Raw genomic sequence first — 115,343 nt, forward strand, 5'->3', positions numbered from 1 at the left:
TCACCGCACGACATCGTGCCTGGTGGCCGACCAACACCGGGCGGCCAGGTCCACAGACCAGCGGCAGCCGGTACTCAGATGCGATGGGGGTGGCGCGACGGTGACCGACATGGTCGACCTTGCCGCGGTCTGGACTGCTGCTACCGACGAACTCGCCGACGAGATCGTCTCAGCCCAGCAGCGTGCCTATCTCCGCATGACCCGGCTGCGCGCCATCGTCGAGGACACCGCCCTGCTCGCCGTACCCGACGCCTTCACCCGGGATGTCATCGAGTCGCGCCTGCGGCCCGCCATCACCGAGGCCCTGTCCCGCCGGCTCGGCCGGTCGATCCAGGTTGCCGTCACCGTACGGGCACCCGAAGACGGTCAACCGCGCACCAACGGGACGGTCTACGGCAGCGCCGCGGTGCCGGACAGTACCTCCTTCCCGGTGCAGCCCGTCCTCGCGCGCTTCCCGACCGAGCAGGTCGACCGGCCGCCACCACACGTCGAGTTGCCGATGCCGCCGAACGGTTCGGCGCAGCACCCCGGTGCCGGGTCGGGCCACCATCCCGCCGCGTCCGGCCGGCCGGACGCCGACCAGCACGCCAAGCCGCCGACCGGCACCGGCCCCGACCGCGGCGGCACACAGGACGCGCTGTTCGCGGCGCCGTACCCGCAGCCGTACGTGGAGCCCGGGCCGCCGCCCGCGGCTCCACACCTGTCCGGGCCGCCCGCCCCGCACCACGAGCGGCGCGACGCCCGGCCCGACCCGCCGGAGCGCACCTACCGCGGCGAAGCGGCCGGGCTGCGTATCGACGAGCCGACCATCCGCAATCTGGGCAGCGGGACCGACAGCGGTCCTGGCCGCGCCCAGAACCGCGACGCCGACCTGCGGCTGCCGGGCCGCGACGACCGCCGCCCGGGCGCCACGCCCGACAGCGGCGGCAACCGGCTCAACCCGAAGTACATGTTCGAGACGTTCGTCATCGGCTCGTCGAACCGGTTCGCGCACGCCGCCTCGGTCGCCGTCTCCGAATCGCCGGCCAAGGCGTACAACCCGCTGTTCATCTACGGCAGTTCGGGGCTGGGCAAGACACACCTGCTCCACGCCATCGGCCACTACGCGCAGACCCTGGGCAACGCCCGGTCGGTGCGGTACGTCTCCACCGAGGAATTCACCAACGACTTCATCAACTCACTGCGCGACGACAAGACCAGCGCCTTCCAGCGGCGCTACCGCGACGTCGACATCCTCCTGATCGACGACATCCAGTTCCTGGAGAACCGCGAACGGACGCAGGAGGAGTTCTTCCACACCTTCAACACCCTGCACAACGCCAACAAGCAGATCGTGATCACGTCCGACCGGTCGCCGCGGCAGTTGGCGACGCTGGAGGACCGGATGCGTACCCGGTTCGAATGGGGGCTGCTGGCCGACATCCAGCCGCCCGACCTGGAGACCCGTATCGCGATCCTGCAGAAGAAGGCGGCCCAGGAGCGGCTCTACGCCCCACCGGACGTGCTGGAGTTCATCGCCTCCCGGGTGTCGAACTCGATCCGTGAACTCGAGGGCGCGCTGATCCGGGTGACCGCGTTCGCCAGCCTGACCCACACCGCGGTCGAGCTGGCCCTGGCCGAAGAGGTACTACGCGACTTCATCCCCGACGGTCAGGGTCCGGAGATCACCGCCGACCAGATCATGGCGGCGACCGCCGACTACTTCGGGGTGAGCCTGGAGGACCTGCGTGGGCACTCCCGCTCCCGGGTGCTGGTCAACGCCCGTCAGGTCGCCATGTATCTGTGCCGGGAGCTGACCGAGCTGTCGCTGCCCCGGATCGGCCAGGCGTTCGGCGGCCGCGACCACACCACGGTCATGCACGCCGACCGCAAGATCCGGCAACAGATGGCCGAACGCCGGCTGCTCTACAACCAGATCGCCGAGCTGACCAACCGGATCAAGCAGAACTCCTGACACCCGGTAACCCCTGGTAGTGGATCAGTCGCTGATCCAGGTGTGGATAACCGCCGTCGGTGGAGTCCGAGCCCGAAGCGCCCCGTCCCAGCTGTGGACGGGGCGCTTCTTGTCCACCGGTTGTCCACACTGTCCACAGGTCGTTATCCACGACGGTGGACAACGCGACGACGACCAGCAGCCACTTACCCACAACCTGTGGATAACTCCTGTGGAAACGACTGTGGACGTACACGGAGGGTAAGCAACTTACCCACAGGCCAGGGCGAGCTGTGGGAAACCTGTTGAAGGATCTGGGGAAAACTAATCCCGATCTTCACTCGACGATCCACACCCTTGGGGAAAAACCTTGTGGAAACCCTGTGGATTGCCGGTGAGCAGTTGTGGACAACCGGGCAACAGTCGGGGCCTGTGGATGAAACGGCCAGTTTGAACCCTGGTTATCCCCAGGCAACCCACCGGTGGATAACGGGACTGAGCTGGGAAAACTCTAGTTCTCCACAGAATCCACAACACCGATGAAGACGATGAGAGATTTTTCTAATAGAGATCAAAACCCAATCATCAGCGTTGTGGATTCTGTGGACCGGCCGACGGCCGGCCCATCGAGAGACATCCGAACGGACGAAGCACCGGGGGCGGGCGTACGCCGTGTGGGTCGTCGCCTTAAGGTTCGGTGGGGACCCACGTGTGCCGGCCGCACCCCGACAGCACGACCGCCGACACCACCACCGCCGGTGGCCGGACAGCCGCCGACAGCGGAGCCGCTGCGAGCAACCCATCGTTGCCGGTAGCGGGACCGTTGCCGGCAGCAGCCACTGGCGGCAGCAGCTACCTTTGTCCATCAGTCGACCCGGAGGCATGGCATGAAGTTCAGAGTCGAGCGTGACGCGCTCGCCGACGCCGTGGCGTGGACGGCCAAGAGCCTGCCCAGCCGGCCGTCCGTCCCGGTTCTCGCCGGAGTGATGCTGCGGGTGACCGACGGACTCCTTCACGTGTCCGGGTTCGACTACGAGGTGTCGAGCCAGGTCACCGTCGACGTGCAGGGGGACGCCGACGGTGCCGCCCTGGTCTCCGGTCGGCTGCTCGCCGAGATCACCAAGGCGCTGCCCGCCAAGCCGGTCGACATCGCCGCGGTCGGAGCACATCTGGAACTCGTCTGCGGCAGCGCGCGGTTCACGCTGCCGACGATGCCCGTCGAGGACTACCCGGCGCTGCCGGACATGCCGGCCAGCACCGGCAGTGTCGACGCCGCCGCGTTCGCCGCCGCCGTCGCCCAGGTCGCCATCGCCGCCGGACGTGACGAGACGCTGCCGATGATGACCGGCATCCGGGTCGAGCTCAACGGTTCGACGCTGGCCATGCTCGCCACCGACCGCTACCGGCTCGCGCTGCGCGAGATGCAGTGGCGTCCCGACGACCCCGACATCAGCATCAACGCGCTCGTGCCGGCCCGCACCCTCGCCGACACCGCCAAGACGCTCGGCCCGCTCGGTGGTGAGGTGACCGTCGCCCTCGCCCAGGGATCGGCCGGCGAGGGCATGATCGGGTTCGCCGGCGGTACCCGGCGTACCACCAGCCGGCTTCTCGACGGCGCCAACTATCCGCCGGTGCGATCGCTCTTCCCCAGCTCGCACAACGCCGAGGCCAGGGTGCTCGTGGCCGCCCTCGTCGAGGTGGTCCGCCGGGTCGCCCTGGTCGCCGAGCGCACCACCCCGGTTCTGCTGAGCTTCAGCTCCGACGGCCTGGTCGTCGAGGCCGGCGGCACCGAGGAGGCGCGGGCGAGCGAGGCGATGGACGCGACCTTCACCGGCGAACCGCTGACCATCGGCTTCAACCCGCAATACCTGATCGACGGGTTGCAGAACCTCGGGTCGCCCCACGCGGTGCTCTCGTTCGTCGACGCGTTCAAGTCGGCCGTGATCTCGCCCGCCACCGAGGACGGCGAGATCATCGAGGGCTACCGCTACCTGATCATGCCGATCCGCGTCACCCGCTGATCGCGCTGAACCGGAAGGAAAGGCACAAAATGCAGCTTGGCCTCGTTGGTCTCGGCCGGATGGGCGGCAACATGCGCGAGCGTCTGCGCACGGCCGGTCACGAGGTTGTCGGCTACGACCCCAACCCCGACCTGGCCGACGTCGCCAGCCTCGCCGAAATGGTGGAGAAGCTGGCCACGCCCCGCGCAGTCTGGATCATGGTGCCGGCCGGCGTCACCGAGCAGACCGTCGACGAACTGGCCGCGCTGCTCTCCGACGGCGACATCATCATCGATGGCGGCAACTCGCGCTACAGCGACGACCTGCCGCGCTCCGAGCGGCTGAACGCGGTCGGGGTCGGCTACATCGACGTCGGCGTCTCCGGTGGGGTCTGGGGCCGGGAGAACGGCTACGCCCTTATGGTCGGCGGCTCCGAGGAGCACGTCGAACGGCTCATGCCGATCTTCGAGTCGCTGAAGCCGGCGGGCGAGTTCGGCTTTGTCCACGCCGGTCCGGTCGGCGCCGGCCACTACGCCAAGATGGTGCACAACGGCATCGAGTACGGGCTCATGCACGCGTACGCCGAGGGCTACGAGCTGCTGTGCAAGTCGGAACTGGTGACCAACGTCCCCGGCGTGTTCAAGTCGTGGCGGGAGGGCACCGTCGTGCGTTCCTGGCTGCTCGACCTGCTCGACATCGCGCTCGAGGAGGACCCGGAGCTGACCAGCCTGCGCGGCTACGCCGACGACACCGGCGAGGGCCGGTGGACGGTCGAGGAGGCGATCCGGCTGGCGGTGCCGATGAACGTCATCGCCGCCTCGCTGTTCGCCCGGTTCGCCTCCCGGCAGGACGACTCGCCCGCGATGAAGGCGATCGCCGCGCTGCGCCAGCAGTTCGGCGGTCACGCGATCCACAAGAACTGACCGACGCATGCATGTCCGCCGGCTCGAACTGGTCGACTTCCGCTCGTACGAGCGGGTCGTGGTCGACCTCGAGTCGGGGGTCAGCGTGCTCGTCGGGCCGAACGGGGTCGGCAAGACGAACCTCGTCGAGGCGTTGGGTTATGTGGCGACCCTGGGCAGCCACCGGGTCGCCACCGACGCCCCACTGGTCCGGATGGGGGCCGGCGCGGCGGTGATCCGCTGCGAGATCGTGCACGGCGGGCGTGAACTGCTCGTCGAACTGGAGATCGTGCCGGGCAAGGCCAACCGGGCCCGGCTGGGCCGGTCACCCGTACGCCGGTCGAGGGACATCCTCGGCGCGCTCCGGCTGGTGCTGTTCGCACCCGAGGACCTCGAACTGGTCCGGGGCGATCCGGCCGAACGGCGGAGCTACCTCGACGACCTGCTGGTCGCCCGGCTGCCCCGCTTCGCGGGCGTACGGGCCGACTACGAACGGGTTGTCAAGCAGCGCAACGCCCTGCTGCGCAGCGCCTACCTGGCCCGCAAGACCGGCGGCACCCGAGGCGGTGACCTCTCGACACTCGACGTGTGGGACGCCCACCTCGCCCGGCACGGCGCCGAGTTGCTGGCCGGCCGGCTCGCCCTGGTCGCCGCGCTGGCCCCGCATGTGACCAAGGCGTACGACGCCGTCGCGGCCGGTCGGGGGGCGGCCGGTATCACCTACCGCTCCACGCTCGAGACCGCCGAGACCGCCCCGGGCCGGGCCGAGCTGGAGGCGGGGCTCGCCGCTGCGCTGGCCGCCGCCCGGCAGTCGGAGGTCGACCGGGGCATGACGCTGGTCGGCCCGCACCGCGACGACCTCGCACTGACGCTCGGCCCGATGCCCGCCAAGGGCTACGCCAGCCACGGTGAATCCTGGTCGTACGCGCTCGCGCTGCGCCTGGCCGCGTACGACCTGCTCCGGGCCGACGGGATCGAACCGGTGCTCGTGCTCGACGACGTCTTCGCCGAACTGGACAGCGGCCGGCGGGAGCGGCTCGCCGAACTGGTCGGCTCCGCTACCCAGATGCTGGTCACCTGCGCCGTCGCCGAAGACGTACCGGAGGCGTTGCGCGGTGCCCGGTTCACGGTGACCGAGGGCGCGGTGGCCCGTGCCGACTGACTCCGGGCGCGAGCCGCCGGCCCGACCTGCCGACCAGCCGGCGGCCGCGGGGACGGGCGGCGAGGCGGCGCAACCCAGCGGCCCGGAGCTGGCCCGCGCGGTGCTCGACGCCGCCAAGGCCCGACGGGAGGCCGCCCGTCCGCGTCGACGTACCGGCGGCGACCGGGACCGGGACGGCGGTGACGGGACCGACGGCCAGCCGCGACGGCGGCTGCGGGGCTATTCCGGCCCCGGCCCCGATCCGCGCGACCCGCAATTGTTCGGTGACGTGCTGGCCCGGCTGGTCAAGGCGCGGGGCTGGCAGCAGCCGGCCGCCGAGGCGACCGTCTTCGGGGCCTGGGAACGGGTCGTCGGGCCGGACGTGGCCAAGCACAGCCGGCCGGTCAAGCTCGAGGACGGCGAACTGACCGTGGAGGCGGAGTCGACCGCGTGGGCGACCCAGCTCCGGCTGCTCGCCGCCTCGCTGCTGCGCCGGATCGCCGCCGAGGTCGGCCACAACGTGGTGCGCAAGCTCCACATCCACGGCCCGGCGGCGCCGTCGTGGTCACGCGGGCCGCGCCGGGTGCGCGGTCGTGGTCCCCGCGACACGTACGGCTGACCGGGTCAGAAGTCGGCGTAGACGGCGAAGCCCTGGTCGGCGCAGCGGCGGTAGAAGCGGGTCAGGACCACCAGCTCCGTGTGCGGGAAGCTCCACTGCGGCACCTGGCCGGTGTCGTCGCGCAGGCCGTCGAGGCGGGCGTCGAGCCACCGCAGTTGCTGTTCGGCGAGGCGCCCGGCCGAGATGGCCGCCCGGAGCACCGCCCCGACGGTGCCGAAGGTGACCAGGTCGCCGTACGCCCGGTGCGCCTCGACGAACCGCTCCAGGCCGCCGGCGATCCAGGCGCAGCCGTCGGGGTCGATCACCGGGTCCTCGTCCTCGGCGGAGGCGTCTGTGGCGTACAGCACACCCTGCAGTCCGAGGAGCAGGTCGACCAGTTCGGTGTACGGGGTGGCGTGGACCGCTCCGGTCTTGGCGATGTGCCCGGCGAGCGTGGCGGTCGGTGCCGGGATCCGTGGCGCGTCGACCAGTTCACCGAACTCGGGGAACCCCGCCGGGCCGACCGGTTCGTAGAACGAGCCGGTCCGGGGCCACTGTACGGCGACGTTGTCCAGCCCCATCGGGCTCCACCTCTCCTGGTCACGGTCCTGTCGGGTCGGCCGCGGCGGTCCGCCGACCGGCTCGCGGCCGTCGTACGGGCGGTCCGGCCGGCGGCCGAAACCGCCCGTCCGGCACGGCGCCGCCAAATTACGACACCTGACCCGATTACGCGACCCCCGTACGCCGCGTGTCGCGGTCGCCGGAGCCGGCGCGGGTCCGAAACCGAAGCCTTGATCGCACCGTGGCGTGTGGGGGGAGTCGCGGACAGAGAGGTTCGGCCGGCTATGAACGTCTGAGGCGCCTTCGCGGGTGCCGCGTACCCGTTTGGTCGCCCGGGCACAGTAGGATTCAGTTGGAGACGAGGAACATCGTGACACGACGGCCCGGGCTGCTTGTTCTGCCCGGGTTGCCGACACGAGTCCCAGCCGATCGCGATCCGCGGGAGTCCGCGGCGACCGGTGTGTCCGGCCCTCTGGCGATCCGTCGTTCCCCGACCGCGATCGTGGTGTCGGCCGCGCGCCTGCCGTCGTAATGCCCGCCGAACCCCGTGTCCCCCGGAGCCGCAGTCCGGGTGGTGCGAGAAAGTGGCCGAGGGTGTCAGCGCAGAAGAAGCAGGAGTACGGCGCCGATTCAATCACCGTGCTGGAGGGCTTGGAGGCGGTCCGCAAGCGACCCGGTATGTATATCGGGTCGACCGGTGAGCGTGGTCTGCACCACCTTGTCTGGGAGGTCGTGGACAACGCGGTCGACGAGGCGCTCGCCGGTCACTGCGACACGATCGACGTGGTGCTGCTCGCCGACGGCGGTGTGCGCGTGGTCGACAACGGCCGTGGCTTCCCGGTCGACCTCCACCCGAAGCTGAAGAAGCCGGGTGTCGAGGTCGCGCTGACCGTGCTGCACGCCGGCGGAAAGTTCGACGGCAAGGCGTACGCGGTCTCCGGCGGTCTGCACGGCGTCGGTGTCTCGGTGGTCAACGCGCTGTCCGTACGGATGTTCGTCGAGATCCACAAGTCCGGCCACGTGTGGCGGCAGCACTACACCAACTCGGTGCCCTCGCCGCTGGAGAAGGGCGAGACCACCGACCAGACCGGTTCCTCGGTGTCGTTCTGGCCCGACCCGGACGTCTTCGAGACGGTCGACTTCAACTTCGAGACGATCTACCGGCGGCTCCAGGAGATGGCCTTCCTGAACCGTGGGCTGACCATCCGGCTGCGCGACGAACGGGTGCAGGAGGAGGACGGCAACGCCCGCGAGGTGACCTTCCTCTACAGGGGCGGTATCGCCGACTTCGTCCGGCACCTCAACAACACCAAGAGCCCCATCCACAAGAGCGTGATCGAGTTCGGGGCGGAAGAGGAAGGCATGGCGGTGGAGATCGCCATGCAGTGGAACGAGTCGTACGGCGAGTCGGTCTACACCTTCGCCAACACCATCAACACCCACGAGGGCGGCACCCACGAGGAGGGCTTCCGGGCCGCGCTGACCACCGTGGTCAACCGGTACGGCGCGGACAAGAAGCTGCTCAAGGGCGACGAGAAGCTCACCGGCGAGGACATCCGCGAAGGGCTCGCCGCGATCATCTCGGTGAAGCTGGCCAACCCCCAGTTCGAGGGCCAGACGAAGACCAAGCTCGGCAACACCCCGGTCAAGAGCTTCGTGCAGCGGGTCTGCAACGAGTGGCTGGTCGACTGGTTCGACCGCAACCCGGCCGAGGTCAAGCAGATCATCACCAAGGCGACGCAGGCTTCCCGGGCCCGGATCGCGGCGCAGCAGGCGCGCAAGCTGGCCCGGCGCAAGTCGCTGCTGGAGTCGGGTTCGATGCCGGGCAAGCTCGCCGACTGCCAGTCGACCGATCCGCGTGAATCCGAGGTGTTCATCGTCGAGGGCGACTCGGCCGGTGGTTCGGCGAAGCAGGGCCGCGACCCGCGTACGCAGGCGATCCTGCCGATCCGCGGCAAGATCCTCAACGTGGAGAAGGCCCGGATCGACCGGGTGCTGAAGAACAACGAGGTGCAGGCGCTGATCACCGCGCTCGGCACCGGCATCCACGACGACTTCGACATCGAGAAGCTGCGCTACCACAAGATCGTGCTGATGGCGGACGCCGATGTCGACGGCCAGCACATCCAGACGCTGCTGCTCACCCTGCTCTTCCGCTTCATGCGTCCACTGGTCGAGTTGGGGCACGTCTACCTGGCCGCCCCGCCGCTTTACAAGATCAAGTGGAACAAGAAGGGCGACGACGCGCAGTACGCCTACTCCGACCGGGAGCGCGACGGGCTGATCGCGCTGCGCCAGCAGAAGAAGCCGAACGCCAGGCCCGACGACATCCAGCGGTTCAAGGGTCTGGGCGAGATGAACTACCCGGAGCTGTGGGAGACCACGATGAACCCGGCGACGCGTACGCTGCGTCAGGTCACTCTCGACGACGCGGCGACCGCCGACGAGTTGTTCAGCGTTCTGATGGGTGAGGACGTCGAGGCTCGCCGTTCCTTCATCCAGCGCAACGCCAAGGACGTTCGGTTCCTGGACATCTAGGTGAATCAGTGGTGGCCGGAACATTGACCACCGCGCTGAGTCACCGAGTTATCCACAGCTTCGACGGTTTCCACAGCCGTTATCCACAGCGATATGCGGCTTTAAGTCTGATAAGGGTTGACTGTGACGGATAATCCCGAGTCCTTCGAGAGCGAGCCGGAGGGCGCTCCGGCCGCCGCCGGTGGTGCGATCGTCCACGACCGCATCGAACCGGTCGGCCTCGAGATCGAGATGCAGCGCTCGTACCTCGACTACGCGATGAGCGTCATCGTGGGCCGGGCGCTGCCGGACGTGCGCGACGGCCTCAAGCCCGTCCACCGCAAGATCCTCTACGCCATGTTCGACTCCGGCTACCGGCCGGACCGTGGCTACGTGAAGTGCGCGCGCGTCGTCGGCGACGTCATGGGCAACTACCACCCGCACGGTGACGCGTCGATCTACGACGCCCTGGTGCGGATGGCCCAGCCCTGGTCGTTGCGCTACCCGCTGATCGACGGCAACGGCAACTTCGGCTCGCCCGGCAACGACCCGGCCGCGGCCATGCGTTACACCGAGTCGAAGCTGTCCCCGCTCGCGATGGAGCTGCTCCGCGACATCGACGAGGACACCGTCGACTTCCAGGACAACTACGACGGCCGGGCCAAAGAGCCGACCATCCTGCCAGCCCGGATCCCCAACCTGCTGATCAACGGCTCCGAGGGCATCGCGGTCGGCATGGCGACCAAGATCCCGCCGCACAACCTGCGGGAGATCGCCGCCGCCGTCCAGTGGTGCCTGGAGCACCCGGAGGCCGACGAGCCGACCACCCTCGACGCGCTCATCGAGATCGTCAAGGGCCCCGACTTCCCGACGTACGGCCTGATCGTCGGCACCCAGGCGATCCAGGACGCCTACCGCACCGGGCGCGGTTCGATCAGGATGCGCGCCGTCGTGGAGGTCGAGGAGGACAAGCGGGGCCGGACCAGCCTCGTCGTCACCGAGCTGCCCTACCAGGTCAACCCGGACAACCTCGCCGAACGGATCGCCGAGCTGATCAAGGAGGGCAAGCTCGCCGGCATCGCCGACATCCGCGAGGAGTCCTCCGGTCGTACCGGCATGCGCCTGGTGCTGGTGCTCAAGCGCGACGCGGTCGCCAAGGTGGTGCTCAACAACCTCTACAAGCACACCCAACTCCAGGAGACGTTCGGCGCCAACATGCTGGCGCTGGTCGACGGCGTACCACGCACCCTCAACCTGGCCCAGTTCATCCGCCACTACGTCGACCACCAGATCGACGTGATCCGGCGCCGGACCGCCTACCGGCTGCGCAAGGCCGAGGAGCGGGCCCACATCCTGCGCGGCCTGGTCAAGGCGCTCGACGCGCTCGACGAGGTGATCGCCCTCATCCGGCGGTCGCCGACGGTGGAGGACGCCCGGCAGGGCCTCATCCAGCTTCTCGACATCGACGAGATCCAGGCCACGGCGATTCTCGACATGCAGCTTCGCCGGCTGGCCGCGCTGGAACGCCAGAAGATCCTCGACGACCTGGCCAAGCTCGAACTCGAGATCCTCGACCTCAAGGACATCCTGGCCAAGCCCGAACGGCAGCGGAAGATCGTCTCGGAGGAACTCGGCGAGATCGTCGCCAAGTGGGGCGACGAGCGGCGTACCAAGATCCTGCCGTTCGACGGCGAGGTCTCGATGGAAGACCTGATCGCCCGCGAGGACGTCGTCGTCACCATCACCCGGACCGGCTACGCCAAGCGCACCAAGGTCGACCTCTACCGCTCGCAGCGGCGCGGCGGCAAGGGTGTGAGCGGCGCCACGCTGCGGCAGGACGACATCGTCAGCCACTTCTTCGTCTGCTCGACCCACGACTGGATCCTTTTCTTCACCAACAAGGGGCGGGTCTACCGCGCCAAGGCGTACGAACTGCCCGAGGCCAGCCGTACCGCCAAGGGCCAGCACGTGGCCAACCTGCTCGCGTTCCAGCCCGACGAGCAGATCGCGCAGATCATCGAGATCCCGAACTACCAGGTCGCGCCCTACCTGGTGCTCGCCACCAAGAACGGCCTGGTCAAGAAGACCCGGCTGGAGGAGTTCGACTCCAACCGCAGCGGCGGCATCATCGGCATCAACCTGCGTGACGAGGACGAACTCGTCGGCGCCGCCCTGGTCGCCGCCGAGGACGACCTGCTGTTGGTGTCGAAGCAGGCTCAGGCGATCCGGTTCAACGCCACCGACGAGGCGCTGCGGCCGATGGGCCGGGCGACCTCCGGGGTGATCGGTATGCGGTTCACCGATGACGACGTACTCCTCGCGATGGAGGTCGTTCGCGAGGGAATGGATGTTTTGGTGGCCACGAACGGCGGGTACGCCAAGCGGACGCCGATCGAGGAATATCCCGTCCAGGGACGGGGTGGCAAGGGTGTGCTGACCGCGAAGATCACCGAACGCCGGGGCGGGCTGGTCGGAGCGGTTGTGATCAGTCCGGATGACGAGTTGTTCGCGATCACGAGCAACGGCGGGGTCATCCGGACTCCGGTGAAGCCTGTACGGCGAACGCGGGATCGGAACACAATGGGGGTCAAGCTGATGGACCTGCCAGAAGGCGTAACCATCGTGGCCATCGCTCGCAACGCCGACGAGCCTGACGAACAGGACTAGTTGATGACGGAGACACAGGCGAAGTCGGGGACTGCGGGGGCCCCGACGACCCCGGTCGATGAGGAAGCCGCGAAGAGCGGCGCACCAGCGACCGGTCGCGCGGCCGTTGGTCGGGCGACAGTCCCCGGCGATACACCGTCACCCAAGTTCACGCGGGCTCCCGGGATGGCGCCGCCGCCCGACCAGCCCGCGGACCAGGGCAACGGCACGGCGCCGCCCAACGACGGCGCCGGCCAGGGCCACGTCGTGATGACAAAGGCTCCCGGAGACGCGGGCGGCGACGGGGCCCGGGGCAACCAGGCCGCAACCGCCACCCGTCCGGGCGCCGCCGGGCAGGGGCGCCTGGCCGCCGGCGGCACCACGATCCGCCCCTCCGGCGTCGGCGCCGCGCCCGGTTCGACAGGCCAGCCCACGGCCGGAGGCAACGGTGCCGGTGGCCCGGGAGCGGTCGGCGCGGCCCGGGTGACCGAAGCCGTACGCGCCGCCCGCAACACGGTCAGCTCCGCCGCGTCGCGCGGCCCCCGGCGGGCCCGGCTGAACGTCAAGCGGATCGACCCGTGGTCGGTGATGAAGTTCTCGTTCGCTGTCTCGCTGGTGCTGTTCATCGTGGTGATCGTGGCGACGTCGGTGCTATACCTGGCGCTCGACGCGATGGGCGTCTTCGAGACGGTCAACACCAGCCTCGGTGAGCTGATCAGCGCCGGCGGTGGCCAGGACAGCGGCGGCTTCCAGATCACCGCCAAGGGCGTCATCGGCACCTCCGCCCTGATCGGCCTGGTCAACGTGGTGCTCTTCACCGCTCTGGCCACCCTGGGCGCCTTCGTCTACAACGTCTGCGCCGACCTGGTCGGCGGCGTCGAACTCACCCTCGCCGAGCGCGACTGAGGCTCGGAAAAGACCCGGACGCCGGGGCGCCGCGAAACGCGGTTGCCCCGGCGTTGCGCATCCGCCTACGGTTACGGCAGGTCGGCGGCCATCCGGAACGGACGGCAGGCGGCCCGGTTCGACCCCGGCGTGACACCCACCCCCCGATTGGAAAGAAGCGCCGGCGGTGCGGTAACCTTGCTCGTCGCACGGGGGGCTATAGCTCAGTCGGTTAGAGCGCAGAGCTGATAACTCTGAGGTCGCTGGTTCGATTCCAGCTAGCCCCACTCCACATCCGGTCCGACAGCAGTCAAGGGGTCTCCCCATGTTGAAGAAGATCCTGATCGTAGTCGGCGTCATCGGCGTCGCGGCCTTCGTTGCGAAGAAGGTCAAGGACGCCAACGACGAGCGCGCCCTGTGGCACGAGGCCACCACCGCGCCTGATCTTCGCTGAGGTTCGACCCGATCTGGCGGCTCCCGCCGCCGCTGCGGGGCCGTAGCTCAACTGGCAGAGCACTGCCTTTGCAAGGCAGGGGTTAGGGGTTCGAGTCCCCTCGGCTCCACTCGATACCACGCCTGACCTGCGCCGCAGCGGTACCCAAGGTCATCCGGCACAGAATCGGCACGACCCAGATCTGATCTTGGTTACGGGGTTGGGGCGAAGCGATGAGCTGCCGAACGCGGAACCGAGCCGCCCCCGTCGACGATCGTGCTTCGGCCACCAGTGCGCGTAGGTTTCCAGCGTGGTTGGTGATCAGCGTTGTGGCGGAGAAGTGCCCGTAGCGCGTGCCAGGTCCCGTGCTGATCTAGGGGCCCTCTGGCCGAAGGTCCTCGGCTAGAGCGGCCTCGCGCAGTTCTTTGCGCCGCCCGCCGGCGACGAGGACCTCCGTGATGACCAGGCTGACACAGACAGCCGTCAGCAGGCCGAGCGCTAGCACCGCCGAAAGCCGGCCAGCGGCCGGGATGAGCGCCACCAGCAGCACTGCGGTAATCAGTCGCGGCCAGATGACCCGTCTTAGCAGGCGCGTGATCCGCAGTTGGAAGCCGACGTGGGAGAGCAGGAACAGGGCCGCTCCACCATAGAGGGCGTGCAGGCCCAGGCTCTCCAGTTGCGGGGACGAATGGTGCAGTTCGTTGTCTTTGATGATCGTTACCACTTTGTGCAGCCCGAGGGCGAGCAGTATGATGCCGGCGATCATCGGCAGGTGTAGATAGCTGTAGGCGTCGCGGGCGTAGGCAACCCGGCGCTGGACTGGGTTCTGGATCAGCGTCCGCTCGGCGGCGATCGCAACGACGTCGAAATAGGTCCAGCCCAATGCGGCGGCGGTGACGATGGTGAAGACGAGAGCCGCGATGAGCGCTCCGGTCATCGGCACGCCGCTGCTGGTCAGGCCAACCGCTATGAGCGACTCGCCAAGGGCGACGAGCACGATGAGGCCATGCCGCTCGGCCCAGTGCCGGGCCGAGGTGATGTGCCACCCCCACGACCGAATCACCAGGGCGGGGCCATAGTCGATGATGACGGCGAGCATCCAAAGCCCGGTCTGGCTCGCCTTGACCAGCCACGGATCGTCGAACAGTCGCTGCGGCACGACGGCGGCCGAGAACAGAAGGACGGAGGCGACAAACAGTGGCACGGCGATCAGCAGGACGATGTGCGGCCTCGTGTCTGGAACGGCGTACCAGCGCAGCGCCAGATGCACCAGCCGAACGACCACGAAGCACGCGACGAACACCACCGGACCGGAGACAGCCGCGCCCCGGATGTCGGTGAATGCCTGCCGGACGGCTACCGCCATTACAAGGGTGACCACTGCCACAAACAGCAGCGCGATCCGGATCAGCCCGATCCGAGCTTGGAGGCTGTTGCCCAACCAGGCATAGATGGACCACGTCGACCACAACAGGGCCAGCGCAAGCATCCCGTTCAGCACGCCGTGATTGGTGAAGTCGTCCTCCATCAGCGCAACGACCTGGATGAACGCGAGGACGAACACCAGATCGAAGAAGAGCTCCACGCTGGTTACGCCGACACCCTCGCGTAGCGGTCGAATGCCGCGCGGCGCTCGCGCTGACCTGCCATCGGACACCCCGTTGTCCTCGCTGACCACAGGGCAAAGTGTGGCAGCCGGCCAGACCGAAGATGCCCGAATCACCGACCGTGGCCGGTGACGCGATCGAAGCTGCCGTTGCCTCTTCCGGATGTTCTCGACGCCGGTGTATCCCGCGAGGCACGCCGCGGCCTCCGCTGAGGATGATCTTGCGGCGCGGCGCCTCAGTAGGTGTCGAAGGCGACGTCCACCGACGACGCGTCTCGCAACGGCGCTACCTGCTCGGCCTCGTCCTGGAGCGACTTCTTGGTCCGGGCCGGCAACGAACCGAACGTCTTGATGGTGATGGTCAGCTTCCGGCCGCTTTTCCGTGGCCGCCAAATACCGGTGATCCTGCCATCGGCGAGTACCGTCCCCGGTTCGCCCACCGTCTTCCACACCTCACCGCAGTACTTCTTGTCGACGATCGTTTCGCGGTCGCGCAGCTGGGTGTACGGGTCGCGCGGCGGGAGTAGACGTACGCCCTTCGGAGTCGGTGCCGACCGCAACCTGTCGACGTCCTCGGTGAGAATCCACGACTTGCCGCCGAACTCGACCTGTGTCAGCTCGTCCTCGACCAGGCTCCACCAGGGCTCGGTGTCACCGGCCTGGATTCCCACCCACGCGGCGAAGTCTGCGCGTGTCGACGGTCCGTAGCAGCGCAGGTAGCGGCGAAGCAGTTCGGCGCGGGCGGCCTCCGGGTCGATGTCCGGGATCGGATGGCCGAGCCACTCGTCGACCAGGACGAACGGTGCCTTGTTCCCGGACCGTGGCGCGAAGCAGACGAGCCCCTGCAACGTCAGGATGCGGATGCAGAAGTGCACGACGCCCTCACCGAGCGGCTGGTCCGGGGCGTAGGGACCCTCTTCTTCCCAGCTGCGGCGTTGTTCGTTCGGCAGCTTGCCGGCGATCCGCCCGGCGACTTCCGTACCGAGCTCGTTGATCGGGAGTTGGCGCCCGGACAGCACGTCGTCGATCTCGGCGCCGGACAGCCCGACCGCCTCGGTCAGGCTCATGTCGAGCTTGGTCAGCGTCTGTTCCACGCCGGGGACGAAATGCCGCATCGCCTTCTCGGTCGGCGGCAGCACGCCGGTGGTGAAGATCGGTGCGTCCACGGTCGGGAAGTAGAACGGTGAGCCGCGCATGCTCCAGGTCTGCAGCAGGCTCTTCTCGTCGGCGACCGCTTCCGACACCTGTTCCCGGGTGAGGTCCCGCACCCTGGCGTGCACCGCCAGCAGCGCCGACCCGGGTGGGCTGTTCTGGATACCGCACCGGCCGGCCGCGTCGAGCAGCTTGGGTCCGTCCAGCCGTTCGGTGAGGTGGTGGGCGTTCAGGCGAAACGCGATGACGTCGCCTTTCGAAACCCGCTCGGCCATCGGCCTACGCTATCGCGGCCGGCGTGCTCGCTGTCCGATCACCGTGACGGTTCGCCGGCTGGGCAGCAGATGGCGGGCGACGATCACCTGGACGCCCGGCAGCGGCCATCCCTCCCCGCTTTCCTGTCGGTGGTCAGTCGTGGAGTTCGGTCCGCTCGATCTCGGCGAAGGCGGCGGTCAGATAGCCGTCGAGCGGCCGGCCGCCCACCGCCAGCAGGTCGGCGACGAGGAGCGGTGCGTGCCGGGCGACGGCCTGCGCGTCGGGCGGAGTGGTGTCGTCGTCGGGGTCGTAGACGCCGAGCGCACCGGCCAGCAGGACCAGCACCACGTGCGGATCAACCCCGGTCTGCCAGGTCGCGGCGGACCGGACGCACCGTTCGAGCACCTGCCGCACGTCGTCGCCGTCGAGCCCGTCCGGGTGGGTCTGTTCGAGCAGGAGCCGGACCACCGCCCCGAGGACGGCACCGGACCGGTCGGCCGCGCCGAGGTCGGTCACCGCCGACCCGTACGCCTCGACGTCGTGGGCCCGGGCCGCGGCCACGGCTTCGGTGCTCGCCCTGGCGATCTCACGGGCGGCTGGGGGCAGGTGTCGCCAACTGCTGGTCATCGCCGACCAGCATCGCAGACGGCCGCCGTGGCGGGAGACTACGGCCAGGTGGTGAGGGCGCGGTCGAGAGCGTCGATCATGCGCTCGTACGAGCGGTCGACGTCCTGCGGCAGGCCGAACCCGCCGGCGGCGTGCAGGGCGATGAACCCGTGCAGGGCGCTGCGCAGGCAGCGTGCCGCGTCGACGGCCCGCTCGCCGCTGAGGCCGTAACCGTCGAGGACGGCGTAGATCACGTTCACGGCACCTTCGGCGGCGGCGATGTGCGCCGGGTCGGTCGGGTCGGGGGCGCGTACGGTGGCCGCGTAGCGGCCCGGCCGGCGTTGGGCGTACGTGCGGAAGGCTGCGGCGAGGGCGTGCAGCGCCTGCCGGCCGGCCCGGCCCGCGACGGCGGTTGTCGCCTCGGTGGTCAACTGTTCGAGCGCGCGTACGGCGAGCTGCTGGTGGAGCGCGTCGGCGCCGCGTACGTGCTTGTAGAGGCTGGGCAGGGCGACGCCGACCCGTTGGGCGACGCCGGCCAGGGTGAGCCGGTCGAGTCCGATCTCGTCGGCGAGCTGGGCGGCCTGCTCGACCACGATGGCGGGGGTGAGCCCGGCCCTAGGCATCGGCGTACACCGTGCCGAGGAACCGCACCAGTTCCGGGTTGACCAGTTCCGGGTATTCGGCCATCGGGTAGTGGCCAGCGTCGGGAACCAGCAGTAGTTCGCCGTGGAGGCGTTCGGCGACGAAGCGGGCCTCGGCGACCGGGTCGGGGAAGTCGGGATCTTTCGTACCCATGACGACGAGGGTAGGGGCATGGACCGAGTCGAGGCGCTGCTCGGCCGGCCGGTGACTGGTGCGGGTGGTCTTGACGAACGAGCGCCAGTGGTCGCCCCGGCGCAGGCTCTCGCGGATGCGGGCCCGGTGCTCGGTCAGGTCGGCGGGCGGGCGGCCCGGGTAGAACTTCTGGTAGTACCAGTGCCAGGCGGCGGGGCCCCAGGGCTTGGCGAGCAGCAGCCGGAAGGCGAGGTTCATCGCCGGACCGAGGTCGGGGTCGCGGACGAAGGGGCCGAGCAGCACCAGCCCGGTGATCCGGTCGAGGGCTTCGGCGGCGGCCCAGACGGCGGCGCCGGCGCCCATCGAGTTGCCGAGCACGACGGCCGGTCCGCCGAGTTCCTCGATCAGGGCGAGCAGGTCGGTGCCGAGCGCGACGTCGTCGTGGCGGCTGAATCCGTCGTCGCTGTCGCCGTGGCCGCGCAGGTCGACGGTGGCGACCCGGTAGGCGGCGTCGACCAGGGTGGGGACGGTGAATCGGTAGACCGAGCGCAGGTCACCCATGCCGGGCAGGCACACCACCAGCGGGCCGGTGCCGGTCACCTCGTACGCGATGCGGCCCTCGCCGCGATCCAGGTAGCTAACAGGCATGACGTAAAAGCTAATAGTATTAGCTTTTGTTGTCAAGGGGGCCCGTGACCGCGCGGGCCCGGAGCGGCGGTGCGAGGATCGCAACGTGATGGGAACCCTGAAGACCGAGCCCGCCCGCGGCCGACCCGACCTGCTCGCACCGCCCGTCGTGGCTGCCCTGGAGGCATGGCCGGCCGAGGCGCCGATCGACGTCGACGACGTACTGGTCGCGCCGATCGACGCGACCCTGGCCGACACCGCCGCGTTCTGTGCCGCGTACGAGGTGGGGCTCGAGGAGTCGGCCAACTGCGTGATCGTGGCCGGCAAGCGGGGTGGCGAGACCCGCTATGCGGCGTGCGTCATCCTGGCCACCACCCGCGCGGACGTCAACGGCGCCGTGCGCCGGCTGCTCGACGCGCGCAAGGCCAGCTTCGCCCCGATGGACGACGCGGTGCGGTCGACCGGCATGGAGTACGGCGGGATCACGCCGATCGGGCTGCCGGCGGACTGGCCGATCCTGGTCGACTCCCGGGTGGTCGCCGTACCGCACGTGATCATCGGTTCGGGGGTACGGCACAGCAAGATCGCACTGCCCGGCCCGGCGGTGGGTGTGCTGCCCAACGCCCAGGTCATCGCCGATCTGGCCAAACCCGCCGCCTGACGGGCCGGCTGCCGGCGGCACCGGCCTGGCGACAGCACGGGCCGGCCCGGAATGCTCGACATTCCGGGCCGACTCAGCTCGGTCGATGTGGTTCCACGTGAAACCAGCGCGGATGCGTCAGACGGCGCAACTGTCGTCGGTGCAGCCGTCGGCCCGGTCACCGGTCGGTGGTACGCCGACCGGGCGCAGTGCGGCCTCGGCGGCCTCCCGCCGGCGTACCTCTTCGAGCACGCCGCGCAGGGTGTCCGGGTCCTGGGCGCCGGTGACCGCGTACTTGCCGGCGAAGACGAACGTCGGCACGCTGCTCACGCCGATCTCGCGGGCCTCGGCCAGGTCCGTCTGGACCTCGGCGGTGCCGGCGGGGGAGTCGAGGAAGGCGCGGACCTCGGCCTCGTCGAGGCCGGCCCCGGCGGCGACCGTGGCCAGCGCGGCCGGCGATCCGATGTCCACGCCCTGCGTGAAGTGCGCCCGGTAGAGCGCCTCGATCATCTCGGCCGCCCGTCCGCGCTGGTCGGCGAACCAGACCAGCCGGTGGGCGTCGAAGGTGTTGGCGCTCAGTGCGCTGTCGAAGTCGAGGTGCAGGCCCGCACCGGCGGCCGCGCCGGTGACCCGGGTGACTATCTCCCGTACCCGGTCCGGGCCGCCGAACTTTCCGGCCAGCGCGGTCAGCAGCGGTTGCGGCTGCTCGACCGGTCGGGGGTCGAGTTGGAACGGACGGTAGCGGATCGTCACGTCACCGTTGTGCGACTCGAGGGCCTGCTCCAGCTTGCGCTTGCCGATGTAGCACCACGGGCAGACCACGTCCGAGTAGATGTCAATCTCCACGAACGGTGGTAACGCGGCAGGTCAGGAGATCTGTTCCCGGACCTGGCGCTTCAGCCGGGCGAGTACGGCGGTGCCACCGCGCACCCGCAGCGGGCTGATCGCCTGGGCGAGCCCCATCCGCTGGTAGAGGTCGTCCGGTACGGCGAGGATCTCGTCGGCCGTGGCGCCGGCCAGCCCCTCGGTGAGGATGCCGGCGAAGGCACGGGTCGTCGGTGCCTCCGGCGGGCAGTCGAACCACACGTCGACGGTGCGGTCCGGGTTGACCGCCGCCCGCAGGAAGAACTGCGTCTGGCACTCCGGCACCTGCTCCATGCCCTCGTGGCCGGCCAGCGACTCCGGCAGCGGCGCGACCGCGTCGGAGAACTCCAGCAACATCTCCAGCACCACCTCGCGGGGTGCGGCGGCGAACTCGTCGACGATCTCGGCGAGCTTGGGCGGCATCGGCATCTCGTGTCCTCCCTACCCGGTGTCCCGGCCGTACCCAAGCATGCGGGACGCCCGGACCGGCCGGTGAGGCGGTCCGGGCGTCAGAGTCGTACGTCAGGGCGACGGCGCGGTGCCGCTTATCCCGCTCAGTGCCGAGTCGGGATCGAAGCGGACCGCCAAATCGCCGAGCGAGACGATGCCGACCAGTTGCCGGTCGAGGTCGCAGACGAGCACCCGGCGTACGGCCCGCTCCCGCATCAGTGCCGCCGCCTCCGCGACCGTCGAGTTCTGCTCGATCATGACGACCTCGCGGGTCGCCACGGCCCCGATGGTGGTGCTGGCCGGGTCGAGCTTCTCGGCCACCGCCCGGACCACGATGTCCCGGTCGGTGACCATCCCCGCCAGGGTCGGTCCCTCCGTCACGACCACGTCGCCGATGTCGGCGTCACGCATCGCCCGGGCCGCTTCGTCCAGTGTGGTTTCCGCCGGCAGGTACAGGACCTCCTTGGTCATTACCGCACCGACCGTGTGCCTGGTCATGAGAGCCTCCGCGGTGAGATGGACGATGGCTACCCGTACCCGGTGGGTGCGCGGTTACACGTCCCCGGAGGCGGTATCGTGCTGCCGGGTTGTGCGTAGGACGCGAATGGGGTGAACGGGTGAAGGCCACCGAACTGTCGATCGCCGGCGCGTGGGAGTTCGTACCCCGGCAGTTCGCCGACGAACGGGGCAGCTTCCACGTCTGGTACGACGCCGCCGTCTTCTCGGCCGCGCTCGGCTTCGAGCTGACCGTGGCCCAGACCAACCACAGCATCTCCCGGCGCGGCGTGATCCGCGGCATCCACTGGGCCGACGTGCCACCCGGCCAGGGGAAATACGTCTACTGCCCGAGCGGTTCGCTGCTCGACGTCGTCGTCGACCTGCGGGTCGGGTCGCCCACCTTCGGCGCGCACGAGTTCGTCCGGCTGGACGCGGCCGAGGGGCGGGCGCTCTACCTTGCCGAAGGGCTCGGGCACGGCTTCGTCGCCCTTGAGGACGACACCGTGCTCAGCTACCTGTGCAGCACCGGATACAACCCGGCCCGGGAGCGGATCGTCAACGTCTTCGACGAGGACCTGGCCCTGCCCTGGCCCGCCATCGAACCGCCGATCCTGTCCGAGCGCGACTCCGCCGGCCCACGGCTCGCCGAGCTGCGCACGGCCGGGCTGCTCCCCGACTACGCCGACTGCCTCGCCCACTACCGGGCAGTGCGCGGCGAAGCCTGACCCGACCGACCCGCCCGCCCGGGCCGGTCGGCGGACCCCGTCCGCGTCAGCCGGCCAGCCGGGACACCACCTCGGCGAGCGGCACGTCCACCCGCTCGCCGTCGGCCCGGACCCGCAGCTCCACGTACCCTTCGGCGAGCCGGCGGCCGACGACGACGGCACGCGGCACACCGATCAGCTCGGCGTCGGTGAACTTCACGCCCGGCGACACCTGCGGCCGGTCGTCGACCAGCACCCGTAGGCCCGCGTCGGCGAGCTGGCCGGCCAGGTGGAGCGCCGCCGCGACCTGGTCGCCCCGGCCGGCGGCCACCACGTGTACGTCCGCCGGCGCGACCGCCGCCGGCCAGACCAGCCCCCGCTCGTCGTGGTGCTGCTCGGCGATCGCGGCCACCGTACGGGAGATGCCGATCCCGTAGCAGCCCATCGTGGGTCGTACCGGCTTGCCGTCCGCGCCGAGCGCGTCGACCTCGAAGGCGTTCGTGTAGCGCCGGCCGAGCTGGAAGATGTGGCCGATCTCGATGCCCCGCCGGATGGCCAGCGCCCCGGTGCCGCAACGTGGGCAGGGGTCGCCGGCGCGGACCTCGGCCGCCTCGATCGTGCCGTCCGGCACGAAGTCGCGCCCGCAGACCACGTCGACCGCGTGCCGGCCCGGCTGGTTGGCGCCGGTCAGCCAACCGGTGCCGGGCACCACCCGGGGGTCGACCAGATAACGGATGCCCAGGTCGGACAGGACCTGCGGGCCGATGTAGCCGCGGGCCAGCTCCGGATGGTCGGCCCAGCCGTCGAACATCGTCACGGTCGCCGGTTCGAGCGCGGCGGCGAGCCGTTTCAGGTCCACCTCGCGGTCCCCGGGTATCCCGACGACCAGCAGCTCGTCGGTGTCGGCGCCGGGGCGGCGTACGGCCAGCACCACGTTCTTCAGCGTCGCCGCGGCGGTCCAGCCGGTCCGCCCGCCGAGCCGCCGCTCGTTGGCCATCGCGACCAGGGCGGCGATCGTCGGGGTGTCCGGCGTGTCGTGGACGGTCATCGCCGGGTGGTGGGCCGGATCGCCGGGCGCCGGTGCCGCCGTGACCACCGCCTCGGTGTTCGCCGCGTAACCGCATGCCGGGCAGCCGACGTAGGTGTCCTCGCCGGCCGCGGTAGTGGCCAGGAACTCCTCCGACGCCGAACCGCCCATCGCCCCCGAGGTCGCCGCCACCACCGCGAAGTCCAGCCCGAGCCGGGTGAAGATCCGCTCGTACGCCGCCCGGTGCCGGTCGTACGCCGCCCGCAGGCCGTCTTCGGACAGGTCGAACGAGTACGCGTCCTTCATCAGGAACTCGCGGGTGCGCAGCAGTCCGGCGCGTGGGCGGGCCTCGTTGCGGAACTTCGTCTGCACCTGGAAGAGCGTCACCGGATAGTCCCGGTGCGAGCCGAACATGTCCCGGACCAGCAGCGTCGCCATCTCCTCGTGGGTCGGCGCGAGCAGGAACTCCGCGCCCCGCCGGTCCCGCAACGTGAAGATGTCGTCGCCGTACTCGGTCCACCGGCCGCTGGTCTCGTACGGCCCGCGCGGCAGCAGTGCCGGGAAGTGCACCTCCTGGCCGCCGATCGCCGTCATCTCCTCGCGTACGACCCGGGTCACCCGGTCGAGCACCAGCCGGCCCAGCGGCAGCCACGTGTAGCCGCCCGGCGCGGCCCGCCGGACGTAGCCGGCCCGGACCAGCAGCCGGTGGCTCGCCACCTCGGCGTCGGCCGGGTCCTCGCGCAGCGTGCGCAGGAACAGGGTGGACATCCGCAGCAACATCCGCGCAGCGTATGGAAACGGTCACCGATGCGGCACCCGATTAACCGATGTGCCGTGAATCGGGTGTAGAAAACTGGTCGAGGCACGACGGTAGGGGGGCGCGGTGCGCTGGCGCAGTTACGTGGCGGTCGGGGACAGCTTCACCGAGGGCATGGACGACCCGTACCCGGACGGGACGTTCCGGGGCTGGGCGGATCTGGTCGCCACCCGGCTCGCCGTCGAGGCCGGCCCGGACTTCGGGTACGCCAACCTCGCGATCCGGGGTCGGCTCTTCCCCGCCGTGGTGGCCGAGCAGGTGCCGGTCGTCCTCGACATGAAACCCGACCTGATCAGCTTCGCCGCCGGCGGCAACGACGTACTGCGCCGGTCCTTCGACCCGGTCACGCTGGCATCCCGCTTCGACGCGGTGATCGGCGAACTCCGTGCCACCGGTGCCGACGTACTGCTGTTCCGGTTCGCCGACCTGACGGCGCACCTGCCCGGCCAGCGGCTCATGGCACCCCGGGTACAACTGGTCAACCGGGCCGTCGGCGAGACCGCGCAGCGGCACGGTGCGATGCTCGTCGACCTCTACGCCGATGACGAGTTCCGCAACCCGCTGATGTGGAGCGTCGACCGGCTGCACCTGTCGGAGATCGGGCACCGGCGGGTGGCCGCCCACGTGCTGACCGCGCTCGGCGTTGACGCCGACGAGGACTGGCTGCTCGTGCCGCCCGCCCCGGCACCCACGCCGTGGCTCGCCGCCCGGCGGGCCGACCTGCGCTGGGCCGGGCAGCATCTCGCACCATGGATCAGGCGGCGGCTGACCGGCCGCTCGTCCGGCGACACCGTCACCGCCAAGCGGCCCCTGCTGGCCCCGTTCACCGACTGACACCGGAGCCGGCGGGCCGGTGCACCGGTCGGGCCGGTAACCCGGTGCCGGGCCGCCGTCCGGCGTACCTTTACGGGATGCCGGTTCCGAACGATCCCTCACCCAGCCTGCAGTCGTACGCCGACCCCGGACGCCTGGTCACCACCGAGTGGCTGGCCGAGCACCTCGGCACCGACGGCCTCGTGGTCGTCGAGTCCGACGAGGACGTGCTGCTCTACGAGAGCGGTCACATCCCCGGCGCGGTCAAGGTCGACTGGCACCTCGAACTCAACGACCAGGACAGCCGCGACTACCTCCACCCGGAACAGTTCGCCGCGCTGTGCGAGGCCAAGGGCATCGGCCGCGACGACACGATCGTCTTCTACGGCGACAACTTCAACTGGTGGGCGGCGTACGCGCTCTGGGTCTTCAGCCTCTTCGGCCACCGCGACCTTCGGCTGCTCGACGGCGGCCGGCAGAAGTGGATCGCCGAGGGGCGGGAACTGACCCGCGAGCGCACCACCCCGAAGCCGGCCAGCTACCCGGCGCCGGACCGTGACGACGCCAGCCTGCGCGCCTTCCGCGACCAGGTGCTCGGGCACGTCGCCGCCGGCCGGCCACTGGTCGACGTGCGGTCGCCGGGGGAGTACACCGGCGAACTTCTGCACATGCCGGACTACCCGCAGGAGGGCGCGCTGCGCGGCGGCCACATCCCCGGCGCGGTCAACAAGCCGTGGAAGTCGGCGGCCAACGAGGACGGCACGTTCAGGTCGGCCGACGAACTGCGGGCGATCTACGCCGACCAGCTGGGACTGTCGTCGGCCGACGACGTGATCGCGTACTGCCGGATCGGGGAGCGGTCCAGCCACACCTGGTTCGTGCTCCGCCACCTGCTCGGCTATCCGCAGGTACGCAACTACGACGGCTCGTGGACCGAGTGGGGCAACCTGGTCCGCGCTCCCGTCGTACGCGGCGACAAGCCCGGCGGGCTGATGGGCTGACCGGCGCCGCTAGCCTGCGCGGATGGCGCAGGTGTGGCGGGACTGGGGACCGGTGCTGGTGGCCTCGGCGGTCGCGCTGCCGCTGGCCGGGCTGTTCGCCGTACTGCTGACCCGGCTCCGGCGGCGGTCCGGGCTGCCGGCCCGCGTGGCCGCGTGGCGCAGCGTCGCGGAGGTCGGCATGGTGGCCGGCACGCTGCCCTGGATCTGGATGATCCTCACGCCGCGGCCGGCGCCCCGGACGCTCGACCTCGTGCCGCTGCGCGGGCTCGTCGACCTGCTGGCCGGCAGCCCGGCGGTCGCGGTGGTGCAGATCGGCGGCAACCTGCTCGTCTTCGCCGCACTCGGCTTCTTCGCCCCCATCCGGTTCGCCGCACTGTCCCGTCCGGCCGGCCCGCTGCGCCGTACGGCGTCCGGCGCGCTGCGGCTGCTCGCGGTCGGCGCGGCCGGCTCGGTCCTGGTCGAGACCCTTCAGTACGCGCTCGACCTGGGCCGGGTGTCGGCGGTGGACGACGTGCTGGTCAACGGCGCGGGTGCCATGCTGGCCGCGCTGGTCGCCCGGCACTGGTGGGGTTCCGGCGCCCTTGTTCCGCCGCCGGTTCCGGTCCGGCGGGGAGACCCGGAACGGCCGGGCCATCCGGCCCTTCCCGGTCGGTCCGGGCGACCGGACCGGCGGGCCGACGGCAGCGGCTGAAAAGGGGGACGCGGGTTGTCGGCCCGTCCCGGTACGGTGGGCGCCGGCACCGGACCGGGGAGCAGCAGGCGTGGACCGCACCTTCCAGGTCGACCTCCGAGGCGTGGTCGACCTGCTCAGTCATCATCTCTACGGCAGCCCGCGGGTGTTCGTCCGGGAACTGCTGCAGAACGCCGTCGACGCGATCACCGCGCGCCGCGCGGTCGAGCCCGACGCGCCCGCCGTGGTGCGGTTCGAGCCGCCCGCGCTGACCGGCGACGGCACGCTGCGGGTGCACGACAGCGGCATCGGGCTCACCGAGGCGCAGGTGCACGAGCTGCTGGCCACCATCGGCCGCAGCTCCAAACGCGACGAACTGGGCTTCGCCCGGCACGAGTTCCTCGGCCAGTTCGGCATCGGCCTGCTCTCCTGCTTCCTGGTCGCCGACGAGATCCGGGTGACGACCAGGTGCGGCGACGACCGCACGGTGTTGTGGACCGGATACGCCGACGGCCGCTACGCGGTCGAGTTGGCCGCGCCGGACGCCGGCCGCGCCGAGCCGGGCACGACCGTGACGCTGGTGCCCCGGCGGGACACCGACCGGTGGTTCAGCGTGCCGACCGTCACCGAGCTGGCCCGGCTGTTCGGCTCGCTGCTGCCGGTCGACGTACGCGTCGGTGACGTGCCGGCGACCGCCGGCCCGCCGCCGTGGGCGCTTACCGGGTCGTCCGCCGCCCGCCGGCAGGCCCTGATCGGGTACGCCCAGGAGACACTCGGCTTCGTTCCGTTCGATGTGGTGCCGCTGTCGGTGCCCGAGGCCGGGCTGACCGGTGCCGCGTTCGTGCTTCCGGTCCCGGTCAACCCGGCGGCGCGGGCCGGGCACCGGGTCTACCTGAAGCGGATGCTGCTGACCGAGGCCGCCGACGGGCTGCTGCCGGACTGGGCGTTCTTCGCCCAGTGCGTCGTCGACGCCAGCGAGCTGCGGCCCACGGCCAGCCGCGAGGCGCTTTACGAGGACAGCCTGCTCGAAGCCACCCGGGAGGCGCTTGGCGACCAGCTGCGCGGCTGGCTGGTCCGGCTTGCCGGCAGCGACCCGAACCGGCTGGCCGAGTTCCTGCGGGTGCACCACCTCGGAGTCAAGGCGCTCGCGCTGCACGACGACGAGATGCTTCGGCTCGTCGACGAGTGGTGGCCGATGGAGACCAACACCGGCCAGCTCACCCTGGCCGAGTTCCGGCAACGGCACGGCCTGGTTCGCTACGCCGCCAGTGTCGACGAGTTCCGCCAGCTCGCGGCCGTCGCGGCGGCGCAGGACCTGCCGGTGGTCAACGCCGGATACACGTACGACGCCGAACTGGTCGAGCGGCTGCCGGCGCTCGACCGCGACGTGCTGATCGAACGGCTCGAACCCAGCGATCTGACCACCCGGTTCGACACCCTGGACCCGGCGGCCGAGTTGGCGCTGCGGCCGTTCGTCACCGCGGCCCAGCGGTCGCTGGACCGGCTCGGCTGCGAGGTGGTGGTCCGGGCGTACGACCCGGCTTCGCTGCCGGCGCTCTACCTGGTCAGCCGCAGCGTCGCCTTCCAGGACCAGCTCGAGGCGACCCGGGAGAAGGCCGACGAGCTGTGGGCCGGGGTGCTCGACGCGTTCGCGGCGAGCGGCCCGCCGGAGCGCCCGCAACTGGTGCTCAACCACCGCAACCCGCTGGTCCGTCGGGTCACCACGCTCGGCGATCCGGCCCTGGTCGGCCTGGCCGTGGAGGCGCTCTACGGCCAGGCGCTGCTGCTCGGGCACCACCCGATCCGGCCGGCCGACGCCGCACTGCTCAACAGTTCCTTTCTCGGCCTTCTTGGCCGGGCCGTCTCCGGACAGGAGTGATGGTGTCCTCCACCGACGATCTCTGGCGGATGCTCGACCAGATCACCGGTATGCCGTGGGGCGCCGGCCAGATCGCCGCGGTCGAGCAACTGGTCCAGCGGGCCGACGCCGCCGACGACCCGCACCTGGCGTTCGCGGCCCGGATGCTCGCCACCAACGCCTACGTCTACGGCGGTGAGCCGGCCAAGTCCTTCGTGACCTTCTCCTGGTGTCTGACCGAGTTCGACCGGGAACCGCGGCCCTACCACGAGCGGCACGCCCACACCCTGTTCTGGTACTTCAAGTACATGGCCAACGCGCTGGTCAATTTCCCGGCGGTGCCGCTGGTCAGGACCTACGGGGTCCTCGACGACATGGAGCGGCGCTACCGTGCCGGCGGGCACAGCGTCCAGGCGGTGCACAAGTACCGGCACCGGGTGGCCCGGCACATCGGCGCGGCCGACGAGGCCGAGGAGTGGTACCGCCAGTGGGTGACCGCGCCACGCGACCGGCTCTCCGACTGCGCCGGCTGCGACCCCACCTCGCAGGTGAGTTACCTGGCCCAGTTGGGGCGCGACGAGGAGGCGGTGGCGCTGGCCGAGCCGGTGCTGGCCGGCCGGCTGACCTGTTCCGAGCAGCCGCAGGCGATCCTGACCGCACTGATGCTGCCCTACCTGCGTACCGGCCGGACCGAGCAGGCCCGCGACGCGCACCGGCTGGCCTACCGGCGACACCGGCGGCATCTCGCCGACCTCGGCGAGATCGGCGAACACGTCGAGTTCTGTGCCCTCACCGGCAACGACACCCGGGGGCTGGAGATCGTCGAGCGGCACCTGGAGTGGCTCGACCGGGCCCCGTCACCGGCGGCCGCCATGCGGTTCGCGGCGGCCGGTGCCCTGCTGCTGGGCCGCCTCGCGACGGCCGGGCCGGCGGGCGGCGCCGCCGGAGAGCTGACCGTGCACCGCCGGGCGTACGGCGACCGGCCGGCGGCGGACGTCCCGGTCGGTGTGCTCGCCGCCGAACTCGCCGCCACCGCGAAGGAACTGGGTGCCCAGTTCGACGCCCGCAACGGCACCACCGAACAGTCCGAGCAGGTGGTGCGCTGGCTCACCGCCGAGCCGGTCGTCGACTACCTACCGCTGTCGGCCAGCCTGCGCCGCCGGGTATCGGCACCGGGCACCGGCCCGGCTCCGGCCGCCGCCGGCCCGGCCGCCAGCGACCCCGGCACCGGCGACGTGGCGCCGGCCCGCGCGCCGTACGACGGGCCGGTCCCGGTGCCCGCCGAGGCCACCGTCGACGAACTGCTCGACCTGGCCGAAGAGCTGTGGCGTACGCACCGTCCGGCCGGAATGGCCGAGGTGCTGGCCGCCTTCGACGACCGGTTCGCCGACACCGACCTGCCGGCGCGGGCCCTGGCCCGCCGGTCGGAGATGCGGGCCGCGCAACTGTTCGGTGCCGGCGATCGCGCCGGTTCGATCGCCGCGAACCGGGAGGCGATGGCCCGCTACCGGGACCTCGGCGACACCGTGCTCGCCGAGGTCGTCGCCGGACGCCTCGGCCCGCTACTGCACGAGTCGGGTTCCGCCGACGAGGGCATGGTGTTGAGCCGGGGCGCGGTCGAACACCTCGACCGGCACGGAAACGCCCGGCAGCGGGCGGCGGCCAGCCTTCGGTTGGCCGCGCTGCTGTCGAGGACGCAGGCGGGGGAGGAGGCGCTGGCACTGATCGACCGGGTCGACCTGGCCGCCGCCGACGATCCGTACCTGTCCGTCCAGGCCGCCCTGCACCGTACGCAGCTGCTCGGGCAGCTCGGCCGGCAGGAGGAGTACGGCCCGGCGGCGGAGCACGCCTACCGGGTCAGTCGCGAGCTGGGCATCTCCGAATATCTCGTCCCCGCCGCGATCTGGTACGCGCAGTCGGTCGACGACCCGGCCGAACGGGTCGCGATCTGCGACGAGGCGCTGCCGGTGGCGCCGGCCGAGGCGCTGCTGCCGCTGCGGGTCACCCGGGGGCAGGCCCTGCTCGCCACCGGCCGGCCCGCCGAGGCGGTCGACGAGTTGGTCGAAGCGGTGGCGCTCTGCGTCGAGCAGGACGCCGACGGCATCGACTACCTGCGTTTCGACCTGGCCAACGCCTACCGGTTGGGCGGGCGGCTCGGTGAGGCGGCCGAGGTCGCGGAAGAGGCGGTGGCCGGACTGGACCGGGCGGGGCGGCAGGCCGACGCCGACCAGAGCCGCTACCTGCTGGCCGGCATCTACCGGGGGCTCGACGAACCGGAGCCGGCCCTGGCCCTGCTCGACCAGCTCGCCGAGAACCTCGACGGGCCGGACAACCTGCCAGGGCGGGGGCAGATGCTGGAGGAGGCCGGCGACATCCTCTACGACACCGACCGGGACAGCCTGGCCGCGCAGCGGTTCGCCGCCGCCGCCGAGGCGTACCGGCTGGCCGGGTTGCCCCAGCACGAGCTGCGGGCCCGGCGCCGGGAGGCGGCGGCGCTGCTCTGGTCGCCGGACGTCCCGGGCGCGCTGGCGGCCGTCGGTCGCGCCGAGCGGGTGGCGGCCGGCCTTACGGCGGGGGAGCCGGTGGAGCCGGCAGTGGTGTGGGAGCTGTCGATGCTCGCCGACACCGCCGCCCGGGTGTTGGCCCAGTCCGGCCAGCTTGACGAGGCGCTCGACCGGCTGGCCGGCGTACCCGACAAGCTGCGTTCGATCGAGGCGTTCGGGGAGGCGGCCCAGGTCGAGGTGTTCGGCGGCGAACTGCTGCTCGACTCCGGCCGCCCGGCGCAGGCCGAGCCGGTGCTGCGGCGGGTGCTCGGCGGGCTGCCGACCGGCTCGGATCCGGCCCGCCGTACGGCGTGGCTGCTCGCCCGGGCCCTCGACCAGTTGGACCGTTCGGCGGAGGCCGACGCGCTGCGCGCCGAGCACGGTCTGACGGCCGACGACTGAGTTTCCGGGTGTGACCAGCGACGGTGGATTCGTGGGTGAACCAGGGATTGACAAAGGGCTACGCTGACCGCGTGAGGGTGGAGCATCCGATGACATCGGCCGGCGCCGCGGACGCGGCCAGGGCAGGGGAGGCGGCCCAGCCCGCCGCCCGGCGCAGGTCCCGTCGTGACGAGATCCTGGACATCGCGGTCGGACTCTTCGCCGCGCGTGGCTACCACGGCGTTTCGATGGACGACATCGGCTCGGCCGCCGGGGTCACCGGCCCGGCGCTCTATCACCACTTCGCCGGCAAGGAGGCGATGCTGGTCGCCGCGCTCATCCCGGTCAGCGAGAGCCTGCTCGAAGGCGGCCGCCAGCGGGTCGCCGAGCATGCCGACGACCCGGACGCGGCGTTGCAGTCCCTGGTCAACTTCCACGTCGACTTCGCGCTGGCCAATCCGGCGGTCATCGCCCTGCACCTGCACGAGCTGGACCGCCTGCCCGACGAACCGCGCCGGCAGATCCGGCGGTTGCAGCGGCTCTACGTGGAGGAGTGGGTGACCGTGCTGACCGGGCTGCATCCCGGGCTGGTCGCCGCGGAGAGCCGGGTGCTCGCGCACGCGGCGTTCGGTCTGATGAACTCCACGCCGTTCCTCGGCGGCGAGGTCGACCGGCAGCGGCGGGCCAGCCTGCTGCGCGCCGCGACACTGGCCGCGCTGCGTGCCGCCAGCGATTCTTGATCCACGGCCTCGGCGTGATCTTCTGATCATCCGTTGCCGGACGCCTGTTTCAACGAGGAAAGGGCATCAATGATCGAGTCGCTGCTCGTCGCCAACCGGGGCGAGATCGCCCGCCGGATCATCCGTACCGCCCGCCGGCTGGGCGTGCGGGCGATCGCGGTGCACTCGGAGGCCGACGCGGACCTGCCGTTCGTGACCGAGGCCGACGAGGCGGTCTGCGTCGGGCCGGCCAACCCCGCGCTGAGCTACCGCAACACCGAGGCGATCATGGCCGCGGCGAAGGACACCGGTGCCCAGGCGATCCACCCCGGCTACGGCTTCCTGTCGGAGAACGCCGACTTCGCCCGTACCGTCTCCGACGCCGGCCTGGTCTGGGTCGGCCCGGGCGCCGACGCGATCACCGCGATGGGCGACAAGATCAATGCCCGCAACCTGATGGCGGCGGCCGGCGTCCCGGTCGCCGCCGGCACCACCGATCCGGCCGGGACGGTCGAGGCGGCGCTCGACGCGGCGACCACCATCGGCTACCCCGTCATGGTCAAGGCCGCCGCCGGCGGGGGCGGCATGGGCATGGGCGTCGCCGTCGACGAGGCCGCCCTGCGCGGCGAGTACGAGAAGGTGCGCGGCTTCGCCGAGCGGATGTTCGGCGACGGTTCGGTGCTGATCGAGCGCTTCTTCCCCCGGGTACGCCACGTCGAGGTGCAGATCCTCGGCCTGGCCGACGGCCGGGTGGTGGCGCTCGGCGAGCGGGAGTGCTCTGTACAGCGCCGCAACCAGAAGCTGGTCGAGGAGTCGCCGTCGCCGGCGGTGACCCCGCAGCTGCGCGAACGCTTCCTGGCCGCGGCCGTACGGGCCGGCGAGGCGGTCGGCTACCGCAACGCGGGTACGGTCGAATGCCTGCTCGATCCGGCCAGCGGCGAGTTCTTCTTCCTGGAGATGAACACCCGGCTCCAGGTCGAGCACCCGGTGACCGAACTGGTCTACGGGGTCGATCTGGTCGAGGAGCAGCTGCGGGTGGCGGCGGGACTGCCGCCGACCTTCGACCCCGACGCGCTGACCGCCCGGGGACACGCGATCGAGCTGCGGATCAACGCCGAGGACCCGAAGCGGTTCCTGCCCGGGCCGGGCGCGGTGAAGACCTGGATCGAGCCGGTCGGCGAGGGCGTACGCGTCGACGCCGGCTACGTGGCGGGCAACACCGTCACCCCGTTCTACGACTCCCTGCTGGCCAAGCTGATCGTGTATGGCGCCGACCGGGCGCAGGCGTTGGAGCGGGCCCGGGCGGCGGTGGCCGGGTTCGAGGTGGCCGGCCCGAAGTGCAACCTGCCGTTCTTCGCCGAACTGCTCGACAACGCCGAGTTCGTCTCCGGCGACTACGACACCGGCATCGTCGCCCGCATGCGCTGACCGTCCCGTACCCCGGTGGGGGCGGGTAACGCGGACGGTGCGGTTATATGGACGGTGAGCACAGGGAGGTGCGTCGATGGGCGAGTTGCCGGCGAAGGTGTCGATCCGCGAGGTGGGTCCGCGCGACGGGTTGCAGAACGAGGACCCGGTGCCGACCGGGGCCAAGATCCGGCTCCTGGACGCACTGTCGGGCACCGGGGTGGGCCGGATCGAGGCGGTCTCGTTCGTGCACCCCAAGGCGATCCCGCAGATGGCCGACGCCGACGAGGTCTGGTCCGGTGCCACCCAGGTCGACGGGGTCCGCTACTCGGCACTGGTGCCGAACTCGCGGGGCGCGCAGCGTGCGCTGGCCGCCGGGTTCACCGAGGTCGAGGTGGTGGTCTCGGCCAGCGATACGCACAACCGGCGCAATGTCAACCGGTCGACGGCCGAGTCGCTCGACGACATCGCCGGACTGATCGCGCTGCTGCACGACGCGGGTGCCACCGCCGAGGTGATCGTGGCGACCAGCTTCGGCTGCCCGTACGAGGGAGACGTCGACCCGGCCCGGGTGGCCGGGATCGTCGACCGGGTGGTCGCCGACGGGGCCGACCGGGTCGCGTTCGGCGACACGACCGGCATGGGCACGCCGCGCCGGGTCCGCGAGCTGGTCACCGCTGTCCGCGACCGGCAGCCCGACGTGCCGATGCTGCTGCACTTCCACAACACCCGGGGTACGGCCCTGGCGAACCTGCTGGCCGCGTTGGAGCTGGGGGTGACCGAGTTCGATGCCAGTGTCGGCGGGCTGGGCGGCTGCCCGTACGCACCCGGGGCCAGCGGGAACGTGGCCACCGAGGAGGTGGTGCACATGCTCCATGACATGGGCGTCGACACCGGGATCGATCTCGACCGGCTGATCGAGGTCGCGGCGTACGCCGAGGAGATCGTCGGCCGTCAGTTGCCGTCCGGGGTGTTGCGGGCCGGTCCGCGTACACGTCTGGGGTAGTTCGGAGTTTTTCCAAATGGCGGCGTGACCCCTCGGGGATCTCTTCGTTACCAATTGCAGTGGCGGTCATAACGGATCTAATCCGGGCAGATCGCCACAGAATTTGGTCGACGACGAGAGGCGGAACATGATCCGGTCGGAGGTCGAGCGCAACCAGCGCACGGCGTCGCGGCCGACGCGTGTTCCTTCGACCGCACCGTCCAGCCGGACGGGGCGTACCGACCGCATCCGGTCCGCGGCGCGGACCGGGCTGCGTGCGCTCGTCGTCGGTGGATTCGCCGGAGCGGCCTGGCTGCTCTGCGGTGCCGCCGCGCACGCCGCGCAGGCGGACACCCACTCCGTGGACGACCAGGCGTCGTCGCTCGTCTCGCTCACCCCGCTCGTCGGGGCGCCGGAGGAGTCGACGCCGCTCGTCCCGGTCACCGACACCCTGGGCACGGCCTCCGGCTCGCTGCTCGGGACCACGTCGACGCTCGCCGGCGACCTGCTGGCTCCCGCGGACGGCGTGACCTCGGTGGTCCTGCCCGGCGGGACCGCCACGACCGCCGACCCGGTCACGAACTCCCCGGCCAGCGGGCCGGGGGGTGGCGTGCCGGCCGGCGACCCGGCGACCATCGCCGGTGCCTCGGGCGGCTCTGCCACCGCGGCACCGGCGCGGGACGCCGCACCGACCCGGTCGGCGTCGGGCGCCAGTGGCGTCACCGGCGTGATCGGTGTCGTCGACGGGTTGGTCGCTCCGCTCGGGCTCACCGATGCGCTGACCGGCCCGGCGGGTCTGCTCACCCCGCTCACCTCGGCGATCGACCCGGTCGTCGCCCCGCTCGACTTCGTCCTCGCCCCGGTCACCGCCCTGCTGTCCGCCGTGACAGCGCCGGTCGCCGACGCGGTGGGCGGACTCCCGGCGGGCGGCACCGGAGACCTCTCCGGGGTCGCGGAGGAGCCCGGACGGTCCGGGGTTCCCGGTTCCGACGCCATCCGTACGCCCGTAACGGGAACGGCCGCCGGCGACGGCATGGCGAAGGCAGGTACCGGAACCGTCCACTCCGTACTGCGGCAGTATGCCGGTACGGACCAGCGCCCGGCCGCTGCGGCGGTCGCGCGTACGGGTGCCGGTCAGGCACCTGACCTGCCCGTCCCGGTCCGGGGTTATCTCGGTTCGGCAGGGCACGGGATTCCGGCGGGTGCCGGATCCCCCTCGGAGGGCGGCGCCTTCGCCGTGATCCCCTCCGCGGTCGCCGGCAACCCGGTGGCGTTCCACCGGCTCCCGGTTTCGACCGAGGTCGAGGCGCTCGGCATCGTCGCCGAGTCCCCGACCTTCTCGCCCGACTAGGGGCGACACCCCGGCCCGTCGGTCCGACGGGCACGGGTGCGGCCGCCGCGCCGCCCGGGTCGTACGACCCACCCAAGCGGCCCGGCCCGACATTCCGCCGCCGATGAATGCGGCAACTCCACGAAACACGAGCACGGCAGGGCGCGCGTCGACAGGCGGCAAAGGCAGACGGTTGGCAACAACCGGGCCAGCACCGCCGCGCCCGAAAACAAATGCGACACCTCCGGAAAAGGGTAGAGCTCGCCTCGATTCCGGAATCGAAAACTGAATTCGAATGACATTCTTCTGAAAATTACCGAGAGGCTTTTACCTCACCATGAAGACGTGGGTTCGTAAGTCCCTGAGCGTTGGCGTCCTGGCCGCGGGTGGTCTGCTCCTCACCCAGACCGCCGCGTCGGCCGACGTGATCACGGGCAACAACTTCGGCATCGGCAACGGCACCCAGGCCGTCGCGCCGGTCCAGGCCGTGGTCGACGTCTGCGGCAACGGGGTCGCCGGGGCGGCCGGTGTCTCCTTCGCGGCCTGCGACGGCGGCGCCTCGGCCACCAACGAGGGCGTCGGCGACGTCGTCAGCTTCGACAACTACGGGATCGGCAACGGCACCCAGGCCGTCGCGCCGGTCCAGGCCGTGGCCGACGTCTGCGGCAACGGCGTGTCGGGCGCGGGCGGCGTGGCCTTCGCGGCCTGCGACGGTGGCGCGGACGCCTCGATGGGCGAGGAGAACGGTAACGGGGGCGGCTACTACTCCGCCCGCGAGGCCACGACCGAGCGGACCGAGGGCCGTTGGGACAAGGCCGCGACGAACATCGTCTCCTCCGGCAACTACGGCATCCTGAACGGGACCCAGGTCTACGCCCCGATCCAGACCGTGATCAACGTGTGCGGCCTGGCCATCCCGGCGCTGGGCGGGGTCGCCTTCGCCGAGTGCGACGGTGGCGCGAGCGCCGAGCAGGAGAGCACCCGGCTGGAGGGGCGTCGTGGCGGCGGCACCAACCTGGTCTCGACCGGCAACTACGGGATCGGCAACGGCACCCAGGTGTACGCCCCGGTGCAGACCGTGATCGACGTGTGCGGCAACAGCGTCGCCGGGCTGGGCGGGGTCTCCTTCGCGGCCTGCGACGGCGGCGCGAGCGCCGAGAACGAGAGCCGTGGCGGCACCACGATGCTGACCGGCGACAACTACGGGATCGGCAACGGCACCCAGGCGTACACGCCGATCCAGCTCGTGGGTGAGCTCAGCGGCAACGCGGTCTCGGCCGCCGGTGGCGTGGCCTTCGCGGGCAGCGAGGGTGGCGCGTCCGCCGAGCTGGAGTCGACCTCGAAGGAAGAGGCGCTGCCGATCCTGGACAGCCTGCCCGTCGTCGCCGGCCTGCCGGTCGTCGGCAGCCTGGGCAAGGGTGTGCCGGCCGTCGCCGACACCAACCTGGGCACCAAGAAGCCGGCCCGCACCACGGCCGCGGCCGAGGAGGGCTACGGCTCCAACGGCGGTGGCGTCGACCTGATCACCATGGGCAACTACGGGATCGGCAACGGCACCCAGGTGTTCGCCCCGGTGCAGATCGTGGCCGACGTGAGCGGCAACGCGGTTGCCGGCGCCGGTGGTGTCGCGTTCGCGGCGAGCGAGGGCGGGGCTTCGGCCGAGCAGTGAGCCGTCCGGGCACTCACCCGAACCGAGGGTGATCCGGCCTGACGTATGACGAAGGGGCCTCCGGTACCACCGGAGGCCCCTTCCGTCGTACCCGGTCGGGTACGCTAACGATCGTTCAGTTCACTGCGGGCAGGGGAGTCGGCGTGACGCTCGACGGCGAGGCACTGGAGCAGCTCCGCAAGCGGGTCCGGGCCGGTGGCGCGGAGAAATACCACGCCGCGAACGCGGCCAAGGGCAAGCTCTTCGCCCGCGAACGGATCGCGCTGCTCGTCGACGAGGGCACCTTCGTCGAGGACGGGCTCTACGCCAACGCCAGCGCCGAGGGGCTGCCCGCCGACGGGGTCGTCACCGGCACGGCCGAGATCGACGGCCGGCAGGTCTGCCTGATGGCCAACGACTCCACGGTGAAGGCCGGAAGCTGGGGCGCCCGCACGGTCGAGAAGATCATCCGGATCATCGAGCGGGCGTACGACGCCGGCCTGCCGATGGTCTACCTGGTCGACTCCGCCGGCGCCCGGATCACCGACCAGGTCGACCTCTTCCCCGGCCGGCGCGGCGCCGGCAAGATCTTCTGGAACCAGGTCCGCGCCTCCGGCTCCATCCCGCAGGTCTGCGCACTGTTCGGCCCGTCGGCCGCCGGCGGCGCCTACATTCCGGCGTTCTGCGACGTGGTCGCCATGGTCGAGGGCAACGCCAGCATGTACCTCGGTTCGGACCGGATGGTCGAGATGGTCACCGGGGAGAAGACCACACTGGAGGCGATGGGCGGCGCGAAGGTCCACTGTGCCGAGTCCGGGGTCGGTCACTTCCTGTGCAAGACCGAGGCCGACGCGCTCGACGTCGTCCGGCGCTACCTGTCCTACCTGCCGGCCAACTGGACCCAGCGGCCGCCGGCCGCCACCGCCGTACCCGCGCCGTCCAACGTGGACCTCGCCGCGCTGGTGCCGGCCAGCGAGCGGCAGGCGTTCGACATGCGCCGCTACGCCAAGGGCCTGCTCGACGAGGGATCGTTCCTGGAGATCCAGGCACTGTGGGCCAAGGAGCTGACCATCGGGTTCGGCCGCCTCGACGGCGAGGTGGTCGGCGTGGTCGCCAACAACTCGATGTTCAAGGGCGGCGTGCTCTTCGTCGACTCCGCCGACAAGGCGGCCCGCTTCGTACAGCTCTGCGACGCCTTCAACGTGCCGCTGCTGTTCCTGTCCGACGTGCCCGGGTTCATGGTCGGCACGGCCGTGGAGAAGCAGGGCATCATCCGGCACGGCGCCAAGATGATCACCGCGATCTCCGAGGCGACCGTACCCAAGATCTGTGTCGTGGTCCGCAAGGCGTACGGCGCCGGCCTCTACGCGATGGCCGGCCCGGGCTTCGAGCCGGACGCCACCATCGCGCTGCCCACCGCGAAGATCGCCGTGATGGGCGCGGAGGCCGCCGTCAACGCCGTCTACGCCAACAAGATCGCGGCGATCGCCGACCCGGACGAGCGGGCGGCCTTCGTGGCCGCCCGGCGCGAGGAGTACGAGCGCGACATCGACATCGTCCGGCTGGCGAGCGAACTCGTCGTGGACACCATCGTCGAACCCGCCGACCTGCGCGCCGAACTCGTCCGGCGGTTCGCCGCCGCCCGACACAAGGACCGCGGCTTCTCGCGGCGCCGGCACGGCGTCACCCCCGTCTGACCCCCGGCGCGGCGTCACGAGCCCCGCGCCGGTTTCCCCAGCAACACCCGCCAGGAGGAACCGATGGACTTCAGGCTCACCGAGGAGCACGAGGCACTGCGGAGCAGCGTTCGGGAGTTCGCCCACGAGGTGGTGGCGCCGGTCATCGCCGAGCACTACGAGAACCACACCTTCCCGTACGAGGTCGTCCGGCAGATGGGGAAGATGGGGCTGTTCGGCCTGCCGTTCCCCGAGGAGCACGGCGGGATGGGCGGTGACTACTTCGCCCTCTGCCTGGCCCTGGAGGAACTGGCCCGGGTCGACTCGAGCGTGGCGATCACCCTGGAGGCCGCCGTCTCGCTGGGCGCGATGCCCATCCACCGCTTCGGCACCGACGCCCAGAAGGCCCGCTGGCTGCCGATGCTGACCAGCGGCGAGGCGCTGGCCGCCTTCGGCCTCACCGAGCCGGGCTTCGGCTCCGACGCCGGCGGTACGGCGACCCGCGCCGTCCTCGACGGCGACCACTGGGTGATCAACGGGTCGAAGGCGTTCATCACCAACTCCGGCACCGACATCACCGCGCTGGTGACCGTCACCGCCGTCACCGGGACCAACCCCGACGGGTCCAAGGAGCTGTCGACCATCATCGTGCCGTCCGGCACCCCCGGCTTCACCGTCCAGCCGGGCTATTCCAAGGTCGGCTGGTGTGCCTCCGACACCCACGAGCTGTCCTTCGACGACTGCCGGGTGCCGGCGGAGAACCTGCTCGGTGAGCGGGGCCGGGGCTTCGCCCAGTTCCTGCGCATCCTCGACGAGGGCCGCATCGCCATCGCCGCGCTCGGCGTCGGCCTCGCCCAGGGCTGCGTCGACGAATCGATCAAGTACGCCAGGGAGCGGCACGCCTTCGGCCGGCCGATCGGCAACTTCCAGGCCATCCAGTTCAAGATCGCCGACATGGAGATGCGGGCGCACACCGCCCGGCTGGCCTACTACGACGCGGCGGCCCGGATGCTGGCCGGCGCCGACTTCAAGCGTCAGGCCGCCATCGCCAAACTGCTCTCCAGCGAAACCGCCGTCGACAACGCCCGGGAGGCGACCCAGATCCACGGCGGGTACGGCTTCATGAACGAGTTCCCGGTCGCCCGGTTCTGGCGTGACTCGAAGATCCTGGAGATCGGCGAGGGCACGTCCGAGGTGCAGCGCATGATCATTGCGAGGGACCTCGGGCTGTAACAGGGTGGCAATTTCCGCCGAAAGCTGGCTGGTTCGACCGAAAGCTGACTGGCGGAGCCGACCGGTTTGGTGCTTCCATCACCCGGGGTGACGCGGGCATCGCGTCCCCGGGTGCGCGGGCGACGTACGCCGGCGCGGTGTTCGCCACGGAGGAACCCGGTCATGTTCGCTGCTCTCGGACGGTTGATGTGGCGCTGGCGCTGGCCCGTCCTGGGCGGTTGGCTGGTCCTCGTGCTGGCCGGCGCCGTCCTCGGCGGCCAGGTCTTCGACCGGCTCGGCACGACCGACAACCTGCGCGCCGACGCCGAGTCACAGCGCGCCGAGCGGCGGGTCAAGGAACTGCTGCCCGAGGGCACCACCGTCGTCGCGGTCGTACGCGACCGTGAGATCTACGACCCGCCGCTGGTCGAGAGCGTCACCCGGATCACGAACGAGATCCGCGACCTGCCCGGCGTGATCGAGGTCGACGACGTCTACAACTCGGCCGGCGGCCAGATCGGTGCTGACAACTCCAGCAGCCTGGTCGTCGTCGAACTCGCCGACGAACTGCCGGACGCCGAACGCGAGCGGCTCGAAGACCGGGTCGTCACCCTGCTGCGCGGCATCGACGCCCCCGAGGTGCTGGTCGGCGGTGAGAAGCTCGCCGAGCGGGCCTTCGCCGACCAGGCGATCCGCGACGCCACGATCGGCGAGTCGATCGCCCTCGTCGTGCTGCTCGTCGCGCTGGTCGTCATCCTCGGCGGGTTCGTCGCCGGGGTGATCCCGCTGGCCGCCGCGCTCGGCGCCGTCGCCGTCACGCTGCTCGGCCTGCTCGGCCTGGCCACCGTCATGCAGGTCAGCGAGTTCGCCGTCAACGTGGTCACGCTGCTCGGCATCGGGCTCGCCGTCGACTACGCGTTGCTGCTGATCGCCCGGTTCCGCGAGGAACGCACCGCCGACCCCGACGCGCCACCGGCCGAACTGCTCGCCCGGACGACCGCCACCGCCGGCCGGGCCGTACTCGTCTCCGGCCTTGCCGTCGGCGCCGCCATGGTCGGGCTCTTCGCCTTCGCCGAGCCGCTGCTCGCCGCGATGGCGCTCGGCGGCGCGCTGGTGGTCGTACTCGCGACCCTGGTCGGGCTCACCGCGGTGCCGGCACTGATCGCCGTCGGCCACCTGCGTATCCCCGCTCCCGGTGCCGACACCCGGATCAGCCGGGTGGCCGCCACCGTCACCGGCCCGGCGCGCCGGCTCCTCTCCCGCCGTAACCCCGTTCCGGCCGGTGCCGCCCGCCGGGCCGCCGCCGGTCAGGGCGGCCCGGGTACGCCCGACGGACTGCTCGCCCGGCTCGCCGGTTACGCGCAGCGCCGTCCGAAGCCGGTGGCGATCGGCGTCTCGCTGGTGCTGCTCCTGCTCGCCGCCCCCTTCGTGTTCGGCGCCAACCTCGCCAACTCCGACGCCCGCGCGCTGCCCGCGTCGATGGAGGCCCGGCAGGTGCACGACGTGGTGTTGCGCGACTTCCAGGCCGGCCGCGCCGCGCCGGTCGTCGTGGTCGTCGAGACCGACCCGGCCACCGCGGCGGTACGCGACCTGTTGAACCAGCTCAACACCATGCCGAACGTGATCCGGATGCAGCCCCGGCCCGATGTCCCGGGCAATGCCGCCGTGATCGACGTGACCCCGGAGGGGGAGACCGGCGGCCCGGCGTCCCGCGAGGTCGTCCGCCAGATCCGGGAACTGGACACCCCGTTCCCGATCCTGGTCGGCGGTCCGGCGGCCGAGCTGGTCGACTACCAGTCGTCGGTGACGTCCCGACTGCCGCTGGCCGTGCTGGTGCTGCTGCTGGCCACCGCCGTACTGATGTTCGCCCTGACCGGCTCCGTGGTGATCCCGGTCAAGGCGCTGCTGATGAACGTGCTGACCCTGCTCGCCACCCTCGGCCTGCTGGTCGTCGTCTTCCAGTGGGGGATCGGCGCCCCGCTGATCGGCGTCGAGTCGTGGGGGGCCATCGACCTGACCACGCCGATCCTGCTCTTCGTCTTCGTGTTCGGCCTGACCATGGACTACGAGGTGTTCCTGCTCGGCCGGATCCGCGAAGAGTGGACCCGCTGGTCCGGCCGGCACACGCCGCAGGCCCGTGCCCAGGCCAGCGACCGGGCCGTGCTGGACGGCATCCGGCACACCGGCCCGGTGGTGACGGCGGCCGCGGTCTGCATCACGATCGTGTTCCTCGGCTTCCTGCTCGGCGAACTGACCGCGGTCAAGGAGATCGGGTTCGGCATGGCGGTCGCCGTGATCCTCGACGTCACCGTCGTACGGGGACTGCTGCTGCCGGCGCTGATGAGCCTGCTCGGCGAGTGGAACTGGTGGGCGCCCGCGCCGCTGCGCCGGCTGCACGAGCGGCTGTTCGCCGACCGTACGGTGACCCCGGCGGTGGCACTGGCCGGAAGCGACGCCGGCCGGAAAGCCGCGGTCGGTCGGGCCACCCCGCCGTCGCCCCGGGGCCCGGCGGCACCGGGTTCCGCCGGGGCGGAAACCGGCGGCGGCGCCCGCGCCACGGCCGAGGAGAGCGCCAACCGCTGACCCGCCCAGCCATCGCCGTCAACCTTCTGTCGGGTATCCGCGTCAGTCTCGGTCGGCACCGCGACGCTCGGCTCCACAGGGTCCGGCCACTGCGTACCCTTCCGACCCATGACCCTCCCGGATCATGACGACTGCGACCCGAACGGGCAGTCGACCGATCCGTCCGCCCAGGGCCGTGACCAGGGCGTGGCCGGTTTCGACGAGTTGCTTCGCCAGCGCCGTCTCGCGGCCGGACTGACCCAGGCCGACCTGGCCGCCCGTGCCGGCATCGGCGTACGCACCGTCCGCGACCTCGAACGCGGCCGGTCGTCCCGGCCCCAGCGGACCACCGTCGCGCTGCTCGCCACCGCGCTCGGCCTGACCGGAGCCGACCGGGACACCTTCCTGGTCGCCGCCCGCGGTGCCACCGCGCTTCCGGCGCCGACCGCCACCGGTGCGCCGGCGGACGGCGGACCGACCACCGCGCCGGCGCCCGAGCCCGTACCGCACACCTTCGGGCTGCCCGCTCCCGTGAAACTGATCGGCCGGGACACCGACGTGGCCGAACTCGCCGACCTGATCACCGCCGGCCCGGCGGCGGGCATCGTCAACCTGGTCGGGCTCGCCGGGGTCGGCAAGACCGGGCTGGCCCTGGCCGTCGGCGAGCGGCTCGGTGCTGCCCACCCCGGCGGCGTGGCCGGGATAGTGGTCACCGAGGAGTCCTCGCCCGGGGAGGTGCTCGCCGCGATCGCGACCGTCTTCGGCGTCGGCCGGTCCGCGGACCTCGCCGCCCGGCTCGCCGGTGCGCCCGCGTTGTTGGTCGTCGACGCCGTCGAACGGGCCCCCGACGCGGTCGCCGAGACCCTGCGGTCCCTCGCCACGTCAACGCCCACGCTGCGGATCCTCGCCACCGGGCGGCACCCGGTCGGCGTACCCGGCGAGCGGGTCTGGCCGGTCGCCCCGCTGGAGGTGCCACCGGTCGAGGCCGGCACCGATCTCGCGTCGGTCGCCCGCTACCCGGCGGCCGTACTCTTCCTGGCCCGGCTGCGCCAGGTACGCCGGGACCCGCTCGACCCCGGTGAGGTCAGAGCCCTGGCCGACCTCGTACGACGGCTCGGCGGCCTGCCGCTCGCCCTCGAACTCGCCGCCGCCCGGGGCCGCGTCCTCGACCTGAACGAAATGCTCGACCGGTACGGCGACCGGGTGCTCGACCTCGCCAGTCGACCGGCCACCCGGGAGGCGGTCGCCGTCAGCCTGCGTGACGCGGTGGCCGCCAGCTACCGGCTGCTCGAACCCGGGGAGCAGGCGGCGCTGCGCCGGCTCTCGGCGTTCCGTAACCGCTGGTCGGTCGAACTGGGCGAGGCGATGCTGGCCGACGTGTCCGGCCCGGACGGCCAGCCGGTCGGCACCGCCGACCAGGTGCCGTTGCTCGACCGGCTGGTCGCGCTCGGCCTGCTCAGCGTGCGGGGCTCCGGCCCGTACCGGTTCCGGCTGCTCGACGTCGTACGGGACTTCGCCGTCGAACAGGCGGCGGCGATGGGGGAGACGACGGCCATCCGGCGCCGGCACGCGACGATCTTCGCCCGGCTGGCCGGCCGGATCGCCGGTGAACTCAGCGGAGCGAACCTGCCGGCCGGGGTCGGGCGGCTCGATGAGGTGAGCAGCGACCTGTCGGCCGCGCTCGCCCACTCGGCGAACGACGACCCGCACACCGCGCTCTTCCTCGCGTCCCGGCTACCCCGCTGGTGGCGGTTCCGGGGCCGCGACGTCGCCGGCCGGCAGTGGCTGCGCCGGGTCCTCGACGATCCGCGTACGGCCGACGCCGACCCGACGACCCGCGCCTGGGCCAAGGTCGGGCTCGGGCAGCTCGCCGCCGAGCACCACGCCGGCCGGCAGGAGCTGCCGGCGATCCAGGAGGCGCTGGCCACCTTCCAGGAGGTGGGTGACGTGCCGGGGGAACTGGCCGCCCACACGATCCTCTGTCGGGTGTGGACGGCCGCCGGCGGTTACGACCGGGCCCGCCGGCACGGCGAGGCGGTGCTCGCGCTCGCCAACCGCAGCGGCCGGGTACGGGACCTGGCGGTGGCGCAGAACAACCTGACCTGGCACGAGATCCGGGTCGGTGACCTGCGGGCGGCCCGGCGCCGGCTGGCCGCCGTAGACCAGTTGGCGGCCCAGTGCGGCGACGACCGGCTGCGGGCGTTGACCGTGGCGAACCTCGCCGAGGTCGCCCGGCTGGACGGCCGGTACGCCGACGCGGTGACCCTCGGCCGGCGGGCCAGCGCGGCCCTGGCCGAGCTCGGCGACCCCGGACACCGGCGGCGGGTGCTCGGCACGGTCGGGTTGGCGCTGGCCCAGGACGATCGGCTCGACGAGGCGTCGGCGGTACTGGCGGAGTTACGGGCCCGACCGGCGGGCGCGCTGGCCGAGCCGGGTCCGGCGGACGGGCCGGACCCGGCGGCGATCAGGGAACTCCCGCCCGGCTACGGCGCCTGTGCCTCGATCGAGGCCACCATCGCACTGCGGCGTGGCGACCGGGAACTCGCCGCCGAGTGGTACGCGGTGGCCGCGCGGACGTACGCCAGCGGCCACGACCTTCGGGATGTGGCGGAAGCCCTGGTGGGACTGGTGGCCACGACGGACGACCCGCCGGAGCGGACAGCGGTGCGCGACCGGCTGGCGGCGGTCTGCGTCGAGGGCGGGATCACGTTGTTGCCGGGGGAGCGGGCGCTGATCCGCTCGTCGGGTGGGGTCCCGCGCCGCAACGGTACGGCCGCCCCCGCCCAGTGACCGGTGGTCGACCCGGCGCGGACGACCGGCGCTGGCCGCCTTTTCGGCTGGCCGGCGCCGGTCGTCGACGCGCCCCCGGTTGACGCGGGCGGGATCGCCCCCCAGCGGAGCCGTCGGCTCCCGCGCCCGCGTCGCACCCCCCGTGCTGTCTGTGTTCGGTGCACTGTAGTTGGCTGATACGGGTGTTCTGTCCAATTGCTAGGCGTTTGAGGTCTGCCCCGAACAGTTCTGCCGGTCTTTCTGCCGGTGACCGGATCTAGGCGGCGGAGTCCGGGCAGTGGCCCCGTTCCGCCGTGCCCGCCGTCGCCCCGGGATGCACCGCGTCGCGTACGGCGCGCAGCGAATCGAGCATGCCGGCGAGCGCTTCCGGGCTGAGTTGACCGGTGAACCACTGGCGGATCAGTTCGAGGTGACCGGGGAGAACCTCGCTCAGCCGGGCGAGCCCGGCGTCGGTGATCGCGGCATAGGAGCTGCGCCGGTCGGAGGGGCAGGCCCGCCGGCAGAGCAGCCCGTCGCGTTCCATCCGGTCGACCACCCGGGTGACGCCACTGGTGGACAGTGTGGTCTGGGCGGCGAGGTCGGTCATCCTGAGCTGCTGACCGGGAGACCGGGCGAGGCGCATGAGCACCTCGAACTCGACCGGGGAGAGGTCGTGTTCCTCGAACTGGGTCGCGAACCGCGCGGCCAGACCGGCGTACGCCTCCATGAAGAGGCCCATCGCGGTCAGCCGGAAGTCGTCCAGCGGGTTCTCGGTCACGGCCACATCCTAGCAATACTTGACACGCGGAATATTGAGACGACTATAGTTGCTGAGTCAGCCAACGGCTCAAGACGATCTGCTCCTGGAGGGCAACGACAATGACCACCGACACGAACACCCGCTCCTGGGACGGCCTGACCATCCCGACCGCCGGCACCTTCGAGCTCGACCAGGCCCACAAGCGGGTCGGCTTCGTCGCCCGGCACCTCATGGTGAGCAAGGTTCGTGGTGAGTTCACCGAGGCGACGGCGACGGTCACGATCGGCGAGGACCCGCTGCAGTCGTCCGTCGTCGCCACGATCCAGGCCGCGAGCATCAGCACCGGCCAGGCTGACCGCGACAACCACCTGCGCACCGGCGACTTCCTCGAGGCCGACAAGTACCCGACGCTGGAGTTCCGCAGTACCGGCGTGAAGTCGCACAGCGGCAACGAGTTCGTCCTGACCGGCGACCTCACCATCAAGGACGTCACCCGCCAGGTCGAGCTGGCCGTCGAGTTCGAGGGCGCCGGCCGCAGCCCGTACGGCTTCGACGTGTTCGGCTTCTCCGCCACCACCGAGATCGACCGGGAGGACTTCGGTCTGACCTGGAACGTCGCGCTGGAGTCCGGTGGCGTGATGGTCGGCAAGAAGGTCAAGATCGAGATCGAGGGTGAGGCCATCCGTCAGGCCTGACCTTCGCGCAGCGCTCGGAAGCGCCCCGGTGATCGTGCCCACGGTCACCGGGGCGCTTCTCTGGGTAGGAGACCGGATCGGCGTATGAAAAGGTGGACGTAGCGCTTCCCCCCGCTTACGCAGGGGTGACGTGTGCCTGTTTTGTCCCCTACTCTGCGCGGTTGCGGCTTCACCAGAATCGGTTAGTCGCGCGGTTGGATGGGCATGCGGACATGTGATCGCGCTGGGACAGCTCTGCGCCGGGGAGGGCAACATGGGCAGGGACCTCACGCCGGACGCATTCTCGCGCGAGGATCGCGTCCGATATCGGCAAAAAGTACGCCGATGTCTGGACGTCTTCGCGCTGATGCTCGACGACTTCGGCTTCGACGCCGACCGGCCCACCACCGGCCTGGAGATCGAACTCAACCTGGTCGACGCCAACGCCGACCCGGCCATGCGCAACGCGGAGATCCTGGCCAACCTCGCCGATCCCACGTTCCAGACCGAACTGGGGCAGTTCAACCTCGAACTCAACGCCCGACCGCGGCTCATCGAGGGCGACGGCTTCGCCGACTACGAGGCCGACCTCCAGGACAGCCTCGGCCGGGCCGAGGACCGGGCGGTCAAGGCCGACTCCACCATCATCCTGATCGGCATGCTGCCGACCCTGACCCCGCAGCACCTCGTGCTCGACAACCTCTCCACCAACGAGCGCTACCGGGCGCTGAACGACCAGATCGTCGCCGCCCGCGGCGAGGACCTCCAACTCGACATCCGTGGCGTCGAGCGGCTGAGCACCCACACCGACTCGATCGCGCCGGAGGCGGCGTGCACCAGCGTCCAGTTCCACCTGCAAGTGGCGCCGGACAGCTTCGCGAACTACTGGAACGCCTCCCAGGCGATCGCCGGGGTCCAGGTCGCGATCGGGGCGAACTCCCCGTTCCTGTACGGCCGGCAACTCTGGGCCGAGACCCGCATCGCCCTCTTCGAGCAGGCCACCGACACCCGGCCCGACGAGCTCAAGGCCCAGGGCGTACGACCACGGGTGTGGTTCGGCGAACGGTGGATCACCTCGATCTTCGACCTCTTCGAGGAGAACGTCCGCTACTTCCCGCCGCTGCTGCCGATCTGCGACGACGAGGACCCGGTCGAGGTGCTGCACAACGGCGGCGTACCGCTGCTCAGCGAGCTTCGGCTGCACAACGGCACCATCTACCGGTGGAACCGGCCGGTCTACGACATCATGAACGGCCGCCCGCACCTGCGGGTGGAGAACCGGGTGCTGCCGGCCGGACCCACCGTCGTCGACATGCTCGCCAACGCCGCCTTCTACCTCGGGCTCTCCCGCGAACTCGCCGAAGCCGACCGTCCGATCTGGAGCCAGATGCCGTTCGCCACCGCCGAGGAGAACTTCCACGTCGCGGCCCGGCGGGGCATCGCGGCGACCGTCCAGTGGCCCGGGTTGGGCGAGACGCCGGTCACCGACCTGGTGCTGGAGGTCCTGCTACCCAAGGCGTACGCCGGGCTCGACCGGTTCGGGGTCGACCGCGCGCACCGCGACCGGCTGCTCGGCATCATCGAGCAGCGCTGCCGCACCGGCCGCAACGGCGCGGTCTGGCAGGCCGAGGCGGTGTGGGCCGCCGAACACCAGCGGGGAATGGACCGTCCGGCCGCGCTGCGCTACATGCTCCAGTGCTACGGCGATCTCCAGCACACCAACGAACCCGTCCACACCTGGCCGATCGACTGATCCGTACGCCGTCTCCGGCGGTCGGCAGGTCGCGTCGGGCGCGGCTCAGCGGGAGCGGCGGCCGAGCCGGCGCAGCCTGCTCATCGCCTTCGACTCCTCGGGCGCCGGGTCCGGCTCGGCGCCGGGCAGGGTGCCCGCCGGCCACAGCGGTTGCGGCGGGGCGGCGCCGGCAGCACCGGCCGTCGGCGCGGTGGCCCCGGCACCGGACGTCTCCGAGACGTACGCCCGCGACGGGGCGTACGCGTCGTCCGCCAGGTCGGCGTCCGGCCGGGCCGGCGCCTCCTGCGCTGCCGGTGGGGGCTGCACCGGGGCGGGCGCCACCGGGGCGGGCTGAGCCGGTGCGGGCGTCTTGGCCGGCTTGGCCGCGGCCTTCGGGGCGGCCTTTGCGGCGGCGGGTTTCGGAGCGGCGGGTTTCGTGCCGGCGGCCTTCGCCGCGCGGGGCGACGGCGCTACCGGCTTCGCCGATCCGGTGACCTTGGCTGGCGCGGGTGATTTCGTGAGTTCGGGAGTGCCGTCCGGTCCGGTGGCCTTCGTCGGCGTCGCGGCATCGGCCGGAGCCGGGGCGCCGGCCTTGACCGGCACGGCGCCCGAGGCTCCCCCGACCGGCTGGGGCGACTGGATCGGCTGGGTGGACGGGACCGGGGGCGCGGAGCGGGCATCGGCCTGGTCGGCGTCGGTGGTGTCCGGCCCGGCACCCGACTCCCCGTCGGCCGGCGGCTCGGTGGTGTCGTCCCCGGACCCGGCCGCCGCCCGGTTACGGCTCTCGGTCCGCTGGGCGAGGGCGGTCACCAGCACCGACCCGGCGAGACCGGCGATCACCGCGTACGGCGCCAGCAGGTGCGCGGAAAGCTGCTCGGCCTGGATGCCGGCCAGTCGGGGTGCGGCGAGGAAGTAGGCGGCGGCCACCAGCAGCGGGCCGATACCTCCGGAGACGGCGGTGCCGACCCGGGTGCGGGCCAGCCGCGCCGACGGCCAGGCGGCGAGCACCCCGATCACCAGGGCGGAGCCGAGGGCCAGTGCTGCGCCGGGCCAGTAGAAGTAGTCGCGGATCCAGAACCGCTCGCTGTCGTTGGTGATCTGCCACACGCCGAGCTGGGCGCTGGTCAGGCCGCGCCCCGACAGGACCCCGTCGACCACGGCGATCACGGCGAGCAGCCACAGCCAGCCGACGGTGGCGACGACGTTGCGTGCCACGGCCCGCGAGGCGAGTGCCCAGATCGCCACCAGCAGGCCCCCGACGACGCCGACGACGGCGTAGCCGGCCGCGATGGTCTGGGGCGAGAAGGTGTCGGCGCGGGTGGCCGCCCGGGCCGGTACGGCCACGAGCGCGACCGTGACCAGCGCCCCGACCGCGGCTGCGACGGCGATCGCGATCCGCCACAGGGTGGTGGCGAGGGTCACATGGTCGTCGTCGGCGGGCCGCTCACCGACCGGCGTGCTGAGCCGTTCGGCACAGATCGCGCCGATGATCGTCGAAGTCGCGGCGATCCACGCCGCCCAGGCCAGGCTCGCGACCCAGCCCGCGTCGCCGCCGGCCCCGGTCGCCGGAAGCCAGGTGATGATGCCGAGGCCGTAGCCCAGACCCAGCTGCGCGGCGCCAGCACCCGCTGCACTGCCGACCGCGGTGGCGATCGGCCCTCCCCAGCCTCGTACGGCCATGCGGGGCAGCGTATCGTTCGGCCGCCAGTCGGGCGAGTCGTCGTACGCGCGGCACCGGGCCGACCGACCCCGAAAGGCTGGCGTGGTTGGTCGTGGTCGCGCCCGTCTTGCAGACTCGAACCGGTCGGGTTCTGGATTGGCGGAGCATCGATCGCGTCGGATCATGGTTGCGGCGGGTCGGCAGGCCGTCGGACAGGTGGGACAGTGGGCGGCATGATGGACGGGAAGTCGGCATGACGGACGGAAACGGTTCCTGGGGAGCACCGGGCGGGACGCGGCAGGAGCTGACCCGGCCCGGCGTGCTGGCCGGGGCGGCGGTGTTGACGGTCGTGCTCGCCGTGGTCGGGGCGACCGCCGGCTGGGCGGCCGCCGGCTCGGAGAGCGACTCGAACGCGAATCCGGGCGGTCCGACCCCCTCGGTCACGACGAGCCAGCAGGCGCCGGACCGGCAGGACGAACCGACCAAGTCCCCCACGCCCTCGCCGTCGGCCAGCTCGTCCGCGCCGCCCGAGTCGATGCCGATGCCGGATGTGCTCGGCATGGAATGCGAAGAGGCGGTCGAGGAGCTGAAGGAGGCCGGTCTTCGGCCGCCGGCCCTGCTGATCGGTCGGGGAAAGGTGGACCGGCAGAGTCCGGATGCCGGCGTCCAGGTCCGGCAGGGGCAACCGGTGATCATCACCTGTGACAACGGTCGGCCGGGCGGTCCCAGCCCGTCCGAGAGTGACGGCGGCGACGAAGGCGACGACTGAGCGACCGGATCCGGACACACCCGGTGATCACGGTCGACGGCAGACGCCCGGTCGGCCGGATAGGTTGGATCCACGTGGATGGGTTCCACGTGGGGAGGACCTGTGATGGCCGACGAGCCGCGTGACGGTGTGCACCCGCCGGATCGGTCGGACGGCGCACCGGACCAGACCCGTCCCTTCGACCCGGTCACCGACGACGACGGGCCGGGCGTCACCGGAGGGCCGGCAGCGGCGGCGAGGCCCGGTGGGCCCGATGCCACCACCGTCCACGGAGCCGGCCCCGACGCCGACTCGACCGCACCCTTGCCGGCCGGTGACGACCGGACCGCCCGGCTCGGCGACGACCGGACCGCACAGTTCGGCGGTGGCGACCGGGTGGGCGGCGACGTGTGGTCCGGCCGGGCCGGCGTACCACCACCCGGCGCCGCGCCACGTACCCCGGCTCCCGCGACGGTCGAGCAGGTGGAGTGGGACGAGGTCGACCGGGGTCCCCGTCGGTGGTGGCTGCCGATCGTCGCGGGTGTCGTGGCGTTGCTGCTGCTGGCCGTACTCGGCTTCGGCATCTGGCTGATCGTGGGCTCGACGGGTGACGACGGGGGACCGGTCACCCCGTCCCCCTCGGCGACGACCGGATCGCCGACCCCGTCGCCGTCACCCACCTCGGCCGCGCCGACCACGGCCTCGGCCAGCCCCAGCCCGAGCGAGTCGGAGACCGTCGAGGTGCCGCCGGTGCTGGGACTGCCGGAGGATGTCGCCCGAGGTCTGCTCGACCAGTTCGGGCTGACCTACGGCCTGGAGTTCCGCGACTCCGACGAGCTGCCGGGCACCGTCATCGAGGTGCAGCCCGGGGTCGGCACCGAGGTTCCACCGGGCGAGCAGGTCACGCTCGTTATCGCACAGGCGCCGGCGCCGACGGTCACCCCGACGGTGAGCCCGACGCCGTCGGTGACGCCGGGCGGCTGACACCCGCTCACCAGTGCTGGCGGCGCCAGCCGACCATCGCCAGTCCGGTGGTGGCGATGGCCAGGCCGAAGATTCCCGAGTAGACCAGCGTGCGCCGGTGGTCTTCCGGCCGGCGGTCCGCCGCGGTGGACCGTACCGGCACGGTTTCGACCGGTGCGGCGGCCGGCATGTCCGGCCGTGCCGTCGCGGCCGGCGCCGACCGGGTCGGAGCCGGCCCGCCGAAGCCGGCGCCGGCACCGCGCCACGCCGCGTCCGACGGGGTGATCGGGGTGATCTGCCGTGGCCCGTCGGCGCCACCGCCGTGACCGTCGGCGGACGGTACCGCCCCCGACGGTGCGGAGCTGGGCGGGGTCGACCGGGTCGGTGCCGGCGTGGGGGTGCCGGACGGCGACGGGCTGGCGGGGGTCGGGTCGGTGGACGGCGTCGGCTCGATGGACCGGGTCGGCTCGACCGTCGCGGAGGCGCCCGGCGAGGTGCCGGTCGACGGGTCGGACCAGGTCGGGGTCACCGCGTTCGCGGCCATGCCGTGGCCGGCCGGTCCGGCGTGGCCAGCGGCCGCCGTCCCGGCCAGGACCGCCGCGGACAGACTGACGAACACGGCGCCGACGGCCACGAGTGTCCTGGTCGGACGGTGGCGGTCCGGTGGGCCGGCCGGCGACCCGATCAGGTGTGGATGCCTCGGCACGGTGATGGGCATGGCGGTCCCCCAGGTTCGGGGTCCGGGCCACGGGCGAAGAATCAAACGTGCTGGGTGGGTGTGCCGAGTCTATGCCGGCCGAACCGCCGTCCGGGCCGAACGGCGAGATTCCGGTCAGCCGGTGCGAACCGGGCTCGGCTTGACGACCCGTCCCCGCGGTCCCGCGTTGGGGCGCAGCTGGCGCAGCCCACTCAACTGGACGAAGATCGATCGACGGTCGACGGCCTCGCCCGCGGCGTTCAGTTCGTAGCCGTCGAGCCAGGCCCAGCCGTCGTACGTCGTCCAGTCGTGCACCCGGATCACCCGGAAGAGGATGGGCTCGGTGAACTGGACGCTTGCCGCACGGGTCACATGGAGGACGTCGCCGGAGCGGGGAAGCACATCGACTCCTGTCTGGAAAGGACTACATGTCCGGTCCGGGACAACTATGGACCATCGCGAATTGCTCGCCGCGCTCGTGGCGGTGTCGGGGCACCCGGCCGGGGTGGCGGCGGGTGGAGCACCGGCCGGATCGGCGCTTGAGTGTCGGGCAACTGTCCCGTCGATGCCGGCATCCACGCCGACCCGGCCGAGTGCTCATCCGCGTGGTCCCGCACCCGCCGCCGTGGCAGCTCGGCTTACAGCGGCGAGGCTTTGACCGCGGAATGTGGTGGTGCCGTTTTGCCGTAGTGATGGACGCGCAGCCCGCCGGCACCTTGATCGTTTAAGTGCCGTGGGACTTCAGCGATCTTCTGTCGGAACTCTGAGTGATTCGACCCGTACGGACAGCCTGCACGAACGGCATGATTCATGCAAGTTGCAGTTCCTGATTCACCCGTGCCTCGATCGGGGGGTAGGTCCTCCGGTTGCCGTCACATACGGCCGGGCGACACACTGGGGCGTGCTGTGGAAGATCGTGTCCGGTGACTGAGCGCCGGAGTCCGACCGTCCGGCGCCGCCGGCTCGGCGCCGAGCTGCGGCGGCGCCGGGAAGATGCCGGGGTCACCATCGAGATGGTCGCCGAGCGGCTGCGGTGCTCCTCGTCGAAGATCTCCCGGATCGAAACCGGCCACACCAGCGCGACGCCCCGCGACGTCGCGGACATGCTGGGCATCTACGGCGTCGTCGGCCCCGAGGGCGAGGAACTGGTGCAGATCGCCAGGGAGGCCCGGCAGAAGGGATGGTGGCATCCGTACAGCACCGTCCTGACCGGTGCGTACGTCGGTCTCGAAGCCGCGGCCCGCTCGGTGCGGGCGTACGAGCAGCAGGTGGTGCCCGGCCTGTTGCAGACCGGTGACTATGCGAAGGCGATGATCCGTTCGGCCCGCCCGGACATCACCGCCGAGGAGGTCGAGCGGCGGGTGCGCGTCCGACTGCAGCGCCAGTCGTTATTGACCCAGGACGATCCGATCGAGGTGTGGGTGGTGCTGGACGAGGCGGTGGTCAGTCGCCCGGTTGGTGGCGACGAGGTGATGCGCGCCCAGTTGGCGCGGCTCGTCGAGGCCGCCGACCTGCCGAACGTGACGTTGCAGATCCTGCCGTTCGAGGTGGGGGCGCACGCCGGCATGGACGGTACGTTCACCATTCTCGACTTCGCCGAGGCACGCGACCCCGGTGTGGTGTACGCCGAGAACGCCACCGGGGGACTCTTCCTGGAGAAGGCCGAGGAACTACGCAAGTACGTCTTCATCTTCGATCACATCCGAGCGGCGGCACTGCGTCCGGAGGAGTCCGTGGCAGCCGTCGCCAAGCTTGCAGAGGAGCCATTGTGGAGATCGAGACCGAAGAGTTCCGGGTGGACCTGACCCGGGCGGTGTGGCGGAAGAGTTCACGCAGCGGCCCCAACTGCGACAACTGCGTCGAGGTCGCCCAGTTGGCGGGCGTGGTGGCGGTGCGGGACTCCAAGGACCCGACGGGGCCGGCGCTGATCTTCGACCCGCGCGAGTGGGCCGCCTTCGTCGGCGGCGCCCGGGTCGGCGGGTTCGTCGCGAGCTAGCCCGGCCGGCGGCGAACGGATCACCACCGTCGCCTGCCTCCCGCCGCGTCGTTGTAAAAGATGGCGCGGCGGATGCCGGGCCACCCGCCGCAGCACCGATTGCCCCCGCGGTGGGGACGCCACCGAGTTAGGCAGGCGAAACATCATGACGTTAGGGCAGAACAACCTGGGTAACGGAGCGACGACGCAGGAGCGGTTCCCCGGGCCGTACCGGGGTGGCCGGCGCGACGGCGGACTGGCGGAGGACGGGCCGGCGAAGGGTGACGCCCCGCGTAACGGCATGTCCGCCGTCGACCGGGCGCCGAAGCTTCCCGGGCTCGAACTCGACGGTCTCGCCGACCCGGCCTTCCCGCTGCCGAGCTGGGACGAGCCGGCCGGTCAGCGGATGGCCGACCACCCGTTGCTGCGCGGACTGCTGCTGGAGTTGCCACCGAAGGGGACCCTGCCGGATCCGGGGTGGCTCGACCGCTGGTTCGAGGCCACCCGTTCGGTCATCGAACTGCTGTACCTGCAGGGCGCCGCCCGCCCGCGCTGACGGCCGCGACGGCGGGGGCCGGGCCGACCCGGCGGGCGGTGCGGCCGGCCCGCAGCACCGTCACGGCATGCGCGGCGAGGCGGCTGTGCCGCAGGGAGTGGCGTATCCCGATGCTGGCCCCGGCCAGCACCGCCGCGGTGAGCACCAGTCCGAGCATCGTCGGCCCGGTCAGCTCGGCCAGGCCGGCCGCGGTTACCGTCGCGGGCAGCGTGAGCAGCCCGGCGACCTGTAGCGGCATGGCGAGCAGGGGATGGGCCGCGGCGGCCCGCAGCGCCGGTGGCGCCGGGGTGTGCGGCGCGCTGGCGAAGGCGCCCGCGCCGCGGTGCAGCCGGAGGAGCCGGCGGGTGGTGGCCACCGCCACGACGACGGCCGGCACGGCCGGCAGGGCCAGTGCCCGGAGAGCCTGGTCGGCGGCGACGTCCGTGGTGACCAGTGCGACGGCCGCGACGCCCGCCATCGCGGCGAGGCCGGTTCCGGCCAGCGCCACGAGCAACGCGGTACGGCGGCGCAGGCCACGGGCGGTGCCGACCGCCGGGAGACCGTCGGCGACGACGCCGGCGGTGAGCCAGACGGCGGCGACCGCGAGCAGGGTCGCGAGCTCGATGTTCACGACGACAAGTCTTTCCCGTCCCGGCCGCCGGGGAATCAGGGCATGGTCCCGGTAAGGCCCCCATGGACGCCCCGTAGGGGGCATCACAAAGTGATATATAAATTTCGACATCTATCGTTATGGTTGCCTGGTTCCATAACCTCACCTTGATCGGCCATCACTGATCCCTCGTCTCCAGCGAGCGGACGGTCCGGGCCGGTCGGAGGGGAGGACGGGAGATGAATCTCCCACGTAGAACCGTTCTGGTCGGCGTAGCCGCGCTGACCGCCATCGCGGCCGCCACCCCGGCGCTCGCCGCGGAACCCACCGGAACCATCCGCAACGCGGGCGGCGCCACCGCGGTCGCGGACAGCTACATCGTCGTGCTCAAGGACAGCGCGGTCAGCCGCGCCAGCGTCGACACGACGGCCAGCAGCCTGGCCGGCCAGTACGGTGGCTCGATCGCCCGCACCTACAGCTCGGCGCTGCGCGGCTTCGAGGCCCGGCTCGACGCCAGGTCGGCGGCCCGCCTCGCGGCCCACCCGTCGGTGGCGTTCGTCGAGCAGAACCACACCGTCTCGCTGGCCGGCACCCAGCCCAACCCGCCGTCCTGGGGCCTCGACCGCATCGACCAGCCCAACCTGCCGCTGAACAGCTCGTACACCTACCCGAACGAGGGCAGCGGCGTCCGCGCCTACGTCATCGACACCGGGGTGCGGACCAGCCACAACGACTTCAACCAGGCGAGCAGTGGCTACGACGCGGTCGACGGCGGAACCGCCGACGACTGCAACGGCCACGGCACCCACGTCGCCGGCACCGTCGGCGGCACCTCGTACGGCGTCGCCAAGGACGTGCAGATCGTCGGCGTACGCGTCCTCGACTGCAGCGGCAACGGCACCTACGCCGGGGTCATCGACGGCATCGACTGGGTGACCGCGAACGCGGTCCTGCCGGCCGTGGCGAACATGAGCCTCGGCGGCCCCGCCGACAGCTCGGTCGACCTGGCGGTCCAGAACTCGATCGACGAGGGCATCACCTACGTCGTGGCCGCCGGTAACGGCAACATCTTCGGCCAGCGCCAGAACGCCTGCAACTACTCGCCGGCCCGGGTCCCGGCCGCGATCACCGTCGGTGCGACCCAGAGCAACGACGCGGCCGCGAGCTTCTCCAACTTCGGCACCTGCGTCGACATCCTCGCGCCCGGCGTGAGCATCCCCTCGGCGTGGCACACCAACGACAGCGCCACGAACTCGATCAGCGGTACGTCGATGGCCTCCCCGCACGTCGCGGGCGCCGCCGCGCTGGTCCTGTCGCAGAACCCGACCTGGACGCCGCAGCAGGTCCGTGACGAACTGGTGAACACGTCCACCCCGAACGTGGTCACCAACGTCGGCACCGGCACCCCGAACCGGCTGCTCTTCGTCGGCGGCACCACGCCCCCGCCGACGAACAACTTCTCGGTCTCCGTCGCGCCGACCTCCGGCTCGGTCGTGGCGGGCGGCTCGGTGACCGCCACCGTCTCCACCGCCACCACGGCCGGCTCGCCGCAGGCGGTCAGCCTGTCGGCCAGTGGCCTGCCGAGCGGGGCGACCGCCTCGTTCAGCCCGGCCAGCGTCACCTCGGGCGGCTCCTCGACGCTGACCATCGCCACCACGGCGAGCACCGCGGCCGGGACGTACACCGTCTCGGTCAACGGCAGCGGCGCGGCCGGCACCCGGACGGCGACGTACACCCTGACGGTGACCGGTACCGGTGGCGGCTGCTCCGGCACCAACGGCACCGACGTGGCCATCCCGGACGGCGGCTCGGCGGTGACCAGCAGCATCGTGATCAGCGGCTGCAACCGCAACGCCTCGGCGACCTCGCGGGTGGCCGTGAACATCGTCCACACCTACCGCGGTGACCTGGTCGTCGACCTGCTGGCTCCGGACGGGACGTCGTACCGGCTGAAGAACAGCAGCGCCTCGGACAGCGCCGACAACGTCAACACGACGTACACGGTGAACCTGTCGTCGGAGGCGGCCAACGGCACCTGGCGACTCCAGGTCCGTGACGTCTACCTGGCCGACACCGGCTACATCAACACCTGGACCCTGACGCTCTAGTCGGGTTCCACGGCGAGGGCCCCGGCGCGGACGCGCCGGGGCCCTGTCGTCGCGGTCAGAGCGTACGCAGGTGGAAGCCGCCGTCCACGTCGATGACCTGGCCGGTGCTGAACGGCAGCAGGTCGGTCGCGACGGCCACGACGGCGCGCCCCACGTCCTCCGGCTGCCCCCAGCGGCGGATCGGCGTGATGCCCTGGTTGAAGATCAGGTCGTCGTACTTCGCCTTGACCCCGCCGGTCATGTCGGTCTCGATGATGCCCGGCCGGATCTCGTAGACGTTGATGCCGTGCTCGGCCAGCCGGGCGGCGAAGAGCTGGGCGACCATCCCCAGGCCGGCCTTCGAGACGCAGTAGTCGCCCCGGTTCACGCTCGCCGTGTAGGTGCTGATCGACGACACGATCACGATCTTCGGGGCGGTGACCATGCCGGCCTCGATCTGCTCGATCATCTTCCGGGCCGCGGCCTGGGCCAGGAAGTACGGGCCCTTGAGGTTGATCCGGATCAGCCGGTCGAACGACTCCTCGCTGGCCTCCAGCATGTCGGCGCGTACGTCCGGGGCCACCCCGGCGTTGCTGACCAGCAGGTCGAGCCGGCCGAACGCGGCGATCGCCTCGTCGACCAGCTTCTGCCGGTCGGCCGTCACCGAGACGTCGGCCTGCACCAGGTGGGCACGCTGGCCGAGCGCCTCGACCTCGGCACCGACCTCCTTGGCCGCGTCGGCGTTGCTGGCGTAGTTGACCACCACGTCGTAGCCGGCGCCGGCCAGCGACCGGACGATGCCGCGCCCGATCCCGCGCGAGCCGCCGGTGACGATCGCCGCCCGGCTCACCGGGCACCCCCGGCCGCGCCGGCCGGCCCGAAGAACGTGTAGTACGGCTCGTCGCGGGCCACCCGCTGGAGGTAGAGGGCCAGTTCGCGGGCGTGGTAGTCGCCCCACATGCTCGACTCGCCGTTCGGCACCCGCTGACCCGCCGGCACGTGGTCCCAGCCGTTCGGCCGGTGGTAGACCGAGTGCAGGATCAGGCCCTGGTGGTCGGGGTCGGTGCTCAGGTAGGGCTCGCCGAACAGGGTGTCGGCCACGGTCAGGCCGGCCTGCCAGTAGCGCTGCCCCTCGGCCGCGCGGCCGGCACCGGTCAGGTATCGGCCGAGCCGCAGCAGGCCCTGCGCGCCGATCGCGGCGGCCGACGAGTCGACCGGCTCGTGCGCGTTGTACGGGTCGGCCGGGGCGGCGAGGTAGTCACCGAGGTGGACCAGGCCGGGCGCGCCGGTGTCCCAGTACGGGATGCCGTCGACCGGGGTGTTCTCCAGGTAGAAGTCGCAGGTGGCCAGCGCCGCCTTGAGGAAGATCTGCTCGACCTGTTCACGCCCGCCGTACGGCTCGAGTTCGGCGTCGTCGATCAGGGCCAGGAACTCCAGTTGCTCGGGGAACCCGACCATCGCCCAGGCCAGGCCCCGGGTCCAGGTGCTGAAAGGCGAGTAGCCCTGCTGGGAGCTGGGGCAGCGGAAGCTGCCGTCGTTGACGTTGAAGACCGACTCGTGGGCGGTCCGCCCCCGTACGTCGTAGCTGTCCCGGCCCTCGCCGTAGAAGACGTTCCACCGGGCGGTGTTCACGGCGTGCTCGATCAGCCGGCCGAGCAGCGAGATCCGCTCGTCGCGTTCGCCCATCAGGGCGTGGCCGAGCAGGTGCGACACGGACAGCGCGCGGCAGGAACGGATCGTGTCGACGAAGAGCGACTGCGGTCCGTTGAACGAGTAGATGTAGCCGGTGCCGTCGATCGTGTCGCGCCAGCGGGCGGCCTGTACGGCGCCGGTCAGCTTGAGGGCGAGTTCGTAGAAGTCGCGTTCCCGGGGGTCGTGCGGGATCCGGCCCTCGGCCATCAGCCGCCACAGGTTGCCGTACGTGCTGACGTTGTTGAAGCCGTGGTCATGCACGCCGATGTGGCTGACGTGGCTGGCCATGAGAGCCACGGTCGACTCCCGGGCGGAGTCGAGGAAGCGCCGGTCACCGGTGGCGTCGAACTGGAGCACCGCGGAGCCGTACTGGAAACCCTGGGTCCATTCGGTCCAGCCGCGCGCGGTGTAGCGCCCCGCGACGGTGAAGACCGGCGAGGGCGAGCCCGGAGGGGACGTCTTCTCGATTGAGTCGATCTTGTGGGCGGACGCCTCCCACAATTTCTCGATCTTGGGTAGCAGGGCAGCGGGAGTGAGCGCCTCGTCGATCCTCATGCGGACAGCATAGGAAAGCGCATTCCTACACGCCAGCCCATCGCCCGGCCGGTTTGATCCACCGGCCGGGCGATGGTCGGGAGTCAGACCGCGAAGCTGGTCGGGCGCTCAGTCGCCGGCGGCGGCGGGGTGGCCTTCCAGAGCCCGGTCTTCTGCGCGGCCAGCCGGCTCAGGTAGGCCGGGTTGAGGATGACGTAGCGACGCCACAGCCGCTTCGGCTCCAGGCCGAGCCGCCACAGCCACTCCAGGCCCACCCGCTGCATCCACGGCGGCGGATTGCGCAGCAGCCCGGCGTGGTAGTCGAACGCCGCCCCGACCGCCATCAGCGGCATGTCGAGCAGCGGCCGCATCGCGTAGGCGAAGACCTCCTGCCGGGGACACCCCAGGCCGACCAGGACCAGCCGGGCACCCGACGACCGGATCCGGTCGGCGATCCGCGCGTCCTCACCCGGCTCCACCGCCCGGAACTTCGACGCCTCGACACCGGCCAGCTTCAGCGCCGGGAACATCCGCTCCAGCGCTGGCACCAGCCGGGCCAGCGTCTCGTCGGTCGAGCCGTAGAGATAGACCGGCAGCCCGTCGGCCGCGCACCGCTCCAGCACCTTCAGAGTCAGGTTCGGCCCGTAGACCCGGTCGGTCAGCCCGGCCTTGTGTAGCAGGTTGAGCGCCCAGCGCACCGGCTGGCCGTCCGGGGTCACCAGGTCGAAGGAGTTCAGCCGGGCGTTGTGCGCCTTGTCGAGCACCCCGGTCATGACCCCGTGCACGGCCAGCGCGGTCAGCGCCAGCGGCCGGCGCTCGTGGGCGGCGGCGATCACCTGCTCGGTGGCCGCCGCGTAGTCGGTGGCGTCGACCAGGACGCCCAGCACGTTCTTCTTGCCCTTGGCAATCATGAGGCCCTGCCCACTCCGCTCGCTCATGCCGTCCGCTCGCTGCGCTCGCGGCCGCCATGCGGCAACCTGAGCCGACCGATTCGCTCGCTGCGCTCGCTCATGCCATCCGCTCGCTGCGCTCGCGGCCGCCATGCGGCAACCTGAGCCGACCGATTCGCTCGCTGCGCTCGCTCATGCCTTCGGCACCCACTTGTCGACGTTCGCCTCGTAGATCTCCTGAAGGATCATCGGGACGTCGTAGACCTGCTTCCAGTCCGGGTAGTCGGCCTGGAACGCCTCGTTGGAGCCGATCCACCACTGGTGGTCGCCGATCCGGTTGGCCTCGTGGTATTCGGTGACCATCCCGATTCCGGTGATCCGTTCGGCGATGGCGAACGCCTCCAGATGCGATGTGTTGGAGTGCCGGCCACCGCCCAGGTTGTAGACCGCCGCCGACCGCGGCGCCCGGAAGAACGCCTCGAACGCGGCGACCACGTCGTGGCTGTGGATCGCGTCGCGGACCATCTTGCCCTTGTAGCCGAAGATCTTGTAGGTGCGGCGCTCCATGTTGCAGCGCATGACATACCCGAGGAAACCGTGCAGTTCGGTCGCCGAGTGCGCCGGGCCGGTGAGCGTGCCGCCTCGGAAACAGGCGGTCTTCATGTCGAAGTAGCGACCGTACTCCTGCACCATCACGTCGGCGGCGACCTTGGAGGCCCCGAAGACCGAGTGCAGGCACGCGTCGATCGACATGTCCTCCTTGATCCCCGCCTCGTACGGGTGACCCGGCTCGATCTCCCAGCGGGTCTCCAGTTCGACCAGCGGCAGCGAGTTGGGCCGGTCGCCGTACACCTTGTTGGTGGAGCAGTGGATGAACGGCGCCTCGACGCAGTGCTCACGCACGTTCTGCAGGACGTTGAGGGTCCCGCCGGCGTTGACGTCGAAGTCGGTGAACGGGTCGCGCACCGCCCAGTCGTGCGACGGCTGGGCCGCCGTGTGGATCACGACCGCGATGTCGCGGCCGTAGCGCCGGAAGATCTCCGCGAGCGCGTCCCGGTCGCGGATGTCGGCGGCATGGTGCGTGTACGCCGTACCTAGTTCGCTGGTCAGCCGCGACACGTTCCAGGCGGTGGACGCCTCGGCGCCGAAGAACTCCCGGCGCATGTCGTTGTCGATGCCGACCACGTCGAGGCCCAGCCCGGCGAAGTGCCGCACCGCCTCCGAGCCGATCAGACCGCCGGATCCGGTCACCAGCGCGACAGTCACACGTCACTCCAGAATTCGGGGGTGGGATGGTTGAAGGTCACCGGAGCATAACGCCGCCCGGATCGACCCCGGTACGAAGGAAGGGCTCCGCATGGTGCGGAGCCCTTCGTCATGGTGGGGAAGGGGGGAGTTGAACCCCCACGCCCTTTCGGGCACACGGACCTGAACCGTGCGCGTCTGCCATTCCGCCACTTCCCCATCGGGACACGACATAGTTATGTCCCGAACCCGCCCTTCGGCGGCTGCCGAGACATATTACGCTGTCCCATGGTGCGTCGCGAGAGAGTTCCCCTAGCCGGGTGGATCCTCACAACTGAGGGTTCCCGGCTGGTTCCCGCTCGCGGCGCCTGGGAACAATAGCACGGCAAATCCGGCCCCCAAGGACAGGCCGGCTGCGAGCGGTCGATCGGCATGCGGACTCCATGTGCCTCGGCCGGATACCATCATGTCCTCGGAACCCGAGGAGGAGCCGGTGAGCGTGCTGCAACGCTTCGAGAAGCGTCTTGAAGGCCTGGTTGAGGGGGCCTTCGCGAAGGTGTTCAAGGGGGTCGTCCACCCCGTGGAGATCCTCAACGCCATGCAGCGGGAGGCTGAGGCGCACAAGGCGATCCTGGCCGGTGGGCGCGCCCTCGTGCCCAACCGCTACGTGATCGATCTCTCGCCCTACGACCACAGCCGCCTCGCGCCCTACGCTGCCGCGCTCGCCCAGGAACTGGCGCAGTCGCAGGCCGAGTTCATCGGCGAGCAGGCATGGACGGTCTACGGCGACGTGATCGTCGAGATCGAGCGCGGTGACGGGCTCGACACCGGCATGTTCCGGGTGACCGCAGAGGTCTACACCGGTGGCGAGGTGGCTCCGGTGCCGCCGCAGTCCTACGACGCGCCACCGCAGCAGCAGGGCTACCCGCCGTACGACCAGGGGGGTGGCTACGGCCAGCCGCCGGGGCAGGGGGCCGGTGGTCGTAACATCCGGCTGGTGTCCGGTGACGGCCGCACCTATCCGCTGCAGATGGGCTCGACCGTGATCGGCCGGGGCGATCAGGCCAGCCTGCGGCTGCCCGACGTCGGCATCTCCCGCCGCCATGCCCGGCTCGACTTCGACGGCGGCCAGGTGGTCCTGACCGATCTCGGATCGACCAACGGGACGATGGTCAACGGCCAGCGGGTTTCCGCCGTTGCCCTCAACCCGGGTGACATGATCCAGCTCGGAACGACCACCCTCACGTTCCGAGTGGACGGCTAAGGACCTTGCCCCCTTTTGTCATCACCACCGCCCGGTTCGGGTTCATCATCCTTCTGTGGATCTTCGTGTTCACGGTCGTCGGGGTGATCCGCCGGGACCTCTTCGCCGGATCACGGTCCAGCCGTCTGGTCGCCGCGCCACGGGGGGTCGGCGCGTCGACCAGCCAGGCGGCCGCGAGGCCGGCGAAGGTGAAACGGGGGCGCGCCGCCCACCAGTTGGTGGTAACCGCCGGCCAACTTGCCGGCACCCGAATAACCCTGGGTGAATCCCAGATCACCATCGGCCGTGCCGAGGATTCGACCCTGGTGATCACCGACGACTATGCCTCCGCACGTCACGCCCGCCTCGTGCCGCGCGCCGGACAGTGGTTCGTCGAAGACCTCGGCTCGACTAACGGGACCTACCTCGATCGCGATAAGGTCACCGGACCAACCCCCGTCCCCCTCGGCGTGCCGATTCGGATCGGCCGCACTTCCCTCGAGTTACGGCCATGACTCTGACCCTGCGTTATGCGGCACACAGCGACCGCGGTCTGATCCGAGACGGAAACCAGGATTCCGTCTACGCCGGCCCGCGGCTTCTCGCTGTGGCCGACGGCATGGGCGGCATGGCCGCCGGTGACGTCGCCAGCAACATCGTCATCGGTGCGATGGCCCCGCTCGACGAGGACGTCCCCGGTGACGCCCTCGTCGACGCGCTTCGGTCGGCCGTCGACACCGCCAACCAGCAGCTTCGGGGAACAGTCGATGCCAACCCTCAGTTGGAGGGCATGGGCACCACGCTGACAGCGACCCTCTTCTCGGGCAGCAAGATCGGCATGGTCCACATCGGCGACTCCCGCGCCTACCTCCTCCGCGACGGCGAGTTCGCCCAGATCACCAAGGACGACACCTACGTCCAGATGCTGGTCGACGAGGGACGCATCACCCTCGAAGAGGCGAGCAGCCACCCCCAGCGCTCACTGCTGACCCGGGCGCTCGACGGGCGCGACATCGACCCCGAATACTCCGTACGCCAGGTCCTTCCCGGCGACCGCTATCTGCTCTGCAGCGACGGCCTGTCCGGTGTGGTGAGCGCCGACACCATCGCCGAGACGATGCGGGACTACGTCGACCCGGGCCAGTGCGTGGAGCGGCTGGTCCAACTCGCGCTGCGTGGTGGTGGCCCGGACAACATCACCGTCATCATCGCCGACGCCACCGACCAGGACATCCTCGAGGCCGCACCGATCGTCGGCGGCGCCGCCGCCCGCGACCGTGGCATGGCGACCCCGGTCGACGTCTCCACCCCGGCCGGCCGGGCCTCCGCCGCGCTCGCCGCCCCCCGCCCGTCGAGCCCGGATTCCGGGTCGGAGCAGGGGGGCCAGGAGGACGATCCCGAACGCCCCCGCCGGCACCCGGTACGCACCGCGCTACTGCTGGTCGTGCTGCTCGGCATCCTCGGCGGTGGTCTCTGGTTCGGCTGGAGCTACACGCAGCGGCAGTACTACGTCGGTGCCACCGAAGAGGGACAACTCGCGATCTTCCGGGGCGTGCCCGGGCAGATCGCCGGCTTCAACCTCTCCAGCGTGCACCAGACCAGCACCACCGGTCTCGACGAACTGACCGCCGCCGCGCAGGAGCAGGTCAAGCAGGGCATCCAGGCGTCGAACGAGTCGGACGCCCAGCGGCGGCTCGCCGACCTGACCGACGACGTCCCGAGCAACCCCAACCTGAAGCCGCTGTGCGCGCCCAGCCCCAGCCCGACCCCCACTCCCACCCCGTCCCCGACCCCGGAGGCGACCGAGCCGACGAGTTCGGCGACCCGCTCCCCGTCGCCCAGCGGCTCGCCGTCCCCGAGCGGCTCGCCGAGCGCCGACGCCAGCCCAACGCCCACCGCACCCACTTCGACGCCGGACACCCCACCCTCCGAAACGGTCCTGCCTGTCGACCCGGCAAGCTGCCGGCCGATCGACTGAGCGTCGACTTCCACGAGTTGAGGGATCACGCGTGACCGCCTCCGCCGGACCGGCAGCCACACCCGCAGCGACGGGTGAGATGCCGCGTTTCGCGGCGACCAACACCAAGCGCAACTCCGAGTTGGCGCTACTGCTGGTCGCCATGGTGCTGGTGGCTGCCTACTCGGCCACCGTCGAGGCCAACATGCTCGACACCGTGACCCTGGACTTCTGGGTTCCGGCCGCGGTCCTGTCGGCCGTCTACCTGGCCCTGCACGTGGTCGTCCGGTTTCTGGCCCCGTACGCCGATCCGGTCCTGTTGCCGGCGGTCGCCCTGCTCAACGGCTTGGGTGTCGGGTTCCTGCGCCGGCTGGACCTGGCCGAGGTCGCCCCGGCCGAGCGCATCGATTTCCCGATCTTCGCCGGCACCGGTGGCCGGCAGCTGGCCTGGACCCTCGCCTCGCTGATCCTCGCCGCCGGACTGCTGATCGTGATCCGGGACCACCGGGCGGTGTCCCGCTACGCCTACACCCTCGGCCTGGCCGGGCTCGTGCTGATGATGATCCCCGCGGTGCTGCCGGCCCGGTTCTCCGAGGTCAACAACGCCAAGCTGTGGATCAAGGTCGGCGGTTTCTCGATCCAGCCCGGCGAGTTCGCCAAGCTGGCCCTGCTGGTGTTCTTCGCCTACTACCTGGTCCGCAAACGGGAAGTACTCTCGCTGGCGAGCCGCCGCTTCCTCGGCATCGACTTCCCGCGCGGCCGTGACCTCGGGCCGGTCGTGGTCGTCTGGCTCTTCAGCCTGATGGTCCTCGTCTTCCAGAAGGACCTGGGCACCTCGCTGCTCTACTTCGGCATGTTCGTGGTGACCCTCTACATCGCCACCGAACGCGCGAGCTGGATGATCATCGGCTTGCTGCTGTTCTTCGGCGGTGCCTTCCTCGCCTACTTCCTGGGCAGCGCGATCGGCGGCCCGTTCGCCAACTTCTACCAGCGCGCCGAGATCTGGCTCGACCCGTTCGGCGACCCGTACAACAGCGGCTTCCAACTGGTCCAAGGGTTACTCGGCCTAGGCACCGGCGGGCTCTTCGGCACCGGTCCCGGCGGTGGGCAGCCGACCCAGGTGCCCGAGGTGCACAACGACTTCATCTTCGCCGGGATGGGCGAGGAGATCGGCCTCTTCGGCCTTTCCGCGCTGCTGGTGATCTACCTGCTCATCGTCGAGCGCGGCCTGCGGGCCGGCCTGGCGGTCCGCGACTCGTTCGGCAAGCTGATGGCCGGCGGGCTCGCGTTCACCATCGCCCTCCAGGTCTTCGTGATCGTCGGCGGCATCAGCGGCCTGATCCCGCTCACCGGTCTGACCACGCCGTTCATGTCCGCCGGTGGTTCCTCGCTGATGGCCAACTGGCTGCTCGTGGCGATGCTGTTGCGGATATCCCATGCCGCCCGTAGCCCGGTGACCGGTGCCGCACCGGCCCGGACCCCCGGCACCCCACCGGCGCAGTTGCACGGCGCCCCGACGGAGGTGATCCGGCCGTGAACGCCCCACTGCGCCGCGTCGGCGTGGTCGTCATGATTCTTTTCGGCCTGCTCTTCGCGAACCTCAACTGGGTGCAGGCCTACAAGGCCGACGAATACCGGACGAGCGACTACAACGGCCGGGTCCAGGTCGCCGAATACGAGCGCAAGCGCGGCAACATCGAGGCCGGCGGCAGCGCGCTCGCCGGCACCGAGGACACCGGTGGGCAGCTCAGGTTCCTGCGCACCTACCCCGAGGGTGAGGTCTACGCCCACGTCCTCGGCTACAAGCCGGTCAACGGCGCGGCCGTCGGCATCGAGCGGATCGAGAACGACTTCCTCGCCGGCACCAGCGACCAGCTCTTCGCCGACCGGCTGAAGGACATGTTCACCGGCGACCAGACGGCGGGTGGCAACGTGCTGCTCAGCCTGTCCCAGCGGGCCCAGGAGACGGCCTTCAAGGAACTGTCCAACAACCGGGTCGGCGCCACCAGGGGCGCGGCGGTGGCCATCGATCCGCGCACCGGTGCCGTCCAGGCTCTCGTCTCGATGCCGAGCTTCGACCCGAACCCGCTGGCCAGCCACGATTCGTCGACAGCCGAGGCCGCCTACAACAAGTACGAGGCCGACCGGAACGGCCCGCTGAAGAACCGGGCGCTGGCCGAGGTGCTGCCACCCGGCTCGACGTTCAAGGTGATCGGCGCCGCGGTCGCCCTGGAGAACGGAATCACCCGGGACACCCGGATCCCCGCCGGCCCGGTCTACCGGCCGCCGACGTCCGGCACCGACATCCGTAACGCCGCCCCGTCGATCTGTCCCGAGGACGAGGTGACGCTGATCGAGGCGCTCACCGAGTCGTGCAACACGGGCTTCGCCAAGCTCGGCGTCCAGTTCGGCGCCGCCAAGCTGAAGGAGAAGGCGGCCCAGTTCGGCTTCGAGGACGAGGAACTCAACGTCGGCCGGCTGGGCGAGGGCGGGCTGCCGGTCGCGGCCAGCCGCACCGGCGACATCCAGAACCCGGACGGCAGCGACGACCAGGCGGCCCTGGCCCAGTCCTCGATCGGGCAGAACAACGTACGGATGACGCCGCTCGAAGGCGCCCTGATCGCGGCCGCGGTCGCCAACAACGGCTCCCAGATGCGGCCCTACCTGGTGCAGCAGCTGCTCGGACCGGACCGCACCACCAACTACTACACCGCCGCCCCGCGGGAGCTGCGCCGGCCGGTCAGCACCCAGGTCGCCGGCGACCTTCAGGCCATGATGGTCAGCGTCGTGGAGAACGGAAGCGGGCGCAACGCGCGGATCAACGGCTACACGGTGGGCGGCAAGACGGGCACCGCCCAGGCCGGCGAGAACGACGACGACCACGGCTGGTTCATCGGTTACGTGATGAAGGACGGGCAGCCGCTCTCGGCGGTCGCGGTCGTCCTCGAAAACGCCGGCAGCGGCGGCAGTGGCGAGGCCGCCCGGATCACCGCACAGATCATGCGCGCCGTCATCGCGGACGCGGGAGGCAGGTGACATGCTCAGCCCTGGCGTACTGCTAGGCAACCGCTACCGTCTCGACGAGCGCATCGCCGGCGGTGGGATGGGTGACGTCTGGCGCGGCACCGACGAGGTGCTCGGTCGCACCGTCGCGGTCAAGATCCTACTGCCGTCGCTGGTGGAGGAGCCGGGCTTCGCCGAACGGTTCCGTGGCGAGGCGCGGACCATGGCGACCATCAACCACCCGGGCGTCGTCGACGTCTACGACTACGGCAGCGACCAGCAGATCGCCTTCCTGGTCATGGAGTACGTCGAAGGCGACGCGCTGTCGCGGACCCTCGGCCGGGTCGGCCGGCTGACCCCGGCACGGACCATGGCCCTGGTCGCCCAGGCGGCCGACGCGCTGCAGGCCGCCCACGACAAGGGCATCGTGCACCGGGACGTCAAGCCCGGCAACCTCCTCGTACGTCCCAACGGCACCCTGGTCCTCACCGACTTCGGTATCGCCCGCTCGGCGATGGTCGCCCAGCTCACCGCAGCCGGATCGGTGCTCGGCACCGCGTCGTACATTTCCCCGGAGCAGGCGGCCGGCAGCACCGCGACTCCCGCGTCCGACGTCTACGCGCTCGGTGTGGTCGCCTACCAGTGCCTGTCCGGGCACCGGCCGTTCGAGGGCGACAACCCGCTGGCCATCGCGATGATGCACGTGCGGGACACCCCGCGGCCACTGCCCGGCGACATCCCGCCCCCGGTCCGGTCGATCGTGGAACGGGCGATGGCCAAGGACCCCGGAGGTCGCTGGCCGTCCGCCGCGGCGCTCGCCGTGGCGGCCCGTCAGGTCGCGGCGGAACTGTCCGGTCCCGGCCGCCCGAGCGGCCCCCCGACCGCGCCCAACCGGCCCGTCGGTCCGCCCGGCAGCCCCGCCGTCCCGATGAACAAGCCGGCCTCGGCACCACCGACCGCCCCGACCTCCGGGCCGGGCGGCACCCGGATGATGCCGGCATATCCGCCGGGCAACGCCGGCCCGCCCCTACCGGCACAGGGCGCGCCGGCGACCGGAGCCACGCCGCACGCCGCTCCCGCCAGCCCGGCCGCCGGCGGCTACACGCGGGGTGCGGCCTCGATCCCCACCGCCCGGCCGCAGCAGCCCGACCACACGTACGGCTATCAGCAGCCCTCGGCTCCGGCCCACCCGCAACGGGGCGCCAGTCGACCGGTCCTGTTCCTGATGGCGGTGCTGCTCGGCCTCCTGGTCCTGGTCTGTTCCTTCGGCGCCGCCTACTGGAGCCGGAAGAACGACCTCTTCGGCAGTGCCGAACTGCGGTCACCGAACGTCACGACAAGTATTCAGATGGCTGTCGAGCGCGACGACTCGCCGAACGCGCCGTACCGTCGAGTGGAGAGCGCCCGCCTGCTGGGCGGGGCGACGACCACATGAACGAAGGACTTGAGACGAGATGACTGCGCAGGCCCGCCTGCTGGGTGGCAGGTACCAGGTCGGCGAGCTGCTCGGTTACGGCGGCATGGCGGAGGTGCACCACGGCCGTGACCTCCGGTTGGGCCGCGACGTCGCGATCAAGATGTTGCGGACCGACCTGGCCCGCGACGCCACCTTCCAGATGCGGTTCCGCCGGGAGGCGCAGAACGCCGCCTCGCTCAACCACCCCGCCATCGTCGCCGTCTACGACACCGGCGAGGAGATCGCCGCGACCGGCGAGACGATCCCGTTCATCGTCATGGAGTTCGTCAACGGCCGTACGTTGAAGGAGGTCCTCGCGGCCGAGGGGCGGCTGATGCCCCGCCGCGCGCTCGAACTCACCGCCGACATGTGCGCCGCGCTGGAGTTCAGTCACCGGCACGGGATCATCCACCGGGACATCAAGCCCGGCAACGTCATGCTCACCCAGAACGGCGCGGTCAAGGTCATGGACTTCGGCATCGCGCGGGCGCTGGCCAGCGGTGCGACGACGATGACCCAGACCAGCGCCGTGATCGGCACCGCCCAGTACCTGTCACCCGAGCAGGCCCGCGGCGAGGCCGTCGACGCCCGCTCCGACGTCTACGCCGCCGGGTGCGTGCTCTTCGAACTGCTGTGCAGCCACCCGCCGTTCGTCGGCGACAGCCCGGTGAGCGTCGCTTACCAGCACGTCCGGGAAGACCCCCGGGCACCGAGCGAGATCAACCCCGAGGTCACCCCGGCGATCGACGCGATCGTGCTCAAGGCGCTGTCGAAAAACCCGCTCAACCGCTACCAGAGCGCCGGCGAGATGCGCGCCGACCTGCTGCGGGCGGCCAACGGCCGACCCGTCATGGCCACCCCGGTGATGCGGGAAGACGAGACGATGGCGATGGCGCCGTCGGCGACGACCCGCCAGGCCGGCGGCGGACCGGCGCCGGCCCGGGTCGGCGATCCCCGCCGTCGCAAGGCGTCCGCCTGGGTACTGGCCGCGCTCAGCGCCCTGGGCGTGCTCGCGGTGATCGCGTTGATCGCCGGGCTCATCGCGGCCGGAAACGACGAACCCGATCTGGTCACCGTGCCGGGGGTGGTCGACAAGCCGGTCGCCGCAGCCACGGCGGAACTCGAGGGAGCCAACCTCAAGGTCGTCAGCAACGTGATCAAACAGGACGACTGCGTGCTCAACAACGTCCTGACCCAGGCCCCGGCCGCCGGCGAGCGGATCGAACCCGGGCAGGAGGTCACCCTCCAGGTCTGCGGTGGCGCCGAACTGGTCACGATTCCCGAGTTGGTCGGCTTCACCAAGGCGGGCGCGCAGAAGGCGCTCGAGGACGCCAAACTGGTGCCGGAGTGGAAGCCCGTCGACAGCAGCCAGTCCAAGGACCAGGTGGTCAAAGTTCCGGACGCGGGCAAGGACGTGGAGCCGGGCACCAAGGTCGTCGTCGAGCTGTCCAACGGCCTGCTCCGAAGCGTGCCGAACGTGGTGGGCTCGACCCAGTCGGAGGCGACCACCACCCTGCGGAACGCCGGCTTCGAGGTCGCCGTCCGGGAGGGACAGGAGAGCGACGACCCCGGTCGGGTCAGCGCTCAGAGCCCGGGTGCGAACCAGGAGGAGAAGCGCGGTACGACGATCACCATCACGGTGACCCAGCCGCGCGCGGAACCCACCGAGTCGCCCACTCCGACACCGACCACCCCGACGCCGACGCCCAGTGGCGGTGACGGAGGTGGAGACGGCGGCGGCGCGGGAGTGATTCCGTCTCTGCCGCCCTTCAACGGGCGCGGCAACAACTGACCGTTCCCTGACCCGGCGCTCCGACCCCAGCGGTCGGAGCGCCTGTTCGTCGGGGCGGCGGCCGCGGTGCTGGTCAGGCGCCGGCGAAGGCCGCCAGGCGACGGGTGTCGACCTCGGCGGCCAGGGCGGGAGCCCGGTCGAGGGCCTCGGGCCGACCGCAGGCGGCCAGCCAGTTGGCGAGCATGATGTGGCCGCCCTCAGTCAGCACCGACTCGGGATGGAACTGCACGCCCTCGATCGGCAGCGTGCGGTGCCGCATCGCCATCACCACCCCGGACCCGGTCCAGCCGGTCACCTCGATCTCGTCCGGCAGCGTCTCCCGCACCACCGCGAGCGAGTGGTAGCGGGTGGCGGTGAACGGGTCGGGCAGGCCGGCCAGCACGCCGCTGCCCTCGTGGTGCACCTGCGAGGTCTTGCCGTGCAGGAGTTCGGGTGCCCGCGTCACGGTCGCCCCGAACGCCGCCCCGATGGCCTGGTGGCCGAGACAGACGCCGAAGATCGGCAGCTTTCCGGCGTACTCCCGGATCACGTCGAGGCAGATGCCGGCACGCTCGGGTGCGCCCGGACCGGGAGAGAGCAGGATGCCGGCGGCGCCGAGCTGCCCGATTTCGGCCACGTCGATCTCGTCGTTTCGTCGTACGTCGCACTCGACCCCGAGTTGCCCCAGGTATTGCACGATGTTGAAGACGAACGAGTCGTAGTTGTCGATCACGAGAACGCGCACGGACGTCACCTGCTCGCCGAGGGGGTGGGTGCGGGGTTGTTCTGCTCGGTGTCGTACGGGATGTCGTGGCCGTCACCGCTGCCGGGCTCACCGGTGTCCGGGCCGGGGTCGCCGCCGGGCGTACCGCCGCCCGGTTCGCCACCATCCTGGGTGACCTGCACGTCGTCGAAGGGAAGCAACGGCTCGGCCCAGGGGAAGACGAAGAACCACAGGAGGGCCAGCACGCTCATGGTGATCAGCAGCGATCCGATGAGCTTGCCGGGCAGCCCGAACGGCAGCTTCCGCCAGATCCAGGCGTACACGTCGATCAGCCTCCCAGTTCGCCCGGCCGGCCGTCGGACTTGGGCTGGCTGCGGGTCAGTTCGGCATGCACGATCAGGCGTTCGTAGTTGTCGAACTTCGGGTTGCAGGTGGTCAGGGTCAGCATCGCCTTGGTCGGCTTGGCACCGAACTGACCCGGTACCGGCTCGACCACCTCGACCTGCGACGGCTTGACGATGTGTACGCGGGTGACCTGGTAGACGTACCAGTCGTTCTTCGCCTCCAGGACGATCGGATCGCCGTTCCGGAGTTCGTCGAGGCGCCAGAACGTGGCCCGGTTGCGGTGCCCGGCGACCGAGAAGTTTCCGATCTGACCGGGCATGGCGCTCTTGGGATAGTGGCCCGGTGCGTACCGGATGTCCTTCTGGCTGACGCCCTCGACCACGATCCAGTTCTGCCCGAACTTCGGGATGTAGAGGCCGGCGATCGGCTTGCCGGTGACCGCCGGGGTCGGGGAGCCGCTGGCCGCCGGCGTGGGGCCGACCGTCGGGTCGGTGGGTTGGTCCCACTGCTGGGCCAGTTGCTCGCTCAGGTCGCTCTGATGGGCGTCGACCACCACGCCCTTGCCCCAGATCTCGTAACCGGCGAAGAGCAGCACCACGAGACCGAAGGTGATCAGAACCTCGCCGGCGACGCGCACGCTGCCGCGCAGCCGGGAACCGAACGACGGGCGGGTCAGTTCCGAGTAGACGCTCTTGTATCCCTCGTCGGTGCGGTGCGGGCGAAGCTGGACGACCTTCTCGCCCCGGCGGGGCTTGTCGGCCGCGCCGTCGCCGGATTCGCCGCCGGCGGTGGCACCGGCGGCAGCGGCCTTCGCGGCTCGGGCCTGGGCGGCCGCCACCGGGTCGACCCGGGCCGTGCCGCGGTCACCGTCGTCTCCGGTGCGGGCACTGTCCGCAGCGGTGACTCCGGACGCGGAACGGAGGTCGGTGTCGCCGGTCCGCGCGCCGGCCGCCGCGGCCCGCGACGGGGGAGCGGTCTGGTCGCCCGGCAACGGTGCGCCGGCCGATGCCACCGACCGGTCATCCCGGCCCCTTACCGGCGGGATGATCACCGTCGACGACAGGTCGAGCGGGATGACCGCGGTCGACGCGGTGTCGAGTGGGATGACCGCCGTCGAAGCGTCCGCCGGGCCGGGCGGTGGCGCGACCTGCGGCGGCCGGGGCGGAGAGGGCTGGTGTCCGGGTGCCGCTGGTGACTGGCCGGGGTGACCGTCGCCCGGCTGGTCGCGCCGTATCGGGTTGTCGGGCCACAACGGACCGCCGCGCGGGGTGGGCGCCGGCCGGGGCCGTGGCCGGGGTTCCGGCATCCGGCCGTCGTCGAGCGGTCCGGTGGCGAGCGGGGGACGCATCTGTGGACCGTCGGCCTGCGGGCGGCCGGGGTCGGGGCCGGGAGGCGGCCCGGGCTGCGGTCCGAACCCGCCGTCGGTGGGCGGGCCGGGGGGCGGCCCTCCCTCCGGCCGGCCGGCGAAGCGGTGGGCGGTGGACGGTCCGGCGACCCCGGCCGCCGGTCGGGCTCCGGCCGACGGCTGCTCGCCGGGGACCGGTGGCCGAGGGACCGCCCGGTGCGGCTCGTACGGGTCGGGGCGGGCGGCGCCGACCGGGTGCTGGCCCGCCGTCGGGGGTTGGTCGTAGCCGCGCTGGTCGGACGGGTGGTCCACCTGGCCGGGCGTGGCCTGGACGGCCGCGTGCGGCGGGTAGCCGGTGCCGGCCGTGGGCGAGGGGTGGCCGGGGCCAGGCGGGGACGAGGGATAGCCGGTGCCGGCCGTGGGTGAGGGGTGGCCGGGGCCAGGCGGGGACGAGGGATAGCCGGTGCCGGCCGTGGGTGAGGGGTGGCCGGGGCCAGGCGGGGACGAGGGATAGCCGGTGCCGGCCGTGGGTGAGGGGTAGCCGGTGCCGGCCATGGGTGGCGGGTACGCGGGGCTGGCCGGGGGCGGCGGGTAGGCGGGGCCGGTCGGAGGGGGAGCGGGGGTCGGTGACTGTTCGGGGGTCGCGTCGGTGACCCTGGGAATCAACGCTGTGGCGTCGTCTGTGCCGGTCGCGCGATGGCGACCGTTACGCCTCTCGGGCCCATCGCCGCTCATGGGATTCACTCTGGCACCCTCGCCGAGCGCAGGGCACTCGAACCGTCGTAGGCTGGCACACTCAGATCGGTCTCGACCGACTCTCGGTAACCGAGCTGGTAGTGGTCAACGGCGTCCTTGAACAACTGGACCCCCTCGGACTCGGTCAGCGCCCGCTGAAGGTGGGCGGGATCCCCGATTGCAGCGATCTTGAACGGTGGCGAGTAGACCTGCCCGTGGAGCAACAGCGTGTTGCCTACGCAGCGTACAGCGCTTGTCGACAGCACGCGCACATCCATGATCGACATCGCTTCGGCTCCACCGGCCCAGAGGGCGTTGACAACGGCCTGGACATCGCCCTGGTGCACCACGAGGTCGTCGTTGGTCGTGGCATCCGGCCGGTTGCCCTCGCCGACCTGTGGTGCGTCGTTGAGTTCAACGACCAGACCGGGTCCGCGCATCGCGGTGAATCCGGCTGCCTGCCGGCTCGACTCGGCGCGGTTGCGCTGCTCGGCGATCGGCGCGTCCGAGCCGGCGAACTCCTCGGCCTGAGCGGTGACCTGTGCCCGCAGCCGCGCGGCCCGTTCCTCGCTGTCGGTGACCTGCTGGCGGCGCTCTTCGATCAGCTGGGTGAGCTGGGGCCGGCGGTCCTCGCGGAGGGCGGTGCCGTCGGCGGTGGTCGCGGTCGTGGTGAAGAGCAGGCCGGCGGCGAGGGCGATCAGCGGCACTCCGACACTCCAGCCGGTGCGACGTGACCTGGCGGGCCGCCACCTGAGTCCGGCGGCGACGCGGCGGAACACCTGGCGCCAAGAGGCGGCGCCCGAGGTGTATTCCACGTTGCCTCCCTCCGCCGCTCCGGACGGCATCGATCGTCGTCCGGCCCGGCTGGTTCGCGGCCCGGCCGCATCGGGCCGGCACGCTGTACGTACCTGTCTTCAACCCATACGTGGCCTGAGCGCGTTGTCTTGACTACGCTAGCTCTCGAACATTATTGGCCATGGACCGTCGCCCCTGCGTCCGGTTGTCAGGCCGGACGAGGATCAACCCCTCACTCAGGAGAGCGTCGTGCCAAAGTCCCAGGTTCGCAAGAAGAAGGTGTACACCCCGCCGACCGACGTGCGCCCGACTTCGACAGCCGCGACCCGCAAGCCTAGCCCGATCTGGCTTCCGATCGCCGCGGTTTCATTGATTGTCTTCGGCATCGGTTGGCTGGTCGTCTACTACCTGTCCGAGACGGCCTACCCGGTCGCCACCTGGGGTTACTGGAACCTGGCGGTCGGCTTCGGGGCCATGGTCAGCTCGCTGATCCTGCTGTCCCGCTGGCGCTGACCGGCGACCCTGTTATCCACAGGTTTTCCACAGGCGTGTGACAAAGTTGGCGGCCGTCCCCAGGGGCGGCCGCCGATCATGTTGCCGTAACGAGCCTTAAGGTGGCCGCAGGATGATGCGGCCCGCCTGTTGGGACTCTCACGTTACTGACGGGTAACCTGGCGCGTAGGCTGCATCGCATGGCCGGTCGTCCCCCCGGTCATCAGCCGTACCCAGGCAGACCGGGAGGCCAGGCATGGGCACAGTCCAGATCGTCACTACGGTCCTCGCCGCCGCGATCACCGCGGTGGCGGTATGGCTGGCGGTCCGTGCGGTCCGCCGGATGGTCGCGGTCGTCAGGCTCGGCCAGCCGGCTCCGGAGCGGCTGACCGACCGGGGCACCCGCCTCAAGACGATGCTGGTCGAGATCGCCGGCCACACCCGGATGCTCCGGTGGGGCGTCGTCGGGGCCGCGCACTGGTTCGTGATGATCGCCTTCATCGCCCTGTCGACCCTGGTGCTCGAGGCGTACTTCGAGGTGGTCAACCCGAGGGTCGGCCTGCCTCTGCTCAGCGGCTGGCTGCCGTACGGGCTGCTCACCGAGCTGATCGGCGTACTCGGGTTCGTGGGTATCGCGGTCCTGATGGTGATCCGACTGATCAACCGTCCGACCCGGGCCCGCGGGCTGTCCCGCTTCACCGGCTCCACCATGTGGCAGGCCTACTTCGTCGAATGGGTCATCTTCACGATCCTGATCTGCGGCTTTTTCATCCGTGGGTTCAAGGTCGCCACCGACCACTTCGACTACCCGGTGTGGGCCACCCCGGTGTCGCACGCCCTCGGGTCGGTGCTGCCGGCGTCCGAGGCCGCCCTCAGCATCGTCGCCCTGATCAAGATCGCCATCTCGATGACCTGGCTGATCGTGATCTCGCTGAACGTCACCATGGGCGTCGCCTGGCACCGGTTCTCGGCCTTCTTCAACATCTTCTTCAAGCGCGACCCCGGCAGCGCCGGCTCCGGGCTCGGCGCGCTGCGCCCGATGATGTCCGAAGGCAAGCCGCTCGACTTCGAGGAGGCCGACCCGGAGAAGGACCAGTTCGGCGTCGCCCAGGTCGAGCAGTTCACCTGGAAGGGCCTGCTCGACTTCACCACCTGCACCGAGTGCGGCCGTTGCCAGTCGCAGTGCCCGGCCTGGAACACCGGCAAGCCGCTCTCGCCCAAGCTGCTGGTGCTCAGCCTGCGTGACCACGCCTACGCCAAGGCGCCCTACCTGCTCGCCGGCGGCGGCAAGGACCTCACCGGCGAGGAGAAGGCGACCGCGGCCCAGCTCGCGCACGTGGACGTACTGGCGCTGGCCGAGGCGGAGCGCCCGCTGATCGGGGGGGCCGAGGACGGCGGCGTCATCGACCCCGACGTGCTGTGGTCCTGCACCACCTGTGGCGCCTGTGTCGAGCAGTGCCCGGTCGACATCGAGCACGTCGACCACATCGTCGACATGCGCCGCTACCAGGTGCTGATCGAGTCGTCCTTCCCGTCCGAAGCCGGCGTGATGCTGCGCAACCTGGAGAACAAGGGCAACCCGTGGGGCGCCCCGCAGAACACCCGTGAGGACTGGACCAAGGGCCTCGACTTCGAGGTGCCCCGTGTCGGCGAGGTCGAGGACTTCGAATACCTCTTCTGGGTCGGCTGCGCCGGGGCGTTCGAGGACAGGGCGAAGCGGACCACCCGTGCGGTCGCCACCCTGCTGCACGAGGCCGGCGTCAACTTCGCCATCCTCGGCGAGGGCGAGACGTGCTCCGGCGACCCGGCCCGCCGGATCGGCAACGAGTTCGTCTTCCAGATGCTGGCCCAGCAGAACGTCGAGACCCTCAACGAGGCCGGCGTCAAGAAGATCGTCGCGACCTGCCCGCACTGCTTCAACACCCTCGGCAACGAGTACGGCGAACTCGGCGGCAAGTTCGAGGTCGTACACCACACGCAGTTGCTCGCCCATCTCGTCGCCAGCGGCAAGCTGACTCCGGTCACCCCGGTCGACGGCGGCGTCACCTACCACGACCCGTGCTACCTCGGTCGGCACAACCGGGTCTTCGCCGCACCGCGCGAGGTGCTCGGGGCGGCGGTCGACGGCGGGCTCACCGAGATGCCGCGCAACTCCGAGCGGTCGTTCTGCTGCGGTGCCGGCGGCGCTCGAATGTGGATGGAAGAGCGGATCGGCAAGCGGATCAACGTCGACCGGGTCGAAGAGGCGCTGTCCACCGGGGCCAAGACCGTGGCGGTCGGCTGCCCGTTCTGCTACACGATGCTCGGCGACGGGGTGACCGGCAAGGGCGAGGAGGACAACGTCGAGGTCGTCGACGTCGCCACCGTCCTGCTGCGCTCGGTCAAGCCCGACACCACGCCGGCCAAGACCGGCAACTGACGTACCTGTAACGGATCTCAGCCGGGGTTCAGGGAGCGCCCAGGGAGGCGTCAGGGCAGAGCGCCGTCTTGATTCACTTTGGAGACACCTCTAAGGTGAGGCACCGACCGTGTGTGGATGTCGGCCTCCGTTCTTCCCCCGAGAGGCGCCCGCGGTCGCAACTAAGGAGTCGGGGTCTCCGGTGGCCAGCCGTTACCGATTGCCGAGTCTCGGCGCGCGAGTCCTCCTTGCCCTCAGCGCGGCGCTGGCCGTGACCCTGCTGCCCGGGATACCGGCGCAGGCACAGCCGACCGCCGCCCAACTCGAGGCGCAGATCAACGACAAGTGGCACGAACTCGAACCGATCATCGAGCAGTACAACAAGGTCCGTGTCGAGTTGAAGGCCAACGAGAAGAAGGCGGCCGAACTCGACAAGAAGATCCAGCCGCTGATGTTGCAGACCGAGATGGCGACCGAGCGGATCGGCCTGCTCGCCACCCGGCAGTACAAGGGCGGCCCGTCGTTGAGCCTCAACGCGCTGCTCACCGTCGGCACGCCGGACAGCCTCGCCGACCAGATGACGATGCTCCGGATGCTGGCCCGCCACGAGCAGCGGCAGGTTGCCGGCGTCGTCACCGTGAAGGAGCAGTACGAGACGGAGAAGATGACCCTCGAGACGGTCATCACCGAGCAGCGCAAGCAGGATGCCGATCTCGCGGCGAAGAAGAAGAAGATCGACACCGAGATCAAGAACCTGGAGCGGCTGCAGGCCCAGATGAACATCCCGATCGGCCCGCCGGTCCGCATCGGTACCTGCCCGACCAACCACCCGAACCGTGCCGTGGCCACCGCCTGCGCCCAGATCGGCAAGCCGTACGTGTGGGGCGCGGCCGGTCCGAACTCCTTCGACTGCTCCGGCCTGACCCAGTACGCGTGGGCCCGGGCCGGCGTGTCCCTGCCGCACTACACCGGCGCGCAGTGGAACCGCGGAACCGCGGTGAGCCGGGCCGATGCCAAAGCCGGAGACCTGGTCTTCTTCGGTAGCGACCTGAGCCACGTGGGCATCTATCTCGGCAACGGGGTCACGGTGCACGCCCCCCGGGCCGGCCTACCGGTGCAGATGGCGAGCATCGACCAGATGGGCAAGCCGGTCGTCGGCTTCCGGCGCGTCGGAACCGGATAGGCACCTGTTCCCACGAATCGGCCCCCGCTCCCGGCGGGGGCCGATTCTTTTGGAACGGGTCAGCGCGGAGCGCCGACTGGTGACATGAGGATCTGTACGTCCTCCCGGTCCACGTACATGAACCGGTGTCCGAACTGGATCTGCACGTACGTCTTCTCGCCGCGGATCACCGTCCAGTCGCCGGGCGAGTTGCCCTCGTACGTGCTGGCCCGGTAGTACTCGCTGCCCAGCACGTCACCGACGGCGTACCGTTCGCCGGCCTTCATCGTGTACTGCAACGGGGAGATCGTCTGGTAGGGCACCCCCGCCGGGTACGCCGCCGCCTCGGGGTAGGCACGGCCGTACAGCGGGATGGTGTCCTTGCCGGGCTTCGGGGTGGCGACCAGGCCGATCGACCACTTGCCGTTCGGCGCCGACGGCGGATTGTGGAACCACGCCTTCTGCCCGAGATACCAGATCGCCGTCCAGTCGCCGCGCCGCTCGGCGATCGCGTACGTCTGCCCTGCCGACGCCCGCGCTCCGTGGTCGGAGATGTGCATCGTGTTCGGCGTACCGTCGGGGCGCTTCGCCAGGTCGTTGACGAGCGGGGCGTCCGGGCTCGGCGCGCTGCGCAGGATCACCGACGACGAGCCGCGCGACGGGCACGGTACGCCCGCGACCTCGCAGCCGGTGAACGCCGGCCGGTTCGTCGCGAAGTCCGGGTCGATCGTGACCAGGCCGGTACGGTGCGTGCCGGTGCTCCAGAACGGCGCCTTCAGCAGGTCGAAGTAGTGCGACCAGTTCCAGTACGGGCCCGGGTCCCAGTGCATGCTGCCCATGTTGCTGGCGAGCGTGCCGGGCACGTTGTCGTGCCCGATGATGTGCTGCCGGTCGAGCGGGATGCCGAGCCGCAGCGCCAGGTGCCGCACCAGCTTGGCGGAGGTGCGGTACATCGCCTCGGTGTACCAGGTGCCCTGGGCGGCGAAGCCCTCGTGTTCCAGGCCGATCGCCTTGGCGTTGACGAACCAGTTGCCGGCGTGCCAGCCGACGTCCTTGGCCTTCAGGTGCTGGGCGATGTGCCCGTCGACCGAGCGCAGCGTGTAGTGCCAGCTCACCCAGTTCTTGTCCTGGGCCAGCCGGGTCGTGCCGGCGAAGTAGCCCTCGGCGTCGTGGATGACGATGTACTCGATCTTCTGCTGGGCCGGGCGGTTGCCCTTGTCGTGGTTGCCGTAGCTGGTCGGGACCGTTCCGTCGCCGCGCAGTTCGTACGGCGCCGGCAGCCACTCGCAGGAGATGTCGTCCGGGCACTCCAGCCCGTCCGGGCGGGCCAGCTTGCGCAGGCCGAGCCGGTCCAGCCAGGACGTCGCCGGGGTGAGGCCGGCGTGCCGGGCCAGACTGACCTGGTGGCCGTCGTCGGTCCGCCGGGTCGCGCCGGTACGGATCGTCGAGTAGACCTCGTCGGCGAAGGCGGCCGCCGCGTCACGGGTGTCGGCGCCGGAGTAGCGCGCGACCGCGCCGTACCAGTCGGCCGGGTCGCTGCCGGCACCCTGCGGGGCACCCAGTTCCCGCTGGTACGCGGCGAGCAGCGCGGCGCCGCCGCGGATGTTGACCACCGGGTCGGTACGCAGCGCCTCGGCTCCGGCCCCGGTCAGTCCGGCGGCGGTGCCGAGGGTACGCAGCGCCGCCTCGTCCGGCGGGTTCGGCGCGGGGTGTTCGAGTTCGATCGCCTCGCGGGAGGTGTCGCCGCGCGGGTCCTCGTGGGTGCCGTGGTGACCGGGTACCGGCAGGCTCGCCACGTGCGCGGCGTCGGTGAGGTGCATCGGGCCGTACCCGCCGCTCGTGCTCGGCGTGCCGGCGTTGGTGTCCCAGCGCGACTGCAGGTACGACACGCCGAGCAGGATGCTCTCCGGTACGCCGTACTCGGCGGACGCGGCGGCGTACTGCTGCTGTCTGGTATCGGTCGGGGCTGGCACGGCGGGTGCCGGGCTGACCGGCACGAGCGTCGCGGCGCCGACGACCGCGACGCTGAGCAGGATCCGCCTGCCCGTCGGCTTGGTGAGACGCTGCATCGAACCTCCAGTCGGATTGATCTATGTCGTCACCTTCGTCCGTGTGGCCGCTCCCGTCAATGGATTCCGGACGATGTCTGCGTACTGTAGGAAACTTTCATGCCTGACTGACTGCGACAGGCTTGACACGCAACGGATTTCACAGGTCCGGTGGTTGCGCATTGATAACGACGCTGCCTAATGTGATGAACCGTCGAGCGGGATCCGGCCATCCACCAGGGATGGCGTCGACTCGACACCGCCGAGTCACAACAAGGTCGTGAGCCGGGGACCCAGAAGTAACCGGGGTGAATCCGCAGACTTGCGGTAGGGCGCAACTCTCCCGCCCGAACCCGTCAGCTAACCCGGTAGGCGGTCCGTAAGGAGAAGGAGCACCGACCCCGGTGGCTGATCATGCACCGTGGCGCCGACTCTTCCGGCCGGCGACCGCCGGCCGACCGCCGGCCCTGCCACGTCTCCGCCGGTTGACCAGGACAACCGTCTTCGTCGCCGTCGCCAGTGTCGCCATCGTCCTCTTCGGAGCGGTACCCGCCCAGGCCGAGCCGACCGTCGCCGAGATCGAAGCCCAGATCGACAAGTCGTGGAGCCAGCTCGAGCCGGTGATCGAGCAACACAACGCCACCCGCGAGCAACTGGCGACGAAGAAGAAGCAGGCCGACGCCCTCGCCGCGAAGATCGCCCCGCTTCAGCTCCAGGTCGACCTGGCCATGGAACGCGTCGGTCAGTTCGCGACCCGCGCCTACAAGGGCGGCAACACGTCGGCGTTGAACTCGATTCTCACCAACGGCTCGCCGCAGACCCTCGCCGACCAGCTAGAACTGCTCGACCAGTTCGCCCGCCGGCAGGCCCGCGACATCCAGAGCGTGGTCGACCTCAAGGCGCAGTACACGGCGCAGAAGGGCCCGCTCGACACCCTCGTCGCCCAGCTCACCACGACCGAGGCCGAGCTGGCAGCCAAGACCAAGCAGATCAACGCGGACATCAAGAAGCTCCAGGAGCTGCGGCTCAAGGCGTACGGCACCTCCGGCGGCCTCGGCTCGCTGCGTCCGGCGCCCTGTCCGGCGACGTACCCGGGTGGGCCGGCCAGCACGGTCGCGAAGTTCGCCTGCTCCCAGATCGGCAAGCCCTACGTCTGGGGCGCCTCCGGGCCGAACGGCTACGACTGCTCCGGTCTGATGCTCGCCGCCTGGGGCAAGGTCGGCGTACGACTGCCGCACAACGCCGCCGCCCAGCGCCGGACGATGCCCTCGATCAGCCGCTCCGAGCTGCGCCCCGGTGACTTCGTCTTCTACAACTCCGACCTCAGCCACGTCGGCATGTACGTCGGCAACGGCTGGCTGGTGCACGCCTCCCAGGCCGGCGTACCGGTCCTGATGAAGCGCTACGACAACGGCACGATCCACAGCTTCGGCCGCCCCAGGATGTGACGGCGAGGCCAAAAGGGGCGGCTCCCTCGACGGGAGGCGCCCCTTTTGCTGTCTTCGTGCCTCAGCGGACCGGCCAGGTCCGCCAGTTCTGCCACGAGCGGCTCGGCGTCGGTCCACGCTGCCCCTGGTAGCGCGAACCGTAGACCGCCGACCCGTACGGGTGCTCGGCCGGCGACGACAGCCGGAAGATGCAGAGTTGGCCGATCTTCATCCCCGGCCAGAGCGTGATCGGCAGGTTGGCCACGTTGGACAGCTCCAGCGTCACGTGCCCGGAGAAGCCCGGATCGATGAAGCCGGCCGTCGAATGCGTCAGCAGGCCGAGCCGGCCGAGGCTCGACTTGCCCTCCAACCGTCCGGCGAGCTGGTCGCCGAGGGAGATCACCTCGAGCGTCGACGCGAGCACGAACTCGCCCGGATGCAGCACGAACGGCTCCCCGTCCGGTACCTCGACAGCCGAGGTCAGGTCATCCTGCTGCACCGACGGGTCGATGTGCGTGTAGAGGTGGTTGTTGAACACCCGGAAGAGCCGGTCGAGCCGTACGTCGATACTCGACGGCTGGACCAGCGCCGGATCGAACGGCTCCAGCGCCAGGGCGCCCGCCTTGATCTCACTGACGAGGTCGCGGTCGGAGAGCAGCATCGTCACACCATAGCGAGCCGGTCTGGGTGGGTCGGCGGCCCGCCCCGCCGGTTCGGGCAGATTGTGCTGGTCAGATCCGCGGTTCGTTACCCGTGTCGTACAGATGTTCGATAGAATTCCGGTATGGCTACCTGGACCGAGTTCGCCGCCGACGAGCCCCGACTCGCCGAAGCGATCCGTTCGCTGATGCACCAGTACGGCCCCGGCCTGGGCTACCTGGCCACCGTCCGGGCCGACGGCGGGCCGCGCGTACACCCCGTCGCCCCGGTGATCACCGACGAGGGCCTCTTCTGCTTCGTCGTCGACTCACCCAAACGCCGCGACCTGGAGCGCGACGGCCGGTACGCCCTGCACTCGTTCCCCCCGGAGGACAGCGACGACGAAGCCTACGTCGCCGGCCGCGCCCGTCCCGTGACCGACCAGGCACGGGTCGCCCGGCTGGCCGACACCCTGCGCGCCACCGACGACGTCGACTGGCGCCTCTTCGAGTTCAGCATCGAGGTCGCGATGGTCGCCCGCCACGGCCAGTCCGGCGCCACCCCGCTGACGGCGGACCCGGCCGGCCGTCCCGAAGTCCGACTCTGGCTGGACCCCGCGACGTCGCCGGCCGTGGCGACCCAGTTGGCCGCCTGAGCCCACCCCATCCCCCGAAGATCCGCGTGGCCAGGGGCCGGCGCCCGCCCAACGTGCGCCCACCCCCTGGTCACGCGGATCGGGAGGGGTCCGTGCGTCAGCGCAGCCGACCAGGTACAGTGAGGTCCGCTCGCGGGTGTAGTTCAATGGCAGAACATCAGCTTCCCAAGCTGACAGTGCGGGTTCGATTCCCGTCACCCGCTCCAGACAAAGCCCTGGCCAGGACGCAAGTCTCAGCCAGGGCTTCGGCCTTTCCAGATCAGCGATCATGGGTACGCGCGCCGCCGAGCGGTGCACCACGAACTGGTGGAACGTCTCGGTCAATGCTCACCCCCTCGCACGGTAAGACGTCTCCCGTGCCGGCGATGGTTGAGGTCAGACTGGAGACAGGTGACGACGGGCGGAGCGGGATGGGTGAGGGACTGACCCGGGATCAGGTGATCGTGCTGGTGGAACGGATCATGAACGGGGAGTATGCGGACGACGAGGAACTGGACCGCTGGCTCGACCGGCTCGCCCGCGATCTCGTCTGCCCCAGCGTCGCCGACCTGATCTTCTGGCCGCCCACGCCCTTGTCGGCGGCCGAGGTTGTCGAACGGGCCCTGGCCTACCAGCCCATCCGGACGCAACCTCCACAGTGATCAGAGGCCGCTGGCCAGGGCGGAGATTTCTTAGGCGGCAAGCAGGTCGGACAGGGCGGCCATGTGGGCTACTCGGTCACGGTGCTGTCGGGCTTGGAGCACCAGGTTCGCGACGACCAATGCCAGGTCGTTTTCTGGTATGTCGAGTCCCAGGTTCCGGCTCATCCAGGGTGCTACCTCGCTCCACCGGTAGAAGATCGTCCCCTCCCGTACCGGATTGGCAGGTGGAGGGAAGCCTCCCGGCCCGCGCTCCCCCGTGGAGTACCGGCGGACCGACTCCCGACTCTGCCCGATGCGGTCGGCGATGTCGGCGAGGGTCACGAGATCCTGATCCAGCACTCGCAGCGCAACCAGGCCGACGGAGTCGATGGCTCGTACGGCGGTGGCTATGGCATCGGCCAGGGTGGGTGCCTCTCGGTCGAATTCCGCGATGGGGAGTCCCTGCTCAGTGCCGAAGGTCGCGTCATCGAGCCCGGCGACCACGAGCGCGTCGAACTCGTCGTCCGTGGGTTCCCGGTCGAGCACGACCGTGAATACGTGGATTGCCACTACCTGCCTCCCTCCTGTTTCACGATGGTGCGTCTTCTCCCAGCGGAAGCGGATGCCGGTGATCGAGTGCGAAACGGTCGATCTGCTTCGCGTGCGTGCCCGGATCGCGCGGCGTGGTCCAGACGCTTCGACGCGCCTGGCAGTAGGTGCATATCACCTCACCCCATCGGTGGCCTCGGTGGATCTGCTTGACCAGAAGACCAGCCCCGTCAGCGCGGCGTAACGCATCGGCGATCTCTTTCTTCGGGTGGCGGCCCGAGCTGATCATTGTGTACTCCAGAAGGGTGGAACTGGCAGGTTTCGAGCACAGGGGTCCTCCGGGAGGGGACGGAGCACCGGATCGACTGAGGCAGTCGTGACGGCGGTACTGAGCGCAATAGGTCAGGGACATTCGCAAGGATGCACGTGGGCTTACCCTGGTGTAGTTATACACCAGGGTGGTGTAAAGGTGCACCGGGACGGTGGCTAGGAATTGAGGTGATGGGCCTGGAGGAGGGTGCGTAGGTCGAGGTCGCGGGCGAGTTCGGCCGGGCAGTCGGCCACGATGGCGGCCGTACCGATGAGCGTGGCGCCGCGCTGGTCGACGATCTCGTGGATGGCGCGTACCTGGGCTCCGGTGGCCACCCAGTCGTCGACGACGAGCACCCGGTCGGCGGGGCCGAGGTGCCGGTCGCGTACGCCGAGACGCAGCGTCCGGTCGCGGTAGTCCGGTGGGGTGTGCGCCCAGGTCACCGGCTCGGCCACCTGCCGGCCTTCGGCCTGTTTGACTGCGGGTAGGAAGCCGGCCCCGACGGCGGTGGCGACGAGTGGCCCGACGAGGTATCCGGTGACCTCGGGCGAGATGACCACGGTTGGCCGGTCGGCGGGGAAGAGGCCGGCGAGCGCCGGGCCGATTCCGGCCAGGATCTCGGGGTCGTGCCACCAGCCGGACATGTCGCTGACCAGGTGGGTGCTGTGCGGGCCGGGGTCGAGCCACCGGAATCCGGTGACCAGGCGTTTCCTCAGGTCAGCGTGCACGTCACCATCCTGCCGAGCCGGGGGGCCGCCCGGGTCGGACGTTCGGACAGACGTTTCACCACAAAGCAGGGCCAAAGCCAATGATCATATTGACTTCGGATGTGCCGGTCTGGCTACGGTTCGCGGCGTACGAGATCTGCGTTTGGGGAGGTCAGCGGCGTGGCGGGACGGCATTCACGGAAACCCGACCGGCGGCCGTGGATCGCGGGAGCGGCGATTTTGGCGGGCGTCCTTCTGGTCGGTGGCGGGATCGCCGGCGTACGGCAGGTGACCGGCCCGGCCACGCCGACGGCGGTCGACGTACCGGCGCCGTTCCGGGCGCCCGCGCCGGCCGACGCGCCGATGCCGGGCAGCGGCTCTCCGCTCGCCGTACCCACACCGCCCGGGACGCGGACCACCGACCCGGCCCCGACCACCGCCCCGCCGACCACCGTGGTCCCGGCCCCCGCTCCGACGACCGCGGCCCCCGGGACCACGACCCGGGCACCGGAGTCGACCCGGCCCCCGGCGCCCAGGACCTCGACAGCGCCGGCGCCGAGTCGGTCGCCCGCGCGGCCCTCGTCCAACAGCCCGCGACCGACGCCGTCGGCCACCCGGCCCGCTGCTGACGACAAGGTCACGGACAGCGGATCGTGCGGTGCCTCGTTCTACGCCGAGGGGCAACTCACGGCCAACGGCGAGCAGTTCGATCCGGACGCCCTCACCGCCGCCCACCGGACCTGGGCGTTCGGCACCCGGGTACGGGTGACCAACCCGGCCACCGGCGCATCCGTCGTCGTACGGATCAACGATCGTGGGCCGTTCGTCGAGGGGCGCTGCATCGATCTGTCGCGGGCGGCGTTCGGTGCGATCGCGCCGCTGGAACAGGGCGAGGTCGAGGTCCGGTACGAGGTTCTGGCCGGCTGAACCGCGCCCGATGGTGCCCGTGCGTGGCTCGGGCACGGCTGGTGGGCGGCCGGGTGGCCAAAACCAGATAGCCGAGGGGACAACTTCGTTCAGTCGCGCCCGTCGATCAGGCATGCTGTTCGGCGTACCCATGCCACTTTTCTCGTCGGGCCGCCGCCCGCTCAGCCCAGGATCCCGCGCCGGTCTCGGCGCGGCCCTTGTGCTGCTCGCGCTCGTGTCCGCGGTGGAGCTGGCCGACGGCGGAATGGTCAACTACGTCGGTCTGGTGGCGGCGGCACCGTTCCTGGCGGCGGCGTTCGCGTCGTGGCGGATGGTGCTGGCCGTCGGTGTGCTGTCGACCGTCGTCGCGGGTGGGTTCGCCCTGACCGGCCAGGTGGTCTCGTTGGCCGCGGTGGTCAACGTGATCGGTATCGGGCTGGCCACCGCGATCGCGGCCGGGGTGGCGGCGATCCGCCAGCGGCAGGCCGAGCAGATCGCCGAGTTGTCCAAGCTCGCCGCCGTCGCCCAGCAGGCCGTGCTGCGCCCCATCGGCCCGCAGGTCGGCAGCCTGGCGGTCGCCGGCCGCTACATCTCGGCGACGGCCACGGCCGACATCGGCGGCGACATCTACGAGGCGCTCGACACCCCGTACGGCGTCCGGATGATCATCGGAGACGTCCGGGGCAAGGGCCTGGACGCGGTACGGCTGGCCAGCATCGTGCTCGGTTCCTACCGGCACGTCGCGTACGAGCGGTCGGACCTGCGGGCGATCGTCGCCGACCTGGACCGGGCGGTGGCCCGCAGCGTGGGCGACGAGGACTTCGTCACCGCGGCGCTGGTCGAGGAGCGGGGCGGCACGCTGACCATCGTGAACTGCGGTCACCCGCCGCCGCTGCTGTTGCGTCGTGGGCAGGTGATCCCGCTGGAGCCGCCGGCGCCGGCGCCGCCGCTCGGGTTCATGCCGGTCGTCCGGCCCCGGGTGGAACGTCTCGAACCCGGTGACCGGCTGCTGCTCTTCACCGACGGGTTGGGCGAGGCGCGCCGGGACGGCGAGTTCTTTCCGACCGCCGACCGGGCCTGGCGGCTGCTGGGGCACGGCACGGTCGGCGACGGGCTGGCGTCCCTGGAGACGGCGCTGGTCGAGTGGGTGCACGGCCGTCTCGACGACGACATCGCGCTGGTGCTGATGGAGTACGCGGGTCCGCGACCGGTCAGCACCACTGCGGTCCCGAGCTGGGAAGTCGGCGCGGCCGACCACTGAGGCCAGCACTCTGGCCTTCGAGTGTGGCGTCCGTCACTTTAGCCATTACCTTGTCGCTTCCTACCCGCGGGTAATACAGTCGGGGTTACTGACCGGTAACACTGCCCGAGAAAACCGGGGGCCAGCGAGCATGACGCACTACAAGAGCAACATCCGAGACCTCGAGTTCAACCTCTTCGAGGTGTTCGGCGCGGAGCAGGTGTTCGGCCAGGAGCCGTACACCGATCTGGACGTCGAAACGGCTCGCAGCTTCATCGCCGAGGTCGACCGGCTCGCCCGCGAGGACCTCGCGGCCAGCTACACCGACAGCGACCGCAATCCGCCGGTCTTCGACCCGGCGACCCACACGGCACCGGTTCCCGAGTCGTTCCGGAAGTCCTACCAGGCGTTCATGGACGCCGAGTTCTGGCGGCTCGACCTGCCCCCGGAGCTCGACGGCACCAACGCGCCGCGGGCGCTGTGGTGGGCACTCGCCGAGCTGGTCCTCGGCTCCAACGCGCCGGTCTGGATGTACGCCTCCGGCCCGTCCTTCGCGCACACGCTGCAGCGGGAGGGCACCGAGCGGCAGAAGAAGTGGGCGAAGCTCTTCGTCGAGAAGCGGTGGGGCTCGACCATGGTGCTGACCGAGCCGGACGCCGGCTCCGACGTCGGTGCCGGTCGTACCCGGGCCATCCCCCAGGAGGACGGCTCGTGGCACATCGAGGGCGTGAAGCGGTTCATCACCTCGGGTGAGCACGACCTGACCGAGAACATCATCCACTACGTGCTCGCCCGCCCGGTCGGCGTCGAGGGCGTCGGCGGCCCCGGCACGAAGGGGCTTTCGCTCTTCGTCGTACCGAAGTTCCACTTCGACGAGGAGACCGGCGAACTCGGCGAGCGCAACGGCGTCTACGCCACCAACGTCGAGCACAAGATGGGCCTGAAGGTCTCCAACACGTGCGAACTGACGTTCGGCGAGGGCGGCGTGCCGGCCAAGGGCTGGCTGCTCGGTGACGTGCACGAGGGCATCCGGCAGATGTTCCTGATCATCGAGTACGCCCGGATGATGGTCGGCACCAAGGCGATCGCCACCCTGTCGACCGGCTACCTCAACGCACTCGAGTACGCCAAGAGCCGCGAGCAGGGCGCCGACCTGCTGCACATGGCCGACAAGACCGCGCCCCGGGTCACCATCACCCATCACCCGGACGTGCGCCGCTCGCTGATGCTGCAGAAGGCGTACGCCGAAGGGCTGCGCGCCCTGGTGCTCTACACCGCCAGCTGGCAGGACAAAATCAACATTGCCGAGGCGGCCGGCGACGAGCAGGGCGCGAAGGTCGCCAAGCGGGTCAACGACCTGCTGCTGCCCCTGGTGAAGGGGGTGGGCTCGGAGCGGGCGTACGAACTGCTCGGTCACGAGTCGCTGCAGACCTTCGGTGGTTCCGGCTTCCTCCAGGACTACCCGCTCGAGCAGTACGTCCGCGATGCGAAGATCGACACCCTGTACGAGGGCACCACCGCGATCCAGAGCCTCGACCTGTTCTTCCGCAAGATCGTGCGGGACAACGGCAAGTCCCTGCTGGCCGTCGCCGGCGAGATCCAGGCGTTCATCGAGGCCGAGGGCGGCAACGGTCAGCTCAAGGAGGAGCGGCTCGCGCTCGGCCGGGCGCTGTCCGAGGTGCAGAACATCATGGGCGTCATGACCGGTTGGCTCGGCGAGGCGCAGGCTGGTGAGCCGCGGGCGCTCTACAAGGTCGGCCTGAGCAGCCGGCGTTTCCTGCTCGCTCTCGGCGACGTCGTCGTCGGCTGGCTGCTCCAGCGTCAGGCGGATGTGGCGCTGCGTGCCCTGGCGGGCGAGGTCTCCGGCAGTGATCAGGCGTTCTACCAGGGCAAGGTGGCCGCCGCCCGGTTCTTCGCCCGCGAGGTGCTGCCCCGCGTCGGTGCCGACCGGCGGATCATCGCGGCCACCGACCTCGACGTGATGGACCTTCCGGAGGAAGCGTTCTGACCCGATTCCCCCCGATGATCTTGCCTCCGTCAGGATGACGGGGGCAAGATCATTTGCGGCTCCGGTGGCGTTTGGTCCCATGCCCCGGGGGTAGCCACGCTGGAACGCGAATCTGTCCCAGACAGCGCGAGGAGTTGTGGCGCAAATGGGCATTGGTGGCGGAATCTTCCTGATCTCTATTGGTGCGATCCTCGCTTTCGCCGTACGCGCGGACGTGTGGTGGATCGACATTCGCGCAGTCGGCTGGGTACTCGTCCTCGCCGGGGTAACCATGATCACGGTCACCCTCTGGTACTGGGCGGACCGCAGGCGCCGTACCCGGCGGTTGATCGTCGAAGAGAACCGCCTTTCCCACTCGACCTCGATCCACCAGGCTCCGGCCGAGCTGCCCTCCGCGTCTCCGCCGCCGGCCAACCCGCTGCCACCGGAGAAGAAGTAGGAGTCAGCCCCGGGCCGTGTGGCTGTCGGTCACCGCCGCCGAATCGGCGGCCAGGTCACCCCACGAACCCGTGAACCGGTGTACGGCGATACCGCTGGTCCGCAACCCTTCGTCGGCACCGCTGTTCGGGTCGAGCAGCGCCGACAGATCAGAGATCGCCGGATTGTGTCCGACGACGAGCACCGTCTCGTAGGCGTCCCCGGCATCGCGGAGCACGGCCAGCAGATCCCCGACCGAGCCGGTGTAAAGCGCCTGTTCGTAACGGACCTCAGGGGCGCCCGCGCCCGGGCCGGACTCGCCCGCCGTACCGGCGATCGCGACCGCGACCCCGTGCCAGGTCTGGCGGGTGCGTTTCGCCGGTGAACAGAGCACCAGGTCGGGCAGGTTGTCGCTGCCGGTGAGCCAGGCGCCGGCGGCGGCCGCGTCGGCGTGCCCCCGATCGGTCAGCGGCCGCTCGACGTCGGCGACCCCGTCCGGCTGCTCCGCCTTCGAGTGCCGCAACAGCACGATGCTCCGCTCGGTCATGTGCCCTCCTCGCTCCCGCTGCGCTCGGTCGGCGCATGCCCAGGGCCGACTATCCCGTCTCACAGCTTGCCTGATTCGGTTCTGAAGCACGTGGGTAAGTGGATGGGTGCCGCAACCTCACACGCGGCCCGGGACGGCGGCCCGCCGGATCGGGGTCGCGCCGTATGCCAAGGAGGGCGACAACAGTGGGTATCGGTGGAAGCATCCTTCTCATCGCAATCGGCGCGATCTTCGCGTTCGCGCTCGACGTCAACCTCGGTTGGCTGAACATCAACGTGGTCGGCTGGGTACTGATGGTCGCCGGTGTCGTCGGCCTCATCCTGACCACCTGGTTCTGGCAGAGCCGCCGCCGTGCCGTCGTGCAGACCGCGCCGGCCGAGCGTCAGGTGGCGCCCATCCCGCAGGACCGGGTCGTGCACGAGTACCGCGAGGTGCGCAATCCCGGCCCGACCGTCTGACCGTCCCCCGTCCAGAGATCCGCGTGATCAGGGGCTGGGTAGCGCGCCACGCCGGCGCCACGCCCGAACAACTCCCTGATCACGCGGATCTTGCGGGTCAGGCGAAGAGGGCGAAGTAGATGGCTATGTGGTGGCAGAGCGCGGCCACCAGTGTGCAGGCGTGGAAGAACTCGTGGTGGCCGAAGACGGTCGGCCACGGGTTGGGCCGGCGCAGGGCGTAGAAGACCGCGCCGACGCTGTACGCCGCCCCGCCGACGATCAACAGCACCAGGGTGGTCACCCCGCCGTTGCCCAGGATGTCGGGCAGCACCGCGATCGCGACCCAGCCCAGCGCCAGGTAGAGCGGCGCGGAGACCCAGCGCGGGGCGTGCGGCCAGACCATCTTGAGCGCCACCCCGAGCAGGGCACCCGCCCACACCACGGCGAGCAGCACCGTCGACTTGGTGCCGGTGAGCAGCAGTACGCAGAACGGCGTGTACGTGCCGGCGATGAAGACGAAGATCATGCAGTGGTCCAGCCGCCGCATCACCTGGTAGCCGCGTTCCGACCACACCCGACGGTGGTACAGCGCGCTGGTGCCGAACAGCCCGCAGACGGTGAGGCTGTAGATCGCGCAGCTCACCAGCGGCGCCCATCCCGGGCGGCCCGCGGCGAGCGCGCAGAGGACGATGCCGCACACGAGTGCGACGAAGAACGCGTACGTGTGCAGCCAGCCGCGCATCCGGGGTTTGCCGATGTCGACCGGCTTCATCCGCAACGGGGTGGAAGTGGTCACGGGCATCAGGTTACGGCACCGTAGGTTACTTGTAGGTAGTGAAACGACTCACTCCACCGTCTGCCAGGATGGCGCGATGCGGATCCGGCGGGTGGGCGCGGGCGCGCTGCTCCTCGAATGCGACGACGGCGCCCAGGTGGAAGCCTGGCGCGCCGAACTCTGGCGGCAGCGCGACGCCGGCCGGCTCGCCGTCACCGAAATCGTGCCGGCCGCCCGGACCGTACTCCTCGACGGGCTCGCCGACCCCGCCGCCACGGCGGCACTGATCGCCGGCTGGCCACCGCCGCCAGCCGCCACCGGCCCGACCGGCCCCCTCGTCGAGATACCCACCCGGTACGACGGCCCCGACCTCGCCGCCGTCGCCGGCCACTGGGGCATACCGCCCGCCGACGCCGTACGACGCCTGATCGACACCGAGTTCCAGGTCGCCTTCGCCGGCTTCGCCCCCGGGTTCGCCTACCTGCGCGGGCTGCCCGAAGGCTGCGAGGTGCCCCGGCTCCCCACGCCCCGTGCCGCCGTACCCGCCGGATCGGTCGCCCTCGCCGGACCGTACGCCGGGATCTATCCGACCGCCTCACCGGGCGGCTGGCAACTCGTCGGACACACCGACGCCACGCTGTTCGACGTACACCGGGAGCCGCCGGCGCTGCTCGTGCCCGGCACCCGGGTACGCCTGGTCGCCAGATGATCCAGGTGCTGCGCGCCGGGGCACTCACCACCGTGCAGGACCTCGGCCGGCCCGGCTGGGCCCACCTCGGCGTACCCCGCTCCGGTGCGCTCGACGGCCCGGCGCTGCGGCTGGCCAACCGGCTCGTCGGCAACCCCGAGACCGCCGCCGGGCTGGAGACCACCCTCACCGGCTGCCGGCTGCGGATCACCCGGGCCACGAACGTGGCGGTGACCGGGGCGTACGGGCCACTGCGGGTCGACGGGCGCCCGGCCGGCCTCGGACAGCCGGTCGCCGTACCGGCCGGGGCGACCGTCGACATCGGACCCGCCAGCCACGGCGTACGCCGCTACCTGGCCGTCGGCGGTGGCATCGCCGTACCGCCCGTGCTCGGCAGCCGCAGCACCGACACCCTGTCCGGGCTCGGCCCGCCCCCGCTCGCCGACGGGGACGAACTGCCGGTCGGCGCCGCCGTGCCAGCCCCGTCGGCCGTGCACTTCACACCCGGGCAGCCGCCCCTGGACGTGCTACACCTCGCGGTCCGGCTCGGCCCCCGCGACGACTGGTTCACCGCCGCCGCCGTGGCGAACCTGCTCTCCACGCCGTACACGGTCAGCCCGTTGAGCAACCGGGTCGGCGCGCGACTGGCCGGCACCGGCCTGGCCCGCGCGCGGGCCGGCGAACTACCCAGCGAGGGCATCGTGCTCGGCGCCGTCCAGGTGCCCGCCGACGGCCAACCACTGATCTTCCTCGCCGACCATCCGACCACCGGCGGCTACCCGGTGATCGCGGTCGTCGCCGACGTCGCACCGCTGGCCCAGGCCCGGCCGGGGACTACCGTGCTGTTCCATGGACCTCAACGCTGACCTCGGCGAAGGCTTCGGCATCTGGCGGCTCGGCGACGACCTGGCCCTGCTCGACGTGGTCACCTCGGCGAACGTGGCCTGCGGCTTCCATGCCGGCGATCCGACCACGATGCGCCGGGTCTGCGCCGCCGCGGCGGACCGTGGGGTCGCCGTCGGCGCCCAGGTCGGCTACCGCGACCTCGCCGGCTTCGGGCGCCGCCGGATCGACTACGACCCCGGCGAACTCCGCGACGAAGTGATCTACCAGATCGCCGCACTCGACGGCATGTGCCGGATCGCCGGGACCCGGGTCCGGTACGTCAAACCGCACGGCGCCCTTTACAACACCGCCGCCGTCGACGAACCGCAGGCGGCGGCGGTCGTGTCGGCGGTGACCGACTATGACCCGACGCTGCCGGTGCTCTGCCAGCCCGGATCGGTGCTCGCCCAGATCGCGGCCGGCGCCGGCCTACGGGTGGTCGGCGAGGGCTTCGCCGACCGCGGCTACCTGCCGGCCGGCACCCTGGTGCCCCGGTCGGCACCCGGCGCGCTGGTGACGGCCGAGGCCGAGGTGGCCGACCGGGCGCTGCGGATGGCGGTCGAGCAGGTGGTGGTCGCGGTGGACGGCGGTACGGTCGCGTGCCCGGTCGAGTCGATCTGCCTGCACGGCGACACCCCGGCCGCCGTCGCCCTGGCCCGCCGGGTCCGCACGACCCTGACCGAAGCCGGCCTGGAGCTGGCCCCGTTCACCTGACCCGCCGGCCCGGCCCGCCATGATCCGCGTGATCAGGGAGTTTGGCGGGCGGCGCGCCGGCGACACGCCAGACTTACTCCCTGATCACGCGGATCATGAGCAGAGCGGGTCAGGTGTCCAAACCGCGGAGGATCAACGGCAGGCGGGCGGCGGCGTCGGCGGCGATGGTGACCGGAACTCCCCAGTCCTGGCGGGTCAGGTGGCAGGCGGCGTGCTCGGCGTCCGCGTCGCAGGTCGCGGCCTGCGCCACCACCTGCAGTACCCCACCGGGTACGGCCGGATCGATCACCAGCCGGCGGCTCAGGTCGGTGCCGACCCCGGCCCCCTCGACCAGCAGCTCCGGCGGCGAGGCCGACACCTCCAGCCGGGTCGACGGCCCGAACGAGTCGTCCAGCTTCTGCCCCGGCGCCGGCGTGAAGATGACGTCCAGAACGACCTCGCCGCCCCGCAGCCGGGTCGGCGGCCGCTCGGCCCGCCGTCGCGGCCCGTCGACCGTGCTCGCACCAGCCGCCGACAGGGTGCCGGGCGCCAGCCGGGTCAGCCGGTGCGCCGCCGACTCCACCACCAGCACGTCACCGCCGCCGGTCACCACGACGTCACTCGGCTCGGCCAGCCCGTCGGCCACCGTCGACATCACGCCGGCCACCGGGTCGAACCGGCGTACGGCCCCGTTGTAGGTGTCGGCGACCAGCACCGAACCGTCCGGCAGCGCACACACACCCAGCGGGTGCTGCATCAGCGCCTCGCCGGCCGGACCATCGACGTGGCCGAAGTCGAAGAGCCCCTGACCGACCGCGGTGTGCAGCGCCCCGTCCTCGACGTAGCGCAGCGCGCTGGTCTCGCTGTCGGCGAGCCACAGCCGGGCCCCGTCGGCCGAGACCGACAGACCGGACGGCTGCGCCAGCCACACGTCCGGCAGCGGCCCGTCGCGCAGCGCCTCGACGGTCGTACCCGCGTAGACACCGGTCGTGCGCTTGATCGGGTCGTACCACCACAGCTGGTGGATGCCGGCCATCGCGACCACCACCCGGCCGTCGTACCAGGCGACGTCCCACGGCGAGGAGAGGTCGGCGGACACGGCGTCGTGCGGGAGGTCGTCGACCGTCGACCGCCACTGCCGGCCGGTGCCGGCGACCGTGACCACCTCGCCGGTGTCGAGCCGTACGCCGCGCAGCAGGTGGTTGACGGTGTCCGCCACCACCACGTCGAAGCCGGCCACCTCCGCGACCTGCGGCGGCAGCAGGCACAGCCCCTGCGGCTCGGCGAACGAGGCGGTCGCCGGCGTGCCGTCGGCCCGACCCCGGGACCCGGAACCGATCTCGCCGACCACCGTCTCGCCGTCGGGCGCGAACCGCACCAGCCGGTGCCGTGCCGAGTCGGAGACGAGCAGGTCGCCGCCGGGCAGCTCGACCGCCTTGCCGGGGAACCGCAGCGTCGTCGCGGGTTCGGCGGGCGGCACGTACGGCCCGTCGCCGCGGTGCAGGGTGCCCTTGGCGTCGTGGGTGGCGATCAACTCCTCGATCAGCCGGGTCAGCCCTTCCGCGTGCCCCTCGCCGGCCATCGAGGCGACGACGTAACCCTCCGGGTCGACGACCGACAGGGTCGGCCACGCCTTGGCCGCGTACTGCTGCCACATGTCCAGGTCCGGGTCGTCGAGCACCGGGTGCGCGACCCCGTACCGTTCGACCGCCGCGGCCAGTGCCACCGGGTCACGCTCGTGCTCGAACTTCGGCGAGTGGACGCCGACGACCACGAGCACGTCGCCGTACTTGTCCTCGAGCGGCCGCAGCTCGTCGAGTACGTGCAGGCAGTTGATGCAGCAGAAGGTCCAGAAGTCGAGGATTACGATCTTGCCGCGCAGGTCGGCGAGGGTGAGCTCGCGCCCACCCGTGTTGAGCCATCCCCGACCCCGCAGCTGTGGAGCCCGGACCCGGTCGGTGCGTGCCTTCGTCATACCGACGATCCTGCCCCAACCGGGTTCCGGGCTCGGCGGCTACCCGCTGGTCGCCGGCTCCAGACACAGCACCTGCTGCCCCTGGTCACCGGCCGCCGGTACGTCGATCCACTGCTGCTGGTTGGCGCACTCCTGGAGGGTGCCGACCTTCGACACCACCTTGAAGGCACCGGCGTCACCGCAGTTCGCCGACGTCGGCCGGTCGCCGGACTGCACGACGCAGTCGCCGACGTTGGGGTTGAACGCCTCGTCGCTGGGCTTGAGCAACCAGACCAGGCCCAGCGGGATCGCGACCAGCAGCACGGCGGCGGCGAGTACGGCGATCAGCACCCGTCCGTTGCGTACCTGCGGCACGGGCTCGGCGGCCGGTTCGGCCGCGGGCTGCTGCGGCTTCGCCTCGGCGCCGGCGTCCGGCCGGAAAGAGTTGAAGCGGTCCTGCTCCTGCCAGTCCTGCGGTGCCCCCGGGCCGGGCTGCCCGGCTGCCGCGAGCGGCTGGCCGTAAGGTCCGGGCTGGTCGAGGCCGCCAGGTTGGTGGCCGTGCGGACCGGCCGGCTGGCCGTAGCCGCCGCCGAACGGCTGCCCGTACGGGTCGGGTGCGCCGAAACCACCGGGGCCGCCCGAGGCGGGCGCACCGGACACCGGGCCGCCGGACACCGGACCCCCGGATACCGGGCCGCCCGAGGTCGGGCCGCCCGAGACCGGGCTGGCGGGGAAACCGTTGCCGGGCGTCTCGGTCGGGGCGCCCGGGTGCGCGAGCGGTGCCGAGGCCGCTCCCGCGAATCCGGACGGGAACTGGTTGGCCGGGCCGCCGAAGGGACCGGGCTGGCCACCGGGACCGTCGTGCTGGCCGCCGTCCGGGCCGGAGCCGATCAGATCGCCGTACGGCGCCCCGTTCGTCCCCCGGAACTGCCCGGTCGGTTCGGCGTACGGGTCGGGCTGGGCCGACGGGGGCGGCGTGACCCGGGCTGATCCGGCGCTGGCGGCCGGACCGTGGTGGGAGAAGCCGTTGGCGTGCTCCCGGGCCGGCGGCGTGCCGGGCCAGCGTGGTTCGTCGGACCAGGCCTGGTTGGGGCCGGGCCACGGGGCACCGGCGGGGGCACCGCCGTCGCCCTGGCCCGGGTCGTCGTCCGTGGCGGCACCCGCCGGGGTGCCGAACGGCGTGCCGGCGGACGGAGCCGGCTCCTCCTCGACGGGATCGGCGCTGACCGGCCGACCGTAGACACGTGGCGTCGACGGCCGGGCCGGGCCGGGCGTGACGCCGTGGTCCGGCGGCGTGACCAGGCTCGACATCGGCACCGACGCACTCGCCGACACGGCCCGGCCCGGCTGCGCCGGTTCGTCGGCCGGCGGCTCCTCGGCGACCGGCTGGGGCACCGACACGCGGCCGGACGGCGGGTTGTCGATGGCGCCGCGCGGATGCGGCACCGGGGCGACGACCTGCGGGTCCTCGGCGGGGTGCTGGGCGGGCTCGCCCGGACCGGGCTGGGCCGCCGGGGGCGGCTGCCCGTACGGCGACGGCTGGTCGTAGCTGGGTGGCTGACCGTAGACGGGCGGCTGCCCGTACGCAGACGGGGATTCGAAGTCGGCGGGCGGCGACGCGGCCAGCGTGGCGCCGGGAACCCGGACCTCCTGTGGCGGCAGCGGCACCACGCCGGACGGGGCGAAGCCGGGCACCGGACCGCCCGGCTGGAAGCCGGGGTCGCGCTGCGCGGGGGCGTCGGGCCCGACCGGCTCCGGCTCGGCGGGCCGCCAGCCGGCGCCGCTCGTCGGCGCGGACTGCGGTTGCCAGGCACTTTCGGCCGGGGCCGGGGGCGGTGGCTGCCAGCCGGGATCCGGGCCGGCGGCCGGCGGAGGCTGCCAGCCACCGTTCGCGGCCGGCGCGGACTGCCAGCCGTCGCCGGACTCCAGGGGCTGGGAGAACCGGTCCGACCCGGCGGACGGCGCCGGGTAGCCGCCGGACTCCGGGCGGCCGAGTGGTTGGGCGTGCTGGCTGGCCCCGGCCGGTGGCATCGGGGCACCGGAAACCGGCCCGGCCGGGGGAACCTGGCCGAGCGGGGGAACCTGCCCGGGTGGGGGGAACTGCCCGGACGGTGGAAGATCGCGGGCCGCCTCGGCCGGCGCCGGCTGGTGCCAGGCGACCTGCGGCTGGGTGGACTGCGGGGGAGCGGACTGCGGCCGGACCGATCCGGGGGGCGGCCAGGGTGAGCCGGACTCCGGTGCCGGCCACGGCTGACGGCCCGGCTCGGCCGGTGCCCACGCCGAGGCGGGCTGGCCCGGCTCGCCGCCGGCGCGGGGGTCCTGCTCGCGGGCGTCCTCGCGCCAGGCGGCCCGGACGGCCTCGAAGCGGCCCGGCTCGCGCTGGCCGGTGTCCCACTCGGCGGGCGGCTGCTCCTGCGCGGCCCACGTCCGGGTGGCCGGCTCGGGGGCCGGGGCGAACGGGGTGCCGGCGGGCGGCTCGTCGAGCGGACGCTGGTGGGGCGACTGCTCGGCGGGCCGGCCGGGTGCACCCCGGGAACCGGTGCCCCACGCCTCCTCCGGCGTCCACGGCTCGGGCTCGGGATGCGCGGAGCGAGGTCCCGGCGGGATGTGTGTGGGCGGCGCTCCGGGGGTCGCGCCGGGCGGCGGGTATGCCGCCGGCCGGTCGCTCCACTCGCCGCGGTAGCCGGCGGCGGGAGGCGCCTGTTCGGCGCCGGCGTGCGGGGTGCCGGGTACGGGTGGGGCGGCGGGCGGCGCCCAGGGGGCGGACTGCTCCGGCCGTACGCCGGGGGCGAACGTGGCCCAACTGTTGCCCGGCGCTGACTGGCGCTCGCCGGGGTAGCCGGTCGACTGCTCGTCCGTACGTGCTCCGTGACCGGTGCCCGGCGCAGCCTCCTGCGGCTCACGACCGGGGTGCTGCTGACCCTCGGACGTCATGTGCGCCTCCTCCATCACATGTCGGCCGTGCCGGCCCCACACGGGTCACCCGCAGGGTCGGCGGTGACTCGGTGGGATCGGCCGTGCAAGCTCCCCGCACGGTAGCCGGTCGGGACCGGTGCTGCCGGGAGCACCTGACCGTCACCAGCCGCACGGGTAGACCCGGGTCGATAGTGCCCGGGCACCTCGTGGCCGGAACGACGGCCGTTCCCAACCGTACCGGGCGCTGCGGCGGTGAGGAATGGCGGTGTCCGGGCACCCGGATACAACGATGCCCCGTCCGGGCGGTCCGGACGGGGCACGGGTTTCGTCAGACGACGAGAAAAGTGTGTGGTCAGCCGTAGTAGCGCTGGGCGATCGCGAGGATCTCCTTGCGGACGGCCGGCGAGTTGGCGGACCGCAGCGCGTGCTCGATGGCCCGTGCGCGGCGGTTGGCGTCGCGGCGGCTGCGGAAGCGTTCGATCATGGACATTTCAGCTCTCCCCTGGCTATTCGGTTGTCAGCCCGTCGATGAGTCCATTGAAGCGCATCGCGGGCCGCGTGACCATCGATTATTAGGTGAGGTGCGACACCTGCCTAAGAATCGAAGGTGTCAGGATGTCCCTGGTTAACTTTCCAGTCGTCAAAGCGACACGGCCGGCGTGCTCCCGGTCACTTCCGGAAGTACGCCGGCCGCATTGCCGGACGGGTCGGACCGTCAGGTCCAGGCCAGCAGGGTCGCCTCGGGATCGGCCAGGAACGCGCCCACGTCACGAATGAACAACGCGCCCAGTTCCCCGTCGATGATCCGGTGGTCGAACGACAGGCCGAGGGTGGTGACCTGCCGCGGCCGGATCTTGCCCTTGTGCATCCAGGGCGTCTCCCGCACCGCGCCGAAGGCCAGGATGGCGGATTCACCCGGAGGCAGGATCGGGGTGCCGGTGTCCACCCCGAACACCCCCACGTTCGTGATCGTGAAGGTGCCCCCGGTCATGTCCGCCGGGCTGGTCTTTCCCGCCTTGGCGGTCCGTACCAGCCCGGCCATCGCCTCGGCCAGCTCGTGCAGGGTCAGCCGCCCGGCGTCCTTGATGTTGGGCACGATCAGGCCACGGTCGGTGGCCGCCGCGATGCCGAGGTTGACGTACTCCTTGACCACGATCTCGTCGCCCGCCCAGGTCGAGTTGACCATCGGGTGCCGGGCGGTGGCGAGCAGTACCGCCTTGGCCACCAGGAGCAGTGGCGAGACCCGGGTGTCCCGCCACTGCGGCAGGGCCCGCAGCCGGTCCAGTGCCTTGATCGAGCGGGTCATGTCGACGGTGTGGAAGAGCGTGACGTGCGGCGCGGTGAACGCCGACGCGACCATGTTGGCCGCTGTGATCTTCCGCACGCCCTTGACCGGGATCCGCTGTTCGCGGTCCGGCCCGAAGGACGGCGCAGCCCCGACGGCCGCGGCCGGAGCCTCCGCCGCCCCGGCCGCCGCCAGGTGTACGTCGTCCCGCGTGATCGAGCCCTGCGGCCCGGTCCCGGTCAGCGTGGCCAGGTCGACCCCGAGATCACGGGCCAGCTTGCGTACCGGCGGCTTGGCGAGCGCGCCGGGGGCGCGAGCCGGCGCCGTGACCGACGCCCCGTTCGGCGCCGGCGGTGCGGTCGGCATCGCCGGCATGGCAGGCATCGCGGGCATCGTCGGCATGGTCGGGGCGGCGGCCGGGGCCGCCTTCGCCGCGGCCGCCGCCGGGGCCTCCGTCGCCTTGCGCGGGCGCCGCTTGGCCGCCGACGTACGCGGCCCGTAGCCGACCAGGACGGCGGTTCGCTCACCCGGCCCGTGGCCGCCGGTCATCCCCGGCTCCACCATGCCCTCGGCCGGTGCCACCTGCACCGCCGCGAGCGAGGCGGCGGACGGCGCCGGCAGCCCGTCGGGCGGCAACTCGCCGGCACCCGGGTCGGTGTCGATCGAGATGATCGGCGTGCCGACCTCGACCACGGTGCCCTCGCCGTGGAAGATCGCCCGCACCTGGCCGGCCCACTTGGCCGGGATCTCGACGGCCGCCTTCGCCGTCTCGACCTCGACGATCGGCTGGTTCAGCTCGATCGTGTCGCCGACCGCGACCAGCCACTTGAGGATCTCGCCCTCGGTCAGCCCCTCGCCCAGGTCGGGCAGGTTGAACTCCTTGACCCTGGTCATCGCGGTCACCAGCCGAAGGTACGGTCGACGGCGTCGAGCACCCGGTCCAGGTCGGGCAGGTAGTCCTCCTCCACCCGGCTCGCCGGGTAGGGGGTGTCGAAACCGGCCACCCGCAGCACCGGCGCCTCCAGGGAGTAGAAGCACTTCTCGGTGACCCGGGCGGCGATCTCCGCGCCGAGGCCGACGTTGGACGGCGCCTCGTGCACCACCACACAGCGGCCGGTGCGCCGTACCGAGTCGTAGACCGCGGCCAGGTCGAGCGGCGACAGCGTGCGCAGGTCGACGACCTCCAGGTCGCGACCGTCCTCGGCGGCCGCGGCGGCGGCGTCGAGCGCGGTACGCACCATCGGCCCGTACGCCAGGATCGTGGCGTCGGTGCCGGGCCGTACCACCCGGGAGGCGTGCAGCGGATGGTCCGCCTCGGTGTCGACCGGCCCCTTCTCCCAGTAGCGCCGCTTCGGCTCCAGGAAGACGATCGGGTCGTCGGAGGCGATCGACTGGCGGATCATCGTGTAGGCGTCCTGCGGTGACGAGCAGGAGACGACCTTCAGGCCGGCGGTGTGGGCGAAATATGCCTCCGGGGACTCGGAGTGGTGCTCGACCGCGCCGATACCGCCACCGAACGGGATCCGGATGACGATCGGCAGGGAGAGCTTGCCCCGCGACCGGTAGTGCATCTTCGCGACCTGCGACACGATCTGGTCGTACGCGGGGTAGACGAAGCCGTCGAACTGGATCTCGCACACCGGCCGGTAGCCGCGGATCGCCAGGCCGACGGCGGTGCCGATGATGCCGGACTCGGCGAGCGGGGTGTCGATGACCCGGTCGCCGCCGAAGTCCTTCTGCAACCCGTCGGTGATCCGGAAGACGCCGCCGAGCTTGCCGACGTCCTCGCCCATGATGACGACCTTGGGGTCGTCGTCGAGGGCCCGCCGCAGGCCGGCGTTGAGTGCCTTGCCCATGCTGAGGGTCTCGGTGGCCATCAGTGCACACTCCCCTCGAACGACTCCAGGTAACGGCCGAACTCCGCACGCTGCTCGTCCAGTTCCGGGGAACCGCCCGGATAGACGTGGTCGAAGAGCGACAGCGGCTGTGGATCGGGCATCGAGAGCACCCGTTCGCGCAGGTGCACCGCCTCGCGCCGGGCCGCCTCGTCGACCTCGGCGAAGAAGTCGGCGTCGGCGATCTGCTGGCGCTCCAGGAACGCGCGTACCCGGGCGATCGGGTCCTTGGCCTGCCACGCCTCGACCTCGCTGGCGATCCGGTAGCGGGTCGGGTCGTCGGAGGTGGTGTGGGCACCCATCCGGTAGGTGTACGCCTCGATCAGGGTCGGCCCCTGCCCGTGCCGGGCGTTGTCGAGCGCCGCCCGGGTCACCGCATAGCTGGCCAGGACGTCGTTGCCGTCGACCCGGATGCCGGGGAACCCGAAGCCGGAGGCCCGCTTGTAGAGCGGGATACGGGTCTGCCGTTCCAGCGGCTGCGAGATCGCGTACTGGTTGTTCTGGCAGAAGAAGACCAGCGGGGCGTTGAACACGCTGGCCCAGACGAACGCCTCGTTGACGTCGCCCTGCGAGCTGGCGCCGTCGCCGAAGTACGCGATGACCGCCTCGCCGTCGTCGCCGCCGGTCTTGCCGTCCATCGTCACGCCCATGGCGTAGCCGGTGGCGTGCAGCGTCTGGGCGCCGATCACGATCGTGTACATGTTGAACTTGAACTCGTTGGGGTCCCAGCCGCCCTGGTCGACCCCGCGGAACAGGCCCAGCGGCATGATCGGGTCGATGCCGCGGCAGTAGAGCACGCCGTGCTCGCGGTAGGTCGGGAAGGCCATGTCCTGCGGGCGCAGCGCCCGCCCCGAGCCGACCTGTGCGGCCTCCTGCCCCAGCAGGCTCGCCCACAGGCCCAACTCGCCCTGGCGCTGCAGCGCCGTGGCCTCGGCGTCGAGCTTGCGTACGACGACCAGGTCCCGATAGATGTCGCGGTATTCGGCGTCGGTGAAGTCGACCGTGTATTCGACCCCGTCCGGGCCGGTCACCGACTCGATCCGTTCCCCCTCGGGGGTGAGCAACTGGATCAGCTCAGGATCCGGCCGAGCAGCCGTAGAACCGGACCGCCGGGAGGCGGCCTGTCTGCCGCGGGTGGTGGTCCCGCGGGTGGTGGTCCCGCGTTCGCCCTTCGCCATCGGTCTCTCCCTGTCATAAGTGCGTCGGCAACGGGGGTGACCCGACCGCGCAGCCGTGGCGCCTGCCGACTTGTGCCGGAACAGACTCTCGTGCCGCGCCTAGCCCCGGTGGGGGTTGCCGCGCGGCGTGGGCCGGGTTCTGGCGAACCCGGCCCGGGAGTGCCGACACCGGGCCGCGCCCACCGCTGGTGTGCGGGAGGCCACGGCCGCGTTGCCGTCGGGTCCATATTCGCAGAGAAGGTGAGCGTGATTACAGTACGGCCTCGATGACCTTGACTATCCGGGCCTGTTCGGGGGAGATGCACACATTTCCCGTCGTGAGTAGGTAACCGACCCGGAACTTGGCACGTTGACACACCGTGCAGGGCTGGCGGACAGTGCGTGACTTCGTCACTCTGCTTGGCAAGGCCGTCCCGGGCGACCTCCCTCGCCCGCTCGGTGGATGTCGCCTACGGACGAGGAGTTCGGCTGTGCCGGACCACCATGACGAACCGCCGCCCGTGCCACAGCGCCACCGTCGTCTCGACGGGATACCCGGAAACCACCGATGGCTGCGGGGCGCGCACCGCGCCGAAGGACTCTCCGGTCCGACCCGCCGCTACGTGCTCATCGTCGCCTCGCTCGGGGTGATGGCCTCGCTCCCGATCATCGCCGCGCTCGGCGCCGGCCCCACCACCGTCGGGGGGACCGCACAGCCCGGTGGCGGCCCGTTCCTCGGCCACCCGTCCGTCGGCCCGGTCGTGGTCGTACCGCTGCCGACCCCCACCCTCGACCCGGGCCGGCCGCCGCTGGTCGGGGTCGGCGACCCGGTCGCCCCGACCAGCCGTCACCGGGCGTCCGGCCCGCACCGCACGGGCAAGGCGAAGCCCCGCCGTACGGCGTTCGAACGGGTCCGGCCCCGCCCGACGGTGCGCCCGACACCGGAGAAGACCAGCTTCTTCCCCCGGCCGACGGTGCCCCGGCCGACGACGCGTCCGACGACCCGCCCCACCACGCCCGGTCCCACGCCGTCGGTGGCGCCGACCGGGTGCCCGAGCCCGACGCCCACCGCGAGTCCCGACCCGACCGGTACGCCGGGCCCGACCCCGTCGCCGACGGTCGGGCCGACGTCGAGCCCGTCGCCGACGACCGAGCCGACGCGGACCGGGCGGCCGACGACCCGACCCACGCCGACCGCGTCGTCCGGTTCGTCCGGTGGCCCTGGCCGGCCGCCGGCGCCGGCCCGCACCACCGGCACCGGGTCGCGGGACACCGAGGCCCGTACCCCCGGCCACCGGCCCACCGGCAGCCGCGACGAGGCCGGCCGCCGGTCGTCCCGTACCGGATCGGGGGCGACCTCCTGGGCGCCGGCCGGACGGCCCGCCACCTGGCCGGGCGGGCGCTGACCCGCGGTCCAGGGCTTGCACCGGTTGGTTAGCGTCGATCCGATCGCCGTCCGCCAGCCCCGCGTGCAGGAGGGACCATGAGCATCCCCCCGATGGCCCCGGCCACCCGACGACGTCCGCCCTACGCCATCTTCGCGGTCGGCTGGGAGGCCGTACTGCTGCTCGTCACGGTCATCGCCGTCGGCGTCATCGCCCTCCAGGTGCCGCTGCTGCGCGGCGGCAACTACTGGTACGGCGTCGCGACGCTGGGGCTGCTCGCGTCCGGCTTCGCCCTCTCGCTGCGGACGGCCACCCCCAACCTGGCGGTCGTCGGCCAGGCCACCCTGGCGGGGGTGGTCTACGCGAAGCTGGTGGCCGACAGCGGGTGGGCGGCGGTCCCCGCAGGGCTGGTCGCCATACTCGTGCTGCTCGTCTCCGGTGCCTTTCTCGGCCTGGTCGCCGGCCTGACCACCGCACCCGGGTGGGCGGTCTCGCTCGGCGGGCTGATCTTCGTGCAGGCGATCGCCCTGGCCATGATCGACGGAAGGTCGCTCGCGATCCCCGCCGGCGGACTGCCCGGCACCGGTACGACGATCCTCTGGGCGGTGCTGTTTCTCGTCATCTCGATCGGTGGCGGCCTGCTCTGGCTGGTGCCGAAGGTGCGTACCCTGCTCGCCGCCAACCGGTTCCCCGGCGACCCGGTGCCCGGCTGGCGACTGACCCGCCTGCTCGGTGCCGTCGTCGGCTTCACCGGATCGAGCGTCCTCGCCGCCCTCGCCGGGATCGTGGCCGCCAACCAGCTCCGGGTCGTCACCGGCCTTGTCGACCTGAGCCAGCTCGCCCTGGTCGTGGGTGCGGTGCTGCTCGGCGGCGTCAGCGTCTTCGGCCGGCGCGGCGGGGTGGCCGGCACCGCCCTCGCGGTCGTCCTCCTCGTCGCGATCAACTTCTATCTCACGCTGGAGGGCGCGCCGCGGTGGATCGCGTACGGCGTGGTGCCGGCGCTGGCGGTCCTGGGCGGCATCGGCATCGGTCGCGGTCTGGAGGCGTTGGCCGGCCCCGAGTCCGACGAGCCGTCCGCACCCGCCCCACCCGGGTACGCCCCGGCGTCCGCCGCGTACTCGCCAACGCCGGCGAACTACATGCCACCGCAGGCTGCCGGCAGCTTCGGACCCAATCCGTAACAGGCCCGGTTGACCCTCGGCCGTTCGTAGCCGCAAGAAACGAAAGTGGCTACGATACTTGCGAAAGGGGGAGCCGTGCGAGGAGTTGCTGTCCGAGGAGAGACGTATCTGCCGGACCCGGACGGTGGGATCGCGCAGATCTACGACTTCATGGAGGCCCACGAGTCGGCGGACCTGAGCCGAGATGCCCCTTCCTCCTACTACCTGGCGGGGCCGGCCCTGGCTGACCGGGTCGAACTCCCGGTCGAGGTCTACCAGGTGCTTCGTCAGGTGGTGGCCGCGCTGCGGGAGGGGCTCGCGGTTACCGTCGCACCGTTCACCCAGACCCTCACCACGCAGCAGGCGGCGGATCTGCTCGGAGTCAGTCGGCCGACCGTGATCAAGCTGCTCGACGAGGGACGGATCCAGTTCGAGAGGGTGGGTACTCACCGCCGCGTTTCCCTCCAGGACGTGCTCGCATACCGGGAACGGCGTAGGCAGGAGCAGTACGCGGCGCTCGAAGCGACAAGTGTCGGTCTCGAGGATGAAGAAGATCTTGAGACCACGCTGCGGGAATTGCGGGAGGCGCGCCGGGCGGTGGCAAAATTGAACCGGGGTTCCAAACGCGATTAGTCTGTTACACCGTTTGATGTCAGAATTCCGCGGTGTTCCTGGTGCTGCTGGATACCTGTGTTTTGTGGCCAAGTTTGCAGCGCGACTTCCTGCTTTCACTGGCGGTCGAAGGCGTATATCGGCCGGCCTGGAGTTCCACGATCCTTGCTGAGCTCGAGTTTCATGAGACGCGTAAGTTGATGCGGCGCGGTACGGACCGCCGGGCAGCGGCGCGCCGTGCGCGCTGGCTCGTCGAGCAGATGCGCAAGGCGTTTCTGGATGCCGAAGTCCAGGGATGGGAAGCGCTGGTCGGCACGTACGGCCTGCCGGATCCCGACGATGAGCATGTCGTGGCGGCGGCGGTTGTCGCGGGTGCCGGCGCGATCGTCACCCACAACATCAAGGACTTTCCGGCTGAGCGGCTGCCTACGGGGTTGCAGGTGCTCGACCCGGTGGAATTCGCGGAGGCCACCGTCTCGCTCGACCCGGTGAGCGCGCGTCGAGCGGTGTCCGCAATCGCCCGGCGCTCGGGCAGGATGGGTGTCGAGATGGCCGAGGGCGAGATTCTGGATTTGTTGGCGCGTCGGTACGGGATGACGCACTTGGTGCAATGGATCAGATTCGGAGGATGAAAGCCTCGGGTCGTCTTGATCCCAGCTGATTCAGGAATCAGCGGTCCGGGGTGGGGCGGATTATCGGGGGATGCAGGGCGGTTGCCGGGCCGCGGCGGAAGACCTGGGCGGGCCGGCCACGTTCGCCCTCCGTCGCCCGGCCGGCCGGCACGAGGAATCCGGGCGTACCGGTGACCTTGCGGTGGAAGTTGCGCGGGTCGAGGCGGGTCTCCCAGACCGTTTCGTAGACCGTCCGCAGTTGCGCCACGGTGAACTCCGGCGGGCAGAAGGCCGTGGCGAGCGGGGTGTATTCGAGCTTGGCGCGGGCCCGTTCGAGGCCGTCGGCGAGGATCCGGTCGTGGTCGAAGGCGAGGTTGCGGGCCCGGGCCACCGGCAGCCATTCCGCTCCCGCGGCGTCGGTGCCGGCGACCGGGGCGGGCAGGTCGGGTAGCAGGGCCAGGTAGGCGACGGTGACGACCCGGCCGCGCGGGTCGCGGTCCGGGGTGCCGTACGTGCCGAGCTGCTCCAGGTGGGCGGCGGCACCGGTCAGCCCGGTCTCCTCGGCGAGTTCGCGTTCGGCGGCCCGGGGCAGGTCCTCGTCGACACGTACGAAGCCGCCGGGCAGGGCCGGCGCGTCCTCGTACGGCGGCACGCCGCGCCGAATCAGCAGCACGGCCAGTCCGTCGGCGCGGATGGTCAGGACGACGAGGTCGACGGTCACGGCGAACGGCGGGTACTCGCTCATGTGATTTATCACCACCTTGACGAGAATCTACCATCGAGATTATCGTCAGTACGACGAAAAGAGGTTCGAGATGGCCGACGTGACTGCCCGTCTGTTCCTGCGTCACCTGCGTGGCGCCCCCACCTCCTGGGTCCGGCACCTCGTCAACGGCAAGATCCGGCACGAGGGCGTCGGCCAGTCCTACTGGTACCGCCCGCTCGTGTCGGTGCTGAGCGAGGTGCCGATCGACGACCGCGAACTGCCTCTGCTCTTCCACGCCCGGACCGGCGACTTCGCCGACGTGACCGTGCAGGCGACCGTCACGTACCGGGTCGCCGACCCGGCGGTGGCCGCCAGCCGGCTCGACTTCTCGGTCGACCCGCGCAACGGGACCGCGCGGGCGCGACCGCTCGACCAGGTCGCCACCCTGCTCGCCGAACTCGCCCAGCAGCCCGCGCTCGACCTGCTCGCCCGGGTGCCGCTCGCCGAGGCGCTGACCAACATCGCCCCGGTCCGCGAGGCGGTCTCGGCCGCCCTGCGCGCTGAACCCCGGCTCGCCGACATCGGGGTGACCGTGGTCAGCGCCCGGGTCGTCGCGGTCCGGCCCGAGCCGGAGATGGAACGTGCCCTGCAGACCCCGACCCGCGAGGCGGTGCAGGTCGAGTCGGACCGGGCCACGTACGCCCGGCGGGCGCAGGCGGTCGAACAGGAGCGGGCCATCGCCGAGAACGAGATGCAGAACAAGATCGAGCTGGCCCGCCGGGAGCAGCAACTCGTCGAGCAGCGGGGCGCCAACGACCGCCGCAAGATCGAGTTGGCTGCCGACGCCGAACTCGCCGCCGCGCAGGGCAAGGCCGAGCGGGAGAAGGTCGCCAACACCGCCGCCGCGGAGCGGGCCCGGGTGCTCGCCGCCGCCGAGGCCGACAAGGAACGTACCCTCGCCGCCGCCCGGGCGGACGGCGTACGGGCGGTCGGGCTCGCCGAGGCCGAGGCCGAGTCGGCGAAGCTGGCCGCGTACGCCGACCTGCCGCCCGGTGTGCTCCAGGCCCTCGCGGTGAAGGAACTCGCCGGCCAGTTGCCGGCGATCGGCCAGCTCACGGTTACCCCGGACATGCTCACCGACCTGCTCGCCCGCCTCGGCGGCCCACGATGAGGGTGACCGGCTGCCCAGCCCGGGACGGGGTGGACCGGTGAGCGGCACGCTCGCCCCCAGGGTGGTCGTGGTCAGCCGGCGCAGCGAACTGGACGAGCTGCTGGTCCGGCACGGCACCCGGGCGGCGGCCGGCTTCTACCTGCGGCAGCGGGGGCGGGACCTGGACGAGGTCGCCGCCCGGCACGACGCGCTCCAGGCGGCGCTGACCACGGTCGGCGCCGCCGTCCCGGCCGACTGGCGGCGCGGTCACGTCGACCGCGACGACCTGGCCCGGTTCCTGTTCGCGCCGGAGGACATCGTGGTCGCGGTCGGGCAGGACGGGCTGGTCGCCAACGTGGCCAAGTACCTCGACCGGCAGCCCGTCGTCGGCGTCGACCCGGAGCCGGGCCGCAACGCCGGCGTACTCGTGCGGTTCGCCCCGGCCGCCGTCGCCCGGCTGCTGCCGGCGGTCGCCGCCGGCCGTGCCGCCGTGCAGGCCCGGACCATGGTCCGGGCCGTCCTCGACGACGGTCAGGACCTGGTCGGCCTCAACGAGGTGTACGTCGGGCATCCGTCGCACCAGTCCGCCCGGTACGTCGTCGGCGTCCCCGGCGGCCGGCGGGAGCGGCAGTCGTCGTCGGGGGTGGTGGTCGGCACCGGCACCGGGGCGACCGGCTGGTGTGCCTCGATCGTCCGGGACCGGCCGGAAGCGCCGGCGCTGCCCGGCCCGGTGGACGAGGCGCTGTGCTGGTTCGTGCGGGAGGCGTGGCCGTCGCCGGCGACCGGGGTCGAACTGACCGGCGGCCGGCTCGCGGCCGGCGAGTCGATCGAGCTGACCGCCGAGGGGGAACGCCTGGTCGTCTTCGCCGACGGGGTCGAGACCGACCACCTGACGATGGCCTGGGGCCAGCGGGTGACCGTGGGCACGGCCGACCGCCGCCTCCGTCTGGTCGTACCGTCCTGAGGTGCGGCGTCGCACGCCGGCTGGCGGACGTCGATCAAGGAGTAGTTGCGTGATCGCTGTGCCGGTTCGGGTGATACATCCCCTTGATCAACGAGCGGTCAGCGGCAGGTCCCGGGAATGTGTCGGGCGTGCTCGATAGCGTCCGGGTATGACTGTGGGCTACCAGATCTCCTTCGACGCCGAGGATCCGCACCGGCTGGCCGCCTTCTGGGCCGAGGCGCTCGAATACGTGGTCGAGGACAACTCCGCCATGATCCGTGGACTGCTCGACGGCGGCATGGTCACCGACGCCGACACCACCACCGTCGACGGGGTGCTGAGCTGGCGTGGTGCCGCCGCCATCCGCGACCCGGCAGCGCCCGTCGACGAGAAGAGCGGGATCGGCCTCGGTGGCCGGCTCCTCTTCCAGACCGTTCCCGAGGCCAAGACCGCGAAGAACCGGGTGCACCTCGACCTGCGCCCCGGCCCGGACCGCCGGGAGGAGGTCGTGGAGCGGCTGATCCAGCTCGGTGCCCGCCGGCTGTGGGACGGCCGGCAGGGGCCGAACACCTGGATCACCCTCGCCGACCCGGAGGGCAACGAGTTCTGCGTCGGCTGACCCGAGCCAGAACGGCAGCCGGGCGGCTGCCGGACCGGTCAGGCCGGTTCGTCGCCGCCGAGCCGCTGCCGGTTCGCCTCGATCCAGGCGTCGAGCGCGTCCGGGTCGTCGGGATCGATGCCTTCGGCCATCAGTTGCGCGACCGCGGCGGTGGCCGGGCTGCGCCGCTCGCCGGTGGTGTAAAGCCGGACGAACTCCGGAATCATGTCGTCGATCGCGGTGTCGGTCTGCGCCGCCGCCTGCGCCGGCAGGGCCCGCCGCCGGGTCGCGTACGCCGCCCATGCACGCACCACCCGGGGCAGCATCGCCGCGTCGTCCATGTCGAGCACGGCCCGCCGGTGCACCCAGTCGAGCAGGAAGAGGCCGGCGACCGCCGGGCTCCACCGCATCGGGTCGGCGTCGGGGAACGACGCACCGTGGTCGAGCACCAGGCTGATGCAGAAGTGCAGGGACGCCAGGTCGGCCTCGGGCACCTCGTGCAGCCCGAAGCGGGCCGCCTCAGGTGAGTTCAGAAAGTCGCGTACGAGCGTGGTGCGCTCGTCGGCGGACATCTCCGGAATCTCCTCGACCGCCGCGAGCGCGGGCGTGGGCAGCAGCGCCAGCCGGGCGCCGACCAGTGCCCGGTCGGTGGCCAGCGAGCCCTCCTCGGGCAGGTTGCCCAGGTCGTCGGTGATCACCAGGTGCCGGGCGACCTCGCCGCGCAGCCGGCGCGGATCCTCGTCGCGGAACCAGGTCAACTCGTCGTCGGCACACATCTGCCGGACCTGGCCGAGGATCCGTTCCGCCGGGCCGCCGACGAACACGTCCTTGGTGATCCCGATGTTGTGGTCGACGAGGGCGACGACGGCGTGCTCCGGGCCGCCCGCCTCGGCGTCGTCGTAGGCGAAGGTGGCCAGGTAGGACGTCTGGTCGCCGTACACGTCGCCGTAGGCGTAGCTGCCGGTGAGCCGTACCTTGCCGAGGTGCGGCGACCACGACGGCGCCTGCGTGCCCGGCTTCACCGTCGCCGCGCCGGCGGCGTCGGGCACCAGGGTGGCGAAGACGTTGCGGATGGTGGTGGCCGCGGCGGTCCGGCGGCGGGAGGTGGCTGCGAGGAATCCGGTGACGAAGTCGCGGATCGCGGTGGCCCGGTCCTCCTCGGCGACCGCGTAGACGCTGCCGAGCAGTGCCGTGCCGAGCATCTCGGCGTCGAGGGCGCAGTCGAGCTTGGTCACGTCGCGGGCCGCGGCGAGCACCGCGTCGTAGGGGGTCTTTGGCGTGGCCATGGATCGACCCTACGCCCGCGGACGCCCGCCGGGTATCAGGAGCGACGGCTCGGCGGACCGTCGATGTCCCCCGTACGGGGGTCAGCGCGGCGGCGTCGCGGCGGCCAGCGCCTCCCGGGCCTGGGCGTACGCCTGGAGCACCGACCGGACCGGCGCGACCACGTGCTCCCGGCCGACCTCGGCCACGGCGGCCCGCAGCCGGTTTTCCGCCCTGGCCCGGGCCCGCCGGGCGGCGAACGAGGTCAGCGGCCGGACGGCCAGCGCGAGGAGCAGCCCGAGCAGCAACCCGCCGAGCAGCAGTGCGGTCGGCAGCGGCACCGCGCCGATCATCGGGTGTTCGAGGGCGGGCAGTTGCAGGGCGCGTAAGGCGTAGCCCAGCAGGAGCCAGCCGAGGCCGGCGACGGCGGCGAGGGTGACCAGCCACTGGAGCCCGCCGACGATCCGCCACCACACCGGGCGACCGCCGACGCCGAGGTCGGTGCCGGCCACCGCCCGGTCGAGCGCGTCGGGCAGGTCGCCGAGCCGGGACCGGGCGGCAACGGTGACCGCCGCCGGCCACGGCGCCGGAAGGGCCGCGCTGGACTTCGCGGCGACGGCACGTACGGCGAGCCCGACCGCGGACCGCTGCGCGGCCGTGGGGTCGGGTACCGAGGTCAGCGGGGTCGGTGCGGCCTCGTCGTCGGCCGTCTTCGGCGCGTCGGGGCCGGGCAGGTGCAGGCGGCGCAACGGGTCGGGCCGTAGCCGGCGCCAGCCCCGGACGATCGGCCAGCCGGTGGAGGCGGCGGCCCGGTGCCGGTATGCCCGCTCGGTGGCCTCGGCGACCGCCGGCACGCCGGCCGTCGCCGCGAGCGCGTCGGTCAGTTCCCGGACCGTCGTACGGTCGACGTCGTCCTCGGCGGCCGGCGGACCGATCAGGTCGGCCAGCCCGGCGGTCACCGCGTCGACGTCACCGGCGAGCCGGCGCAGGGCGGCCTGCCGCTCGGCGACGGTGTTCTCCAGGATTCCGCGCAGTTCGGTCATCGCCGCCGGGTCGACCGCCGACGTGGCGAGGACCGGCACCCCGTCGAGGCCGTCGGCGTCGAGGAGCCGGCGCAGGTCGTCGAGGACCAGGGGGAGGTCCGCCGCGGGCAGCCGGTCGGCCTGGTTGAGCACCACGAGTGTGACGTCGCGGTGCTGCTGGAAGCCGCGCAGGTACCCGGTGTGCACCACCCGGTCGGCGTACTTCTGCGGGTCGACGACCCAGATCACCAGGTCGACCAGGCCGAGCAGGCGTTCGACCTCCAGCCGGTGCGCCCGTTCGACGGAGTCGAAGTCGGGCAGGTCGAGCAGGATCAGGCCGTGCAGGGCGGCCTCGTCGTCGCCGTCGAGCGCGCTCTCCCGGACGAACCGGTGGCGGGGCAGCACCCCGATCCAGTCCAGCAGCCGGTTGGCGCCGTCGAGCGGACCCCAGACGCAGGCGTGCGCGACGCCGGTGGTCGGCCGGCGTACGCCGACCGGCGACAGGTCGAGCCGGGCCAGGGCGTTGAAGAGGCTGGACTTGCCGCTGCCGGTCGCGCCGGCCAGGGCCACCACCGTGTGGTCGCGGGACAGCGCGAGCCGGGCCCCGGCGCGTTCGATCAGGGTGTGGGCGGCGCCGAGCCGGTCCTCGGGCACGTGGTCGGTGGTGGCCCGGACGAACCGTTCGACCGCACCGACCCGGGCCAGCAGGGCGTCGGGGTCGACCCGCCGGTCACCGCGGAGCCGGTCCCGTACCTTTCCGACGAGGTCGCCGACCGACCGGCCCGTCGCTGCGCTCACCGGGCGGCCCCGGGCAGCGTGAACGGTGCGTCGGTGGTCAGGCGGGCGGCGGTGCGGGCGGCCTCGACGTCGGCCGCCGCCCGGCGCAGTTCCTGGCCGGGGTCGGGGCCGACCGCGCGGATCCGGACGAGGTAGCGGGCCGCCTCCTCGTCGAGCAGCTTCTCCAGCCGCTCCAGAAGGTCCTCGCGGGACCGGCTGGCCATGTTGCGGACGGCCTGGTCGCCGAAGATCGCCTCGAGCACCTTCTGGGCGGCGACGGTGGTGCCGGCGCCGGCGGCCACCTCCAGCCCGGTCGGGATGAAGGCGGTCGACGCGAACACGGCGATCATGACGGCGAGCCCGGTGGCGTTGACCGCGTACGCCGCGCTACGGGCGACGAACCGCTTGTCGCCGCCCTCGGCGCGGACCAGTTCGAGCACGCCGCGCTGCCAGTCACGGATCAGCCGCTCGGCGCGCTGCGGCAGATCGGCCGAGGGGCGTCCCAGTTCGGGTTCGAGCAGCGCCGCCCCGGCCGGGTGCGACTGCCAGCCGCCGTACGCGTGCTCGGCGGCGTCGGCCGCCACCCCGCGTACGAGGGTCACCAGCTGCGACTCGATCGCGGTCTGCAGTTGGGTCGCCGGGGCGGGGCGCCCGGTCAGCGCGGCGACCAGCCGGTCCCGGACCCGCCCGACGCGCGCCTCCAGGGTGCGGAAGAACTCGCCGGTGCCGATGTACTCCTGCCAGCGGGCGAGTACCTCGCCGCGGAGCAGCCGGCCGTCCTGGAGACCTTCCTCGAAGGTGCGCCGGCCGGCGCGGTAGGAGGTGCGTACCCGTTCGTCGAGGACCCCGGCGGCGGCCGCCTGGTCGTCGGCGGCACCGGCCAGCGTGGCGACCGCCGGCGCGAGGGCGGCGAGGGCGCC

101 protein-coding genes, 4 tRNA genes and 1 riboswitch (1 of these 106 running past the window's edge) are annotated in these 115,343 nt (G+C 71.4%); of the genes, 64 read left to right on the forward strand and 41 right to left on the reverse strand.

From position 1 onward, the window contains the following. The first annotated feature begins 109 nt into the window (after positions 1–109). From dnaA to QCD66_RS00025, 5 genes are all read left to right on the forward strand, one after another. Positions 110–1,954: a chromosomal replication initiator protein DnaA gene (gene dnaA / locus QCD66_RS00005; protein ID WP_364213579.1), complete on the forward strand. Its 1,845-nt coding sequence runs from the start codon at positions 110–112 to the stop codon at positions 1,952–1,954. Positions 1,955–2,820: 866 nt separating this feature from the next. Next, positions 2,821–3,954, forward strand: coding sequence for a DNA polymerase III subunit beta (dnaN, locus tag QCD66_RS00010; RefSeq protein ID WP_357535162.1), 1,134 nt, complete (start codon positions 2,821–2,823; stop codon positions 3,952–3,954). A gap of 29 nt (positions 3,955–3,983) precedes the next feature. Continuing rightward, on the forward strand, positions 3,984–4,856 hold the full coding sequence (gene gnd / locus QCD66_RS00015) for a phosphogluconate dehydrogenase (NAD(+)-dependent, decarboxylating) (RefSeq protein WP_375732587.1): 873 nt from the start codon (positions 3,984–3,986) through the stop codon (positions 4,854–4,856). A 7-nt stretch (positions 4,857–4,863) separates the two neighbouring features. After that, the gene (gene recF, locus QCD66_RS00020; protein WP_375732586.1) at positions 4,864–5,997 is read left to right on the forward strand and encodes a DNA replication/repair protein RecF; all 1,134 of its coding nucleotides are present in this window, start codon (positions 4,864–4,866) and stop codon (positions 5,995–5,997) included. Continuing rightward, complete coding sequence (locus QCD66_RS00025; RefSeq protein ID WP_375732585.1) at positions 5,987–6,595, forward strand: DUF721 domain-containing protein; 609 nt, start codon at positions 5,987–5,989, stop codon at positions 6,593–6,595. Before recF ends, QCD66_RS00025 begins: the two co-directional genes overlap by 11 nt. Before the next feature lie 5 nt (positions 6,596–6,600). On the opposite strand, the gene QCD66_RS00030 is transcribed toward QCD66_RS00025, so the two are convergent. After that, positions 6,601–7,155 carry a hypothetical protein gene (locus QCD66_RS00030; protein ID WP_375732584.1) on the reverse strand — a complete coding sequence of 185 codons (555 nt, stop codon included), beginning with the start codon at positions 7,153–7,155 and terminating at the stop codon, positions 6,601–6,603. Between the two features lie 574 nt (positions 7,156–7,729). Between QCD66_RS00030 and gyrB the strand changes: the two genes are divergently transcribed. The 6 genes from gyrB (at position 7,730) to QCD66_RS00060 (ending at position 13,746) form a co-directional block, all read left to right on the forward strand. After that, positions 7,730–9,673 carry a DNA topoisomerase (ATP-hydrolyzing) subunit B gene (gyrB, locus tag QCD66_RS00035; protein ID WP_357535171.1) on the forward strand — a complete coding sequence of 648 codons (1,944 nt, stop codon included), beginning with the start codon at positions 7,730–7,732 and terminating at the stop codon, positions 9,671–9,673. Positions 9,674–9,796: 123 nt separating this feature from the next. Further along, positions 9,797–12,319, forward strand: a complete 2,523-nt coding sequence (gyrA, locus tag QCD66_RS00040; RefSeq protein WP_364213178.1) for a DNA gyrase subunit A — start codon at positions 9,797–9,799, stop codon at positions 12,317–12,319. 3 nt (positions 12,320–12,322) lie between these two features. Continuing rightward, positions 12,323–13,204, forward strand: a complete 882-nt coding sequence (locus QCD66_RS00045) for a DUF3566 domain-containing protein (protein WP_375732583.1) — start codon at positions 12,323–12,325, stop codon at positions 13,202–13,204. A gap of 192 nt (positions 13,205–13,396) precedes the next feature. Continuing rightward, positions 13,397–13,470 (forward strand) — tRNA-Ile (locus QCD66_RS00050). A gap of 38 nt (positions 13,471–13,508) precedes the next feature. After that, complete coding sequence (locus QCD66_RS00055; protein WP_212824929.1) at positions 13,509–13,637, forward strand: DLW-39 family protein; 129 nt, start codon at positions 13,509–13,511, stop codon at positions 13,635–13,637. Positions 13,638–13,673: 36 nt separating this feature from the next. Next, a tRNA-Ala gene (locus QCD66_RS00060) sits at positions 13,674–13,746 on the forward strand. Positions 13,747–13,989: 243 nt separating this feature from the next. Here QCD66_RS00060 and QCD66_RS00065 read toward each other — a convergent pair. From QCD66_RS00065 to QCD66_RS00085, 5 genes are all read right to left on the reverse strand, one after another. Then, complete coding sequence (locus tag QCD66_RS00065; RefSeq protein WP_375732582.1) at positions 13,990–15,294, reverse strand: low temperature requirement protein A; 1,305 nt, start codon at positions 15,292–15,294, stop codon at positions 13,990–13,992. Positions 15,295–15,458: 164 nt separating this feature from the next. After that, positions 15,459–16,649 carry a winged helix DNA-binding domain-containing protein gene (locus QCD66_RS00070; protein ID WP_375732581.1) on the reverse strand — a complete coding sequence of 397 codons (1,191 nt, stop codon included), beginning with the start codon at positions 16,647–16,649 and terminating at the stop codon, positions 15,459–15,461. Positions 16,650–16,782: 133 nt separating this feature from the next. Further along, a complete protein-coding gene (locus QCD66_RS00075; RefSeq protein ID WP_375732580.1) occupies positions 16,783–17,256 on the reverse strand; it encodes a hypothetical protein in 474 nt (157 codons plus the stop codon). A 38-nt stretch (positions 17,257–17,294) separates the two neighbouring features. Then, entirely contained in the window at positions 17,295–17,858 is a 564-nt protein-coding gene (locus QCD66_RS00080; RefSeq protein WP_364213162.1) for a WHG domain-containing protein, read from the reverse strand. Further along, the gene (locus tag QCD66_RS00085) at positions 17,851–18,657 is read right to left on the reverse strand and encodes an alpha/beta fold hydrolase (protein WP_375732579.1); all 807 of its coding nucleotides are present in this window, start codon (positions 18,655–18,657) and stop codon (positions 17,851–17,853) included. The genes QCD66_RS00080 and QCD66_RS00085 overlap by 8 nt, the downstream gene beginning before the upstream one ends. An 88-nt stretch (positions 18,658–18,745) precedes the next feature. On the opposite strand from QCD66_RS00085, the gene QCD66_RS00090 reads away from it, so the two are divergent. Next, complete coding sequence (locus QCD66_RS00090; RefSeq protein WP_364213576.1) at positions 18,746–19,297, forward strand: YbaK/EbsC family protein; 552 nt, start codon at positions 18,746–18,748, stop codon at positions 19,295–19,297. Between the two features lie 117 nt (positions 19,298–19,414). On the opposite strand, the gene QCD66_RS00095 is transcribed toward QCD66_RS00090, so the two are convergent. The 3 genes from QCD66_RS00095 to QCD66_RS00105 all read right to left on the reverse strand — a co-directional run bounded on the left by QCD66_RS00095 (position 19,415) and on the right by QCD66_RS00105 (position 21,088). Then, entirely contained in the window at positions 19,415–20,122 is a 708-nt protein-coding gene (locus QCD66_RS00095) for a DsbA family protein (RefSeq protein ID WP_375732578.1), read from the reverse strand. A 21-nt stretch (positions 20,123–20,143) separates the two neighbouring features. Then, positions 20,144–20,569 (reverse strand): SufE family protein, encoded by a 426-nt coding sequence (locus tag QCD66_RS00100; RefSeq protein WP_364213153.1) that lies wholly within the window; start codon positions 20,567–20,569, stop codon positions 20,144–20,146. 93 nt (positions 20,570–20,662) lie between these two features. After that, positions 20,663–21,088, reverse strand: a complete 426-nt coding sequence (locus QCD66_RS00105; protein WP_364213150.1) for a CBS domain-containing protein — start codon at positions 21,086–21,088, stop codon at positions 20,663–20,665. A 119-nt stretch (positions 21,089–21,207) separates the two neighbouring features. Here QCD66_RS00105 and QCD66_RS00110 point away from each other — a divergent pair, with 119 nt between their 5' ends. Further along, the gene (locus QCD66_RS00110; protein ID WP_364213147.1) at positions 21,208–21,813 is read left to right on the forward strand and encodes a dTDP-4-dehydrorhamnose 3,5-epimerase; all 606 of its coding nucleotides are present in this window, start codon (positions 21,208–21,210) and stop codon (positions 21,811–21,813) included. A 46-nt stretch (positions 21,814–21,859) separates the two neighbouring features. Here the strand turns inward: QCD66_RS00110 and QCD66_RS00115 are convergent, their stop codons facing one another. After that, a complete protein-coding gene (locus tag QCD66_RS00115; protein WP_375732577.1) occupies positions 21,860–23,599 on the reverse strand; it encodes a proline--tRNA ligase in 1,740 nt (579 codons plus the stop codon). A 103-nt stretch (positions 23,600–23,702) separates the two neighbouring features. On the opposite strand from QCD66_RS00115, the gene QCD66_RS00120 reads away from it, so the two are divergent. The 14 genes from QCD66_RS00120 to QCD66_RS00185 all read left to right on the forward strand — a co-directional run bounded on the left by QCD66_RS00120 (position 23,703) and on the right by QCD66_RS00185 (position 45,231). Then, entirely contained in the window at positions 23,703–24,470 is a 768-nt protein-coding gene (locus tag QCD66_RS00120; protein WP_364213141.1) for an SGNH/GDSL hydrolase family protein, read from the forward strand. 77 nt (positions 24,471–24,547) lie between these two features. Further along, the gene (locus QCD66_RS00125; protein WP_357535197.1) at positions 24,548–25,450 is read left to right on the forward strand and encodes a sulfurtransferase; all 903 of its coding nucleotides are present in this window, start codon (positions 24,548–24,550) and stop codon (positions 25,448–25,450) included. Between the two features lie 22 nt (positions 25,451–25,472). Beyond that, a complete protein-coding gene (locus QCD66_RS00130; RefSeq protein ID WP_364213138.1) occupies positions 25,473–26,141 on the forward strand; it encodes a VanZ family protein in 669 nt (222 codons plus the stop codon). Between the two features lie 70 nt (positions 26,142–26,211). Next, a complete protein-coding gene (locus QCD66_RS00135) occupies positions 26,212–27,999 on the forward strand; it encodes an HSP90 family protein (RefSeq protein WP_375732576.1) in 1,788 nt (595 codons plus the stop codon). 2 nt (positions 28,000–28,001) lie between these two features. Next, the gene (locus tag QCD66_RS00140; protein ID WP_375732575.1) at positions 28,002–30,923 is read left to right on the forward strand and encodes a hypothetical protein; all 2,922 of its coding nucleotides are present in this window, start codon (positions 28,002–28,004) and stop codon (positions 30,921–30,923) included. Positions 30,924–31,012: 89 nt separating this feature from the next. Then, positions 31,013–31,642, forward strand: coding sequence for a TetR/AcrR family transcriptional regulator (locus QCD66_RS00145; RefSeq protein WP_375732574.1), 630 nt, complete (start codon positions 31,013–31,015; stop codon positions 31,640–31,642). Between the two features lie 69 nt (positions 31,643–31,711). Next, positions 31,712–33,049: a biotin carboxylase N-terminal domain-containing protein gene (locus tag QCD66_RS00150; protein WP_364213128.1), complete on the forward strand. Its 1,338-nt coding sequence runs from the start codon at positions 31,712–31,714 to the stop codon at positions 33,047–33,049. Between the two features lie 76 nt (positions 33,050–33,125). Further along, positions 33,126–34,034, forward strand: a complete 909-nt coding sequence (locus QCD66_RS00155) for a hydroxymethylglutaryl-CoA lyase (protein WP_375732573.1) — start codon at positions 33,126–33,128, stop codon at positions 34,032–34,034. A 127-nt stretch (positions 34,035–34,161) separates the two neighbouring features. Next, positions 34,162–35,364: a hypothetical protein gene (locus tag QCD66_RS00160; RefSeq protein ID WP_375732572.1), complete on the forward strand. Its 1,203-nt coding sequence runs from the start codon at positions 34,162–34,164 to the stop codon at positions 35,362–35,364. A gap of 316 nt (positions 35,365–35,680) precedes the next feature. Further along, entirely contained in the window at positions 35,681–37,012 is a 1,332-nt protein-coding gene (locus tag QCD66_RS00165) for a hypothetical protein (RefSeq protein WP_364213119.1), read from the forward strand. Positions 37,013–37,155: 143 nt separating this feature from the next. Next, entirely contained in the window at positions 37,156–38,688 is a 1,533-nt protein-coding gene (locus QCD66_RS00170) for an acyl-CoA carboxylase subunit beta (RefSeq protein WP_364213116.1), read from the forward strand. A 63-nt stretch (positions 38,689–38,751) separates the two neighbouring features. Continuing rightward, positions 38,752–39,900: an acyl-CoA dehydrogenase family protein gene (locus tag QCD66_RS00175; protein ID WP_364213113.1), complete on the forward strand. Its 1,149-nt coding sequence runs from the start codon at positions 38,752–38,754 to the stop codon at positions 39,898–39,900. A 162-nt stretch (positions 39,901–40,062) separates the two neighbouring features. Then, positions 40,063–42,462 carry an MMPL family transporter gene (locus tag QCD66_RS00180; RefSeq protein ID WP_375732571.1) on the forward strand — a complete coding sequence of 800 codons (2,400 nt, stop codon included), beginning with the start codon at positions 40,063–40,065 and terminating at the stop codon, positions 42,460–42,462. A gap of 108 nt (positions 42,463–42,570) precedes the next feature. After that, on the forward strand, positions 42,571–45,231 hold the full coding sequence (locus tag QCD66_RS00185) for an ATP-binding protein (RefSeq protein WP_407566965.1): 2,661 nt from the start codon (positions 42,571–42,573) through the stop codon (positions 45,229–45,231). A gap of 256 nt (positions 45,232–45,487) precedes the next feature. On the opposite strand, the gene QCD66_RS00190 is transcribed toward QCD66_RS00185, so the two are convergent. Next, complete coding sequence (locus QCD66_RS00190) at positions 45,488–45,949, reverse strand: MarR family winged helix-turn-helix transcriptional regulator (RefSeq protein WP_375732628.1); 462 nt, start codon at positions 45,947–45,949, stop codon at positions 45,488–45,490. A gap of 140 nt (positions 45,950–46,089) precedes the next feature. Between QCD66_RS00190 and QCD66_RS00195 the strand changes: the two genes are divergently transcribed. Together QCD66_RS00195 and QCD66_RS00200 are read left to right on the forward strand one after the other, a co-directional pair. Continuing rightward, entirely contained in the window at positions 46,090–46,665 is a 576-nt protein-coding gene (locus tag QCD66_RS00195) for a YceI family protein (RefSeq protein ID WP_364213105.1), read from the forward strand. A gap of 253 nt (positions 46,666–46,918) precedes the next feature. Next, a complete protein-coding gene (locus tag QCD66_RS00200; RefSeq protein WP_364213102.1) occupies positions 46,919–48,397 on the forward strand; it encodes a glutamate--cysteine ligase in 1,479 nt (492 codons plus the stop codon). 45 nt (positions 48,398–48,442) lie between these two features. Here the strand turns inward: QCD66_RS00200 and QCD66_RS00205 are convergent, their stop codons facing one another. Then, entirely contained in the window at positions 48,443–50,056 is a 1,614-nt protein-coding gene (locus QCD66_RS00205; RefSeq protein WP_375732570.1) for a hypothetical protein, read from the reverse strand. 233 nt (positions 50,057–50,289) lie between these two features. On the opposite strand from QCD66_RS00205, the gene QCD66_RS00210 reads away from it, so the two are divergent. Both QCD66_RS00210 and QCD66_RS00215 read left to right on the forward strand, forming a co-directional pair. Further along, positions 50,290–50,805 (forward strand): PASTA domain-containing protein, encoded by a 516-nt coding sequence (locus QCD66_RS00210; protein ID WP_375732569.1) that lies wholly within the window; start codon positions 50,290–50,292, stop codon positions 50,803–50,805. Between the two features lie 105 nt (positions 50,806–50,910). Beyond that, positions 50,911–51,768, forward strand: a complete 858-nt coding sequence (locus QCD66_RS00215) for a PASTA domain-containing protein (RefSeq protein ID WP_375732568.1) — start codon at positions 50,911–50,913, stop codon at positions 51,766–51,768. A 7-nt stretch (positions 51,769–51,775) separates the two neighbouring features. Here QCD66_RS00215 and QCD66_RS00220 read toward each other — a convergent pair whose 3' ends face one another. Further along, entirely contained in the window at positions 51,776–52,465 is a 690-nt protein-coding gene (locus QCD66_RS00220) for a hypothetical protein (protein ID WP_375732567.1), read from the reverse strand. 114 nt (positions 52,466–52,579) lie between these two features. Further along, on the reverse strand, positions 52,580–52,846 hold the full coding sequence (locus QCD66_RS00225) for a hypothetical protein (RefSeq protein ID WP_357535233.1): 267 nt from the start codon (positions 52,844–52,846) through the stop codon (positions 52,580–52,582). A gap of 521 nt (positions 52,847–53,367) precedes the next feature. Between QCD66_RS00225 and QCD66_RS00230 the strand changes: the two genes are divergently transcribed. The 3 genes from QCD66_RS00230 (at position 53,368) to QCD66_RS00240 (ending at position 54,975) form a co-directional block, all read left to right on the forward strand. Then, positions 53,368–54,249, forward strand: coding sequence for a helix-turn-helix domain-containing protein (locus QCD66_RS00230; protein ID WP_375732566.1), 882 nt, complete (start codon positions 53,368–53,370; stop codon positions 54,247–54,249). After that, positions 54,219–54,440, forward strand: a complete 222-nt coding sequence (locus QCD66_RS00235) for a DUF397 domain-containing protein (RefSeq protein ID WP_357535268.1) — start codon at positions 54,219–54,221, stop codon at positions 54,438–54,440. The genes QCD66_RS00230 and QCD66_RS00235 overlap by 31 nt, the downstream gene beginning before the upstream one ends. Before the next feature lie 142 nt (positions 54,441–54,582). Beyond that, on the forward strand, positions 54,583–54,975 hold the full coding sequence (locus tag QCD66_RS00240; RefSeq protein ID WP_375732627.1) for a hypothetical protein: 393 nt from the start codon (positions 54,583–54,585) through the stop codon (positions 54,973–54,975). Here the strand turns inward: QCD66_RS00240 and QCD66_RS00245 are convergent. Continuing rightward, positions 54,932–55,585, reverse strand: coding sequence for a hypothetical protein (locus QCD66_RS00245; protein WP_375732565.1), 654 nt, complete (start codon positions 55,583–55,585; stop codon positions 54,932–54,934). The genes QCD66_RS00240 and QCD66_RS00245 overlap by 44 nt on opposite strands. A 218-nt stretch (positions 55,586–55,803) precedes the next feature. On the opposite strand from QCD66_RS00245, the gene QCD66_RS00250 reads away from it, so the two are divergent. Then, positions 55,804–57,672 (forward strand): S8 family serine peptidase, encoded by a 1,869-nt coding sequence (locus QCD66_RS00250; protein WP_357535239.1) that lies wholly within the window; start codon positions 55,804–55,806, stop codon positions 57,670–57,672. Between the two features lie 55 nt (positions 57,673–57,727). On the opposite strand, the gene QCD66_RS00255 is transcribed toward QCD66_RS00250, so the two are convergent. From QCD66_RS00255 to QCD66_RS00275, 5 genes are all read right to left on the reverse strand, one after another. Further along, positions 57,728–58,501, reverse strand: coding sequence for a 3-ketoacyl-ACP reductase (locus QCD66_RS00255; RefSeq protein WP_375732564.1), 774 nt, complete (start codon positions 58,499–58,501; stop codon positions 57,728–57,730). Beyond that, positions 58,498–59,898, reverse strand: coding sequence for a hypothetical protein (locus QCD66_RS00260; protein WP_375732563.1), 1,401 nt, complete (start codon positions 59,896–59,898; stop codon positions 58,498–58,500). The genes QCD66_RS00255 and QCD66_RS00260 overlap by 4 nt, the downstream gene beginning before the upstream one ends. Before the next feature lie 83 nt (positions 59,899–59,981). Beyond that, positions 59,982–60,788 (reverse strand): WecB/TagA/CpsF family glycosyltransferase, encoded by an 807-nt coding sequence (locus QCD66_RS00265; RefSeq protein WP_357543159.1) that lies wholly within the window; start codon positions 60,786–60,788, stop codon positions 59,982–59,984. 171 nt (positions 60,789–60,959) lie between these two features. Beyond that, a complete protein-coding gene (locus tag QCD66_RS00270) occupies positions 60,960–62,033 on the reverse strand; it encodes an NAD-dependent epimerase/dehydratase family protein (protein ID WP_364213075.1) in 1,074 nt (357 codons plus the stop codon). Between the two features lie 112 nt (positions 62,034–62,145). After that, positions 62,146–62,231 (reverse strand) — tRNA-Leu (locus tag QCD66_RS00275). A 247-nt stretch (positions 62,232–62,478) separates the two neighbouring features. Here QCD66_RS00275 and QCD66_RS00280 point away from each other — a divergent pair. The 7 genes from QCD66_RS00280 (at position 62,479) to pknB (ending at position 71,463) form a co-directional block, all read left to right on the forward strand. Next, on the forward strand, positions 62,479–63,276 hold the full coding sequence (locus QCD66_RS00280; protein WP_364213072.1) for a DUF3662 and FHA domain-containing protein: 798 nt from the start codon (positions 62,479–62,481) through the stop codon (positions 63,274–63,276). A 5-nt stretch (positions 63,277–63,281) separates the two neighbouring features. After that, a complete protein-coding gene (locus tag QCD66_RS00285) occupies positions 63,282–63,770 on the forward strand; it encodes an FHA domain-containing protein (RefSeq protein ID WP_212824857.1) in 489 nt (162 codons plus the stop codon). Next, entirely contained in the window at positions 63,767–65,233 is a 1,467-nt protein-coding gene (locus tag QCD66_RS00290; RefSeq protein WP_364213069.1) for a PP2C family serine/threonine-protein phosphatase, read from the forward strand. The genes QCD66_RS00285 and QCD66_RS00290 overlap by 4 nt, the downstream gene beginning before the upstream one ends. Positions 65,234–65,312: 79 nt before the next feature. After that, positions 65,313–66,749, forward strand: coding sequence for an FtsW/RodA/SpoVE family cell cycle protein (locus QCD66_RS00295; RefSeq protein ID WP_357543157.1), 1,437 nt, complete (start codon positions 65,313–65,315; stop codon positions 66,747–66,749). Next, positions 66,746–68,248 (forward strand): penicillin-binding transpeptidase domain-containing protein, encoded by a 1,503-nt coding sequence (locus QCD66_RS00300; protein WP_364213066.1) that lies wholly within the window; start codon positions 66,746–66,748, stop codon positions 68,246–68,248. The genes QCD66_RS00295 and QCD66_RS00300 overlap by 4 nt, the downstream gene beginning before the upstream one ends. A 1-nt stretch (position 68,249) precedes the next feature. Continuing rightward, entirely contained in the window at positions 68,250–69,650 is a 1,401-nt protein-coding gene (locus tag QCD66_RS00305; protein WP_375732562.1) for a protein kinase domain-containing protein, read from the forward strand. 19 nt (positions 69,651–69,669) lie between these two features. Further along, a complete protein-coding gene (gene pknB / locus QCD66_RS00310; protein ID WP_407566966.1) occupies positions 69,670–71,463 on the forward strand; it encodes a Stk1 family PASTA domain-containing Ser/Thr kinase in 1,794 nt (597 codons plus the stop codon). A gap of 73 nt (positions 71,464–71,536) precedes the next feature. On the opposite strand, the gene QCD66_RS00315 is transcribed toward pknB, so the two are convergent. The 4 genes from QCD66_RS00315 to QCD66_RS00330 form a co-directional block, all read right to left on the reverse strand. Continuing rightward, positions 71,537–72,187 carry an aminodeoxychorismate/anthranilate synthase component II gene (locus QCD66_RS00315; RefSeq protein WP_364213057.1) on the reverse strand — a complete coding sequence of 217 codons (651 nt, stop codon included), beginning with the start codon at positions 72,185–72,187 and terminating at the stop codon, positions 71,537–71,539. Positions 72,188–72,192: 5 nt separating this feature from the next. Beyond that, positions 72,193–72,489 carry a hypothetical protein gene (locus tag QCD66_RS00320; RefSeq protein ID WP_375732561.1) on the reverse strand — a complete coding sequence of 99 codons (297 nt, stop codon included), beginning with the start codon at positions 72,487–72,489 and terminating at the stop codon, positions 72,193–72,195. 5 nt (positions 72,490–72,494) lie between these two features. Beyond that, positions 72,495–74,168: a class E sortase gene (locus QCD66_RS00325; RefSeq protein ID WP_407566967.1), complete on the reverse strand. Its 1,674-nt coding sequence runs from the start codon at positions 74,166–74,168 to the stop codon at positions 72,495–72,497. Between the two features lie 428 nt (positions 74,169–74,596). Continuing rightward, positions 74,597–75,406 carry a DUF881 domain-containing protein gene (locus QCD66_RS00330; RefSeq protein ID WP_375732637.1) on the reverse strand — a complete coding sequence of 270 codons (810 nt, stop codon included), beginning with the start codon at positions 75,404–75,406 and terminating at the stop codon, positions 74,597–74,599. A 229-nt stretch (positions 75,407–75,635) separates the two neighbouring features. Between QCD66_RS00330 and QCD66_RS00335 the strand changes: the two genes are divergently transcribed. The 3 genes from QCD66_RS00335 to QCD66_RS00345 all read left to right on the forward strand — a co-directional run bounded on the left by QCD66_RS00335 (position 75,636) and on the right by QCD66_RS00345 (position 79,459). Beyond that, complete coding sequence (locus tag QCD66_RS00335) at positions 75,636–75,899, forward strand: cell division protein CrgA (protein WP_212824848.1); 264 nt, start codon at positions 75,636–75,638, stop codon at positions 75,897–75,899. A 235-nt stretch (positions 75,900–76,134) separates the two neighbouring features. Then, positions 76,135–78,297, forward strand: a complete 2,163-nt coding sequence (locus QCD66_RS00340) for a (Fe-S)-binding protein (protein WP_375732638.1) — start codon at positions 76,135–76,137, stop codon at positions 78,295–78,297. 181 nt (positions 78,298–78,478) lie between these two features. Further along, a complete protein-coding gene (locus QCD66_RS00345; protein ID WP_375732639.1) occupies positions 78,479–79,459 on the forward strand; it encodes an NlpC/P60 family protein in 981 nt (326 codons plus the stop codon). 59 nt (positions 79,460–79,518) lie between these two features. On the opposite strand, the gene QCD66_RS00350 is transcribed toward QCD66_RS00345, so the two are convergent. Next, entirely contained in the window at positions 79,519–81,507 is a 1,989-nt protein-coding gene (locus QCD66_RS00350; RefSeq protein ID WP_375732640.1) for an N-acetylmuramoyl-L-alanine amidase, read from the reverse strand. A 229-nt stretch (positions 81,508–81,736) separates the two neighbouring features. Further along, positions 81,737–81,875: riboswitch (cyclic di-AMP (ydaO/yuaA leader) on the forward strand. Positions 81,876–81,890: 15 nt separating this feature from the next. Here QCD66_RS00350 and QCD66_RS00355 point away from each other — a divergent pair. Beyond that, a complete protein-coding gene (locus tag QCD66_RS00355) occupies positions 81,891–82,934 on the forward strand; it encodes an NlpC/P60 family protein (protein WP_375732641.1) in 1,044 nt (347 codons plus the stop codon). A 61-nt stretch (positions 82,935–82,995) separates the two neighbouring features. Here the strand turns inward: QCD66_RS00355 and dcd are convergent, their stop codons facing one another. Beyond that, on the reverse strand, positions 82,996–83,574 hold the full coding sequence (gene dcd, locus QCD66_RS00360) for a dCTP deaminase (RefSeq protein ID WP_364213039.1): 579 nt from the start codon (positions 83,572–83,574) through the stop codon (positions 82,996–82,998). Between the two features lie 123 nt (positions 83,575–83,697). On the opposite strand from dcd, the gene QCD66_RS00365 reads away from it, so the two are divergent. From QCD66_RS00365 to QCD66_RS00375, 3 genes are all read left to right on the forward strand, one after another. After that, positions 83,698–84,207, forward strand: coding sequence for a pyridoxamine 5'-phosphate oxidase family protein (locus QCD66_RS00365; protein WP_364213036.1), 510 nt, complete (start codon positions 83,698–83,700; stop codon positions 84,205–84,207). 132 nt (positions 84,208–84,339) lie between these two features. Continuing rightward, a tRNA-Gly gene (locus QCD66_RS00370) sits at positions 84,340–84,413 on the forward strand. 159 nt (positions 84,414–84,572) lie between these two features. Then, positions 84,573–84,848: an e9imm peptide gene (locus QCD66_RS00375; RefSeq protein ID WP_375732642.1), complete on the forward strand. Its 276-nt coding sequence runs from the start codon at positions 84,573–84,575 to the stop codon at positions 84,846–84,848. Positions 84,849–84,878: 30 nt separating this feature from the next. Here QCD66_RS00375 and QCD66_RS00380 read toward each other — a convergent pair whose 3' ends face one another. The 3 genes from QCD66_RS00380 to QCD66_RS00390 form a co-directional block, all read right to left on the reverse strand. Beyond that, entirely contained in the window at positions 84,879–85,373 is a 495-nt protein-coding gene (locus QCD66_RS00380) for a hypothetical protein (protein ID WP_375732643.1), read from the reverse strand. Between the two features lie 43 nt (positions 85,374–85,416). Continuing rightward, a complete protein-coding gene (locus QCD66_RS00385; protein WP_375732644.1) occupies positions 85,417–85,665 on the reverse strand; it encodes a hypothetical protein in 249 nt (82 codons plus the stop codon). Positions 85,666–85,862: 197 nt separating this feature from the next. Continuing rightward, positions 85,863–86,414, reverse strand: coding sequence for a phosphoribosyltransferase family protein (locus QCD66_RS00390; protein WP_375732645.1), 552 nt, complete (start codon positions 86,412–86,414; stop codon positions 85,863–85,865). 159 nt (positions 86,415–86,573) lie between these two features. Between QCD66_RS00390 and QCD66_RS00395 the strand changes: the two genes are divergently transcribed. The 4 genes from QCD66_RS00395 (at position 86,574) to QCD66_RS00410 (ending at position 90,986) form a co-directional block, all read left to right on the forward strand. Then, a complete protein-coding gene (locus tag QCD66_RS00395; protein WP_375732646.1) occupies positions 86,574–87,320 on the forward strand; it encodes a septal ring lytic transglycosylase RlpA family protein in 747 nt (248 codons plus the stop codon). A gap of 112 nt (positions 87,321–87,432) precedes the next feature. Next, positions 87,433–88,560, forward strand: a complete 1,128-nt coding sequence (locus QCD66_RS00400; protein WP_364212957.1) for a PP2C family protein-serine/threonine phosphatase — start codon at positions 87,433–87,435, stop codon at positions 88,558–88,560. A gap of 130 nt (positions 88,561–88,690) precedes the next feature. Next, the gene (locus QCD66_RS00405) at positions 88,691–90,547 is read left to right on the forward strand and encodes an acyl-CoA dehydrogenase (RefSeq protein ID WP_375732647.1); all 1,857 of its coding nucleotides are present in this window, start codon (positions 88,691–88,693) and stop codon (positions 90,545–90,547) included. A gap of 145 nt (positions 90,548–90,692) precedes the next feature. After that, positions 90,693–90,986 carry a DUF6458 family protein gene (locus tag QCD66_RS00410; protein WP_357543103.1) on the forward strand — a complete coding sequence of 98 codons (294 nt, stop codon included), beginning with the start codon at positions 90,693–90,695 and terminating at the stop codon, positions 90,984–90,986. A gap of 3 nt (positions 90,987–90,989) precedes the next feature. Here QCD66_RS00410 and QCD66_RS00415 read toward each other — a convergent pair whose 3' ends face one another. Next, positions 90,990–91,511, reverse strand: a complete 522-nt coding sequence (locus QCD66_RS00415) for a histidine phosphatase family protein (RefSeq protein ID WP_375732648.1) — start codon at positions 91,509–91,511, stop codon at positions 90,990–90,992. Between the two features lie 185 nt (positions 91,512–91,696). On the opposite strand from QCD66_RS00415, the gene QCD66_RS00420 reads away from it, so the two are divergent. Then, positions 91,697–91,969, forward strand: coding sequence for a DUF6458 family protein (locus QCD66_RS00420; protein WP_375732649.1), 273 nt, complete (start codon positions 91,697–91,699; stop codon positions 91,967–91,969). A gap of 97 nt (positions 91,970–92,066) precedes the next feature. On the opposite strand, the gene QCD66_RS00425 is transcribed toward QCD66_RS00420, so the two are convergent. Further along, positions 92,067–92,744 carry a hemolysin III family protein gene (locus tag QCD66_RS00425; RefSeq protein WP_357543096.1) on the reverse strand — a complete coding sequence of 226 codons (678 nt, stop codon included), beginning with the start codon at positions 92,742–92,744 and terminating at the stop codon, positions 92,067–92,069. 76 nt (positions 92,745–92,820) lie between these two features. On the opposite strand from QCD66_RS00425, the gene QCD66_RS00430 reads away from it, so the two are divergent. Genes QCD66_RS00430 through QCD66_RS00440 form a run of 3 tightly spaced genes read left to right on the forward strand, consistent with a single transcriptional unit; the run spans position 92,821 to position 95,010 of the window. Then, a complete protein-coding gene (locus QCD66_RS00430; RefSeq protein WP_375732650.1) occupies positions 92,821–93,432 on the forward strand; it encodes an allophanate hydrolase subunit 1 in 612 nt (203 codons plus the stop codon). Next, the gene (locus tag QCD66_RS00435; protein WP_375732651.1) at positions 93,429–94,277 is read left to right on the forward strand and encodes a biotin-dependent carboxyltransferase family protein; all 849 of its coding nucleotides are present in this window, start codon (positions 93,429–93,431) and stop codon (positions 94,275–94,277) included. Before QCD66_RS00430 ends, QCD66_RS00435 begins: the two co-directional genes overlap by 4 nt. Continuing rightward, on the forward strand, positions 94,261–95,010 hold the full coding sequence (locus tag QCD66_RS00440) for a LamB/YcsF family protein (RefSeq protein ID WP_375732652.1): 750 nt from the start codon (positions 94,261–94,263) through the stop codon (positions 95,008–95,010). Before QCD66_RS00435 ends, QCD66_RS00440 begins: the two co-directional genes overlap by 17 nt. A gap of 109 nt (positions 95,011–95,119) precedes the next feature. On the opposite strand, the gene QCD66_RS00445 is transcribed toward QCD66_RS00440, so the two are convergent. From QCD66_RS00445 to pdhA, 6 genes are all read right to left on the reverse strand, one after another. Next, positions 95,120–96,964 carry an NHL domain-containing thioredoxin family protein gene (locus QCD66_RS00445; RefSeq protein ID WP_375732653.1) on the reverse strand — a complete coding sequence of 615 codons (1,845 nt, stop codon included), beginning with the start codon at positions 96,962–96,964 and terminating at the stop codon, positions 95,120–95,122. Between the two features lie 39 nt (positions 96,965–97,003). Further along, positions 97,004–99,877: a hypothetical protein gene (locus tag QCD66_RS00450; RefSeq protein WP_375732654.1), complete on the reverse strand. Its 2,874-nt coding sequence runs from the start codon at positions 99,875–99,877 to the stop codon at positions 97,004–97,006. A 334-nt stretch (positions 99,878–100,211) separates the two neighbouring features. Beyond that, positions 100,212–100,349 carry a hypothetical protein gene (locus QCD66_RS00455; protein WP_212824807.1) on the reverse strand — a complete coding sequence of 46 codons (138 nt, stop codon included), beginning with the start codon at positions 100,347–100,349 and terminating at the stop codon, positions 100,212–100,214. A 225-nt stretch (positions 100,350–100,574) separates the two neighbouring features. Continuing rightward, entirely contained in the window at positions 100,575–102,038 is a 1,464-nt protein-coding gene (locus tag QCD66_RS00460) for a dihydrolipoamide acetyltransferase family protein (protein ID WP_375732705.1), read from the reverse strand. A 5-nt stretch (positions 102,039–102,043) separates the two neighbouring features. Then, entirely contained in the window at positions 102,044–103,021 is a 978-nt protein-coding gene (locus QCD66_RS00465; protein ID WP_375732655.1) for an alpha-ketoacid dehydrogenase subunit beta, read from the reverse strand. Further along, on the reverse strand, positions 103,021–104,217 hold the full coding sequence (gene pdhA, locus QCD66_RS00470) for a pyruvate dehydrogenase (acetyl-transferring) E1 component subunit alpha (protein WP_364212926.1): 1,197 nt from the start codon (positions 104,215–104,217) through the stop codon (positions 103,021–103,023). The genes QCD66_RS00465 and pdhA overlap by 1 nt, the downstream gene beginning before the upstream one ends. Before the next feature lie 470 nt (positions 104,218–104,687). Between pdhA and QCD66_RS00475 the strand changes: the two genes are divergently transcribed. The 4 genes from QCD66_RS00475 to QCD66_RS00490 all read left to right on the forward strand — a co-directional run bounded on the left by QCD66_RS00475 (position 104,688) and on the right by QCD66_RS00490 (position 107,985). Further along, the gene (locus tag QCD66_RS00475; RefSeq protein WP_375732656.1) at positions 104,688–105,602 is read left to right on the forward strand and encodes a hypothetical protein; all 915 of its coding nucleotides are present in this window, start codon (positions 104,688–104,690) and stop codon (positions 105,600–105,602) included. Positions 105,603–105,679: 77 nt separating this feature from the next. Continuing rightward, entirely contained in the window at positions 105,680–106,762 is a 1,083-nt protein-coding gene (locus tag QCD66_RS00480) for a hypothetical protein (protein WP_375732657.1), read from the forward strand. Positions 106,763–106,837: 75 nt separating this feature from the next. Next, positions 106,838–107,374, forward strand: coding sequence for a helix-turn-helix domain-containing protein (locus QCD66_RS00485; protein WP_375732658.1), 537 nt, complete (start codon positions 106,838–106,840; stop codon positions 107,372–107,374). A 32-nt stretch (positions 107,375–107,406) separates the two neighbouring features. Further along, the gene (locus tag QCD66_RS00490) at positions 107,407–107,985 is read left to right on the forward strand and encodes a PIN domain-containing protein (RefSeq protein WP_375732659.1); all 579 of its coding nucleotides are present in this window, start codon (positions 107,407–107,409) and stop codon (positions 107,983–107,985) included. A gap of 37 nt (positions 107,986–108,022) precedes the next feature. Here QCD66_RS00490 and QCD66_RS00495 read toward each other — a convergent pair whose 3' ends face one another. After that, positions 108,023–108,709: an NUDIX hydrolase gene (locus QCD66_RS00495; RefSeq protein ID WP_364212908.1), complete on the reverse strand. Its 687-nt coding sequence runs from the start codon at positions 108,707–108,709 to the stop codon at positions 108,023–108,025. A 70-nt stretch (positions 108,710–108,779) separates the two neighbouring features. On the opposite strand from QCD66_RS00495, the gene QCD66_RS00500 reads away from it, so the two are divergent. The 3 genes from QCD66_RS00500 to QCD66_RS00510 all read left to right on the forward strand — a co-directional run bounded on the left by QCD66_RS00500 (position 108,780) and on the right by QCD66_RS00510 (position 111,382). Further along, on the forward strand, positions 108,780–109,841 hold the full coding sequence (locus QCD66_RS00500; RefSeq protein WP_375732660.1) for an SPFH domain-containing protein: 1,062 nt from the start codon (positions 108,780–108,782) through the stop codon (positions 109,839–109,841). A 37-nt stretch (positions 109,842–109,878) separates the two neighbouring features. Next, entirely contained in the window at positions 109,879–110,784 is a 906-nt protein-coding gene (locus QCD66_RS00505) for a hypothetical protein (protein ID WP_364212902.1), read from the forward strand. Between the two features lie 148 nt (positions 110,785–110,932). Continuing rightward, positions 110,933–111,382: a VOC family protein gene (locus QCD66_RS00510; protein ID WP_375732661.1), complete on the forward strand. Its 450-nt coding sequence runs from the start codon at positions 110,933–110,935 to the stop codon at positions 111,380–111,382. A gap of 38 nt (positions 111,383–111,420) precedes the next feature. Here the strand turns inward: QCD66_RS00510 and QCD66_RS00515 are convergent, their stop codons facing one another. From QCD66_RS00515 to QCD66_RS00525, 3 genes are all read right to left on the reverse strand, one after another. Further along, positions 111,421–112,647, reverse strand: coding sequence for a hypothetical protein (locus QCD66_RS00515; RefSeq protein ID WP_375732662.1), 1,227 nt, complete (start codon positions 112,645–112,647; stop codon positions 111,421–111,423). 81 nt (positions 112,648–112,728) lie between these two features. Beyond that, positions 112,729–114,444 carry a GTPase gene (locus tag QCD66_RS00520; protein WP_364212893.1) on the reverse strand — a complete coding sequence of 572 codons (1,716 nt, stop codon included), beginning with the start codon at positions 114,442–114,444 and terminating at the stop codon, positions 112,729–112,731. Further along, positions 114,441–115,343, reverse strand: the 3' portion of a protein-coding gene (locus tag QCD66_RS00525; protein WP_375732706.1) for an ABC transporter. The gene runs 834 nt beyond the window's last position; only the last 903 of its 1,737 coding nucleotides appear in the window; its start codon lies off the right edge, out of view; its stop codon occupies positions 114,441–114,443. Before QCD66_RS00525 ends, QCD66_RS00520 begins: the two co-directional genes overlap by 4 nt.

Source organism: Polymorphospora sp. A560 (assembly GCF_045781765.1).
In the GTDB taxonomy this organism is placed as follows: domain Bacteria; phylum Actinomycetota; class Actinomycetes; order Mycobacteriales; family Micromonosporaceae; genus Polymorphospora; species Polymorphospora lycopeni.

What these genes read in the sequence shown, in the direction of transcription:
- QCD66_RS00410 (WP_357543103.1), top strand. Translation starts at nt 90,693, where the DNA reads ATGGGCATTGGTGGCGGAATCTTCCTGATCTCTATTGGTGCGATCCTC.
- QCD66_RS00165 (WP_364213119.1), top strand. Translation starts at nt 35,681, where the DNA reads ATGAAGACGTGGGTTCGTAAGTCCCTGAGCGTTGGCGTCCTGGCCGCG.
- QCD66_RS00480 (WP_375732657.1), top strand. Translation starts at nt 105,680, where the DNA reads ATGAGCATCCCCCCGATGGCCCCGGCCACCCGACGACGTCCGCCCTAC.
- QCD66_RS00510 (WP_375732661.1), top strand. Translation starts at nt 110,933, where the DNA reads ATGACTGTGGGCTACCAGATCTCCTTCGACGCCGAGGATCCGCACCGG.
- QCD66_RS00030 (WP_375732584.1), bottom strand. Translation starts at nt 7,155, where the DNA reads ATGGGGCTGGACAACGTCGCCGTACAGTGGCCCCGGACCGGCTCGTTC.
- QCD66_RS00450 (WP_375732654.1), bottom strand. Translation starts at nt 99,877, where the DNA reads ATGACGTCCGAGGGTCAGCAGCACCCCGGTCGTGAGCCGCAGGAGGCT.
- QCD66_RS00220 (WP_375732567.1), bottom strand. Translation starts at nt 52,465, where the DNA reads ATGCCCATCACCGTGCCGAGGCATCCACACCTGATCGGGTCGCCGGCC.
- QCD66_RS00260 (WP_375732563.1), bottom strand. Translation starts at nt 59,898, where the DNA reads ATGAGGATCGACGAGGCGCTCACTCCCGCTGCCCTGCTACCCAAGATC.
- QCD66_RS00440 (WP_375732652.1), top strand. Translation starts at nt 94,261, where the DNA reads ATGGACCTCAACGCTGACCTCGGCGAAGGCTTCGGCATCTGGCGGCTC.
- QCD66_RS00215 (WP_375732568.1), top strand. Translation starts at nt 50,911, where the DNA reads ATGGCCGACGAGCCGCGTGACGGTGTGCACCCGCCGGATCGGTCGGAC.
- QCD66_RS00415 (WP_375732648.1), bottom strand. Translation starts at nt 91,511, where the DNA reads ATGACCGAGCGGAGCATCGTGCTGTTGCGGCACTCGAAGGCGGAGCAG.
- QCD66_RS00160 (WP_375732572.1), top strand. Translation starts at nt 34,162, where the DNA reads ATGATCCGGTCGGAGGTCGAGCGCAACCAGCGCACGGCGTCGCGGCCG.
- QCD66_RS00145 (WP_375732574.1), top strand. Translation starts at nt 31,013, where the DNA reads ATGACATCGGCCGGCGCCGCGGACGCGGCCAGGGCAGGGGAGGCGGCC.
- QCD66_RS00250 (WP_357535239.1), top strand. Translation starts at nt 55,804, where the DNA reads ATGAATCTCCCACGTAGAACCGTTCTGGTCGGCGTAGCCGCGCTGACC.
- QCD66_RS00455 (WP_212824807.1), bottom strand. Translation starts at nt 100,349, where the DNA reads ATGTCCATGATCGAACGCTTCCGCAGCCGCCGCGACGCCAACCGCCGC.
- QCD66_RS00155 (WP_375732573.1), top strand. Translation starts at nt 33,126, where the DNA reads ATGGGCGAGTTGCCGGCGAAGGTGTCGATCCGCGAGGTGGGTCCGCGC.
- QCD66_RS00430 (WP_375732650.1), top strand. Translation starts at nt 92,821, where the DNA reads ATGCGGATCCGGCGGGTGGGCGCGGGCGCGCTGCTCCTCGAATGCGAC.
- QCD66_RS00045 (WP_375732583.1), top strand. Translation starts at nt 12,323, where the DNA reads ATGACGGAGACACAGGCGAAGTCGGGGACTGCGGGGGCCCCGACGACC.
- QCD66_RS00210 (WP_375732569.1), top strand. Translation starts at nt 50,290, where the DNA reads ATGACGGACGGAAACGGTTCCTGGGGAGCACCGGGCGGGACGCGGCAG.
- QCD66_RS00375 (WP_375732642.1), top strand. Translation starts at nt 84,573, where the DNA reads ATGGTTGAGGTCAGACTGGAGACAGGTGACGACGGGCGGAGCGGGATG.
- QCD66_RS00080 (WP_364213162.1), bottom strand. Translation starts at nt 17,858, where the DNA reads ATGCCTAGGGCCGGGCTCACCCCCGCCATCGTGGTCGAGCAGGCCGCC.
- QCD66_RS00190 (WP_375732628.1), bottom strand. Translation starts at nt 45,949, where the DNA reads ATGGGCCTCTTCATGGAGGCGTACGCCGGTCTGGCCGCGCGGTTCGCG.
- pknB (WP_407566966.1), top strand. Translation starts at nt 69,670, where the DNA reads ATGACTGCGCAGGCCCGCCTGCTGGGTGGCAGGTACCAGGTCGGCGAG.
- QCD66_RS00180 (WP_375732571.1), top strand. Translation starts at nt 40,063, where the DNA reads ATGTTCGCTGCTCTCGGACGGTTGATGTGGCGCTGGCGCTGGCCCGTC.
- QCD66_RS00290 (WP_364213069.1), top strand. Translation starts at nt 63,767, where the DNA reads ATGACTCTGACCCTGCGTTATGCGGCACACAGCGACCGCGGTCTGATC.
- QCD66_RS00115 (WP_375732577.1), bottom strand. Translation starts at nt 23,599, where the DNA reads ATGTTGCTGCGGATGTCCACCCTGTTCCTGCGCACGCTGCGCGAGGAC.
- QCD66_RS00295 (WP_357543157.1), top strand. Translation starts at nt 65,313, where the DNA reads ATGCCGCGTTTCGCGGCGACCAACACCAAGCGCAACTCCGAGTTGGCG.
- QCD66_RS00090 (WP_364213576.1), top strand. Translation starts at nt 18,746, where the DNA reads ATGGGAACCCTGAAGACCGAGCCCGCCCGCGGCCGACCCGACCTGCTC.
- QCD66_RS00350 (WP_375732640.1), bottom strand. Translation starts at nt 81,507, where the DNA reads ATGCAGCGTCTCACCAAGCCGACGGGCAGGCGGATCCTGCTCAGCGTC.
- QCD66_RS00075 (WP_375732580.1), bottom strand. Translation starts at nt 17,256, where the DNA reads ATGACCAGCAGTTGGCGACACCTGCCCCCAGCCGCCCGTGAGATCGCC.
- QCD66_RS00280 (WP_364213072.1), top strand. Translation starts at nt 62,479, where the DNA reads ATGTCCTCGGAACCCGAGGAGGAGCCGGTGAGCGTGCTGCAACGCTTC.
- QCD66_RS00500 (WP_375732660.1), top strand. Translation starts at nt 108,780, where the DNA reads ATGGCCGACGTGACTGCCCGTCTGTTCCTGCGTCACCTGCGTGGCGCC.
- QCD66_RS00205 (WP_375732570.1), bottom strand. Translation starts at nt 50,056, where the DNA reads ATGGCCGTACGAGGCTGGGGAGGGCCGATCGCCACCGCGGTCGGCAGT.
- QCD66_RS00265 (WP_357543159.1), bottom strand. Translation starts at nt 60,788, where the DNA reads ATGATTGCCAAGGGCAAGAAGAACGTGCTGGGCGTCCTGGTCGACGCC.
- QCD66_RS00195 (WP_364213105.1), top strand. Translation starts at nt 46,090, where the DNA reads ATGACCACCGACACGAACACCCGCTCCTGGGACGGCCTGACCATCCCG.
- QCD66_RS00515 (WP_375732662.1), bottom strand. Translation starts at nt 112,647, where the DNA reads ATGGCCACGCCAAAGACCCCCTACGACGCGGTGCTCGCCGCGGCCCGC.
- gnd (WP_375732587.1), top strand. Translation starts at nt 3,984, where the DNA reads ATGCAGCTTGGCCTCGTTGGTCTCGGCCGGATGGGCGGCAACATGCGC.
- QCD66_RS00055 (WP_212824929.1), top strand. Translation starts at nt 13,509, where the DNA reads ATGTTGAAGAAGATCCTGATCGTAGTCGGCGTCATCGGCGTCGCGGCC.
- QCD66_RS00150 (WP_364213128.1), top strand. Translation starts at nt 31,712, where the DNA reads ATGATCGAGTCGCTGCTCGTCGCCAACCGGGGCGAGATCGCCCGCCGG.
- QCD66_RS00385 (WP_375732644.1), bottom strand. Translation starts at nt 85,665, where the DNA reads ATGATCAGCTCGGGCCGCCACCCGAAGAAAGAGATCGCCGATGCGTTA.
- QCD66_RS00200 (WP_364213102.1), top strand. Translation starts at nt 46,919, where the DNA reads ATGGGCAGGGACCTCACGCCGGACGCATTCTCGCGCGAGGATCGCGTC.
- QCD66_RS00175 (WP_364213113.1), top strand. Translation starts at nt 38,752, where the DNA reads ATGGACTTCAGGCTCACCGAGGAGCACGAGGCACTGCGGAGCAGCGTT.
- QCD66_RS00400 (WP_364212957.1), top strand. Translation starts at nt 87,433, where the DNA reads ATGCTGTTCGGCGTACCCATGCCACTTTTCTCGTCGGGCCGCCGCCCG.
- QCD66_RS00435 (WP_375732651.1), top strand. Translation starts at nt 93,429, where the DNA reads ATGATCCAGGTGCTGCGCGCCGGGGCACTCACCACCGTGCAGGACCTC.
- QCD66_RS00130 (WP_364213138.1), top strand. Translation starts at nt 25,473, where the DNA reads ATGGCGCAGGTGTGGCGGGACTGGGGACCGGTGCTGGTGGCCTCGGCG.
- recF (WP_375732586.1), top strand. Translation starts at nt 4,864, where the DNA reads ATGCATGTCCGCCGGCTCGAACTGGTCGACTTCCGCTCGTACGAGCGG.
- QCD66_RS00460 (WP_375732705.1), bottom strand. Translation starts at nt 102,038, where the DNA reads ATGACCAGGGTCAAGGAGTTCAACCTGCCCGACCTGGGCGAGGGGCTG.
- QCD66_RS00340 (WP_375732638.1), top strand. Translation starts at nt 76,135, where the DNA reads ATGGGCACAGTCCAGATCGTCACTACGGTCCTCGCCGCCGCGATCACC.
- QCD66_RS00465 (WP_375732655.1), bottom strand. Translation starts at nt 103,021, where the DNA reads ATGGCCACCGAGACCCTCAGCATGGGCAAGGCACTCAACGCCGGCCTG.
- QCD66_RS00305 (WP_375732562.1), top strand. Translation starts at nt 68,250, where the DNA reads ATGCTCAGCCCTGGCGTACTGCTAGGCAACCGCTACCGTCTCGACGAG.
- QCD66_RS00085 (WP_375732579.1), bottom strand. Translation starts at nt 18,657, where the DNA reads ATGCCTGTTAGCTACCTGGATCGCGGCGAGGGCCGCATCGCGTACGAG.
- dnaN (WP_357535162.1), top strand. Translation starts at nt 2,821, where the DNA reads ATGAAGTTCAGAGTCGAGCGTGACGCGCTCGCCGACGCCGTGGCGTGG.
- QCD66_RS00125 (WP_357535197.1), top strand. Translation starts at nt 24,548, where the DNA reads ATGCCGGTTCCGAACGATCCCTCACCCAGCCTGCAGTCGTACGCCGAC.
- QCD66_RS00070 (WP_375732581.1), bottom strand. Translation starts at nt 16,649, where the DNA reads ATGGCCGAGCGGGTTTCGAAAGGCGACGTCATCGCGTTTCGCCTGAAC.
- pdhA (WP_364212926.1), bottom strand. Translation starts at nt 104,217, where the DNA reads ATGGCGAAGGGCGAACGCGGGACCACCACCCGCGGGACCACCACCCGC.
- dnaA (WP_364213579.1), top strand. Translation starts at nt 110, where the DNA reads ATGGTCGACCTTGCCGCGGTCTGGACTGCTGCTACCGACGAACTCGCC.
- QCD66_RS00100 (WP_364213153.1), bottom strand. Translation starts at nt 20,569, where the DNA reads ATGCCGATGCCGCCCAAGCTCGCCGAGATCGTCGACGAGTTCGCCGCC.
- QCD66_RS00105 (WP_364213150.1), bottom strand. Translation starts at nt 21,088, where the DNA reads ATGACCAGGCACACGGTCGGTGCGGTAATGACCAAGGAGGTCCTGTAC.
- QCD66_RS00445 (WP_375732653.1), bottom strand. Translation starts at nt 96,964, where the DNA reads ATGACGAAGGCACGCACCGACCGGGTCCGGGCTCCACAGCTGCGGGGT.
- QCD66_RS00405 (WP_375732647.1), top strand. Translation starts at nt 88,691, where the DNA reads ATGACGCACTACAAGAGCAACATCCGAGACCTCGAGTTCAACCTCTTC.
- QCD66_RS00365 (WP_364213036.1), top strand. Translation starts at nt 83,698, where the DNA reads ATGGCTACCTGGACCGAGTTCGCCGCCGACGAGCCCCGACTCGCCGAA.
- QCD66_RS00185 (WP_407566965.1), top strand. Translation starts at nt 42,571, where the DNA reads ATGACCCTCCCGGATCATGACGACTGCGACCCGAACGGGCAGTCGACC.
- dcd (WP_364213039.1), bottom strand. Translation starts at nt 83,574, where the DNA reads ATGCTGCTCTCCGACCGCGACCTCGTCAGTGAGATCAAGGCGGGCGCC.
- QCD66_RS00495 (WP_364212908.1), bottom strand. Translation starts at nt 108,709, where the DNA reads ATGAGCGAGTACCCGCCGTTCGCCGTGACCGTCGACCTCGTCGTCCTG.